At 53.6% G+C, this 84,507-nt stretch carries 67 protein-coding genes and 1 other annotated feature (1 of these 68 only partly in view); of the genes, 40 read left to right on the forward strand and 27 right to left on the reverse strand.

Annotated elements, in window-relative coordinates:
* The 6 genes in view from baeR to F3I44_RS02170 are tightly spaced (at most 51 nt apart) and all read right to left on the reverse strand, a layout consistent with a single transcriptional unit that may run on beyond the window.
* On the reverse strand, positions 1 to 125 hold the 5' portion of the coding sequence (baeR, locus tag F3I44_RS02145) for a two-component system response regulator BaeR (protein WP_013358483.1). The gene continues 583 nt to the left of window position 1, outside the view; 125 of the gene's 708 nt are visible here — the first part of the coding sequence; its start codon is at positions 123 to 125; its stop codon lies off the left edge, out of view.
* Between the two features lie 6 nt (positions 126 to 131).
* Positions 132 to 1,520 carry a two-component system sensor histidine kinase BaeS gene (gene baeS / locus F3I44_RS02150; protein WP_150010389.1) on the reverse strand — a complete coding sequence of 463 codons (1,389 nt, stop codon included), beginning with the start codon at positions 1,518 to 1,520 and terminating at the stop codon, positions 132 to 134.
* Positions 1,517 to 2,923 (reverse strand): MFS transporter, encoded by a 1,407-nt coding sequence (locus F3I44_RS02155; protein WP_150019252.1) that lies wholly within the window; start codon positions 2,921 to 2,923, stop codon positions 1,517 to 1,519. Before F3I44_RS02155 ends, baeS begins: the two co-directional genes overlap by 4 nt.
* Positions 2,924 to 2,974: 51 nt before the next feature.
* Entirely contained in the window at positions 2,975 to 6,049 is a 3,075-nt protein-coding gene (mdtC, locus tag F3I44_RS02160) for a multidrug efflux RND transporter permease subunit MdtC (protein WP_150019253.1), read from the reverse strand.
* Positions 6,046 to 9,168 (reverse strand): MdtB/MuxB family multidrug efflux RND transporter permease subunit, encoded by a 3,123-nt coding sequence (locus F3I44_RS02165; protein ID WP_150010383.1) that lies wholly within the window; start codon positions 9,166 to 9,168, stop codon positions 6,046 to 6,048. The genes mdtC and F3I44_RS02165 overlap by 4 nt, the downstream gene beginning before the upstream one ends.
* Entirely contained in the window at positions 9,168 to 10,406 is a 1,239-nt protein-coding gene (locus F3I44_RS02170) for an MdtA/MuxA family multidrug efflux RND transporter periplasmic adaptor subunit (RefSeq protein WP_150019254.1), read from the reverse strand. Before F3I44_RS02170 ends, F3I44_RS02165 begins: the two co-directional genes overlap by 1 nt.
* 239 nt (positions 10,407 to 10,645) lie before the next feature.
* Here F3I44_RS02170 and F3I44_RS02175 point away from each other — a divergent pair, with 239 nt between their 5' ends.
* Both F3I44_RS02175 and F3I44_RS02180 read left to right on the forward strand, forming a co-directional pair.
* Entirely contained in the window at positions 10,646 to 11,605 is a 960-nt protein-coding gene (locus F3I44_RS02175) for an aldo/keto reductase (protein WP_150019255.1), read from the forward strand.
* A 208-nt stretch (positions 11,606 to 11,813) separates the two neighbouring features.
* Entirely contained in the window at positions 11,814 to 13,157 is a 1,344-nt protein-coding gene (locus F3I44_RS02180; RefSeq protein WP_190286021.1) for a carbohydrate porin, read from the forward strand.
* 370 nt (positions 13,158 to 13,527) lie between these two features.
* Here the strand turns inward: F3I44_RS02180 and yegD are convergent, their stop codons facing one another.
* The 3 genes from yegD to F3I44_RS02195 all read right to left on the reverse strand — a co-directional run bounded on the left by yegD (position 13,528) and on the right by F3I44_RS02195 (position 19,069).
* Complete coding sequence (yegD, locus tag F3I44_RS02185; protein ID WP_150019256.1) at positions 13,528 to 14,880, reverse strand: molecular chaperone; 1,353 nt, start codon at positions 14,878 to 14,880, stop codon at positions 13,528 to 13,530.
* A 75-nt stretch (positions 14,881 to 14,955) separates the two neighbouring features.
* Positions 14,956 to 18,291, reverse strand: coding sequence for a diguanylate cyclase (locus tag F3I44_RS02190; RefSeq protein ID WP_150019257.1), 3,336 nt, complete (start codon positions 18,289 to 18,291; stop codon positions 14,956 to 14,958).
* A gap of 163 nt (positions 18,292 to 18,454) precedes the next feature.
* Positions 18,455 to 19,069 (reverse strand): phosphatase PAP2 family protein, encoded by a 615-nt coding sequence (locus F3I44_RS02195; RefSeq protein ID WP_150010373.1) that lies wholly within the window; start codon positions 19,067 to 19,069, stop codon positions 18,455 to 18,457.
* A 284-nt stretch (positions 19,070 to 19,353) separates the two neighbouring features.
* Between F3I44_RS02195 and udk the strand changes: the two genes are divergently transcribed.
* From udk to asmA, 3 genes are all read left to right on the forward strand, one after another.
* On the forward strand, positions 19,354 to 19,995 hold the full coding sequence (gene udk / locus F3I44_RS02200) for a uridine kinase (protein WP_004571279.1): 642 nt from the start codon (positions 19,354 to 19,356) through the stop codon (positions 19,993 to 19,995).
* Positions 19,996 to 20,076: 81 nt separating this feature from the next.
* Entirely contained in the window at positions 20,077 to 20,658 is a 582-nt protein-coding gene (gene dcd, locus F3I44_RS02205; RefSeq protein WP_150010371.1) for a dCTP deaminase, read from the forward strand.
* 12 nt (positions 20,659 to 20,670) lie between these two features.
* Positions 20,671 to 22,494, forward strand: a complete 1,824-nt coding sequence (gene asmA, locus F3I44_RS02210; protein ID WP_150010369.1) for an outer membrane assembly protein AsmA — start codon at positions 20,671 to 20,673, stop codon at positions 22,492 to 22,494.
* 30 nt (positions 22,495 to 22,524) lie between these two features.
* On the opposite strand, the gene F3I44_RS02215 is transcribed toward asmA, so the two are convergent.
* Positions 22,525 to 24,096, reverse strand: coding sequence for a TerC family protein (locus tag F3I44_RS02215; protein WP_150019258.1), 1,572 nt, complete (start codon positions 24,094 to 24,096; stop codon positions 22,525 to 22,527).
* Between the two features lie 790 nt (positions 24,097 to 24,886).
* Between F3I44_RS02215 and wbaP the strand changes: the two genes are divergently transcribed.
* The 26 genes from wbaP (at position 24,887) to F3I44_RS02345 (ending at position 58,837) form a co-directional block, all read left to right on the forward strand.
* Positions 24,887 to 26,320 (forward strand): undecaprenyl-phosphate galactose phosphotransferase WbaP, encoded by a 1,434-nt coding sequence (gene wbaP / locus F3I44_RS02220; RefSeq protein ID WP_150010365.1) that lies wholly within the window; start codon positions 24,887 to 24,889, stop codon positions 26,318 to 26,320.
* Positions 26,321 to 26,614: 294 nt separating this feature from the next.
* On the forward strand, positions 26,615 to 27,754 hold the full coding sequence (locus tag F3I44_RS02225; RefSeq protein WP_150010363.1) for a polysaccharide export protein: 1,140 nt from the start codon (positions 26,615 to 26,617) through the stop codon (positions 27,752 to 27,754).
* 9 nt (positions 27,755 to 27,763) lie between these two features.
* The gene (locus F3I44_RS02230) at positions 27,764 to 28,198 is read left to right on the forward strand and encodes a protein tyrosine phosphatase (RefSeq protein ID WP_150019259.1); all 435 of its coding nucleotides are present in this window, start codon (positions 27,764 to 27,766) and stop codon (positions 28,196 to 28,198) included.
* 12 nt (positions 28,199 to 28,210) lie between these two features.
* Positions 28,211 to 30,388 (forward strand): tyrosine-protein kinase Wzc, encoded by a 2,178-nt coding sequence (wzc, locus tag F3I44_RS02235; RefSeq protein WP_150019260.1) that lies wholly within the window; start codon positions 28,211 to 28,213, stop codon positions 30,386 to 30,388.
* A 275-nt stretch (positions 30,389 to 30,663) separates the two neighbouring features.
* Positions 30,664 to 31,803, forward strand: a complete 1,140-nt coding sequence (locus F3I44_RS02240; RefSeq protein ID WP_150010357.1) for an EpsG family protein — start codon at positions 30,664 to 30,666, stop codon at positions 31,801 to 31,803.
* Between the two features lie 11 nt (positions 31,804 to 31,814).
* The gene (locus F3I44_RS02245) at positions 31,815 to 32,519 is read left to right on the forward strand and encodes an SGNH/GDSL hydrolase family protein (RefSeq protein WP_150010355.1); all 705 of its coding nucleotides are present in this window, start codon (positions 31,815 to 31,817) and stop codon (positions 32,517 to 32,519) included.
* A 34-nt stretch (positions 32,520 to 32,553) separates the two neighbouring features.
* On the forward strand, positions 32,554 to 33,732 hold the full coding sequence (locus F3I44_RS02250; RefSeq protein ID WP_150019261.1) for an acyltransferase: 1,179 nt from the start codon (positions 32,554 to 32,556) through the stop codon (positions 33,730 to 33,732).
* A 74-nt stretch (positions 33,733 to 33,806) separates the two neighbouring features.
* Entirely contained in the window at positions 33,807 to 34,724 is a 918-nt protein-coding gene (locus F3I44_RS02255) for a glycosyltransferase family 2 protein (protein ID WP_150019262.1), read from the forward strand.
* A 69-nt stretch (positions 34,725 to 34,793) separates the two neighbouring features.
* Positions 34,794 to 35,546 (forward strand): glycosyltransferase family 2 protein, encoded by a 753-nt coding sequence (locus F3I44_RS02260; RefSeq protein ID WP_150010351.1) that lies wholly within the window; start codon positions 34,794 to 34,796, stop codon positions 35,544 to 35,546.
* 46 nt (positions 35,547 to 35,592) lie between these two features.
* Entirely contained in the window at positions 35,593 to 36,627 is a 1,035-nt protein-coding gene (locus F3I44_RS02265) for a glycosyltransferase (RefSeq protein ID WP_150010349.1), read from the forward strand.
* A gap of 82 nt (positions 36,628 to 36,709) precedes the next feature.
* Positions 36,710 to 38,926, forward strand: a complete 2,217-nt coding sequence (locus F3I44_RS02270) for a phage tailspike protein (RefSeq protein WP_150019263.1) — start codon at positions 36,710 to 36,712, stop codon at positions 38,924 to 38,926.
* A gap of 158 nt (positions 38,927 to 39,084) precedes the next feature.
* Positions 39,085 to 40,347: a colanic acid biosynthesis pyruvyl transferase WcaK gene (wcaK, locus tag F3I44_RS02275; protein WP_150019264.1), complete on the forward strand. Its 1,263-nt coding sequence runs from the start codon at positions 39,085 to 39,087 to the stop codon at positions 40,345 to 40,347.
* Between the two features lie 4 nt (positions 40,348 to 40,351).
* On the forward strand, positions 40,352 to 41,575 hold the full coding sequence (locus F3I44_RS02280) for a glycosyltransferase (protein WP_150019265.1): 1,224 nt from the start codon (positions 40,352 to 40,354) through the stop codon (positions 41,573 to 41,575).
* Entirely contained in the window at positions 41,572 to 42,912 is a 1,341-nt protein-coding gene (locus F3I44_RS02285; protein ID WP_150010341.1) for a lipopolysaccharide biosynthesis protein, read from the forward strand. Before F3I44_RS02280 ends, F3I44_RS02285 begins: the two co-directional genes overlap by 4 nt.
* Before the next feature lie 277 nt (positions 42,913 to 43,189).
* Positions 43,190 to 44,092 carry a UTP--glucose-1-phosphate uridylyltransferase GalF gene (gene galF, locus F3I44_RS02290; protein ID WP_150019266.1) on the forward strand — a complete coding sequence of 301 codons (903 nt, stop codon included), beginning with the start codon at positions 43,190 to 43,192 and terminating at the stop codon, positions 44,090 to 44,092.
* Between the two features lie 42 nt (positions 44,093 to 44,134).
* Complete coding sequence (galE, locus tag F3I44_RS02295) at positions 44,135 to 45,148, forward strand: UDP-glucose 4-epimerase GalE (protein WP_150013639.1); 1,014 nt, start codon at positions 44,135 to 44,137, stop codon at positions 45,146 to 45,148.
* 434 nt (positions 45,149 to 45,582) lie between these two features.
* Positions 45,583 to 46,662: a dTDP-glucose 4,6-dehydratase gene (gene rfbB / locus F3I44_RS02300; protein ID WP_150019267.1), complete on the forward strand. Its 1,080-nt coding sequence runs from the start codon at positions 45,583 to 45,585 to the stop codon at positions 46,660 to 46,662.
* Positions 46,662 to 47,549, forward strand: a complete 888-nt coding sequence (gene rfbD / locus F3I44_RS02305; RefSeq protein ID WP_150013643.1) for a dTDP-4-dehydrorhamnose reductase — start codon at positions 46,662 to 46,664, stop codon at positions 47,547 to 47,549. Before rfbB ends, rfbD begins: the two co-directional genes overlap by 1 nt.
* Before the next feature lie 44 nt (positions 47,550 to 47,593).
* Positions 47,594 to 48,475, forward strand: coding sequence for a glucose-1-phosphate thymidylyltransferase RfbA (gene rfbA / locus F3I44_RS02310; protein ID WP_150019268.1), 882 nt, complete (start codon positions 47,594 to 47,596; stop codon positions 48,473 to 48,475).
* A complete protein-coding gene (rfbC, locus tag F3I44_RS02315) occupies positions 48,475 to 49,023 on the forward strand; it encodes a dTDP-4-dehydrorhamnose 3,5-epimerase (RefSeq protein WP_150019269.1) in 549 nt (182 codons plus the stop codon). The genes rfbA and rfbC overlap by 1 nt, the downstream gene beginning before the upstream one ends.
* Positions 49,024 to 49,076: 53 nt before the next feature.
* Positions 49,077 to 50,003, forward strand: coding sequence for a glycosyltransferase family 2 protein (locus F3I44_RS02320; protein ID WP_223813001.1), 927 nt, complete (start codon positions 49,077 to 49,079; stop codon positions 50,001 to 50,003).
* A 17-nt stretch (positions 50,004 to 50,020) separates the two neighbouring features.
* Positions 50,021 to 51,316: a rhamnan synthesis F family protein gene (locus F3I44_RS02325; protein WP_150019271.1), complete on the forward strand. Its 1,296-nt coding sequence runs from the start codon at positions 50,021 to 50,023 to the stop codon at positions 51,314 to 51,316.
* Positions 51,316 to 52,116 (forward strand): ABC transporter permease, encoded by an 801-nt coding sequence (locus tag F3I44_RS02330; RefSeq protein WP_150019272.1) that lies wholly within the window; start codon positions 51,316 to 51,318, stop codon positions 52,114 to 52,116. The genes F3I44_RS02325 and F3I44_RS02330 overlap by 1 nt, the downstream gene beginning before the upstream one ends.
* A 4-nt stretch (positions 52,117 to 52,120) precedes the next feature.
* Positions 52,121 to 52,894 carry an ABC transporter ATP-binding protein gene (locus F3I44_RS02335; RefSeq protein ID WP_150019273.1) on the forward strand — a complete coding sequence of 258 codons (774 nt, stop codon included), beginning with the start codon at positions 52,121 to 52,123 and terminating at the stop codon, positions 52,892 to 52,894.
* 130 nt (positions 52,895 to 53,024) lie between these two features.
* Complete coding sequence (gene gndA / locus F3I44_RS02340) at positions 53,025 to 54,434, forward strand: NADP-dependent phosphogluconate dehydrogenase (RefSeq protein ID WP_150019274.1); 1,410 nt, start codon at positions 53,025 to 53,027, stop codon at positions 54,432 to 54,434.
* Between the two features lie 200 nt (positions 54,435 to 54,634).
* Entirely contained in the window at positions 54,635 to 58,837 is a 4,203-nt protein-coding gene (locus F3I44_RS02345) for a rhamnan synthesis F family protein (protein WP_150019275.1), read from the forward strand.
* 56 nt (positions 58,838 to 58,893) lie between these two features.
* Here F3I44_RS02345 and F3I44_RS02350 read toward each other — a convergent pair whose 3' ends face one another.
* The 12 genes from F3I44_RS02350 to hisL form a co-directional block, all read right to left on the reverse strand.
* Positions 58,894 to 60,192, reverse strand: coding sequence for a succinylglutamate desuccinylase/aspartoacylase family protein (locus F3I44_RS02350; RefSeq protein ID WP_150019276.1), 1,299 nt, complete (start codon positions 60,190 to 60,192; stop codon positions 58,894 to 58,896).
* Positions 60,193 to 60,298: 106 nt separating this feature from the next.
* A complete protein-coding gene (locus tag F3I44_RS02355) occupies positions 60,299 to 61,090 on the reverse strand; it encodes an ABC transporter substrate-binding protein (RefSeq protein ID WP_150019277.1) in 792 nt (263 codons plus the stop codon).
* Positions 61,091 to 61,156: 66 nt separating this feature from the next.
* The gene (locus F3I44_RS02360; RefSeq protein WP_150019278.1) at positions 61,157 to 61,633 is read right to left on the reverse strand and encodes a YbaK/prolyl-tRNA synthetase associated domain-containing protein; all 477 of its coding nucleotides are present in this window, start codon (positions 61,631 to 61,633) and stop codon (positions 61,157 to 61,159) included.
* Positions 61,634 to 61,747: 114 nt separating this feature from the next.
* Positions 61,748 to 62,359 (reverse strand): bifunctional phosphoribosyl-AMP cyclohydrolase/phosphoribosyl-ATP diphosphatase HisIE, encoded by a 612-nt coding sequence (gene hisIE, locus F3I44_RS02365; RefSeq protein ID WP_150013671.1) that lies wholly within the window; start codon positions 62,357 to 62,359, stop codon positions 61,748 to 61,750.
* On the reverse strand, positions 62,353 to 63,129 hold the full coding sequence (gene hisF / locus F3I44_RS02370; protein WP_033783632.1) for an imidazole glycerol phosphate synthase subunit HisF: 777 nt from the start codon (positions 63,127 to 63,129) through the stop codon (positions 62,353 to 62,355). Before hisF ends, hisIE begins: the two co-directional genes overlap by 7 nt.
* Positions 63,111 to 63,848, reverse strand: a complete 738-nt coding sequence (gene hisA / locus F3I44_RS02375) for a 1-(5-phosphoribosyl)-5-[(5-phosphoribosylamino)methylideneamino]imidazole-4-carboxamide isomerase (protein ID WP_150013673.1) — start codon at positions 63,846 to 63,848, stop codon at positions 63,111 to 63,113. The genes hisF and hisA overlap by 19 nt, the downstream gene beginning before the upstream one ends.
* On the reverse strand, positions 63,848 to 64,438 hold the full coding sequence (hisH, locus tag F3I44_RS02380; protein WP_150013675.1) for an imidazole glycerol phosphate synthase subunit HisH: 591 nt from the start codon (positions 64,436 to 64,438) through the stop codon (positions 63,848 to 63,850). Before hisH ends, hisA begins: the two co-directional genes overlap by 1 nt.
* A complete protein-coding gene (hisB, locus tag F3I44_RS02385) occupies positions 64,438 to 65,505 on the reverse strand; it encodes a bifunctional histidinol-phosphatase/imidazoleglycerol-phosphate dehydratase HisB (RefSeq protein ID WP_150013677.1) in 1,068 nt (355 codons plus the stop codon). The genes hisH and hisB overlap by 1 nt, the downstream gene beginning before the upstream one ends.
* The gene (gene hisC / locus F3I44_RS02390) at positions 65,502 to 66,578 is read right to left on the reverse strand and encodes a histidinol-phosphate transaminase (RefSeq protein ID WP_150019279.1); all 1,077 of its coding nucleotides are present in this window, start codon (positions 66,576 to 66,578) and stop codon (positions 65,502 to 65,504) included. Before hisC ends, hisB begins: the two co-directional genes overlap by 4 nt.
* On the reverse strand, positions 66,575 to 67,879 hold the full coding sequence (gene hisD, locus F3I44_RS02395) for a histidinol dehydrogenase (protein ID WP_150019280.1): 1,305 nt from the start codon (positions 67,877 to 67,879) through the stop codon (positions 66,575 to 66,577). Before hisD ends, hisC begins: the two co-directional genes overlap by 4 nt.
* A gap of 3 nt (positions 67,880 to 67,882) precedes the next feature.
* Entirely contained in the window at positions 67,883 to 68,782 is a 900-nt protein-coding gene (gene hisG, locus F3I44_RS02400; RefSeq protein WP_098052877.1) for an ATP phosphoribosyltransferase, read from the reverse strand.
* Positions 68,783 to 68,830: 48 nt separating this feature from the next.
* Positions 68,831 to 68,952, reverse strand: a sequence feature (His leader region).
* Positions 68,928 to 68,975 (reverse strand): his operon leader peptide, encoded by a 48-nt coding sequence (gene hisL, locus F3I44_RS02405; protein ID WP_100396937.1) that lies wholly within the window; start codon positions 68,973 to 68,975, stop codon positions 68,928 to 68,930. (Overlaps the previous feature by 25 nt.)
* A 179-nt stretch (positions 68,976 to 69,154) precedes the next feature.
* Here hisL and F3I44_RS02410 point away from each other — a divergent pair, with 179 nt between their 5' ends.
* A complete protein-coding gene (locus tag F3I44_RS02410; RefSeq protein ID WP_150013683.1) occupies positions 69,155 to 69,982 on the forward strand; it encodes an SDR family oxidoreductase in 828 nt (275 codons plus the stop codon).
* Positions 69,983 to 70,147: 165 nt separating this feature from the next.
* Here F3I44_RS02410 and F3I44_RS02415 read toward each other — a convergent pair whose 3' ends face one another.
* From F3I44_RS02415 to puuD, 3 genes are read right to left on the reverse strand one after another with little or no spacing between them, the layout of a single operon-like run.
* Positions 70,148 to 71,425 carry an FAD-binding oxidoreductase gene (locus F3I44_RS02415; protein WP_150013685.1) on the reverse strand — a complete coding sequence of 426 codons (1,278 nt, stop codon included), beginning with the start codon at positions 71,423 to 71,425 and terminating at the stop codon, positions 70,148 to 70,150.
* A gap of 19 nt (positions 71,426 to 71,444) precedes the next feature.
* The gene (gene puuR / locus F3I44_RS02420; protein WP_150013687.1) at positions 71,445 to 72,002 is read right to left on the reverse strand and encodes an HTH-type transcriptional regulator PuuR; all 558 of its coding nucleotides are present in this window, start codon (positions 72,000 to 72,002) and stop codon (positions 71,445 to 71,447) included.
* Entirely contained in the window at positions 71,995 to 72,762 is a 768-nt protein-coding gene (gene puuD, locus F3I44_RS02425) for a gamma-glutamyl-gamma-aminobutyrate hydrolase (protein ID WP_150013689.1), read from the reverse strand. Before puuD ends, puuR begins: the two co-directional genes overlap by 8 nt.
* Positions 72,763 to 72,966: 204 nt before the next feature.
* Between puuD and F3I44_RS02430 the strand changes: the two genes are divergently transcribed.
* Together F3I44_RS02430 and F3I44_RS02435 are read left to right on the forward strand one after the other, a co-directional pair.
* Positions 72,967 to 74,382: a glutamine synthetase family protein gene (locus F3I44_RS02430; RefSeq protein WP_150013691.1), complete on the forward strand. Its 1,416-nt coding sequence runs from the start codon at positions 72,967 to 72,969 to the stop codon at positions 74,380 to 74,382.
* Positions 74,383 to 74,784: 402 nt separating this feature from the next.
* On the forward strand, positions 74,785 to 76,143 hold the full coding sequence (locus F3I44_RS02435; protein ID WP_150013693.1) for an APC family permease: 1,359 nt from the start codon (positions 74,785 to 74,787) through the stop codon (positions 76,141 to 76,143).
* Between the two features lie 49 nt (positions 76,144 to 76,192).
* Here the strand turns inward: F3I44_RS02435 and ygbI are convergent, their stop codons facing one another.
* Complete coding sequence (gene ygbI / locus F3I44_RS02440) at positions 76,193 to 76,954, reverse strand: DNA-binding transcriptional repressor YgbI (RefSeq protein WP_150013695.1); 762 nt, start codon at positions 76,952 to 76,954, stop codon at positions 76,193 to 76,195.
* Between the two features lie 267 nt (positions 76,955 to 77,221).
* Here ygbI and ltnD point away from each other — a divergent pair, with 267 nt between their 5' ends.
* From ltnD to F3I44_RS02465, 5 genes are all read left to right on the forward strand, one after another.
* The gene (gene ltnD / locus F3I44_RS02445) at positions 77,222 to 78,127 is read left to right on the forward strand and encodes an L-threonate dehydrogenase (RefSeq protein WP_150013697.1); all 906 of its coding nucleotides are present in this window, start codon (positions 77,222 to 77,224) and stop codon (positions 78,125 to 78,127) included.
* Complete coding sequence (gene otnK / locus F3I44_RS02450) at positions 78,127 to 79,389, forward strand: 3-oxo-tetronate kinase (RefSeq protein WP_150013699.1); 1,263 nt, start codon at positions 78,127 to 78,129, stop codon at positions 79,387 to 79,389. The genes ltnD and otnK overlap by 1 nt, the downstream gene beginning before the upstream one ends.
* Positions 79,382 to 80,026, forward strand: coding sequence for an aldolase (locus tag F3I44_RS02455; RefSeq protein WP_150013701.1), 645 nt, complete (start codon positions 79,382 to 79,384; stop codon positions 80,024 to 80,026). The genes otnK and F3I44_RS02455 overlap by 8 nt, the downstream gene beginning before the upstream one ends.
* A complete protein-coding gene (locus F3I44_RS02460) occupies positions 80,026 to 80,811 on the forward strand; it encodes an HPr family phosphocarrier protein (protein ID WP_150013703.1) in 786 nt (261 codons plus the stop codon). Before F3I44_RS02455 ends, F3I44_RS02460 begins: the two co-directional genes overlap by 1 nt.
* A gap of 127 nt (positions 80,812 to 80,938) precedes the next feature.
* Complete coding sequence (locus tag F3I44_RS02465) at positions 80,939 to 82,294, forward strand: GntP family transporter (protein WP_150019281.1); 1,356 nt, start codon at positions 80,939 to 80,941, stop codon at positions 82,292 to 82,294.
* 60 nt (positions 82,295 to 82,354) lie between these two features.
* On the opposite strand, the gene sbcB is transcribed toward F3I44_RS02465, so the two are convergent.
* Positions 82,355 to 83,782: an exodeoxyribonuclease I gene (gene sbcB / locus F3I44_RS02470; protein WP_150013707.1), complete on the reverse strand. Its 1,428-nt coding sequence runs from the start codon at positions 83,780 to 83,782 to the stop codon at positions 82,355 to 82,357.
* A gap of 549 nt (positions 83,783 to 84,331) precedes the next feature.
* Here sbcB and F3I44_RS02480 point away from each other — a divergent pair.
* Positions 84,332 to 84,507: transposase (locus tag F3I44_RS02480; protein ID WP_150019282.1), on the forward strand; the 176-nt coding region annotated here is incomplete at its 3' end.

The raw sequence follows: 84,507 nt of genomic DNA on the forward strand, positions 1-84,507 counted from the left end.
GCATTGCCGTCGGCGATGTGATGGGTACGGTAGTTCGAGGCGTGCAGATAATCGATCATCAGCTGCGCCAGTTTCGGCTCATCTTCGACCACCAGAATCAGCGGGTCATGGTTTTCCTGGCTCATAAGCGTCTACACAGGGGGAACATAGCGCAAGTGTAGCGCGATTTTCAGTCCACCTAAATCAGAGTGCGCCGCATGAATGTCGCCGCCGTGCGCGTCAGCGATATTTTTACAGATGGCCAGGCCCAGGCCCGAGCCGCCGCTGGCGCGATTGCGCGAGCCTTCGGTGCGGAAAAAACGCTCAAAAATCTGCACCTGATGTTCTCTGTCCACCCCTGGTGCGCTGTCATCAAACTCGATGTGCCAGTGGGGGGCTTCATACTTCAGCGTCACTTCAACCCGTCCACCGCTGTCGGTGTAGCGCAGGCTGTTCTCAAGCAGGTTGGTGAACAGCTGAATCAGGCGGTCGGGATCGCCGAAGAAAGGGGCGTGGTCGGGCAGATTCAGCTTCAGCGTCAGGCCGTGCGCGCGATAACGTTCGGCAAAGCTGCCTGCGGTCACTTCCAGCAGTTGCACCAGATCGGTCGCCTGCTTGCGGTAGGCGAGGGCACCCACGTCCGACAGCGACAGCTGATGCAGGTCTTCGACCAGCTTGGTCAGCACCACGACTTCACTCTGCAGTGAGGCGATAGCGTCTGGCGTCAGTTTGCGTACGCCATCCTGCATCGCTTCCAGTTCACCGCGCAGGATCGCCAGCGGCGTGCGCAACTCATGGGAGATATCAGCCATAAAGGCGCGGCGCATGCTTTCGTTTTTCTCCAGCGAGCTGGCCAGCAGGTTAAAGTCACCGGCCAGCTGGCCCAGCTCATCCCGGCTGCTGACTTCAACGCGGGTGGCAAAATTACCCGCCGCCAGATGATGCGTGCCGTCGACCAGCCGCTTGACCGGTGCCAGCAGGCCACGCGCCATCAGCCAGGTCGCCAGCGCCGCCAGCAGCGTTGACAGCCCCACGATAATCCAGCTGGTTCGCCGCTGCTGTTGATCAAAGTTAATATCGGTACTGCGCGTCAGCCGCTCCGGCGGGGAGCCGATGACCCAGCCGACCACCTTGCCGGTGCTGGTGGTAATGTTGCGGCGCGTTCCCTCCGGCGGCACCGGCGCACGTGGCCCGACCATCACTTTATATTGTTGATCGAGGATCCAGAACTGGGTGCGCCAGCCGTGTGGCGGCAGCTGGCTGTTGCTGTCGGGATTCTGCTCCAGTGAACGCAGCATGGTGAAGACCAGCCGATCGTTGTGGCGCAGAAAATCCCAGTTACCGTGTTGCTCATACTGATCGGCCAGCGCATCGCTGAGCAGATTTAACCGCTGCTCATTGCCGCGCTTGATATAGTCGACAAAGCCGTGTTCGAAACTGAGACGAACGCCCCAGTGCATGGTGATCAGCACCAGCATGCAGGTGGCGAAAATCGCCATAAACAGTTTGGCCCCGATGCCCAGGCGCAGGTTAACTCTCATTTTTTTCTCCGGCGTCGCAGATCAACGTTGGTACTCACCTGTGGCGGTACGCGCCAGAACACCAGCGCGGGCAGGATGATAATCAGCGACATGCAAAGGTAGGTATAAATAAACATCTGGTGCTCCGCTGCGCTGTTTGCTGCGCTCTCCTGGGCAAACGCGCCCAGCAGCAGCCCGGCCACAGTGACGCCAATACTCATCGACAGCTGCATAATCATCGACAGCAGGCTGTTCCCGCTGGAGGCCAGCTCATCGGGCAACTCCTTCAGCGTCAGGGTATTCATTGACGAGAAGCGGATGGCGTTGACCATGCCCTGCAGAAACAGCACCAGCGGCAGCAGCCAGACCCAGCCCAGGATTGCCACCAGCGGGAACAGCAGGACCACCAGCGCCAGTGCTATGGTCGACATCACCAGCACATTGCGGTAGCCATAGAGATTGACGATGCGCACCACAATGCGCTTCATTCCCATGTTGCCCAGCACCATCGGAATCATCATCAGACCGGCGTGAAACGGGCTGTAACCCATGCCGAGCTGCAGAAAGATTGGCGTCATAAAGGGCAGCATACCGCTGCCGATGCGACCGGTAAAACTGCCGAGCAGGCCAATAGCGTAAACGCGATGATCAAACAGCTTCAGGCTGAACAGCGCGTTATCATTGCCGCGCGCATGCATCAGGTAAAACAGCAGAGAGAACAAGCCAGTGAGTATCATGGCACCCAGCAGCAACGGCGAACCGCCGCTGCTGCGCTGACCATCCAGCGCCAGTGTCAGGAGGGCCATGCCGGTTGCCAGCAGGATAAAGCCGCCGAAATCAAAGCGGCGTGTCTGCATGCTGTAGTTGGGCATCAGCATCAGGGTGGCGATAGCGCCTGCAATGCCGACCGGGATATTAATCAGAAAGATCCAGTGCCAGCTGGCGTACTCCACCAGCACACCGCCCAGCGCCGGGCCGAGCAGCGGACCAATCTGGCCGGGGAGGGTCACAAAGGTCATGGCGGACATATATTGCTCGCGCGGCACGATTTTCATCACCGTCAGGCGACCCACCGGCACCATCATGGCCCCGCCAATCCCCTGAACCACGCGCGACAGCACCAGCTGATCCAGCGTGCCGGACAGAGCGCACAGCAGCGAACCCAGGCTGAACAGCACAATCGCGCAGAAGAAGATGTTGCGCACGCCAAAGCGATCCGCCAGCCAGCCGCTGACCGGCAGCATGACGGCCAACGTCAGCACGTAATAGACGATCACCGAGTGCATGTGCAGTGGGCTGACGCCCAGGTCGTGTGCCATCGACGGGATCGCGGTATTGACGATGGTGGTATCCAGCGTCTGCATAAAGAAACCGATGGCAACAATCCACAGTTGCCAGCGGACGTTAGTGCTTTGCGTAGTCATCAATCCCCCCGATCAAGGCGTCACATCCGCCGTCCGTCGTCGCCAGACCCATTACTGTTGCTGCGCGGTGGCCAGCGGGCGTTTTCTGCGCCGCAGCTTATCCATCATTAAATAGACCACCGGCGTTGTGTAGAGCGTCAGCAGCTGACTCATCACCAGGCCGCCCGCGATGGTAATCCCCAGCGGCTGGCGCAGTTCCGCACCGTCGCCGCTGCTCAGCACCAGCGGCAGCGCGCCAAACAGCGCCGCCAGCGTGGTCATCATAATGGGCCGGAAGCGTAACAGGCAGGCCTGGAATATCGCCTCCCGCGTGCTGAGCTGGCCGTTGCGTTCGGCTTCCAGCGCAAAGTCGACCATCATGATGGCGTTCTTTTTCACGATGCCGATGAGCAGCAGAATCCCGATCAGCGCAATCAGGCTGAAGGGCGTATCGAACAGTTCCAGCGCCAGCAGCGCACCGACACCCGCCGAAGGCAGGGTAGAGAGGATTGTCAGCGGATGGACATAGCTCTCATAGAGGATCCCCAGCACGATATAGACTGCCGCTATCGCCGCCAGCATCAACCAGAGCTGGCTGCTCTGCGACTGCTGAAACACCTGCGCGGTTCCGGCAAAGCTGCCGCGCACGCTGGATGGCACGCCGATCGCCGTCATGGTGCGTTCAATCGCTTCCGACGCCTGTGACAGCGATACACCCTCTGGCAGGTTGAACGAGATGGTCGATGCCGCCGACAGCCCTTCATGGTTAACCGACAGCGGCGCATTTGCTGGCTGCCAGTGGGCGAACCACGACAGCGGTATCGCTTTACCTTCGCTGTTAATGACAAACATCTGCGACAGGGCGCTGATATCCTGGGTGTAGCGTGGATCGACCTCCATCACCACTTTGTACTGGTTTAATGGCTGATAGATGGTAGAAATCTGACGCTGACCAAAGGCGTTATTCAGCAGGGCATTGGCCTGAGAGACGTCGATACCGAGCCGCGCCATGCTTTCGCGGTCATAGGTCAGCGCCATCTCGCTGCCTTTATCCTGCTGATCGGAGTTCACGTCCGCCAGCTGCGGCAGGGCAGAAAACGCCTCGCGGATTTTCGGCTCCCACGTCCGCAGCGCGGCGAGATCGTCCGACAGCAGTGAATACTGATAGCCGGCATTCGACTCCCGGCCACCGACCCGCAGATCCTGCACCGCATTCAGATAGAGGCTGGCACCCGGCTCTTTTGCCAGCTTTGTGCGCAGCCGCGCGATGATCTCCACGGCACTCTCTTTGCGCTCTGACAGCGGCTTCAGGGAGATAAACATTGAGCCGCTATTGGTCCGCATGCCACCGGTAAAGCCCACCACGCTGTCTACAGCGGGATCGGCACCGACGATCTCCATAAAATCCTGCAGCTTACTGCGCATCGCCTGAAACGAAATGCTCTGGTCAGCAGAGATAAAGCCGGAGAGTCGCCCGGTATCCTGTTCCGGCATAAAGGTCTTTGGGATATGAACAAACAGCCAGCCGGTCAGGAAGATGGTGGCGAAAAACAGCAGCATGACCCAGCGTGCATGGTTCAGTACCACGTTAAGCGAACGACCATAACCCTGCTGAATCGCCATCAGCAGCCGGCCTGCGCCGCGCCGAAGGGGCTGGCTGCGCGGCCCGTGGGGCTTCAGCAGATACGCGCACATCATCGGTGTCAGGGTGATGGAGATAAATAGCGAAATGATGATCGACACCGACAGCGTAATGGCAAACTCAGAGAAGAAACGACCAATCAGTCCGCCGATCATCAGCAGCGGCAGGAACACGGCAACCAGCGACAGGCTCATCGACAGCACGGTAAAGCCGACTTCCCGTACCCCTTTCAGCGCGGCGGCCAGCGGTTTCATGCCCGCTTCGACGTGGCGGGCAATGTTCTCCAGCACCACAATCGCATCATCCACCACAAAGCCGGTGGCGATGGTCAGCGCCATCAGCGACAGGTTATTCAGGCTGAAGCCGCACAGGTACATTGCGGCAAAGGTGCCGATCAGCGAAACCGGCACGGCGACGGCGGGGATCAGCGTGGCGCGACCGGAGCGCAGGAAAACAAACACCACCAGAATCACCAGCGCCACGGCGATTAACAGAGACTGCTCCACTTCATGCAGCGAGGCGCGAATGGTGGGCGAGCGATCCTGAGCAATCTGCAGATCGATGGCGGCCGGTATCACCTCATGCAGCAGCGGCATCTCGGCACGGATGCGGTCAACCGTATCGATAACGTTGGCTTCAGGCGTTTTGCGGATCAACAGCAGCACGGCCGGTTTACCGCGTGACATCCCGGCGTTACGCACGTCCTGCACCGAATCTTCAACGGTCGCCACATCAGACAGCTTCACCGCTGCACCGTTGTTGTAGTGCACGACCAGCGGCTGATACTCACGGGCGGTCTGCAGCGCGTCATTGGTGCGCAACTGCCAGCGCTGCTGCACGTCATCCAGTGCGCCCTGCGGGCGGCGCTGGTTGGCGTTCGAGATCGCGGTGCGCACCGCATCCAGCGAGACACCTTGATTAAACAGCGCCTGCGGATTCAGCGCTACCCGCACGGCGGGCAGCGAACTGCCCCCCACGGTAACGTCGCCCACGCCCTCGATCTGCGACAGCTTTTGTGCCAGCTGGGTCGAGGCGTAATCATAGAGCTGACCGGGATTGTAGGTATCCGAGGTCAGCGTCATGATCATAATTGGCGCATCAGAGGGGTTCACTTTGCGGTAAGTGGGACGCGACGGCATCCCGGTCGGCAGCAGGCTTTGCGCCGCATTGATCGCGGCCTGCACATCGCGAGCCGCGCCGTTGATGTCACGATCAAAATCGAACACCAGAATGATGCGGGTGCTGCCCAGCGAACTGGTGGAGGTCATTTCACTGACGCCCGCGATGCGTCCCAGCGAGCGCTCCAGCGGCGTGGCCACCGACGACGCCATAATCTCCGGTGAGGCACCCGGCAGTGATGCCGAGATAACAATCACCGGGAAATCGACCTGTGGCAGCGGGGCAACCGGCAGCAGCCGGAACCCCAGCATGCCCGCAAGGGCGATGGCCAGCGTCAGCAGGGTCGTCGCGACGGGCCGGTGGATAAACAGGGCAAAGAATTTCACTCTGCGGCCTCCGTGCGGCCAAAGCGGCGGCGGGTGGCATACGCCAGCCGATCAAACAGCAGGTAGATCACCGGCGTGGTGAACAGCGTCAGCACCTGGCTCAGAATCAGCCCGCCGACCATGGCAATGCCCAACGGATGACGCAGCTCGGCACCTACGCCGGTGCTGAGCATCAGCGGCAGCGCGCCAAGCAGGGCCGCCAGCGTGGTCATCAGAATCGGGCGGAAGCGCAGCAGGCAGGCCTGATAGATGGCATCTGCCGGCTTCATACCCTGTTCACGTTCGGCTGCAAGCGCAAAGTCGATCATCATGATGGCGTTCTTTTTCACGATGCCGATCAGCAGGATGATGCCGATAATCGCCACGATATCCAGCTCATTGCCGCTGAGCATCAGCGCCAGCAGTGCGCCGACACCTGCGGTGGGCAGCGTCGAGAGAATGGTGATCGGGTGAATAAAGCTCTCATAAAGCACGCCCAGCACGATGTACATCGCGACGATGGCCGCCACAATCAGCCAGACGGTGCTGCTCAGTGCGGCCTCAAACGCCAGCGTGCTGCCCTGGAACTGAGTCATCAGCTCGGCGGGCATGCCAAGCTGCGCTTCCGCCTGCGACACGGCTTTTACCGCGTCTTCCAGTGAATAGCCGTCAGCCACGTTAAACGAGAAGGTCGCCGACGGGAACTGGTCGAGATGGTTAATACTCAGCGGCGTGTGGCGCTGCTCGATGCGGGCAATGGCGCTCAGCGGCACGCTGCCGCCGTCGCTGCTGTTCAGGCGAATCGCATCCAGACTCGCCAGCCCTGGCGTGGCGTTATTATCCTGCTCCAGCACCACACGATACTGATTCGCCTGGGTATAGATAGTGGAGATCAGCCGCTGCCCAAAGGCGTTATAGAGCGCATTATCGACATCCGCCATGCTGATGCCGAGGCGGCTGGCACTGTCGCGGTCCACGTTGACATAGGCTTCCAGCCCCTGATCCTGCCAGTCGCTGCTGACATCGCGCAGTTGTGGCAGGGTGCTGAGCCGGGTCAGCAGGGCCGGAACCCAGGTGCTGAGCGACGACAGTGAACCCGATTGCAGTGTGAACTGGTACGGTGTGCGGCTGGCCTGGGTATCAATGGTGAGATCCTGCACCGCCTGCAGCCACAACTGCACGCCCGGCACTTCACTGACCTGCTGTTGCAGGCGCTGCTGAATAGCAGGAATACGATCGTCGCGCTGATCCAGCGGCTTGAGGTTGATCTGCAGCCGCGCGCTGTTCAGCGAAGCATTGGTGCCATCCACGCCGACAAACGAGGTCATGCTCTCAACCGCCGGATCTTTCATGATGATGGAGGCAACATCGCGGGTGCGCTGCGCCATACTGGCGTAGGAGACCGACTGCGGGGCCTGCAGCGTACCCTGAATAATGCTGTTGTCCTGCTGCGGGAAAAAGCCTTTCGGGATCACCATCCACAACAGCAGCGTCAGGACCAGCGTGCCCAGCGCCACCGACAGCGTCAGCCAGGGATGATTCAGCACCCGGCTCAGGCCACGACCGTAGGTGGCGACGATACGATCAAACATCGCTTCACTGGCCCGCGAAAAGCGGTTCTGTTTGCGCAGCGACTCCGCGCTCAGCATTCTGGCGCACATCATCGGCGTCAGGGTCAGTGACACCACCGCTGAAATCAGAATCGCCACCGCCAGCGTGACGGCAAATTCACGGAACAGGCGGCCAATCACGTCGCCCATAAACAGCAGCGGAATCAGCACCGCAATCAGTGAGAAGGTGAGGGAGATGATGGTGAAGCCAATTTCTCCGGCTCCTTTCAGCGCGGCGGTCAGCGGTTTTTCCCCTTTCTCGATGTAACGCGAGATGTTCTCAATCACCACGATGGCATCATCGACCACAAAGCCGGTGGCGATGGTCAGTGCCATCAACGTGAGGTTATTAATGGAGAACCCGAGGAAGTACATCGCCGCAAAGGTACCGATCAGCGAAAGCGGCACCGCTACCGCCGGGATTAGCGTGGCGGGTACGTTGCGCAGAAACAGATAGATGATCATCACGACCAGCGCCATCGCCAGTATCAGCTCAAACTGCGTATCGTTGACCGAAGCGCGAATATTGGTGGTGCGGTCAGTGAGCAGTTTAACCTCTACCGATTTTGGCAGAGCGGCGGTCAGGGCGGGCAACATGGCACGGATATTATCTGCCGTGGCGATGATATTGGCGCCAGGCTGACGCTGAACGTTGAGCACAATCGCCGCATCGCGGTTGGCCCAGGCACCGAGCCAGCTGTTTTCTGCTCCCTGTTCGATGGTTGCCACATCCCCCAGACGGACCGGCGCACCATTTTTATAGCTGATGATCAGCTGGCGATAATCTTCTGCCGACTTCATCTGGTCATTGGCTGACAGGGTAACGGAGCGTGTCGGGCCATCCAGGCTGCCTTTAGCCGAGTTGACGTTGGCATTGCTGATCGCGGTCCGCACCGTTTCGCTGGTCAGGCCCAGTGCCGCCAGCGCCTGCGCATTCATCTTCACCCGCACTGCCGGACGCTGACCGCCTGACAGCGTCACCAGCCCGACGCCGCTGACCTGAGAGATTTTCTGTGCGACGCGCGTTTCCACCATATCCTGCACCTGCGTCAGCGGCATGCTGCGAGTGGTAACGGCCAGCGTCATGATCGGCGGATCGGCCGGATTCACTTTGCTGTAGACCGGCGGATTAGGCAGGTCGTTGGGCAGCAGATTAGTGGCAGAGTTAATGGCCGCCTGCACCTCCTGCTCGGCCACATCCAGCGGCAGCGTCAGCTGGAACTGCAGCGTCACTACTGAGGCACCGCCGGAGCTTTGCGACGCCATCTGTTTCAGGCCGGACATCTGACCAAACTGGCGCTCAAGCGGGGCAGTAATCGATGAGGTGACCACATCCGGGCTGGCACCCGGATAGAGCGTGACGACCTGGATGGTCGGATAGTCGACTTCGGGCAGCGCCGAGACCGGCAGGAAGCGGTAGCCCAGTATCCCGGCCAGCAAAATCGCAATCATCAACAGCGTGGTGGCGACCGGGCGCAGAATAAACTGGCGTGACGGCCCGCCACTGTGATCGGGAGGCATGACCTGCATTACTCACGCTCTCCTTTTGACGGCAGGGTCGCGCGGGTGGCGCGCGGCGCGTTGCTCTGTGGCGCGACCACTTCAACTTTCGCGCCTTCGGTCAGGCGATCCAGCCCGTCTGTCACCACGCGCTCACCCGCCTCCAGACCGGCGCTGATCACCACTTTCTCACTATCCTGCAGGCCAGCAATTACGCTTTTTTTGCTGACCTTATTGTCACTGTTAACCACCCAGACAAAGTGGCCTTCGTTGCCCATCTGCAATGCGGCAGGCGGAATGACCACCGCATCCTGCAGGGTGTTGACCTTCAGCCGCACATTGACGAACTGGTTAGGGAACAGCGTGTCGTCCTGATTATCAAAGCGCGCTTTAATTTTGATGGTGCCGGTGGTGACATCAATCTGGTTATCCAGGCTCAGCAGTTTGCCGCTGGCGATCAGATTCTGATTACTGCGATCCCAGGCCTCCACCAGCAACGGCTGGCCGCTTTTCTGCGCCTGCAGAATCGAACTGATGCTGTTTTCTGCAAGGGTAAAAACCACATCAATCGGATGCGTCTGGGTGATCACCACGATACCGGTGGTGTCGCCGCTGGTGACATAGTTGCCAACATCCACCTGTTTCAGCCCGACACGGCCAGCAATCGGCGCGGTGATCCGGCTGTAGGTCAGATTAAGCTGTGCACTGGCGACGCCGCCCTCATCCGCTTTCAGGGTGCCGAGCGTTTCACTCACCAGTGAGCGCTGAGTGTCCAGCTCCTGTTGCGACACCAGCGAGGTTTTTGCCAGCTTCTCAAAACGTGCCAGGTCGCGACGGGCATTCGCCAGCGTCGCCTGATCTTTCGCCAGCTGGCCCTGAGCCTGGGTTAACGCCACCTGATAAGGCCGCGGGTCGACTTCTGCCAGCAGATCGCCTGCGTTAACCTGCTGGCCTTCGGTGAAGTGGATCGCCAGCAGGTCGCCATTAACCCGACTGCGCACCGTGGCCGTGTTAGCGGCGGTCACCGTTCCCAGTCCGCTGAGGAACTGCGGCACGCTCTGGCGGGTGGCGGTTGCCGCCTGAACCGGTGCGAGGGGACGACGCGCGCCATCATCCCCGCCTTTGCCGCCACGTGGCGCTGGCGAATCTGTCTGGCTGCTGCTCTGCGGCTGGACATTGTGCTGCCAGGCGTAGTAGCCGCCAGCGGCCACGGCGATCAGGGCCAGTACGATCAGGGTTTTCTTCATAACAGGATGTCGGGTGCTCATGATTGTTGATGCTCTCCAGCAGTGACGTAGTCCCAGGCGCAGGCATGAAAGGGGTAGCCTGCAAACGAAAGATTGTAGTCGCCTCTGACCGGCAGAAGTTGAAGGAAATAAGGATATCTGTCAGGGCGTGGTAATTATGCCTGTTCCTGCATTAATCGCAGCACAATCGTCATAAAGGCGTGAAATGACTTTGCTATGCTAAAAAACAGACCGTTTGTCAGGCAAATCAGGAGCAGATAATGAGTCAGAATCAAACCCGGCAGTTGGGTGACAGTGGTATTACGGTGCCGTTACTGACGTTTGGCGGCAACGTGTTTGGCTGGACAGTGGATCAAACCACCTCCTTTTCGCTGCTGGATGCGCTGGTGGATCGAGGGCTGTGGTTTATCGACACCGCCGATGTCTATTCCCGCTGGGCACCCGGTAACAAGGGCGGTGAGTCGGAAACCATTATTGGTGAGTGGCTGAAAAAAAGCGGCAAACGCGATCGGATCGTGCTGGCAACCAAAGTCGGTATGGAACTGTCGCCGGAAAAAACCGGGCTGAAGCCGCAATATATCCGTCAGGCGGTCGAAGATTCACTGCGCCGGTTGCAGACCGACTACATCGACCTCTATCAGGCGCACCGTGACGACCAGGATACGCCGCTGGCCGACACCCTGAGTGCCTTTGACAGTCTGATCTGCGAGGGGAAAGTGCGCGCCATTGGGGCCTCTAACTACAGTGCGGCGCGGCTTGAGGAGGCGTTGCAGGTCAGTGAAACGGAAGGGCTGGCGCGTTATGAAACTCTGCAACCTGAATATAACCTCTATGATCGTCAGCCCTATGAGTCGGAGCTGGAACCAGTGGTCAGGGCACAGGGTCTGGGCGTCATCAACTACTACTCACTGGCCAGCGGTTTTCTCAGTGGTAAATACCGTGATGCAGCGGATGCCAGTAAAAGTGCGCGGGGGCAGGGCGTGGTAGACAAATACCTTAACCCGCGTGGTTTGCGGATCCTCGACGCGCTGGATGCGATTAGCGACGCGCATCAGGTGACACCGACGCAGGTGGCGCTGGCCTGGCAGATTGCCCGGCCCGGTATCACCGCACCGATTGTCAGTGCTACTTCACTGAAGCAGCTCGACGATTTGACGGGCGCGACGCAACTCACGCTGACCCCGGCACAAATTGATCAACTGGACCAGGCCAGCCGCTAATCACAGGGGCGCTAGCGCCCCTTTTTACTTTGTGCCTGTTAAAAAGTGCGCATCCTGCCCGAAGAATAACCATTCAGAGATCCCGATCACAAATGCGTTAATAAACTGATGTTTCAGGAAATTATGCGCACGTATTTACAATAAATGAAGATTAGCCAGCATTATCCTCTGCCCGTCACTTTCCGTAACTTACATAAGAATAAGCAAGATGAAAAACAGACTCGCAGAACAGCGTTTTCCGCTGCGCCGTGTGGCAACCGGCACCCTGATCATGGCCATGTTTTCCGCACAGGCCATCGCCGCTGATGCTTTCAGCCCGGACTCCGAATGGATGTTTGGTGACTGGGGGGGTTACCGAACGCAGTTGCAGGACGACGGTATCAAGTTTGACGTCAACTACACCATGGAAAGCGCTGCTAACTTAGGCGGCGGAGCCGATACTAACACTACCATGCGCTACAGCGACCAGTGGACGTTTGGCACCAATTTCGACCTGCAAAAGCTGCTGGACTGGCAGGATGCTGAGTTTCAGATGACCGTCACCAGTCGCAACGGGCAAAATCTTTCCGATCAGGTCGCCGATCAGCGCACCGGCATGCTCTCCTCAGTCCAGGAAGTTTACGGTCGCGGTCAGACCTGGCGTCTGACACAGTTCTGGTTGCGCAAAGGGCTGTTCAACGATGTGGTCGATATTAAAGCCGGGCGGGTAACGGTGGGTGAAGATTTCGATAATTTCGATGGCAATCTGTTCCAGAACCTGGCGCTGGGCAGCGGGCAGGCGGGTAACTGGCGTGGCGATCGCTGGTTCAACTGGCCGGTGTCACAGTGGGGTGGCCGGGTTAAACTCAATATCACGCCGGACGTCTTCTTCCAGGTCGGTTTCTATAATCAGAACCGTGCTAACTACGATCGCGGCGATGGGTTCCGTCTGGATACCAGCAACTCCGAGGGGAATCTGGTGCCGGTGGAACTGGGCTGGAAACCGACGTTCGGGCCGGAGAAATTACCGGGTAACTATCGCATCGGTTATTACTATTCGTCGGTGGATGGCGATGTTTATGGCAACTGGCGCAACGGCGGCTATCAGGATCAGGCCCATTCCTACGGCGGCTATCTGTTATTGCAGCAACAGCTGACCGCGCAGGATGGCGATGTGAACCGTGGTCTGGGCGTGCGTGTTCAGGCGGTGATGAACGATCATAAGACCTCGAAGACCGATAACTATCAGTCTATCGCCTTTACCTGGACAGGGCCGTTCGATGCCCGTCCGCAGGATGAGATCGGTGTGGGCGCGTCGCGTATCCACGTGAACAGCGACTATACCCGCTCACTGCGTCAGCAGAATCAGGCCAATGGCGAGAGCCGCTTTGACAGCCCGACTTATCTGCCGATTCAGGAAGGTTCAGAGTACAACTATGAGGTTTACTACAACGCCAAAGTGACGAACTGGATGTCACTGCGACCTAACCTGCAGTATGTGGTGGCACCGGGCGCGGTGAGCGAGGTGAAGGATGCGTTTATCGGCGGTATCAGCGCCAATATCGCCTTCTGATTTTCCGGGCGAGCGAGCCGCAGTGCGGGCCTGAGCACCTCTGCTGCTGCCGGGCCGTCCTCGCGCCGCTCACGCGGTACCTTCGGCTTTGACGTCGTGCCGACGAACCGTTCGGGGCTGGCCGGCCCCGAACTGTCCACGCTTCCCGGCGTGGACTTCTGGCCCACCGTCACGCCTCAGCGCTGCGGATAGCCCTCTCAGCAGCAGAGGCGCTCAGGCCTTCACTCTCGTGCCCTTTTTAACAATACACACTGAAGTTTCAGAGCAGGCCCCTGCCCGGCACCAGATTGCGTTATCACCTGTCGCTTAACTGACTGGCATTACACCTTCAGGTGCCGTTTTTTTGATTACAGAGCAGGGCATAGCACGATTAGCGGAACATCACTTCCGCCCAGCGCGCCAGCCCTGCGGTGACGGAGGCGAAATCATCGCCACCGGCATTCGGCGTGTCCGGCAGCGTCTGCTGCAGCGCTGCGCGCAGCAGTGGCGAACGCGCACTGCCGCCGGTCAGGTAAATGACATCGGGCTTGATCTGGCTGGTGGCCAGCGCGAGCTGCACCTGCTCAAGAATTTTCTCCAGCGGCTGACTGATGGCGTCCTGCAGCTGACTCACCCCAATCTCTGTCTCTAATGCCGCGGCAACAAAGTCCAGTGAAGCGGTATGCACCGGGCTGGCAGACAGCGCAATCTTGCTCTCTTCTGCCGCACGCACCAGCCGGTAACTGAGCTTCTGCTGCCACACTTTCAGCAGGCGAGCCACGACGTCACCCTGTTCAGCATCCCGCACCAGATCCCGCAGCCACTTACCGCAGGCCGGACTGTAAAAGTCACTCTGCGCCGGAACATCATTGATAGCGATGGCGTTCCACCACGGCAGGGCAGGCAGCGCGGTGCCTTTCAGGGTGTTACCGCCCAGGCCCAGCAACGGCATCAGGGTCTTAAACGTCAGCATGATATCCAGGTCGTTTCCGCCCACGCGGCAACCGCTGTGACCCAGCAGGCTTTCACGGCGGTCCGCCTTATCACGCCATTTTGGTCCCATCAGCAACATCGAGCAGTCAGTCGTACCGCCGCCGATATCCACCACCAGAACCGTCGTCTCCTGCTTCAGCGTCGCTTCGAAATCGAGTCCGGCAGCGACCGGCTCAAACTGGAATTCCACGTCGCGGAAACCGGCGCGGTGGGCGGCGCGCAGCAGAATGCCTTCTGCCTGCTGGTTAGACTCTTCGCTGCCCAAGCCCTGGAAGTTGACCGGCCGCCCGATTACCGCCTGATCGATGGCCTGATCAAGCTGGCTTTCACCCCGCTGGCGGATGTGCAGCATCATGGCGCAGACCAGATCTTCAAACAGGGCGATCTGCTGCGGCTTCAGGCCACTGGCACCGAGGAACGATTTGGGGGATTTAACGAACCAGACATCTTCGGGGTCGACCATGTAATGCTGCAGCGCGGTGAGGCCGAACTGCACGCTGTTGGGCTGGACCTCGATATCCTCTTCGCGGTTATAACGCATCGCACGCTGCAGCAGCGCCGTGGTCTCGCTGTCTGGTGTCGCCACCTGATGATGACGATAGAGCCATTCGCTAATCGACTCGCGGGTCGGCGCACAGATCATTGACGGCAGCAGGCGCTGATCATTTTCCAGCGTTAACAGACGTGGCGCGCCATTTTCGCTGACTGCAATGGAGCAGTTAGCCGTGCCGTAATCGAATCCTATGAACATTTTCGCCCCCATGCCGGAAAAAAGGGGGCGACTTTAGCGCAGCTTCAGCAGGGTGGCAAGCAGGCAGCGCGGGAATTAACGGATAGCGAAGATGTGATCTTCAGCCAGTGAACGCAACGGCTGGCGCTCGGCTACGGCACTGCCCCAGACGCCATCCACGTCAAGGGTAGCCAGCGTGCTGAGTACGGCGGGCACTGAAATCGGACCGGCCAGCACCGAGATATTACGCTGTGTTGCCAGGCCCTGAATGATGGTCAGCAGCATCTCGTCCATCAGGTTATTATGAACGTTAGCAACCAGTTCAGGGGCCAGCACCAGATAATCAACCACTTCGTTACTCAGCAGATTGAAGGCATCCAGATTACGGCCAAAATGCTGCAACACGATACGACAGCCACACTGACGCAGTTGCATCAGCGCGGCATAGAGCTGGTCGCCTTTGCTGAGCACGCTGGCGGCAGGGAAAGCTAAACCACAGCGGCTGTCACAGAGACCCTCAGCAACAAAGCGCTGACAGAGTTGCTGCACGAAGGCGGCATCGCTCAGTACCTGTGCATTGAGTGGCAGGATCACCGGAATGCCTTTGTTATTGAGCTTCTGCACATCATGACGGAAAAAAGCATCCACAATAGCGTTATCCAGCCGGCGACGCAGCGAATCGTCAGGCAGGTTATTGCGCAGCAACGTTTCATCCACCAGCAACCCATCAGCCGTTAATAACTGCACCTCAAGCAGCCAGATAAAGGCCGCCTGCGGTGTTTTGGGCGGTGCCACGGCCCAGGCTGGCAGTTCAATCTGCAGCGCATCAACCATTGCTGCATTCATGCCCTGATGATTACCTGGCAGCGGTAACCGATGCTGTTCATAGATGACCAGCCGTCCGCGTCCGCTGCGTTTGGCGTTATAACAGGCGATATCCGCCTGCGAAAGCACGTCGCCGCTCTGGCAGTTATCCGCTGAAATCTGCGTTACGCCCGCGCTGGCCCCCACATGATAAAGGCGGCCCAGCCACTGGAACCGGTAATCATTGACCGCGGCGACGATGCGCTGCACCACGTCACGTGCCTGAGCGACTTCGCAATCGGGCATCAGCAGCGCAAACTCGTCGCCGCCCAGTCGGGCCAGGAAATCGCTGCTGCGCAGATGGTGCTGCATTAAATCGGAGAGCTCACGCAGTAACGCATCGCCTGCGGCGTGTCCGGCGCTGTCGTTGACCGCTTTAAACTTATCCAGGTCGATAAACACCAGCACATGCTGATGCTGATGCTCAGCGGCATCAAACAGCAGGCGCTTAAGCTGAAGCTCGAAACTGGCACGGTTCGGCAGGCGGGTCAGAGTGTCATGCAGCGCGCTGTAGCTCAGCCGCTTCATCAGTTTGCGCGATTCGCTGACATCCTGAATAACCATTACGGCACCCTGTTCCAGGCCCGCTTCGGAGCGCAACGGCGTGATGCTGTAGTGAATATCGATATGACCGCCATCGGGCGTATGCAGCACCAGATCTTCCGCGAGCCCGGGGGTGATTTTTTCCGCTGGTAGCTGGCATAACAGCAGATTCTCGACTTCGGGACCGTTACGCCCCTGAGTGATATGCAGCAGTTCACTCAGGGGCTGACCGGCTGCCTGTTCCTGCGACAGGCCACTCATCTTCTCAGCTACCGGGTTCATAAAGGCGACGCGCATCTCTTTATCGGTGCTGATTACCGCTTCGCCGATGGAATCCAGGGTGATCGCCATGCGCTCTTTCTCCTGGAACAGCGCTTCATTCAGGTTGCGGAGTGGCGTGATATCCTGGCAGATACCCAGCATGCGCTCAATGCGCCCCTCTTTGCTCAGTTGCCGGTTAGCCTGGGTACGTACCCAGCGCTGTCCTTCAGCATTGACTACGCGATACTCCATGTGAAACGCGCTGCGTAGTTCAATTGCCTGCTGTACCGTCATCGCGGCATATTCCCGATCGGCGGTGTGCAGCAGATGGATCCAGAGGTCATAGCTGGGTGACTCATGCGGCGCAAGGCCAAACAGGGCGTACATGCGCTTGTCCCACAACATCTCGCCGGTCAGCAGGTTCCACTCCCACACGCCGATGCCGCCCGCCTCGTTGGCCAGCGTAATACGCTCCATCAGCCGGCGGTTTACCTGCTCACTCTGCTTCAGCTCTGAGATATCGATAATCTGCGCAATAAAGTAGAGCGGGGCATGACTGCTGTCGCGCACCAGCGAGACCGTCAGCCGCGCCCAGACAATTTCGCCATCCTTACGGAAATAGCGCTTTTCGAAAGTATAAGTATCAATCTCGCCTTTCAGCAGCCGACTCACATGCTGCAGATCGAGTGACAGATCGTCGGGATGGGTAATCTGCTGAAAGGTCAGACGCTTCAGCTCTTCTGCCGGATAACCCAGAGTCTGACAGAGAGATCGATTCACCTGCAGCCAGTTGCCCTCCGGTGCGACGAGCGCCATACCGATGGCGGAGTACTCCATAGCATGCCGGAAGCGGGTTTCGCTGTCGGTAATGTGGAGTTTTTCGCGTCGGGACGCATCCATCACCAGCGACATAATGTGGCTGGGGATTAACACCAGCAAAAACGGCAGCCATCTGGAGACCGGGCCGAGGGCGCTATTGTTATTGACCACGTTGACCAAATCAAACGCCAGCAGCATCGAGATAAAACTGGCGTTCAGGAAGAACAGGACAAATGCCTGCAGCTTGGGCAGGCGAACGGCGCACCAGAACAGGATCACCACAATAAAGGTAAAGGGCCACGGCAAAAAACGCAGTGCCAGATAACTGGCTCCGAGGGTAAGCAGCAGCGTCAGCAGAGATTCGGCCAGGCGCAGATCGCTGAACTGTGCGCGCCGCAGCGGCCAGGGCAGCAACAGCAGCATCGGGCCTAACACCAGCATGCCGATGATCTCGGAAATGACCCAGGTATAAAAGAAGGGAAATGAAGCGTGGCCACTGACCTGCAGCGTCCAGAGCGCGAGCAGGCCGCCGAGCAGCGGGGTCACGATGCCGACTGATAACACCATCCTTGCCCAATCATGCAGCGAGTTCAGCGGCGCGCGCCTATCCAGCAGGGCGCGCAGCAGCATGCCACCCACGCCGGCCTGAATAAGATTAAGCAGCGCGAATTTAATATTAGCGAGGGCAGGTCCGATGATGATGGCATTCGCCCCCGCGGTGCCCAGCACACAGGCGGTCAGCAGCAGCGGCAGCTGTCGCGACGGGCAGCGGAAAACCACGACGGTCATTAAGGTGGTCGGGAACCAGAGCGGGGAAATCTTCCCACTGACAACAATCAGTTCAAGACAGAACATCGTCAGGACAAACACCACGCAGCCAAGCACCAGGGCCGAGAGCCAGCGGTTTGGCATATTATTTTGCGGGGAAAGGATCTCTATCGTCATGCGGACTTCCGGCAGGGTGCAGGGCTCCGCAACGGCGAATCAGGCACCAGTCATTCTCTGACTGCATGCTAGCACATTCGGCAAAGAAAAAAGGTGTGAAATCAATATTGCCCGTTATTCGGCGAATTGACGGGCAGGGTAAAAATGATTGCCAGCGTATTGATTACTGGCGGAAAAGGTCGGCGCGGGTGTAGGGTTTCTCCAGGCCCGCGAGGCTGGCGGAGAAGCGCTCCAGAAACTGCTGCGTCGTCGCGACGCGACCGTGACCCATTAATACAAACGGCACTAACAGCGCGGCACCCACCTGTGGCCAGCTGAAGCCTTTTAATGAGGTACGGCGCTGGGAGATCAGAAACGCGGTGCTCAGCGTAAAGCCCAGCAGCAGACCGGTAGCGACCTCACTTTTAGAGTGGGCGTGGATCACCAGGCGGGAGAAACCGACCATCAGGGGGATCAGATAACCGACGCCAATCGCCGCGATGCGCCACACGGCTTTCCAGCGTCCGGAAATCAGCCATAACATGACCGGCCACAGCGTGGCGGACATGGCGCTGTGACCGCTGAAACCGGTGAAATTAAAGCGGGCGCTGCCAATGCCAAATCCCAGAAACAGGATTTTCGAGAGGCTGACTGTCAGCCCAGCCAGGCCAAAGGCCACAATCCAGTAAAAGACCGTAAGACGATTGTCACTCTTCCACGGCAAAATCAGCGCAATAATCACCGCTGTCGGAATCAACAGCATGCTGTCGCCAAAATAGGTCAAAGTCTTCCAGTGCATACCACTCCTGATGCATCATTCGGTCGGAACGTTTGTGGCACGCGTCATCAGAACAGCGTGCCGTGCAGGCCATTTTATTTATTGTAGGGTGTGACGTTAGTTTATCGGTGAAATGAGTGGCGTCCAAAGGAGAAAGTCTGAAAAGTCGCCGACGCCATTTTTGTGGCATCAAAAGGCCGAAATCCCTATACTTAGCGCGAACACACCCTCTCCATTTCGGCCCGTCCACTGCCCGCGTAATGTGTGACCAGTGGCAGGCTCCAGTTATCAGGTCCTAAAATAGTATGACTGACAAGTCTCATCAGTGCGTGATTGTAGGCATTGCCGGCGCTTCCGCATCCGGTAAAAGTTTAATTGCCAGCACGCTCTATCGTGAAATCCGTGATCAGGTAGGTGACGAGCACATTGGGGTTATCCCGGAAGATGCTTATTACAAAGATCAAAGTCACCTCACCATGGAAGAGAGGGTTAAAACCAATTATGACCATCCGAGTGCGATGGATCATGATTTGCTGTTGCAGCATCTGCAGGCGGTGAAAGCCGGTCAGGATATTGAGCTGCCGGTTTACAGCTATGTTGAACACACCCGCACCCAGCAAACGCAACACCTGAAGGCCAAAAAGGTCATTATCCTTGAAGGTATTCTGCTTTTAACCGATGCCCGTCTGCGCCAGGAACTCAATTTCTCTATCTTTGTGGATACGCCACTCGATATCTGTCTGATGCGCCGCATGAAACGTGACGTCAATGAGCGTGGCCGTTCAATGGATTCAGTCATGAGTCAGTATCAGAAGACCGTGCGTCCGATGTTCCTGCAGTTTATCGAGCCATCAAAACAGTACGCCGATATTATTGTGCCGCGCGGCGGAAAAAACCGTATCGCCATCGATATTCTCAAGGCGAAAATCAACCAGTTTTTTGAATAACGCACGTCCGTCCGGACGTGGTGCAGACCGGCGGCAGGCACGCATGCCGGTTTGCTACACTAATGTCATGGAGTTACCGCAATGAGATTATGCGATCGCGATATCGAAGCCTGGCTGGACAGTGGCAAACTGGCCATTGAACCGCGGCCGCCGGTCGAGCGCATTAATGGAGCCACGGTCGATGTGCGTCTGGGCAATCAGTTCCGTACCTTCAGCGGTCATACCGCGGCTTTTATCGACCTGAGCGGCCCAAAACAGGAAGTGAGTGCGGCACTGGACCGGGTGATGAGCGATGAGATCGTACTGCCTGATGGCGAAGCCTTTTTCCTTCATCCGGGTGAACTGGCGCTGGCGGTGACGCTGGAGTCCGTGACCCTGCCCGATGATCTGGTCGGCTGGCTGGATGGCCGCTCTTCGCTGGCGCGTCTCGGGCTGATGGTTCACGTGACGGCTCACCGCATTGATCCAGGCTGGCAGGGCCGTATCGTGCTGGAGTTTTACAATTCAGGTAAACTGCCGCTGGCGCTGCGTCCCGGTATGTTAATCGGCGCGTTGAGTTTTGAACCGCTTTCAGGCCCGGCTGCACGCCCCTATAACCGGCGTGAAGATGCGAAATATCGCGGTCAGCAGGGCGCTGATGCCAGCCGTATCGATAAAGACTGATTTGAGGATGTAATGAAAAGAGTGATAACCACGCTGGCCATCCTGTTAGTGGTGGTCGTAACGGGAATGAGCGCGCTGGTGCTGCTGGTCAATCCCAACGACTTTCGTGCCTATATGGTGCAACAGGTCGAACAACGCAGTGGTTATCGCCTTGACGTCAGCAGCGATCTGCGCTGGCACGTCTGGCCTCAGCTCAGCATCCTGGCAGGGCGGATGAGTCTCACCGCGCCGGGTGCCAGCCAGCCGCTGGTCTCGGCAGAAAATATGCGGCTTGATGTTGATCTCTGGCCTCTCTTATCCCACCAGCTCAGCGTCAGCCAGGTGCTGTTGAAAAATGCGATTGTGCGGGTCACGCCAGAGAGCAGCGCGCAGCGTGCTAAAAATGCGCCTCAGGGGCCGCGCGATGCGGAGCCCGCCTCGGCGTCCAGCGGCTGGTCATTTGATATCGCTAAACTGCGGGTAGCCGACAGTCTGCTTATCTGGCAGCAGCCGGGCGGCGACGAATATAATTTCCGCGACCTCAACATCAATATGGAACAGGACGCGAACAAGCTGGCGACCCTGTCGCTGAGCACCAGCCTGATGCGTAATCAGCGCAACGCGACCCTGAATCTCAAAGGCCAGCTCGATGCCGCGCAATATCCCCATCGTCTCAGCGGCCAGCTGCAGCAGCTTGATTACGCCCTCTCCGGTGCCGATATCCCGGTTCAGGGAATCAAAGGCTCACTGAGCCTGCAGGGCGAATGGAATGGCGACCGCCAGCAGTTCTCCTTCAGCAATCTGCAGCTCACTGCCAACGACAGTATGCTGACCGGCCAGGGCAGCGGACAGGTTGCCCTGCCACAGCAGCTCGTGCTGGATCTGAAAGCCAGCACGCTAAATCTTGATAATTTACTCACCAGCACGCCTGTCCCGGAAACACCTGGCGTGCAGCATGCTACTGTGGCCCGTTCGCCAGTGATTGCGGCCCCCCGGGAGCGCAGCAATGCCGACTCTCCGCTGAATGACCTGAACCTGGCGCTGAAATTACAGGCGGACAGTGTGGTGTGGCGCGGCCTCTCCCTGACCGGCCTTGTGGTAAACGCCAGCAACCAGCAGGGACTGATGACACTAAACACGCTCAGCGGCAAACTGGGCAATGGCAGCTTCTCGGTTCCCGGCAGCATTGATATTCGTCAGCCGGAAACGCAGGTCAGCCTGAAACCCCAACTCCGGTTGATTGCCATTCAGCCACTGCTTAAAGCGTTTGAACTGCCGGAAAGCCTGCAGGGAAATCTGAGTCTTGATGGCGAGCTGTCGGGCAATACGCTGACTGTTGACGCGGCCAAACGAAGCTGGCAGGGCAGGGCGACCGTCAGCGCCAGTAACCTGAAGCTGGCACAGCTTAATCTGCAGCAGATGGTGCAGCGTGCCGTGGCACGGGTCAGTGATAAAGTCAGTAGTCAGGAAGCTGTCGATGAAGGCATTGAGTCGATCAGTGGTCAGGTCGCGCTGAATAAAGGCGTTATCAGCTTCAGCGATATCAATGGCAATGGTCAGAATCTGGGCCTGCAGGGCGCGGGTAAAGTCGACATGGTGCAGCAACAGCTCGACGTCACGCTGGGGCTGAAAATCAGTGGCTGGCATGGGGACGAGGCGCTGGTGAAGACGCTCTCCAGTCAGCCGGTTCCACTGCGTATGTATGGTGACTGGAACAGCCTGCAATATTCTCTGCCGGTGGATGCCGTGCTGCGTGACCGTCTTCAGAGTGAAGCGAAGTCCCGGCTGAATCAGTGGATCGATCGTCAGAAAGAGGGCGAGAACAAAGAGAACCTGAAGAAAATCATGCGCCCGTAGCGGGCGCATGCTGTCAACCTGGTTGACTGCTTACACCTCGTCATCGTTATCGGGCTGCAGCAGAATTTCGACTTTCTGAATCCGATGATTTTCCACCTGCAGGGTTCGCAGCAGATAATCACCCAGCTGCAACATTTCCCCCTCCTGAGGGATATGTTGCAGCTTATCCATCAGTAAACCTGCCAGCGTATGATAGTCACGCTGCTCGTCCAACGGCAATTTCACATAAAGCGCCAGATCTTCCAGCGGCATATGGCCGTTGGCAATCCAGTGTCCCTCACCCTGAATCTGAATATCGTAGCGGGCATCAATCTCTCCCGCCTCATTCGGCAGATTACCGGCGATGGTCTCCATCACATCGCTCAGCGTCACCACGCCCTCCACTGACCCAAACTCATCCACGACAAAAGCAAAGTGAGTGTGAGCCTGACGGAACTGTTCCAGCGCCTGCAACAGGGTCAGCCGCTCAGGAAAGACCAGCGGCTGACGAATCAGGGCGCGCAGATCGAGTGAATTATGGTGCAGCGACTGGTGCAGCAGATCGATAACGTGCACCACGCCCAGCGGTTCGCTGGAGTTGTCTGTTATCAGGATGCGCGTGTGCTGATTGCGGTCGAGGCGTGACATGATCTCGGCCGGATCGTCATTAAGGTCGATATGGTCGACGTCATGGCGCGACGTCATGATGCTGTTAACGTGGCGCTGACCCATGCCCAGCACCCGGGCAATCATCACCCGTTCCTGGCGGTTGAACAGCATGCTGGCGTCGCTGTCAGCAATCAGGGACGACGTTTTCGCATCCAGTTCCGCCGGTTCCGCGGCACCCCGCAGCATCCGTAACACCGCTTCCGCCGTGCGCTGGCGCAGCGGGCGACCCGCCGACAGCACACGGCGACGGTTAAAGTGAGCCAGCTGGTTCAGTGCCTCAATGATTACCGAGAAGCCGATAGCCGCGTAGAGATAGCCTTTAGGTATGACAAAGCCAAAGCCCTCCGCCACCAGGCTGAAGCCAATCATCAGCAGGAAGCTTAAGCAGAGGATGACAATAGTAGGATGGTTATTCACAAAGCGGGTCAGCGGCTTGCTGGCAAGCAGCATTAGCAGAATAGCGATGGTGACCGCAATCATCATGACCGGCAGATCATTTACCATGCCGACGGCGGTAATCACCGCATCCAGCGAGAAGATGGCATCCAGCACCACGATTTGCGCCACCACCGGCCAGAATTTAGCGCCGCCTTTTTGTTGACCGGCATCTTCATCATGACCTTCAAGGCGCGCATTCAACTCTGTTGTGGCTTTAAATAACAGGAAAATCCCGCCTGACAGCAGCAGTAAGTCGCGCGCACTAAAGGGGTGGCCCGCCAGCGTAACCCAGGGTTCTTTGAGCGTAACCAGCCAGGAAAGCGAAGCCAGCAGCAATAAGCGGCACACTAACGCCAGTAGCAGTCCGATAACGCGTGCGCGGTCGCGCAGGGGGCCGGGAAGTTTCTCAACCAGGATGGCAATGAAGATCAGATTGTCGATGCCTAAAACCAGTTCCAGAACGATTAGCGTTACTAATCCCGCCCATAGCGAGGGATCTGCAATTACCTCCAGCATGCGTTGTTCACCTGAATGTCTTAAATTGGGTTTTCTCTGATGATAGTGGAGTGCGAAGCCGCGTACAAATGGCAGGGCAGGGGAGGATAACCCGCACAGCGCAATATATCGTGCAAAATCTGAACATAACAGTGTGACGCTTTGATTAAATTCACAGGGTTCAGGGGAGACTATTCTGAGTCATTTGGTCACGGGAAAGTGATATTCACCTGCCGGGCTTATGAGATTTATCCCACCGCGAGTATGGCATTAATCCGAATTGTACAGAAAGGATTGCACTGCCTGTCAGGCATCAATACTAATTGCTGGTAGTCTTTTTCCTAAAATAGTCCAGGGATGGCGGGACCTGCTTGTAAACAAGCCAGTAATAACTAGTATAGCAACAAGTTAGCAAACTCTGCCCCAGAGTCGTAATTTGCGTACCGATTCTACATTAATCGCAATGTAAGGAATCAGTAATTCATCTATGAACACTTGTATGATGAGTTACGGTTACCTGTTACTGGGAGCAATATGAATGATGACAGCGATATTGGCAGCGACAGCCAAGGGCGGTAGCGTGCCTGAATCGCGTTTTTCGTTGATTAAATGAGCAATGCTGGCGGTGATTAAAGTCAGAGTAATCTGTTGGTATTCATCACAATATTATTGGTGTCATGGTTAAGATCACGGGCGTAAACGCCGCAGGAGCTCCCCTTAGAAACGGCTCAGTCTGGAAAGGTTTCATCGCTTAACGATTAAACAGGCGATAGCCGTTGCGGGTTTAAGGAAATAAAATAAAGAGTTAAATATGCGCGATACAGAATTTACGTTTAAAAGTCTTATTACCAAATTAATGCTGGCATGTTCAGATTTAATTTGTTTCAACGCAGCGTTATTTGTGGCGATGATGCTAATTAATGCTCAGTCAGGTTCGCCGCTGGCAGATATTTCTGAAAAAGAAATGAATTTAAAAATTGCCACACACATTTGTCTGTCGGTAATTTGTATTGGCTGGTTCTGGGTAAGGCTGCGTCACTACACTTACCGCAAACCTTTCTGGTTCGAATTAAAAGAAGTTTTTCGTACCATTCTTATATTTTCTGTTATCGACCTGTCGATTACCGCGCTGTCACAATGGCAGATGTCGCGTTTTGTCTGGTTACTGACCTGGGTACTGGCGCTGATTTTGATTCCGACCTGTCGCGCGCTGGCAAAACGTCTGCTGAATAAAAATGGCTTGTGGAAAAAACAGACCATTATTATCGGCAGCAGCAAAAATGCGCACGAAGCCTGGCAGGCGCTGCAAAGCGAAGAGGTCATGGGATTTGACGTCATCGCCTTCTATGACGTTGATGGAACCTGTCCTCAGGAGATCATGAACGGCGTACCGGTTCTGCGCGACGAACAGGAACTCTGGAGCCTGACGAACAGCGAAACCCAGTTTATCGTGGCAGTAGAATATGAGCAGAGTCAGTATCGTGATGTGTGGCTCAAATCGCTGGCGATGCACAACTGCCGTTCAGTTTCTGTCATCCCGACGCTGCGTGGTGTACCGCTTTACGGTACGGATATGGCCTATATCTTCAGCCACGAAGTGATGATATTGCGCGTTCAGAATAACCTGGCAAAACGCACTTCGCGTTTCCTGAAGCGAGCCTTTGATATCGTCGGTGCGTTGTCGATTATTCTGATGCTGATGCCAGCGCTGCTGGTGCTGGGCTTCCTGGTTGGCCGTGATGGCGGACCCCCGATTTATGGTCACGAACGTGTCGGCATGAATGGCCGTAAATTCAAATGTCTGAAGTTCCGTTCGATGGTGATTAATTCAAAAGAAGTGCTGGAAGAAGTGCTTCGTACCGATCCGATTGCGCGTGCGGAATGGGATAAAGATTTCAAACTCAAAAATGATCCACGTATTACTAAAGTGGGCCACTTCATCCGTAAAACTAGCCTCGATGAGTTGCCTCAGCTCTGGAACGTAGTGCGCGGTGATATGAGTCTGGTCGGGCCTCGTCCGGTCATTGAAGATGAACTCTGTCGTTATGCTGGTGATGTTGATTATTACCTGATGGCTAAACCAGGCATGACGGGATTGTGGCAGGTCAGCGGTCGTAATGATGTTGACTATGAAACCCGCGTCTATTTCGACTCGTGGTACGTGAAAAACTGGTCACTGTGGAATGACATCGCCATTCTGTTTAAAACAGTGGGCGTGGTGTTGAAACGCGACGGTGCCTATTAATCGTGAGTCGGAATGAGCGTGCTCACGCGCGCTCCGAGGTGTTATGCCGTTGTCAGGCGTGTCGTTAATAGCGGCCATCATCAGGGATATCGCAGTGCATCCAGAGTCCGCTATGATGCAAGGCGTTTCGGGTACACCCTGATTGATGGCCACTACTTATAACAAGTGGAGCAAGGATAATGAACGACAGGTTCAGAGCTTAAGGCTTAAGTCAGCCAGGATTTACTTTTTGTTGGACGCTTACACAGCGGCGGTTTCGCCTCTATCAATAAATAACTGATAGCGAAGATCTAAATGATTACAATCAAAATGAAATTGATACCCTTGCTGGTATCCGCCACATTCCTTGTCGGGTGTACAGTCGAACCCGGTTCTCGTCTTTCTACATCAGGAAAAGATGTTATTGAGCAACAGGATAGCAACTTTGACATTGATAAATATGTCAACGTCTTCCCATTAACGCCTTCACTGGTTGAGAAAATGCGTCCTAAGCCTCTGGTGGCTCAGGCGAACCCTTCACTGCAGAACGAAATTCAGAACTATGAATACCGTATCGGTGTAGGCGATGTCCTGACCGTGACGGTCTGGGATCACCCGGAACTGACAACCCCTGCGGGTCAGTACCGTAGCGCCAGCGACACCGGCAACTGGGTACATTCTGACGGCACTATTTTCTATCCCTATATTGGCCGTGTACGTGTAGCAGGCCGTACTGTTAGCGAAGTGCGTAATGAAGTGGCACGCCGCCTGGCACAGTACATTGAAAGCCCACAGGTTGATGTGAGCATCGCCTCGTTCAAGTCACAGAAAACCTATGTCACCGGTTCGGTGACGACCTCAGGTCAGCAGCCAATCACTAACGTGCCATTGACGATTCTGGACGCGATTAACGCCGCTGGCGGCCTGGCCGCTGATGCTGACTGGCGTAACGTTGTACTGACGCACAATGGCCGTGAACAGCGCGTCTCTCTGCAGGCACTGATGCAGAATGGCGACCTGAGCCAGAACCACCTCCTCTATCCAGGCGATATCCTTTACGTTCCGCGTAACGATGATCTGAAAATCTTCGTGATGGGTGAAGTGAAGCAGCAGGCGACCCTGAAAATGGACCGCAGCGGCATGACGCTGGCGGAAGCACTGGGCAACGCGGCCGGGATGGATCAAACCACCTCTGATGCCACCGGCGTCTTCGTTATCCGTCCACTGCGCGGCACCGATCGCAATAAGATTGCCAACATCTATCAGTTGAACACCAAAGATGCGGCATCCATGGTGATGGGAACCGAATTCCAGCTTCAGCCATATGACATCGTATATGTCACCTCAACGCCGCTGACGCGCTGGAACCGTGTGATCTCGCAATTACTGCCAACCATTGCGGGTATCAACGATGTGAGCGAGAGCGCACTGCGTATCCGCAACTGGTCGAACTAAGGTCTGACCATGATTACGTCCGTGTTAGTCGTTTGCGTTGGCAACATCTGCCGCTCTCCGACCGGAGAGCGCCTGTTTAAACGTGCGCTGCCCGATTTAGATGTTCGCTCTGCCGGCCTGGGGGCGCTTGTCGGCCACCCGGCCGACAAAATGGCATCCTCCGTTGCCGAAGCGCAGGGTCTGTCGCTGGAAGGCCATCAGGCACAACAGTTAACGGCCGAAATGTGCCGCAACAGTGACCTGATTCTGGTCATGGAGAAGCGACATATTGAACAGGTGAATCGCATCGATCCCGCCGCACGTGGCAAAACCATGTTGCTTGGGCACTGGCTCAATCAGAAAGAAATTGCGGATCCGTACCGAAAAAGCCGTGAGGCCTTTGAAGAGATTTACGGATTACTGGAAAACGCTACCCAGAAGTGGGTCAACGTATTAAGCCGATAGTTGGGATTATCCATGAATATAAAAAATAAGGTCAGAACCGCGCCGGGCGAGGAGTCGAATGGATGGGATCTGGCGCATCTTGTGGGACAGCTAATTGACCATCGCTGGATCATTGTTGCCGTTACTGCATTTTTCATGCTGGCGGGAACACTCTACACACTGTTTGCGACACCGATTTATAGCGCTGATGCGTTAGTTCAGGTTGAGCAGAAGAATGCCAGCACCGTTCTGAACGAGATTGACAGCATTCTGCCACCGACGCCTGCCTCTGATACGGAAATCGAGATTCTGGAATCCCGTATGGTCATCGGCAAAACCGTTGACGATCTGGGCCTGGATACCGTGGTTGAGCAGAACTACTTCCCGGTCATCGGCAAGGGTCTGTCGCGTCTGATGGGCAACAAACCCGCCAGTATCGCGATTTCGCGCCTGGAAATCCCACGCACTATCGACAAACGTAACGTTGAACTGGAAGTGACCGGTCCGACTAGCTACACCGTCTCTAAAGATGGCGATGAGCTGTTCAAAGGTAAAGTTGGCCAGTTGGAGTCGCACGGCGACATCAGCATGCTGGTCAGCGAGATTCACGCCGATGAAGGCACCAGCTTCACCGTGACCAAGCTGAATGACCTGCAGGCGATCCGTTCTGTGCTCTCTAACCTGACCGTGGCAGACAAAGGTAAAGACACCGGCGTGCTGGGTCTGGAGTATCTGGGTGAAGATCCGGAGCAGATCAGCAAAGTGCTGAACCAGATTGTAAATAACTATCTGTTACAGAACGTTGAACGCAAGTCAGAGCAGGCCGAGAAAAGCCTGGAGTTCTTACGCACTCAGCTGCCTGCCGTTCGCAGCAAGCTGGATGAAGCAGAGAACAAGCTGAACACCTTCCGTCGTCAGAACGAATCTGTTGACCTGTCACTGGAAGCGAAATCTGCCCTGGACTCCTCTGTCAGCGTGCAGAGTCAGTTAAACGAACTGACCTTCCGTGAAGCAGAAGTCTCACAGCTGTTCACTAAAGATCACCCGACTTACCGCGCGCTGCTGGAAAAACGCAAAACGCTGGAAGGTGAGCAGGCTCAGCTGAACAAGAAAATTTCTGGCATGCCACAGACTCAGCAGGAAATCCTGCGTCTGACCCGTGACGTTCAGTCTGGTCAGGAGATCTACATGCAGCTGCTGAACCGTCAGCAGGAGCTGGGCATTAGCAAGGCGAGCACCGTGGGTGATGTCCGCATCATTGACAGCGCGCAGACAGCTAACGCGCCGGTTGCACCGAAGAAGATGCTGATCATTGCCGCAAGCCTGATTCTGGGTCTGTTCGTGTCAGTGGGTCTGGTTCTGCTGAAAGCACTGCTGCATCACGGCATCGAGAACCCGGATCAGCTGGAAGAGCTGGGTATGAATGTCTATGCCAGCGTTCCACTGTCTGACTGGCAGCGTAAAAAGGATACCGAAGCACTGGCGCGTCGCGGCAGCAAGGTGAAAACCGATCCGCACGAAACGCTGCTGGCATTGGGTAATCCGACTGACCTCTCCATTGAAGCGATTCGTAGCCTGCGTACCAGCCTGCATTTCGCCATGATGGAAGCGAAGAACAACATCCTGATGATCACCGGTGCCAGCCCGGGTATCGGTAAAACCTTTATCTGTGCCAACCTGGCGACGCTGGTCGCGAAAGCAGGTCAGCGTGTTCTGTTTATCGATGGCGACATGCGTCGTGGTTATACCCACGAACTGCTGGGCGCGGATAACAAATCTGGCCTGTCAAACGTGCTGTCTGGCAAAACTGAGTTCAGCCCGGCGCTGATTCAGCAGGGCGTGTACGGTTTCGACTTCCTGCCACGTGGTCAGGTTCCGCCAAACCCGTCTGAGCTGCTGATGCATCGTCGCATGGGTGAGTTGCTGGATTGGGCGAGCAAGAATTACGACCTGGTGTTAATCGATACGCCACCAATTCTGGCCGTTACCGATGCCTCCATTATCGGTAAGCTGGCCGGCACCTCACTGATGGTGGCGCGTTTCGAAGCCAACACCACCAAAGAAGTGGACGTCAGCTTCAAACGCTTTGCCCAGAACGGTATTGAGATTAAAGGTGTGATCCTCAACGCCGTGGTGCGTAAAGCGGCTAATTCATATGGCCATGGTTATGACTACTATGCCTATGACTACAGCAAGCCCGAAAAAAGCTGATCATTGAGTAATAAACAGGGGGCGGTCTGACCGCCCCTTTTTATCGTCCCTTTGAATGACGACACGCATCAATTTACACAGGTTATTCTGTCCAAACCCACTAAAGCGATACCTCTATAAATCGCATGGCGAGCGTCACTCAACAGAATTCATCACCAGCATGGCATCGCCTGCACGCAAATTGTGACCGTGCTATCAGACCCGGAAAAGCAAGCCGGGAAGGCGAAGCGTGATTATTGCTGGCATGAGAACTTGTGGAATTAAGGAATCACACCATGGCTCCATATTGGTATGTATCAGGCTTTTTACTGCTGCTTTCGCTGTTTGAAATATTGCTGAAAAAAGACGAACGCACCTCCCATATTCTGACTTATCTGCTCTGCATCGCGACCGTGACGCTGATTGTGTTCGGCGGTATCCGCGGACTTGGCACGGGCATGGATGATTATCAGTACCGCAGCTTCTTTGAAGATTTCGTCCGGCGCATCGAGGTCAATGGCTTCTTCAATACCGTGGCATTTTTCCGCTATGAACCGCTGATCTTTGCCATTGCCTGGCTGACCAGTCTGTTTTCCCATAATGCCAGCGCCTTTCTGTTTGTCTTCGCGATCCTCGCGGTGGGGACGAACGCCATCTTCTTTAAAAAGATGTCACCTTATCCGGTGCTGGCACTGGCGCTCTATTCGGCCCATATCTTCATCAACAAAGATGTTAACCAGATCCGTTTTGGTCTGAGCTCGGCACTTTTTCTGGGGGTGCTCTGGACGCTTTATCTGAAGCGTTACTGGCTGGCGTTTGGCTTCTTTGTTCTCTCATTTATCAGCCACAATACCGCGGTCATGGTGGTCACGCTGATCCCCTTCCTGTTCCTGCGTGAACGTCGCTGGTTCCCGATTGCGATTATTGTATTGAGTATTCCGGCGTCGAAAGTGGGTGGGATGGGCTTCGTTACAGCCATTGCCGGCCATCTGGGGGGATTAGGGGAGAGGGCCGCTGGCTACAACAATGACAACGCAGCGACAGCCAGTACCGGCAGTGTTTTCTCGGTCTCGAACCTGAAAAACGTGGCGCTGGTCTTTATTTTTGTCTACTTCATGCTGTCGAACCGCCTGAAGCGTGACAATTATGATGTCTGGCGACTGAATTACCTGCTGATTATTACCTTTGCAATCGGCGGGGGTATCAGGATCTTTTTGTACAACTACTCATCGGGCGCTCGTCTCTCAAACTACCTCCTGCAGGTAGAGCCAATAGTGCTGACGCTGTTGATCTACCAGTCTAAGAGAGCCTGGAAGCCCGCGATGTTTGCGATGTTTGTCTTCTTCCAGATGTACTACCTCTACTACAACACCATCTCGCTTAAACAGGCGGTTGTTGGGTATGAAGTGGCGCGTGAATTTAAGTTAGTTCACTAAGAGAGCTGAAAATGATTCGACTCCTTCCCCTGTTAGTGCTTGCTGCACCGTTACTGGTGCAGGCAGCAGATGCGCCGGCTGCGGTTGTCATCGCAGCCTATGGCGACTCGACAACCGCCGGTGTGATCTCTTCTGGCGGACGTAATGTCATCAGCAAAGAGAATGAAATGAGTTATCTGCAGCAGATGCTGCAGGAAAAATATGGCCCGGATATCCGTATTGAGAATCATGGTTCGCCAGGCGCGCAGGTTTCAGAACTGATTAACGCGAAAGAGAGCTGGGAACAGCGTATGGCGCAATCCGATGCCAGCATCATTCTGATCAACTATGCCATCAATGATGCGCGCGTCTTTTCCGGTAAGAACCACGCTCATGGCGCGGAAAGCCCGCAGGATTTTAACCGTATCCTGACAGAACTGGTGAAAACGGCTAAAGCGCATGGCAAACAGGTGGTGCTGCAGCAGCCTAATCCGCTGTGTGGCCGTGCAGAGCAATGGAATGTCTGGCCTTATGTCTATCAGATAAATGCGGTAGCCCGCGAACAGCAGGTTCCGGTGGTAAGACAGTATGAACTGATTAAGCAGCAGAAAACGTGGAACAGCCAGATGTCTCCTGACTGTATTCACCCGACGAAAGAGCTTTATCAGATAAAAGCACAGCAGACGTTTGCGCTGCTGAGCCAGAATTTTGATGCCGTTTTTAAATCGACTCACTAATTAAGTTATTTAAAAACAGAAGGAGCAGGGCGGTATGTACGTACTCATGATGGTGCTGTCATTAATTATGGCACTGATGGTATTACGGTTGTTTTCATTCCATCGCGGCGTTTATAACGGCAGCGGTATTAAAAGTATCTCGGGATTGCGTGCGCTGCTGGCCAGCATCGTCGCCTTTTCACACTTTGCACATTACGTCTATTCACTCGACCATGAGTGGGTTTTTGATAAAGACTATTTTGCATGGGTGTCGCAGGGAAACTTTTTTGCCAACTCCGGTAAATTTGGTGTCGCCCTGTTTTTCATGATCTCTGCTTTTCTGTTCTATCGCTGGCTGGACAACGACAAGCTGACTCCCGCTGAACTGACACGCAAATTGCTGAAGTCACGCGTGCGACGCATTGTGCCGATGTTCTGGTTCTCTGCACTGCTGATCGTGGTCATCGGCTGGTTCAGTGGGGATGTGGTTGCGAGCGGCGCAATGCTGGTGGACGGTCTGCGCTGGTTCCTGTTTATCGGCAATTACCATATCGGTTCAATTCCGACGGCTAATATCAACGCCGGTGTCGAGTGGACGCTGCGACTGGAATGGCTGCTCTATCTGTCGATTCCGTTCATCTACCTGCTGAATCGTGCCACCGGTGGCCACTTTAAGATGCTGCTGATCATGGGGTCGATTGGCGGGATTTTAGCCGTCGCTATCGCGCTGCGTCTCTGGGGCACCGCCTATACCGATCCCCGTCCGGTGCTGGGCTTTGCGACCGGCTATCTGGCATGGCATTACCGCGACCGCTTTATGGCTTTCCGCTCCTCGGGTCTGGCGGCGGCACTGGCCATTGCTCTGGCCGTTATCGCGCTGTTCTTTACCAGTAGTACGTTCTACTACCTGATTTTCCTCTGCCTGCTGGCCGTGGTGTTTTTCATTATCAGCAGCGGCAATTCGCTGTTCGGCCTTCTGGAAAGTAAAACCCTGATGTCGGTCGGTGAGGTCAGCTACAGCCTCTATCTGATTCACGGCATCGTGCTCTATTTCATCAAGATGATTCCAGAATCATTGATTCAGCATAACTTTATCTTCTACACCTTGCTTTCCACGCTGTTCTTTGTGGCCTCCTTCTATATCGCCAGACTGACCTATCTCTGCGTTGAGAAGCCATTTATCACCAGCAGTCAGAAGAAAAAAGAGGCGGCCAACGCTTCGGCAACAATTTAGGACATCACCGGTTACCCTGCCACGTCCAAACGTTATATATTTGAATTGTAATTGTTTTTAATGAGGTGCTGGCAATGAAGGACATTCGCTTCTCTATCGTGATCCCCGCTTACAATGCGTCAGAATCGATTGTAACCACGCTGGATTGTGTTAAAGCGCAGACGTATCGCAATTTTGAAGTCATCATCGTGGATGATAAATCTGCGGATGCCGCCGCGCTGGCGGAGGTGGTTCGCAGCGAACGCTACCAGGATCTCGACATTAATCTTGTGCTCTCTGAGGTCAAGCTCAACGGGGCCGGTGCGCGTAACAAAGGTATCGAGCTGGCGACCGGTGATTATGTCAGCTTCCTTGACGCCGATGATGAGTGGGCCGCGGACAAACTGCAGCAGGTGAGCGAAAAAATTGCGCAGCTGGAAGCCCAGGGCAAAAAGAACGTCGTTATTTTCAGCCAGGTGAATATCTATCAGGATGGCAACTTCCTGAAAGTGATGCCGATGCAGCCACCGGGTAAAAATGAAACCGTCGCGGAATATCTGTTCGGCTGCTATGGCTTTATCCAGACCAGCACCATTGTGCTGAAGCGCGAAGACGCGGCGAAGATTCAGTTTGATACCCGCTACATCCGCCATCAGGATTATGATTTCTGCATTCGTGCCGACCGCATGGGCTATGACTTCGTGATGATCGCCGCACCGCTGGCGAACTACCACCTGGTCACGAAATTTGGCTCTAAACACAAAGGCGAATCGGTGAACTACTCGATGTTCTGGCTGGATAGCATGAAGCCGCATCTTACCCCGCGTGATATCCACACCTACAAAGCCTTTAAGCTGCCGCTGCGCTACAAAATGGATGGCAAGTCGCTGATGGCGAGTCTGAGCTTTGCGCGTTACTTCTTCCTCACCAATAAAGACAACCGTGCTTATTTTATGAACCGGGTTAAAGACAAGGTCAAAGCACGTTTCGGCGGTGAGAAAGCACTCTCCTGACGCGCGCCGCGCCTCGTTCTGCTCCTGACGCCGGGAGCACCTCTCTTTTCGTTTAATTCAGGGTTGAAGATGAATACTTCTGTTGGAACCGTTGGCATTGTCATGCCTATGTATAATGCACGTCAGACGGTATTACGCGCTGTGCAATCGGTTATCAATCAGCGCTATACCGACTGGCACCTCTATCTGGTCAATGATAAGTCCACCGATGACTCGCTGGAATTTGTGCGCGAGCATTGTCAGGATCCGCGCATTACTATTCTGGATAACGCGGTCAACATGGGCGCAGCAGAGACCCGCAACGTCGGGCTGCGCGCGGCGACTGAAGAGATTATCGCTTTTCTCGACAGCGACGATGAGTGGCATGCCGATAAACTGACCCAGCAGGTTGCGGCCATCGCGGCCGGTGATGATTTTGTCATTACCGAGTATCACTACAAAACCCGCAAGGCTGAGCACGACATCACCTACAGCAAACCGTACCTGCAGCAGGAAAACTTTGTGAAGAAACAGTATCGCGTCTGTTTTTCTTCCGTCTGTTTCCGCCGTCCACCCCAGGGGCTTTTCTTTCAGCGCAAAGGCCATGAAGATTTCCTGTTTTTGTATGAATTATTCACCCGCTATAAGCAGGCGCGCGTAATTCAGACGATTCTGGTCAACTATTACGAATTAGGCGATTCCCTTTCACGCAATAAAAATAAAGCTGCCCAATGGCACCTCGAATTATTAAGAATTATCTATAAAAACAATCCTTTAAAAATCTATTACTATTACGCCTGGTATATGGTGAATGGTGTGCTGTTTACCCTTAAGCATCGTTAAGCCTGTCGGCAGGATTGTCTTTAAAATTTGAGGTGGATAGCGTTTCATGAAAAAAATTGTCCTGGTGATCAAAGATGCTTATTCGTATGCGGGCACCGAGAACATCTGTAACTTTATGTCAGAGTGTCTTGGCGAAACGCATGACGTCACCATCTACTCGCTGGAAGGCAGCGGTAAAACCTTTTATCCGTTTGAGCATGTCAGAGAAATCGTCAGCTTCGAAGGCCAGAGCAACCCGATTAAAAGCGCGGTAGCGCGAATCAACGAAGAGGGTTTTGATACCGTCTTCCTGATCAGCATGGGTCGCCTGAGCGTGATGTTCGCCTTCTGGAATCTGCTGGCCATGAAGAAGAAGCGGGGCAAAGCCTACGCCTGCGAACATATCGCCATTAACTCCTTCAGCAAACCGATTAAGTTCCTCAAGTTTCTGCTGCTGCGCTATTACGACCGCGTGATTGTTCTGACCGAAAAAGATCATCAGGTGTTTAGTCGCTGGCGCATTCCCAGCAAGCCCATCCCAAACCCGGTGGTCTACAAAGGCTATCAGCGTCAGACCCGCCATCGTCAGGCGCTGGCGGTGGGCCGTCTGGATAACCAGAAGGGCTTTGATCTGCTGCTGGATATCTGGCGCGACTTCGTCCGTACTCATGCTGACTGGACGCTGGTGATTGCCGGTGACGGCGAACTGCGTCAGCAGCTGCATGATCAGGCGGCCGTGCTGGGCATTACCGACAGCGTGAAGTTTGTCGGCAAGGTCAGCAATATCAATGACTACTATCGCGACAGCGATATGGCGCTGATGACGTCGCGCTATGAAGGTTTACCACTGGTGCTGCTGGAAGCGAAATCCTGGTCACTGCCGGTCGTCGCGTATGACTGCCCGACCGGGCCGCAGGAGATCATCAACCACGGTGAAGATGGATTCCTGGTCCCGATGAATGACAAAACCACGTTCCTGGCCCGAATGGAGCAGCTTGCCAGCGATGACGCGCTGTTCTATGCCATGAGCGAAAAAACCAAACAAACCGCGCTGAAATTTGACGGTAACCAGATTAAGCAAAGCTGGCTGTCATTGGTTTAACAGAAGCTGGAAAAGCTCACTTGCGACGTGCCTCAGGGACACCGCCATGGCCAATGGCCTTATTGACTACGGGAATTGATGCATGAAAAGAAGAGAAGTTTTACAGACCGCCGCCTCCGCTCTGGTGGGGGCTCTCTCCGTGAGCACCTTTTCCAGCTACGCTGCAAAAAGTAACGGCATTGCCCTGAAGCCGGTTGATGCGGCTGCTATCCCTAAAGGCGACGTGCCTATCCTGACGCCAGAAAATGTCTACGCCATGCCACCCCAGTTCTGGCAGGGCTTTGAGGGCAAACTCTGGATTGGTAAAGCGGGTGTGGATGCCAGCAAACCGGGTAACCAGATTCCGGTCTTCCTGCGTGATGCCAGCGGGAAAGTGTCTGAGATTGCTCAGCCTATCGCGCTGAACAAGGGCAACTTCGCCCAGTTTATTCAGGACAACGCTGCACTGATTGCCGATCCTTCTCATTCGATGACGGTCGAGGACAATAACGGTCAGACCCTGTTTAATATCGCCGATGTCAGCCGTCCGGGTGCTGCTGATTTCAGTCAGCGTCTGGCGCAGCCGGCGGGTTATCAGCTGATTGGTGAGATCGCGTCTGTCGCGGAGTTACGTAAAACCCGTCCGCTGTTTGAAGGGGCCAAGGTTAAGCTCAAAAGCTGGCATGAAGGACGCGAAGTGGGCGGCGGTGAGTTTGTCGGTAGCTTCCAGTCCACTCAGAATGATGGCGGCGTAAACATTGCCGGTGAAGGCTTCTCATGGCGTCGTGTGGTAGACGATTTCAATCGTCTGACGCTGTTTGATTTCGGTGCGATTGCCGATGGCCAGACCGATACGGCCCCGGCCATTATGGCGATGTTCAATTGGTCGCAACAGGCTAACCAGCAAATCTGCGTCCAGTTCCCGGCCGGTACTTTTATGGTGTCCGCCTGTAACCTGGGCGAGAAGAATCTCAATCTATTCCGCATCTCAGGGGCGATGGTTAACTTCGGCTACTTCCCGGCGACTACAATTGTCTCTGATGGTAAGTCAGATTTCGTTTTTGAGATGAATGCCCGTCGGGTCGAGCTTTCTAATCTTATTTTTAACGGTAATAGCGATAAAAGCCCGAATCAGCAGGGCTTTTTCCATAACACTTGTCCTGGCGGACAATTTTTCCGTGGGGCCTGCCTGCGCTTTACCGCAGTAGGCGGCACGGCCATCAGTCTGCAGGATACGCTCGATTGCAAAATCGATCAGTGGTATGCCTCACGCTGCTCAGGTGATGTTATTAAGTCGGGCTGGTCAGGGCAGAAACAGGGCAACTGGGATCACAGCACCGCCATCGAGCTGTCAAACTTCAATGCGCAGCACTGTCGCGGCGGCAAGGTGCTTAACCTGGCGCGCTGCGCCCAGTCGATAATTCACAATGGCTGGATTGAGCACTGTGATAACCCAGGCGATATCTCCAACGGCCAGTGGATTATCGATGCACTAAGCCTGGAGGATTGTAAGAACCCGCTTATCGCCCATAACAGCCGCCTGAATATGCGTCAGACCAGTCTGCAGTCGGGCAGCTGGATCGACAATTCCATGCAGGGCGATCGTCTGCTCAGCATCTGGGAGATGGGATCGACCCGTGTGGAGTCTTACGGCGTCGCCCTGGATGGCAGCCTGAATTATAACTACATCACCTCGCGCTGGCGTTTAGAGAACAATACGAACCAGGAGACCTGGTTTGATCTCGGTAGCCTCTACTCACCGACGGTGGGGGATTCGTGGGAGATCGAAATCTTCGGTCAGTCGCAGTTCAGTAACGGCAGTGGCGATAAACCGCTGATGAACCTGATTGGCGACAAGACCACCGGCGGCCGCGCAGTGATCCACGTGCAGCGCAAGAAAGACCTGTCGGAAGCGAGCTGGTCGGCAGAAGGCAGCAGCCCGATTGTGGATGTGCGCTATGTGGCTGAGCATGACACCGATGTCCGTATCTTCGTCAAACTGGCGGGCTGGACGCCATCGGCGGCCGTGCTGGTGAAAACCACCGGTAAAGATCGCTTTGTTACCGGTCGCTGTGCGCGGGTCAACGCGAAGATGGAGAAGGGCAATCCGCCATCGGGCGACGCGGCCAAACGCGCGCCGCAGCGTTTCAGCCTGCATAACGGCAAAGCGGGCGTGGGGGCCAACGAGCAGGGCGATCTGCTGATGGCTTCCCGTCCGCTCTCCGCCGATCAGGTCGATACCAGTAAGCCGGAAGGCTTTGTTTCCGTGGTGATCAACGGTAAACAGGTTGCGCTGCCTTACTTCGCGATTAAGTCATAACCCCTTGTATCAGGGCCGCCAGAATGGAGGCGGCCGGTTTAACAGGAGCAGTACCTTTGGGTGCGTTATCCCGTAAAGCATTACTTTAAACAGAGTTCATTTTGCCCATTTCGGATCTGGGCGGCTTACAGAATTAAAAAAATTTATTCGGAGTTGTTATGAAAATTTTATTGGTGGGTAACCATACGTGTGGAAATCGCGGGGATGGCGCGATTCTTCGTGGACTGATCGATTCGATGAAGTCTGCACGCAGTGATTTAGACATTGATGTTATTAGCCGTTATCCAACCAGCTCCGGTTATCTGCTCCAGCAGGATATTCAGCAGGATGCGCTGTATCTGCACAACAGCAAATCGGGTAAAGGCCTGGTCGGTTCGTTTAAGCGTAAAGTGGCGAACCGTCTGATGCCCGATATCATGATGGCGCACCTGGGCAAAGGCGGGATCTTTAAGTCGTTCGCTGTGCCGCCTCACCTGAAGGCCTTTACTGAAAGCCTGGCAAAATATGATGCGATTATTCAGGTGGGCGGATCCTTCTTCGTCGATCTCTATGGCGTGACCCAGTTTGACCATGCGCTCTGTGCGCTGATGGCGAAAAAGCCGATCTATCTGATCGGCCACTCAGTGGGACCTTTCCAGAACCCGCGCGTCAATGCGCTGGCAAATTTCGTTTTTGATCGGGTCGACAGCCTGGTGCTACGTGAATCGGTCAGCCTTGACCTGATGAAGCGCGATGGCGTGACCAGCTCTAAAGTTGCCTCTGGCGTGGATACGGCATTCCTGGTACGTGCGCGTGAAGTGGAGAATCCGAGCCACAATCTGCGCTACTGGCAGGGTATTATCGATGGCCGTAAAACCATCGCGATCACCGTACGTGAACTTGCGCCATTTGATAAACGTCTTGGCGTGACGCAGAAGGAGTATGAAACAGCCTTTGGCCGTGTAATCAATGCGATGATTGCTGAAGGCTATCAGGTCGTCGCCTTCTCCACCTGTACCGGCATCGACAGCTATGCCAAAGATGACCGTATGGTGGCGCTGACGCTGCGTGACCACGTGGCGCAGCCAGAACATTACCATGTCATTATGGACGAGTTTAATGACCTGGAACTGGGCATCCTGCTGAGTCACTGCCATCTGACCATCGGTACACGCCTGCACTCGGCGATTATCTCCATGAACTTTGGCACCCCGGCTGTGGCGATTAACTATGAGCACAAGTCGATGGGTGTGATGAACCAGCTTGGTCTGCCGCAGATGGCAACCGATGTGAAAAGCCTGATGGACGGCTCGCTGATCGACAAGGTGAAAACGGTCCTTGCCGACTACGACAACATCAAGCTCAGGGTCGACACGGCCGTTGCGAATGAAAGGGAAATTGGCAACCGGATCACTGAAGAGATTCTCAAAGTATTAGGGTAATGTGATGAAACTGACTTTTTTCACCATGCGTTTCCCGGTTGCCTCTGAGACATTCGTACTAAATCAGGTGACCCATTTTATTGATGCCGGTTACGAGGTGGAGATTATTTCAGTCTTTCCCGGCGATTTAGTGAACCGGCATGCGGCGTTTGATGAGTATGGTCTGGCGGCGAAGACCCACTATCTGCTGCCGGAAGAGAAAGTCTCGATTGTTGATAAGCTGAACCAGCGTATCAAACTGGTGCTGCCAAAAGTGACGAAGCCGTCGCTGCTGCGTTCGCTGAATGTGCGCCGTTATGGCGCGCAGTCCAGCAAACTGCTGCTGCCGTCGATTGTGGCGAATGCTAAGCAGACCTTTACCGCAGATGTGTTTCTGGTGCATTTCGGCTATGCCGGTGCACTGGCAAACAAGCTGCGTGAACTGGGCGTGCTGAAGGGTAAACAGGCGACCGTGTTTCATGGCGCTGATATCTCCCGCCGTCACATTCTGGAAGAGCACAAACTCGATTACGTCAATCTGTTCCGCCAGAGTGAGCTGATGCTGCCTATCAGCCATCTGTGGGAGAACAAGCTGATTGAGATGGGCTGCCCGCCGGAGAAAATTCACGTGACGCGTATGGGCATTGAGCCGGAGAAGTTTAACTTCCAGCCGCGCCAGGCGTTCCATAAATCGCTGCGTATCGTTTCGGTGGCGCGTCTGACCGAGAAAAAAGGGCTGGATGTCGCGGTGAAAGCCAGCGCCATCCTGAAACAGCGTGGCGGTCAGTTTCAGTACACCATTATCGGCAACGGCGATCAGGATGAGATGATGCGTGATTTCATCGCCCAAGAGGGGATGGAAGATTGTGTCAGCATGCCGGGCTTTAAGCCGCAGGAGGAGATTCGTCGTGCGCTTAGCGAGGCTGACATCTTCCTGCTGCCGTCTAAAACCGCCGCAGATGGCGACATGGAAGGGATTCCGGTCGCACTGATGGAAGCGATGGCGGTTGGCCTGCCCGTGGTCTCTACCTTCCACAGCGGCATTCCGGAGCTGATTGAGAACAATGTTTCTGGCTGGCTGGTAGAAGAGGACGACCCCGATGCGCTGGCGGAAACGCTGCTGAAGTTGTCTCAGGGTGAAGTGGATGTGGCACCCGTGGTTGCCGCGGCACGCCACAAAGTCGAGACTGAATTTAATCAGCATATCGCCTACGGCGAACTGGCACAGATTCTGGAGCGACTGGTGTGAGTGGATTTAAGTCACAGGCAATTTGGCTGTTCGGCAGCACCTGCTTTTCTGCGGTTCTGCAGGTTGCACAGCTGAGCTTTCTTGCCCGCAAACTGGAAACCCACGAGCTGGGGCTGTTAGCCATTATCAACGCCATCCTGGCGGTGGCGGGTGTGCTGCAGGATATGGGAATGAGCAGTTATCTGGTGCATCGCCAGAACATTACCCGTCGTGAGCAGAGCACTATCTACTGGGTCAACGTCTCCCTCAGCCTGTGTACCGGGTTGATCATGTTGCTGATCGCCTTCCCGGTCTCCTGGTTCTATCACCTGCCGGAGCTGACCGGGCTGATCATGCTGACCAGCCTGAACTTCCTGGTGCTGGGGCACCTGTCGCAATATCAGGCGCACTACATCAAAACCAAGCGGATGGTGTCGCTGGCGAAGATTGAGATGGGCACCAAGCTGTTTGCCTTCCTCTGTGTCGTGGCGATGCTGGAGTTCACCTCGCTGACGGTGTCGGCGGCGATTCTGGGTCTGTTCATCAACGCCTTTACCCGCATTCTCTGCATGATTGCACTGGGTGAGAAGTCATGGCGTCCGACCTGGGAGTTCGACAAAGCGACCTTCTTCGGCGCGATTCGTTATGGCAGCTATCAGCTCGGTTCGCAGACCATTAATCAGCTGCGTACCCAGGCGGATGCGCTGGTGGTCGGTAAAGTCATGGGCGCTGAGATGCTGGGCGTTTACTCGCTGGCGAAAGAGCTGGTGCTGCAACCGCTGAAGCTGGTCACGCCGGTCATTAACCGTCTGGCACTGCCGCGCTTTGCTGAGAAACAGCATGATGCCGAGCAGCTGAAAAAGCTGTTCCTGAAAGGCACGCTGGGGATCATGCTGTTCAGCAGCGCCATGTATCTGGCTATTGGTATCTTCTCGCCGGTTATCGTGCGTGTGCTTTATGGCGCGTCACATGAGCAGGTCTATCACCTGATCCCGCTGATGCTGCTGTTTGGTATGCTGCGGCCGATGGGGGGGCTGACCGGCGCGATTTCCCAGGCCAACGGACGTACCAACGTTGAGTTCTACTGGAACATCGTGGCGAGCATTGTGGTCCTGATGGTCCTGGCGACCACCTTTATCTGGCCAAACGTGCTCTACGTCGCGCTGACGCTCTCCATCTCGCAGATCCTGATCTCGGCACTGGCTCATCCGTTCTTTATCAAGCCGGTAATTGGCATTCGGTTTATTCCTTATGCCCGACAGTGGGTGGCCGTGTCGGTGGTCTTTGTTGGCGTGATGCTGCTGGTAAATCACTTTAATCTGTTTGTGATGCCAGAGTGGTTTGAAGGCTGGCTCTGATTATAAAGCGTTATATCGACGGGCGGCCTGAGGGTCGCCCGTTTTCATTTATAGCTGGTCTCAGCCCTGCAACGAAGAGTGCTGTAGATCACAGTAGCAATATTCGATTACTGATTGTCTTTGTTCAGTTTATGGTGTCGCTGGCAATGGGCAAAATGCCGAATTTCCAAGTTATGACAGAGAGTTACTGTCCGCTTTTCAGATAAAGATTATACTTGCTCTTCCGGCCGATCCTGCATAATCGACCCACATCTTCATTTTATTAAACGGAATAAATATGACCAAGCTTAAAGCAGTAATCCCGGTTGCGGGCCTCGGTATGCATATGCTCCCTGCGACTAAAGCCATTCCGAAAGAGATGCTGCCTGTCGTCGACAAACCGATGATTCAGTACATCATTGACGAGTGTGTTGCCGCAGGTATTAAAGAGATTGTGCTGGTCACGCATGCATCGAAAAATGCCGTAGAAAACCACTTCGACACGACCTATGAGCTGGAAGCGCTGCTTGAAGCGCGCGTGAAACGTCAGCTGCTGAGCGAAGTGCAGTCTATCTGCCCGCCAGGCGTAACCATCATGAACGTGCGTCAGGCACAGCCGCTGGGCTTGGGCCACTCCATTCTTTGTGCCCGCCCGATGATCGGTGATAACCCGTTCGTGGTCGTACTGCCAGACGTTCTGCTGGATGACTCTACCGCTGACCACATGCGTTACAACCTTGCTGCGATGGTTGCCCGTTTTGAAGAGACCGGCCACAGCCAGGTCCTGGCGCAGCATATGCCCGCGTCCAATCTCACTGAGTACTCGGTAATCACCACTGCAGAGCCGATCGATCACCCTGGCGACATCAGCACCATTACCGATTTCGTTGAGAAGCCTGAAGATACCACCGGACTGAACTCTGATCTGGCTGCGGTAGGCCGCTATGTGCTTTCTGCTGATATCTGGGCGGAACTGGAGCGCACTGAGCCAGGCGCCTGGGGCCGTATCCAGCTGACCGATGCGATCGCCAGCCTGAGCAAGCATAAAACCGTTGATGTTTCTCTGCTGACCGGTCAAAGTTTCGACTGCGGTCGTAAACTCGGTTACATGCAGGCGTTCGTCTCTTACGGACTGCGTAACAACGCGCAGGGTCGCGATTTCCGCGAAGCTATCCAGACGATTCTCGCAAAACAAAAGTAATTAAATCGCCGCGTCATACGCGGCAGATTGAAAGGAGCTCACATGGCAATTTTAGTCACGGGCGGAGCAGGCTATATCGGCTCCCATACGGTACTGGCGCTGTTGCAGCGCGGTGATGATGTTGTGGTTCTGGATAACCTCTGCAACGCCTCACGCGAAGCCATTAACCGCGTGGAGAAACTGGCGGGTAAAAAAGCGACCTTCGTTGAGGGCGATATCCGTGACCGCGCCTGTCTGCGTGACCTGTTCGCAGCCAACAGCATTTCAGCCGTTATTCACTTCGCAGCGCTTAAAGCGGTGGGGGAATCGACGCGTATGCCGCTGGAGTACTACGAGAACAACGTGGCGGGTACTGTCGTACTGCTGGAAGAGATGCGTGATGCCGGTGTCTGGAACTTCATCTTTAGCTCATCAGCGACCGTCTACGGCGCAGATGCACCGGTTCCTTACGTTGAGACTACGCCAATTGGCGGCACCACCAGTCCGTACGGCACCTCCAAGCTGATGACCGAATTCGTCATGCGCGACTTCGCCAAAGCAGAGCCGAAGTTTAAAGCGATTGCCCTGCGTTACTTCAACCCGGTTGGCGCGCACGAGTCTGGCGAAATCGGTGAAGACCCGACTGGCATCCCGAACAACCTCCTTCCTTATATCGCGCAGGTCGCGATTGGTCGTCTGGAGAAGCTGGGCGTGTTTGGTGGCGATTACGATACGCCAGACGGAACCTGTCTGCGTGACTACATCCACGTGGTTGACCTGGCGGAAGGGCACCTGAAAGCGCTGGACCATCTGAGCAAAGTTGAAGGTTACACTGCCTTCAATCTGGGCGGCGGCAAAGGCTTCTCCGTGCTGGAGATGATCAAGGCGTTTGAGCAGGCTTCCGGCAAGGCGATCCCCTTTGAGATCAAGCCGCGCCGTGACGGCGACCTGCCTGCGTTCTGGGCCGATGCATCACTGGCTAACAGCGAGCTCGACTGGCGCGTGACGCGCGGCATCGATGAGATGATGCGTGACACGTGGAACTGGCAGAGTAAGAACCCGGATGGGTTTCGGTAGTTGAAAAGAAAAGGCGAACTTTGGTTCGCCTTTCTTATATTTGAGTTGAATTATCTTACCAGTCTTTTCCCACTATTCTGATTGCATCATCCTGACGCATCAGCAACTATCCCCAGCCCGATAAAATGCTCATTAGTTGAACTAACACCCCAGGCATAATCGCATTTTATTCGTAATAGCTATACCTGAGTGATAGAATTTATGATTGTTGAATGATAAACCCACTTAAATAATTTCATTAATAAAGTGATATCAATCAACGAAATGCTGGACATCTGGCGGGTTCATGTTGTCAGCACACTCATTCGGTCAAAGATAATCAGCATCGTGGGAGCTGTAACCCAGGGGCGGTAGCGTGCTCTGAAAACGCTTGTGATTGTCTGCTTTTTTTCAGGCACCCATGCCTCAGATAGCTTGTCAGGAATAAACACGTTATGAAGATACTTATCACTGGTGGTGCAGGTTTTATCGGTTCAGCGGTTGTACGTCATGTTATCAACAATACAAATGATGAAGTCATAAACGTTGATAAACTAACCTATGCAGGCAATCTTGAATCGTTAAAAGAGGTAAGCAGCAATCCACGCTACACCTTTAAGCAGATCGATATCTGCGACGGTCAGGCTATTACTGAAGCATTAAATGAATTTCAGCCTGATGCCATCATGCATCTGGCCGCTGAAAGCCATGTAGACCGCTCAATAACTGGTCCGGCTGAGTTTGTTCAGACCAACGTGGTGGGTACCTATGCACTGCTGGAAGCGACCCGCCAGTACTGGAGCGCCTTGCCGGAAGAACGTAAAGCAGCTTTCCGTTTTCATCATATCTCGACTGATGAGGTTTATGGTGACCTGCCGCATCCGGATGAAATGGATGGTGAATTACCGCTATTCACTGAAGAAACGCCTTATGCACCCAGCAGCCCTTATTCCTCAACGAAAGCAGCGAGCGATCATCTGGTTCGTGCATGGGGCCGCACCTATAAATTGCCAGTCATCGTAACTAACTGCTCTAACAACTACGGTCCTTATCATTTTCCGGAAAAACTCATTCCACTGATTATCAGTAATGCGCTGGAAGGCAAACCGTTACCCATCTATGGCAAAGGCGACCAGATCCGTGACTGGCTCTATGTTGAAGACCACGCGCGCGCGCTCTATACCGTGGTTAAAAATGCAGAGACCGGCACGACTTATAACATCGGTGGACATAACGAAAAGAAAAATATCGATGTTGTGTTGAAAGTCTGCGAACTGCTTGATGAGCTGCGTCCAAAAGATACACCTTACAGCGCTCAGATTACCTATGTTCAGGATCGTCCAGGGCACGATCGCCGCTACGCCATTGATGCCGCTAAGATTGAAAAAGATCTGGGCTGGAAACCGGAAGAGACCTTTGAAACGGGTCTGAAGAAAACCGTTGAATGGTACCTTAACAATTCAGAGTGGGTTGAGCATGTGAAGAGCGGTGCGTATCAGAACTGGATCGAACAAAACTACGAGAAGCGTAGCTAATGGATATTCTGCTTTTTGGTAAAAACGGACAGGTGGGCTGGGAATTGCAGCGTGCGCTGGCTCCGTTGGGCAATTTAATTGTGGTCGATCGTCATTCCCGTGACTACTGCGGTGATTTTGAAAATCCTGAAGGTGTTGCTGAAACGGTTCGCAAAATTAAGCCAGCGGTTATCGTTAATGCCACGGCTTACACTGCGGTCGATAAAGCGGAATCTGAACAGGATAAAGCACGGCTGGTTAACGCTACTTCTATTGAAGCTTTGGCTGCAGTCGCCGAAGAGACAGGGGCATGGTTAATCCATTACTCTACCGACTATGTTTTTGACGGCTCTGGTAATCAACCATGGCGCGAAGACGATGCTACTGCGCCGCTTAACACCTACGGTCAGACCAAGCTGGAAGGGGAGCAGGCTATTGTCAGCAATATGACGAAATACCTGATTTTCCGCACCAGCTGGGTCTATGCCGCGAAGGGTAACAACTTTGCCAAAACAATGCTGAAACTGGCAAAAGACCGGGAATCCCTGTCAGTAATAAACGATCAGTTTGGTGCACCTACCGGCGCTGAGCTTATTGCAGATAGCACTGCGCACGCAATCAGAGTAGCGCTGAAGGATGAGGCCGTTGCGGGCATTTATCATCTTGTCGCGTCGGGTGAGACCACATGGCATGCCTATGCCACTAAGGTGATTGAGTTTGCGAAAGCGCAGGGCGTCGAACTCCAGGTAAAAGCTATCAACGCGGTACCAACCAGTGCATTCCCGACACCGGCTAAACGACCGGCGAACTCGAGACTCAATACAGACAAGTTTCAACAGGCCTTTGGTCTGAATCTGCCTGACTGGACGGTCGGCGTTGAACGTATGTTGCTCGAAGCGCTTATTTAATAGAAACAGGCCGTTATGGCGGCCTGACTAATTAAGGTGAAATTGTGAAAAAGAATAAAGGCATTATTCTCGCTGGTGGCTCAGGAACGCGCCTCTATCCGGTAACCATGGCGGTCAGCAAGCAGTTGTTGCCGGTTTACGACAAGCCAATGATTTATTACCCACTCAGTACGCTGATGCTGGCGGGCATTAACGATATTCTTATTATCAGTACGCCGCAGGATACGCCGCGCTTTGAAAGTTTATTGGGTGATGGTTCCCAGTGGGGTATCTCAATTCAGTATAAAATACAGCCGAGTCCGGATGGTCTGGCTCAGGCATTTATCATCGGCGAAGAGTTCATCGGTGACGATTCAGTTGCCCTTATTCTGGGTGATAATATTTTCTACGGGCATGACCTTTACAAGCAGCTTGAAACAGCATCTCTTAAGGATGATGGGGCAACCGTCTTTGCTTATCATGTTAACGATCCTGAGCGTTATGGCGTTGTAGAATTCGATAGCGAAGGTAAAGCTATATCACTGGTAGAAAAACCTGAGCATCCACGAAGCAATTATGCGGTAACCGGGCTCTATTTTTACGACAACAGCGTTGTTGAGATGGCAAAGAATCTTAAGCCGTCGTCACGCGGTGAACTGGAGATAACGGATATCAACCGTATCTACATGGAGCAGGGCAAACTTTCAGTTTCCATCATGGGTCGTGGACATGCCTGGCTGGATACCGGTACGCATCAGAGCCTGATGGAAGCTAACAATTTTATCCAGACTATTGAATCACGTCAGGGTCTTAAAGTCGCTTGCCCGGAAGAAATTGCCTTCAGAATGGGTTTTATCGATAAAGCACAATTACAGGAACTGGCAAAGCCATACCTGAAAAATGAATATGGTAAATACTTGATGGCGCTGGTGGAAGGGCGTTTATAATGAAGATTATCGATACTAAAATTGCTGATGTAAAAATTATTGAGCCTAAAGTGTTCGGTGATGAACGCGGGTTTTTTATGGAAACATGGAATCAGCAGAAATTCGAAGAATTGGTTTCACCGCGTACTTTTGTACAAGATAATCACTCAAAATCTTCTAAAGGTATTTTACGAGGTTTGCATTATCAGACGGTAAATACCCAAGGTAAGCTTGTTCGTGTTGTTTCAGGTGAAGTCTTCGATGTGGCCGTTGATATGAGAAAGTCATCACCAACATTTGGAGAATGGGTAGGAGTATATCTTTCTGCTGAAAATAAGCGCCAGTTGTGGGTTCCAGAAGGTTTTGCTCATGGATTTTATGTAACTTCTGAAAGTGCCGAATTTGTTTACAAATGCACGGATTATTACAATCCTCAGCATGAACATTCGTTACTGTGGAATGATTCATATCTGAATATCAATTGGCCGATCTCTGATGGTGAAACTCCTGCTCTGTCTGCGAAAGATAAAGACGGAATAAAATTTTCACAAGCAGTAACCTTTGATTGATTCCTGAAAATAAGGATGCGTTATTTACGCATCCTTTTATGTAGCTAATGATGATGAGCAATAAAGGTACAGTGAGTATTCTGATGGGTACTTACAATGGTGAAAAATACTTAACAGAGCAACTTCAGTCAATTGCTTCACAAACGTACACGAACTGGAATCTTATTGTTTCTGATGATGGTTCAACAGATAGTACCTGTGAAATTATTGAACAATTTGCGCTAAACCATCCGGATAAAGTCTATCTACATAAAGGCCCGGGGAAAGGGTTTGCAGCAAATTTTTTTAATATGCTGCAACGTAGCGATATAAATTCCGAATTTTATGCATTCTGTGATCAGGATGATATCTGGCTCGATGACAAGCTTGAATCTGCTGTCATGCAGTTAAGCTCAGTGCCGGAAAATAAATACAAATTGTATGGCTCGCGTACCAAATTAATCGACTCATATGGTAAGTTTATCGGTTATTCACCGTGCTTTACGAAAGCATTTAGCTTCAATAATGCGCTTTTACAAAGCTACGCTGGCGGGAATTCTATGGTGTTTAGTCGGGGATTGAAGCAAATCTTTGAAACGTTTCCTGTCGACTTAAAAATTGTCTCCCACGATTGGATTCTTTACATTATCTGTAGTGCTATGAATGGTGCTGTTATTTATGATCGAGAACCTAAAATCCTTTACAGGCAGCATGAAGATAATCTTGTTGGGAGTAACATAGGTTTGCTGTCGAAAGTTAAAAGATTTAACCGACTTTTTTCTGGAGAATTCAAAACCTGGAGCAAAATGAACTGTATGGCTCTGGATTGTATCAAAGAAAGTATGCCAAACGAGAATCAGGTTAATTATGCAAGGTTCAACTCGCTAAAAAAGGGGCTGGTAAAAAGGATTGCTGGTTTTATATTTGGCGGTTTTTACAGGCAAAGCTTCGTTGAGACATGTGCATTTTTTATTATGAACGTCTTTAGAAAGTTGGTTTAACCAATGATGGTGTAAATATGAAACGAATTGTTTTTATGATTATCAGATTTCTTCTGAAGATAGTGATTTATTGTTACTATGGTGTTCTGTCAATACGCGATGATATCAAGACAAAGAAATATACTGATGTGAGAATTAAAAGGGATTTTGTAGGGGGTAAGATAATGCTTATTGCTCTCTATGAAAAATCATCGTTAAGAAAGGATACTCTTGAACTTTTACAAGAAGCTAAACGAAACAATATTTTTGTTGTTGCGGTTAATACTTTAAAGCTTGATGAAGTTAATTACCCAAATGATTTAACTGATGTTTATATAGAACGTGATAATTATGGTAGAGATTTTGGTAGCTACAAAGCTGGGATGCAGTATTTCTTTGAAAACAATTTTCAAGAGAAATGTGAACGCCTTCTTATCATTAATGATAGCGTGTTTTTCTCAAAAATAGGTTTGGCTGATTTTGTCAGGAATTTGTTTGAAAGTCAGGTTGAAGTATTAGGGGCAACAGAGAATAGCCAGCACTCTCATCATTTAGGTTCATTTTGTATTTCTGTCGCAGGAAAAATAACCAGAAATGATAAGTTTAAAAAATTCTGGTATGACTATAAAGCTTCGAATGTAAGACCCTTGGTGATCAAGCGAGGTGAGTTCGGTTTGAGTAAACTGCTTAAATCTCTGGTCAGTTCTGAGCAGGAATTCAAATCGCTCTTCAATGTCTCCTTCATGGAGCGTCAATTAAGAGAAAATCACGATTTTTATAAAAATTATTACTATTACCGACGTGAGGGGGTCAGAAGTTGGGCAAACCGTTCTATAACAGGAATACTTGCCAATGATGAAATATTATCTTCATATTATAATCAATATTTGATTCAGTATGACCTTCTTCCGGAGCCAGTGTTTCACCAGCAAAATAACTTAGTTGCTAAATCTTCGCCAAAGGATGCGACGACGCTAACGGCTAAAAATGTTGATTATCTGGAAGCTGTAAATTTCTTCAAAACTTATAGTGATAACGAAATCCTTCTTGATAAAGAGTTCAAACAACGTGTCATAGCACTCTATCTTGATGAATTTACCATGGGTTCTCAAATTCACGTCAATTGCCTGGCTTTACACCATATTGGCTTGCCAATTATAAAATTGGATTTAATGTTCCGTTGTGTGTGCAGCATGAATGACATTATCAAGCTTAGAGATCAACTAGATGAGTCACAGCAAGAAGAATTTATGACTTTAATCTTAGCTCGCCTGTGTGGTGATAAGTTCCTCGTCGGTTTAAACCGTCTGGCATACCAATTTGGAATTTTGTAATGTCGAATAAGCAAAAATCGGTCGGGTGGGATGATTTCACCTCTGCCTTGAAAAGTTTCCATGTTGTGAAAGTAATGGGCGGTCAGGATATCCGCATGCGTTATAAACGCTCCAAAATGGGGCCATTCTGGATTACTATCAGTATGGCGGTGATGATTACCACTATGGGATTAGTATTCGGTAATCTATTTAAAACAAACGTTAAAGAATTTCTACCTTATTTGACGTTAGGCCTGATAACCTGGACATTTATTCTTAGCTCTATCTCTGAAGGATGTGATGCTTTAATCTCATCTGAGGGTATAATTAAGCAGTTACCAGTACCTTTACATGTACATGTGATGCGCGTGATTTGGAAAAATTTCCTGATATTTCTGCACAATATTGTCATCTTCCCGTTTGTATTACTTGCTGTGAATAAAAGCCTGAGCTGGACGTCGCTGTTAGCGATCCCTGGCTTTATTTTGCTTGTAATAAATTTAATGTGGATACTTATGGTTCTTTCAATGATTTGTGCTCGTTTTCGTGACATGACACAAATTGTAATGAGTATCATGCAAGTCATCTTCTATCTGACGCCTGTAATCTGGATGCCTAAGTTACTATCTCATAATTCTGCTGCTGTGTTGCTAAACTTCAATCCGCTTTATCATCTCATCGATTTAGTGCGTAGCCCTCTGTTAGGTGAGGTGCCCATGACAAGCAGTTATATTATCGCAGCTGTAATGGCAATTGTTGGTTTAGCTTTTTCTATTTCAATGACCAGTAAATTTAAATATCGTGTTCCTTATTGGGTGTAATTCAATGGCAACTATTAAATTTGAAAATGTCGGCATTGATTTCCCTATTTTCGATGCGCGCGCAAGATCTATAAAAAAGAACTTCATAAATTTCGCTACAGGTGGAAAGGTCGGTCAGCACGACGGAAAAGTAGTTGTTTCTGCCTTAAATAATCTTAATTTTGAAATTAAGGATGGAGAAAGAGTCGGCTTAATTGGGCATAACGGTGCTGGTAAAACCACGTTGCTGCGCATGTTTAGTAAGGTGTATCACCCTACAAGCGGAAGGGCTACCATTATTGGAGATATCGGTTCATTAATCTCAATTTCTCTCGGTATAAATCAGGAGTTTACAGGAAGAGAAAATATCTACATTCGTGGTGCACTGCTGGGCCTCCGGAAGAAAGAAATTGATGCGCGCATTGAGGAAATAATTGATTTTACTGATCTTGGCGATTTTATTGATATGCCAGTCAGAACATATTCATCTGGTATGCAAATGCGCCTTGGGTTTAGTGTCAGCACAATTTTCACACCAGAAATCTTGCTAATGGATGAGTGGCTATCTGTTGGTGATGAAGGTTTTAAAGAGAAAGCTGAAACACGCTTAACTAACATTATCAATTCGACCAAGATTTTAATTCTTGCCAGTCACAGTAATGAGTTGTTAAGAAAAACCTGTACCAGAATTCTGTGGCTTGAGCATGGCACTGTTAAAATGGATGGCTCGCCTGAAGAAGTACTACCACTGTATTTTAAATCGAATATTCAAAGAGGTGATTTATTAGCCAATGCCTAAAGCTGCACAGTTTTTGAGTGTTTGATAAGCGCACCATTCACTACCTCAAATGCAGAGAGATGGGTTAACATATTTGCGACTTTAATCACAAATCTAAGTTTGTGATGGTAACTTCAGACAGGAGTAAAAAATGTCCAAGCAACAGATCGGCGTTGTAGGTATGGCAGTGATGGGCCGCAACCTGGCTCTTAACATTGAGAGCCGCGGTTTCACTGTTTCAATCTTCAACCGTTCACGCGAAAAGACTGATGAAGTCATCGCTGAGAACCCGGGCAAGAAACTTGCTCCTTTTTATACCGTTGAAGAGTTTGTCGAATCGCTGGAAAAACCTCGTCGCATCCTGCTGATGGTTCAGGCGGGTGAAGCGACCGATAAGACTATCGCCTCTCTGACACCACACCTGGATAAAGGCGACATCCTGATCGATGGCGGTAACACCTTCTACAAAGACACCATCCGTCGTAACAAAGAACTTTCTGACCAGGGCTTCAACTTCATCGGTACCGGCGTTTCCGGCGGTGAAGAGGGCGCACTGAAAGGTCCATCTATCATGCCTGGCGGCCAGAAAGAAGCGTACGAGCTGGTTGCCCCGATTCTGGACAAAATTGCTGCACGTGCGGAAGATGGCGAAGCCTGTGTGGCTTACATCGGTCCGGACGGTGCGGGTCACTATGTGAAGATGGTGCATAATGGCATCGAGTACGGCGACATGCAGCTGATCGCAGAAGCTTACGCGCTGCTGAAAGGCGCACTGGGCCTGAACAACGAAGAGCTGGCTGAAACCTTCACCGACTGGAACAACGGCGAGCTGAGCAGCTACCTGATCGACATCACCAAAGATATCTTCACCAAGAAAGATGAAGAAGGTAAATACCTGGTTGATTTGATTCTGGATGAAGCAGCGAACAAAGGCACCGGTAAATGGACCAGCCAGAGTTCACTGGATCTCGGCGAACCGCTGTCACTGATTACCGAGTCTGTTTTCGCACGTTACCTCTCCTCGCTAAAAACCCAGCGTGTCGCAGCCTCTAAAGTTCTGAGCGGCCCCCAGGCCCAAGCCTTTACGGGCGACAAAGCGGAGTTTATCGAGAAAGTTCGTCGCGCTCTGTATCTGGGTAAAATCGTCTCTTATGCGCAGGGCTTCTCACAGCTGCGTGCTGCGTCAGAAGAGAACAACTGGGATCTGCACTACGGCGAAATCGCTAAGATTTTCCGCGCTGGCTGCATCATCCGTGCTCAGTTCCTGCAGAAAATCACTGATGCTTATGCAGAAGATGCAGGCATCGCTAACCTGTTGCTGGCACCGTACTTCAAAGATATCGCCGATCAGTATCAGCAGGCGCTGCGTGATGTGGTTTCTTACGCGATTCAGAATGGTATCCCGACGCCGACCTTCTCGGCAGCGATTGCTTACTACGACAGTTACCGTTCAGAAGTACTGCCTGCTAACCTGATTCAGGCGCAGCGTGACTACTTCGGCGCGCATACTTACAAGCGCATCGATAAAGAAGGTGTGTTCCATACTGAATGGCTTGATTAATATACTTACATTTTAAGGCTTCTTTATGAAGCCTTATTTTATGTTACTTTATAGTTTTAAATAGTTTTCGTGAATTACGAATATCATTTTCACTACATTCCTATTCTTAATCTGGTGAATCACAATTTATTTATGCGAAAACTAAACTAGGCTTTTAATCTCTTAATTTTATAGGCTGGCTTTGGGATTTAAGGAAGAAAATGCACTCATCAAATCAAAACATTGAATCATCAATTGATCTATTCAGTGATTTACAGATACTAACTGAAGATACAAATAAGTATCCTAATTATTCACTGAATACTATTTCATTCATGAGCCCGGTCGAACTCACCCTTTCTGCCTGGCTGGAGCATATTCCATTTGCATTCTGGCTCATCAACGCTCATAGACCAAAAGTATTAGTTGAGCTCGGTACACACTATGGCTCATCGTACTTTGCATTTTGTCAGGCGATAGACCAATTAAATTTATCCACGAAAAGTTATGCGGTGGATATGTGGAAAGGTGATGAGCATGCAGGATTTTATGGAGAGAATGTTTATAGTTCAGTCGAGTCGCACAACAAACACTTATATTCCCGTTTTTCGACGCTCATGCGTACATCTTTTGATGAGGCTTCAGAGCATTTTTCTGATGGTGAAATTGATCTGCTCCATATTGATGGATATCATACTTATGAAGCAGTAAAAAATGATTTTGAGGTCTGGCTTCCTAAATTATCTAATCGTGGCGTTGTGGTGCTTCACGATAGTAATTTGCGCAAAGACAATTTTGGTGTTTACAAATTTGTATCTGAATTAAGAAAAAAATATCCTTGTTTTGAATTTTTACACGGCCATGGTTTAACAATTGTAGGGGTAGGGGAAGATCAAACTGCTACGATGATTCAACTTTTTTCGGCTGATAATAATGCTAATAAAGTCAGGCATATTCAAACAATCTTCTCAAGATTGGGCAAAGCTTGTGCTGAAGAATATGAAGTAAAAAAAATCAAGATCGAATTTGACCGTCAAAACTCACAAATTAAAGCTGCATCTGATAAAATTGAAGATGCGCTGGATAAGATAAATCATTTAAATAAAACAAATAGTGATTTAGAATCAAAATTATCAGATATTCGTCAAAATCTGGACATCCGTCTGAATGAAAATGATTGTTTAAGATCAGATTTACTTCAATTAAAAGAAAGTAACGTTAAGATACAAGAAAGAATCATTGAACTGCAGGAAATAAACGCTGTTACGGATAGCAAACTCGCACTCAGAGAAGAAGAAATAGAAGCAATTTTGCGTTCTACATCATGGCGCGTGACTAAACCGCTAAGATTTTCCCGACGTGCCATGAATTATTTTATCAGGAAAGTACGGTTTTATATTTCACAACGTCAGCATAAAATAATTGATAATCCACAAGTGGCCAGCAAGGAATTTGTCGATTTCGACAGAAAATGGTATCTCTCTAATTATTCTGACATCCGCGATTCCGGTGTTGATCCCTACACACATTATTTGGAATATGGTCGAAGTGAAGGACGTTATCCTTCCGAGCAAGCCTTGAGAAACGCGTTAGCGCCTGATTTAGATGAAGAATGGTATCTCAGTACTTATTCTGATGTTAAAAGAGCAGGTCTTTGCGCATTACAGCATTATGTTCAGTACGGTCGCACTGAAGGTCGATTCTCATCTTTGGCTCGGCTTTTTGCGCAAGACTTCGACGAGAAATGGTATGTTGAACAGTATCCTGACGTAGCAACTGCTGGCATTGATCCATTAGAACATTTCCTTTTATATGGTTGTGCTGAGGGCCGCAAACCTAGTGCCAGACCACGCATGCTTGAGGCACCCTATTTTCGCTATGGGCCTTCCGAATATGGAGCAAAAGACGCGCCGCTATTGATGGACGCTGATGTTCGTCTTAATGAAAAATTCACTAAAAAGATAGCAGTACATTTACATCTTTATTATATTGATCTCGCCGAAGAGTTTGTTGAATATCTTAATAATATTCCTGTTGAATTTGATCTCTTTATTTCAGTTCCTGAAGGTAAATACAATGTTGTTGACTGCGAAAGTATTTTCACTTCATCTTTACAACTGCTGAATAAGATAACTGTCAAAGAAACCAAAAATGTTGGCAGAGACATTTATCCATTTATTGTTGTTTTCGGACGCGAACTCCTTAATTACGATCTTATTCTTCACCTGCATTCAAAAAAATCCCCGCAGTCTAAAACAAGAGGATGGCGTAGATTCCTCCTTCACTATACTCTTGGAAATAGAGCTATAGTGACACAAATTCTAAACGCTTTTGATGATGATCAGCGCCTGGGTGCTTTTTTCCCCGCCTATTTCCATGCGGTGACAAGACAACCACAGTGGGGAGGCAATGGCGCGATAGTTGAAAAACAACTACAAAATCTTGGGTATGAATATAATATGACTTATTGCCCGGATTATCCGGCGGGCTCATTCTTTTGGGCCAGATCAGAAGCTTATAGGTCGATATTAGATGGGAAATATGAAATTAGTGACTTTGACGAGGAACAAGGTCAGTTTGATGGCACCCTGGCACATGGTTTTGAGCGACTGTTTGGCGTGTTACCTCTTCTGCAAAATTATACGACAAGAATAAGTTTTGTTGATCGAGACTATCGACTTTTAAACTACTTTGATAAAGAAAGACTTGCGACTTTTGAAAACAATACTTTACCTCATTTCGAACAAGATCGCAGTGATGATATCTCTCTCTATCAAAAAGAAAAAAGTGAAAGAGTACAAGGTAAAGCCAAAATCGCTTTTGTTACTGCAATTATCGGCAACTTTGATTCACTGTTTTTACCAAAATATTTTGAGAATGAAGTCGACTACTACTGTTTCTCTGACACGCTATCAGATGGATATGGTATTTTCCAGATTTATAAGCCCCCTTATATCGACGCTGATCCTCGTCGTACTGCACGCTACATAAAAACCAATTTGCTGAAATACATTGAAGGCTATGATTATGTTGTATGGGTTGATGCAAATATTGAAGTTAATGTAAAGATTACTGAACTTGTTCAGAGAGTATCAAATTCTTCACATACATTAGGAGCCATTCAACATCCAGTCAGGAATAATCTATTTGAAGAAGCTGCGGAGATTATTTCCTGGAAGCTTGACGATGTAGATGTAGTAAAAGAGCAAATAGCTCGATATGAGTACATTCACAATCTTCGCTTTGTACCGCTTATAGAGAGCAATGTTTTAGTCATGGATGCCCGTGACGAGAAAATCCATGATTTCATGCGTATCTGGTGGAATGAGATCAACAATTTCAGTCGACGTGATCAACTCAGTATCGGTTATGCTTTGAAAGAAGCAAAGGTCACATGGCAACCTCTGCTGGATGAACAGCAGTCAACGCGTGATTCGCATGAGTTTGCATTATTTCTTCATGGTATTAATGAATGGGGTCCTAAACCACACATCTATTCATCATGGTATCAATCTTCTCCAAATAAGACGCATGATATAAATGTTATAAATCCAACCCGTGCAAATGGCGAACAACTCAATCTGGATATCGTAGTCTGTATTCATAATGCTATAGAAGATGTTCGTTCTTGTCTTAACTCACTTGCTGAGTTTTTATCAACGACGCACATTATTTTGGTGGACGACGCTTCTGATAACGAAACCCGACTATTTTTGGAAGAGTATGCGGCGCAATATCCTGTTACTTTATTGCGACAGAATGAGCGTCTTGGCTATACTAAAACATCAAATAACGGTATTCGGGCAGGTAATAATCAAAACGTTCTGCTACTTAATAGTGACACTATTGTTCCTCCAGGCTCATTAGATAAACTTTGTTCCGCCCTAAACAATCAGCCTAACCTAGGTGTAGTAGGACCATTATCAAATGCAGCAAGTACTCAATCAGTCCCCTCAATAACCGGGTCTGAAGGGCAGACTGCAATCAATGCTTTACCTGAAGAATTGTCTCCTGCTGACATTGACCTTTACTTTGAAAAAAGCTGGGATCAGGAACTGGTCAGAGTTCCATTAGTACATGGATTCTGTTTTATGGTTAAGCGTACTGTATTCGAGCAGGTAGGTTTATTTGATGAACAGAATTTCCCGCATGGTTATGGGGAAGAAAATGACTTCTGTTTCCGCGTTTCGGATGCTGGCTTCGACTTAGCCGTTTTAACAAGTACATATATTTATCATGCTAAGTCGAAAAGCTATGCCAGCGATGAACGTGTTCGTTTAATGGATGAAGGTATGAAAGCTCTTGTTCGTAAATATTCTGTTCATCGGATTCAGCGATCTGTTTCAACGATGCAAAATCATCCGAAATTAAAAGCTGTCCGGAGGCTTGCACAAAAACTCTATGATCGTTACGGTAATAAATAATTATTGAGGTTCAACTACGAAAAAGCGCCTGAGTTAAAAATTCAGGCGCTTTAAAATTAAACCACCAGCAAATCCCCGCTCCGAATCTCCCGCTCTCCCGCCAGCCGTACAACGAGCATGCCTGCCGTCGCAAACCTTACCCAGTGCCTTGCATAGAGAATACCGCCATACTCTGCGACCAGCGGCGTAATGTGGTCGGTCAGCGGATCAACAATCTCAGCCACCACTTCTCCTGGACGAATCAGAGCGCCCAGCGGTTTGCGATGCAAAATCAACCCTGACACCGGCGAATGAATATATTCACAGCCCGCTAACGGTGTCGGCGGGTTTTTCAGGGCAGGGGAGGTCGCCGCCGATCCCTCGCTGTGACGTTCTTTAATCACACCTGCTTCCCCCGGTGCTTCAGCCACGTCAGGCACGGTTAAGCCAATCGGCCCGTCATTGATCGCCACAACATCATCACCGCCCGCGTTGGCAGGAACCAGTTCATCACCCCCGATAACGGGCGCGGCCACTTCTACTGAAATCGACGGCTCGCTATAGCCGATATAGCCGCCTTCCTGCAGCGCCGAAATAATCGCATCTGCATCTTTCTCCGCCTGTTCTGGCGAAACATCACGTACGCCACGCAACTCAAGCGTCACCGGCAGCAATCCACGCGGCATCGGGTAATTCTTGCCAAATCGCTCTGCCAGCGTCAGCCAGGGTTCGCAACAGGCTTCATCAAACGGCTCTCCACCGGAGATCTGCGCCAGCAGCTGTACTTCACTGCCTAACCAGCGCGCCAGCGGCTCGATGTCTGGCCAGGCATGGGGTGTGGTATAGAGATGTGGCACGGCTTCCCAGTCACAGTGCAGGTCAATCATCAGATCGGCCTGACTGGCCATGCGCATCAGCGTATAGCGCTGCGCATCCAGCTCGGTTTTTGGCACGGTATCGCGATAATGACGATCAATCGCATCGCGGATAAGATTCCTGTTCTGTGATTCACTCTGGGTCAGACTCTCAGCCAGCCCGGCGGCCAGTGTTGTGCCCAGTGATGGGAAGCGGCGATTAAAGTCCTGACCGGAAAGTGTATGGAAGCGGCCCAGATGAGTACCGTGCCAGTGCTGTCCCAGCGCCAGAGGATTGGCTACCGGCACCAGGGTAAATGCAGCTTTAAGCTGTCCGGCGGACTCCAGCGCCTGCAGCCGCTGCTTTAAAAACCAGGCTACCGCCATGCCGGGCAGTTCGTCGCCATGCAGCGCAGCCTGGATATAAACCTGACGTTCATTGTCCTCAGCAAAATGGAAACTGATGATTTCACGCTGGGTGCCTAAAGAGGCGCTTAACAGTGGATGATGTTGTTGATGCATACCGTGTTAATGTCCTTTAATCGGCAAGGGACGACAGCACGCCGTCCCGAAAAAGTTACAGTATAGTGCCGGATCGCGGTGAGGACGAAAAAGGGCGACCGCGAGGTTACTGCTGGATAGAGATATCCGTGGCGAAGTAGCGCTTCTGAATCTGATCGAAGGTGCCATTCTTTTTGATTTCGGCAAAGGCGTTATCCAGTGCCGCTTTCAATTCGGTATCGCCTTTGCGCAGGCCAATTGCTGTGCCGGGACCGATAATTGGATCCTGAATAATCGGGCCAGCCAGTTCAAAGTCTTTGCCCTGCGGCTGCTTCAGGAAGCCAATCGCCGCCTGAGCCGCGTCGGTAAAGACGGCATCCAGCCGGCCGGAAACCAGATCGCTTTCTACCTGAGCCTGATCGCCATAGGGCACCACGGACACCCCATGAGGCTGCCATTTCGCCAGCGCATAACGCTCCTGTACCGTTCCCTGTTCCACGCCGACCGTTTTCCCTTTCAGAGACTCAGCGGTGGGCAGGATGCCCGCGCCTTTACGCGCAATCAGTTGCGTATGGGTGTCATAAAGCGGCACGGTAAAGTCGATCTGCTTCAGGCGCTCTTCAGTAATGCCCATGTCAGACAGAATGGCATCAAACTTACGCGCTTTCAGCGCCGGGATCATGCCGTCAAACTGGCTTTCAACCCAGACGCATTTCGCCTGCATCTGCGTGCAGAGCGCATTGCCCAGATCAATATCAAAGCCAACCAGCTTGCCTTGTGGCGTTTTCGATTCAAACGGCGGATAGGTGGGATCAACCGCGAAACGCACCTGTTCGACTTTTGCCTGTGCTGCAAACGCGCAACCCGCCATAACCGCCATAGCCAGTGTCTGGCGAAGGCGTTGAGTGAAAATATTCATGATTTTGCTCTTATTTTGTCGTGATGAGTGATTATGCAGAGTATCGCCGGGCTGCCGGGATGGCAATTACTGCGTTATCTCCATCACGTTAGCCTTGCACAGCGCCCGGTAATCTTCGGTATTCAGGATCACTGAGCGCTCCAGCAGCCCGGCGTTAAATGCGATCTCCGGATAACGTTCAAACAGCGCGGGATCCACGACCAGCCTGAGGTTGGGATGAAAGCTGAATGGCGGGATCGCCCCGAATACGCAGCCGGTCAGCTGATCGGTCTCTGCCGGGCTGGCGAGTGAGGCGCGTCGTCCACCGACCGCCGCGGCGACTTTGCCCAGATCGGCCTGCCGGTCGGCCGGTAAAACCGCCAGCACATGCTGTTTTATGCCGTTGCCTTTTACATGGCAGACCAGCGCTTTCGCGCCCTGACCGATTTCGGTGCCGCGTATTGCCGCGACCGCCTCGCATTTACCGGTCGCCTCATGTTCCATAAGGCGATAGCGCGCCTGATGCTGGTCGAGCAGGGCGATTAATCTTTCATGGGTGGTCACGGTTCTCTCCCGGAGGTTTGCGTCGCCGTTATTGTGCGGGATCGGGATGAGGATTGAGAAGGATTCTGCTCAGAATCCGCATAAAAACGAAATTCTGAGCAGGTTATTGCACAATTACTTGTGGCGGGCGCGCAGGTTATTAATCACGGCGCTAAAGTCGAGATCCTGATCCTGTAACAACACCATCAGGTGATAGACCAGGTCAGAGGCCTCATTGGTGAGTTCATCCCGATCGTTGACGGTTGCTGCCAGCGCGGTCTCAACGCCTTCTTCGCCCACTTTCTGCGCGATGCGCTTGGTACCGCTGGCGTAAAGCCGTGCGGTGTAAGAGCTTTCAGGATCAGCCGTTTTGCGCGACGCCAGCAGCTCTTCCAGCTGATATAGGAAGGTCCATTCAGGCACAGCCGGCGAGAAGCAGCTGGTGGTGCCCAGATGGCAGGTCGGGCCAATCGGGTTCGCCAGGATCAGCAATGTATCGTTGTCGCAGTCAGGCGTAATGCTCACCACCTGCAGAACGTTGCCGGACGTTTCGCCTTTGGTCCACAAGCGGTTTTTAGTGCGTGAGAAAAAGGTGACATTACCTTCTGCCAGCGTTTTTTCCAGTGCCGCCGGGTTCATGTAGCCATGCATCAGCACTTCACCTGAAACGTTGTGCTGAACAATCACCGGCATCATACCCTGTGTTTTGTCCCAGTCGAGAAGGGCCTGTTGTTGTTGAGTTAGCACGCGCGAATCTCCACTCCGTTGTCGATCAGAAAGCTCTTCAGCTCACCAATATTAATAATCTGCTTATGGAATACTGAGGCGGCTAACGCGCCATCGACATTCGCCTCGGTAAACGCCTCCAGGAAATGCTGCATGGTGCCTGCGCCGCCAGAGGCGATCAGGGGCACGTTGCAGACTTCACGCATTTTCTTCAGCTGCACCAGGTCATAGCCGTTACGCACGCCATCCTGATTCATCATGTTCAGCACGATCTCGCCTGCGCCCAGCTTCTGCACTTCCTGCACCCACTCCAGCGTTTCCCACTGCGTCACGCGGGTACGCGCTTCGTCACCGGTATACTGATTCACCTGATACTTGCCGCTGGCCTCGTCAAACCAGGTATCGATGCCGACCACGATACACTGCACGCCAAACCGGTCCGCGAGGCGGGTGATGAGCGTGGGATCGGCCAGCGCCGGGGAGTTAATCGAGATCTTGTCCGCACCAAACTCCAGAATACGCGCTGCGTCTTCAGGGGTTTTGATGCCGCCCGCGACGCAGAACGGGATATCGATCACTTCCGCAACGCGTGATACCCAGCTTTTGTCGACAACCCGGCCATCGGATGAGGCGGTGATGTCATAGAACACCAGTTCGTCGGCTCCTTCAGCGGCGTAGCGCTGTGCCAGCGGCACGATGTCGCCGATGATCTCGTGATTACGAAACTGTACGCCTTTGACTACCTGACCGTCACGTACGTCCAGGCAGGGAATTATCCGTTTTGCCAGCATGAGATCGCCTCCGAAACTGTGAATTTATCTTCCAGCAGCGCACGTCCGACAATCACGCCCTGAACGCCGCTGCCGCGCAGGGCGGCGATATCATCGAGGTCGCCAATACCCCCCGAGGACTGGAAAGCGATCGTCGGGAAGCGCGCCGTGACTTCCTGATAGAGCGCAACATTGGAACCGCTCAGGGTGCCGTCGCGGGAAATATCGGTGCACAGCACATGCTTCAGTCCCACCTGCTGAAAATCGGTAATCACCTCTTCCAGGGTGACCCCCGCCGCTTCCTGCCAGCCACTGATCGCCACTTCTTTGCGGTTACTGGCGTCAATGCGCACATCTAATGCCAGCACAATCGCCTCTGCGCCAAACTCCGCGAACCACCGTTTCACCTCTTCCGGCTCTTTCACAGCAGTGGAACCGACCACCACACGACTTGCACCCGCTTCAAGCAGCGCGTGCACATCGTCACGGCTGCGAATACCGCCACCCACCTGGACCGTCACATCAACACCGTCCAGCAGGGTTTTCAGCAGCGCAATCTGGCGTTTCGCCGGATCTTTCGCGCCGGTTAAATCCACCAGATGCAGCACGGTCGCGCCCTGGCTGACGTAATCCTGCAGACGTGGCAGCGGATCGCTACCGTAATCACGCTGCTGGCCATAATCGCCCTGATGCAGACGAACCACTTTGCCGTCAATTAAATCTAACGCGGGGATAATCATTACATCTCCAGGAAGTTTTTCAGCAACTGCGCGCCTGCTTTGCCCGAGCGTTCCGGATGGAACTGGACGCCGAAGAAGTTATCTTTCTGCACCGCGGCGGTGAAGGCTTCACCATAGTGACACTGAGCGATGGTGCTGGCGTTGACCGGCATGGCGTAGCTGTGGACGAAGTAGAAATAGCTGCCTTCATCAATGCCGCGGAACAGATGATTGCCCGCCTGCGCGGTAATCTGGTTCCAGCCCATGTGCGGCAGCGGCAGGCCGTGGGTATCCATCAGTGACACTGGCTCATCGATAATGCCCAGCGTCGGCACGCCGCCGTTTTCGTCGCTTCCGCGTCCCAGCAGCTGCATACCCAGACAGATCCCCAGCACCGGCTGGGTACAGGCTTTCACCAGTTCGATCAGGTCACGCTCTTCCAGCTGATTCATTGCTGCCTGCGCGGTACCTACGCCTGGCAGAAACAGTTTGTCGGCACGCAGTACCACATCGGAATCGCGGCTCACCTCCGGGGTATAGCCCAGACGTTCAATGGCCCATTTCACCGACGAGAGGTTGGCGCAACCGGTATCCATGATCACCACGTTCATCACAGCACTCCCTTCGAGCTTGGCAGGGTATTACCCTCAACGCGGATCGCCTGGCGCAGCGTACGGCCAAAGGCTTTAAACAGGCTTTCGACACGGTGATGGTCGTTCTTGCCTTTGGTTTTAAGGTGCAGGGTGCTCATCATGGCGTAAGAGAGCGAACTGAAGAAGTGCTCGACCATCTCGGTGCTGAGGTCGCCCACGCGCTGATAATTGAATTCGGCTTTGAACTCGATGTGCGGACGGCCGGAGATATCCAGTGCGCAGCGCGCCAGGCATTCATCCATTGGCAACACAAAACCAAAACGGCCAATGCCGCGTTTGTCGCCCAGCGCTTTCAGTAATGCTTCGCCCAGTGCCAGACCGGTATCTTCCACCGTGTGGTGATCGTCAATATAGAGATCGCCTTTCACTTCGATGTTCATGCGAAAGCCGCCGTGCACCGCAATCTGGTCCAGCATATGGTCGAAGAAACCCACGCCGGTATTTATCTTGCTGCCGCCTTCGCGGTCCAGCCAGAGTTCGACCCGAACCTGTGTCTCTTTGGTGTTGCGCTGCACCAGTGCATGGCGGTCACGCTGAGTCAGACGCTGCTGGATGGTCTGCCAGTTCTCGCCGTCAGCACCGTAGCGGATAGGCTGAATGCCCATGTTCTCCGCCAGCTGCACGTCGGTCAGACGATCGCCAATCACATAACTGTTGGCGGTATCCAGCGCGCCTTCTGCCAGCCAGGCTTCTACCATTTTCGTTTTCGGCTTGCGGCAGTCGCAGTGATCGTCCGGCATGTGCGGGCAGATCAGCACATCGTCAAACGCGATGCCTTGCGAGGTCAGGACCTGCATCATCAGATTGTGCGGCCCATCAAAATCCGCCTGCGGGAAACTGGTGGTGCCAAGACCATCCTGGTTGGTGATCATCACCAGGCGATAACCGGCGGCCTGCAGCGCCAGCAGCGCCGGGATAACATCTGGCTCAAACGCCAGCTTATCCAGTCTATCCACCTGATAATCCTCAGGCGGCTCAGAGATTAATGTACCGTCGCGGTCGATAAAAAGGGTCTTCTGACTCATGCTTGCTCCAGAGAAAAGGCTTGCAGCGCGGCGATCACTCGTTCGCACTCTTCACGCGTGCCGATGGAGATGCGCAGGCATCCCGACAGGCCCGGATTTTTGTTCTGATCACGCAGGATAATGCCCTGATCCCATAAGGTTTTGAAGACTTTTGGTGAATCGGTAAAGCGCGCCAGCACATAGTTGGTTTCGCTGGGGAACACCTGCTCAACGCAGGCCAGCTGCGCCAGTTCAGCCAGCAGCCAGCTGCGATTGTCGTTCAGCTGGGCCACATGTTCACGCATCAGCGCAATGCCTTGCTCGCTCAGCGCCTGACCCGCCACGTCCGCTACCGGCGTCGCCAGCGGGTAGGGCGCAATCACCTTCATCAGCAGGTCGATCACCGGCTTATTCGCCAGTGCAAAGCCACAACGCAGGCCCGCCAGCGCAAAGGCTTTTGAAAGGGTACGCAGAATGACCAGATGCGGATAATCTTTCAGCCAGCCGGTCAGCGTCGCCTGCGGGCAGAACTCAATATAGGCCTCATCGGCCACCACCAGCGCTTTACCGGCGGTCATCGTCAGCAACTGGCGGATGTCGTCCTGATTAATCAGGTTGCCGGTCGGGTTGTTCGGGCTGCAAAGGTAAACGACTTTGACGCCATCAAGCTGTTCCGCGATAGCGGGCAGGTTCAGCTGCCAGTCGCTAAGCGCCGGGACGGTGCGATATTCAATGCCGATGGTTTCGGCGCTGACGCTGTACATGCCATAGGTCGGCGGACAGAACAGAATGGCATCCTGGCCCGGCTCACAAAAAGCACGCATGATCAGTTCGATGGCTTCATCCGCGCCACGGCTGACCAGTACCTGCTCCGGCGTTAAACCCGCGTAAGCGGCATAGCGCTCAATCACCACTTTAGGCTGACATTCGGGATAGCGGTTCAGCGTCTGCTGCGACAGCTCAAACGGCACCGGTAGCGGGAATTCGTTGGCATTCAGCCAGACATCCCCGTTGCCACCCAGACGACGCGCCGACATATAGGGCGTCAGGGCGCGTACATTGGCGCGCGCCAGCTGCTCAATATCCTGACTCATGCTTGCTCCTTCAGTGCGGCAACGCGCAGGGTGACGGCATTTTTGTGGGCATCCAGCTGCTCTGCGGCGGCCAGGGTTTCAATCGTGGCGGCCAGATTCAGGAAGCCCTGCGGCGTCAGCTCCTGCACCGTCATGCGTTTCTGGAAGTCGGCCAGGCCCAGGCTGGAACAGGTCGAAGTATAACCGTAGGTCGGTAACACATGATTGGTGCCCGAGGCGTAATCGCCCGCAGACTCCGGCGACCAGTCGCCTAAGAAGACTGAACCGGCGCTGGTGATAGACTCCACCAGATCGCGCGGCTGACGGGTCTGCAGAATCAGGTGCTCCGGGCCGTAGAGATTGGAAATCTCAACGCATTGCTCAAGGTCGCGCGCCACGATCAGGCGGCTGCTCTCCAGCGCCTGACGCGCCGTGGCCGCACGCGGCAACTGCGCCAGCTGCTGTTCAACCGCGTCGGCAACCGCCTCTGCCAGCGTCAGTGAAGGCGTCAGCAGAATCACCTGAGAATCAGGACCGTGCTCGGCCTGTGAAAGCAGGTCGGAGGCGACAAACGCGGGCGTGGCACCTTCGTCTGCAATCACCAGCACTTCAGACGGACCGGCAGGCATATCAATCGCCGCGCCATCGAGTCGCTGACTCACCTGACGTTTCGCTTCGGTCACCCAGGCGTTGCCCGGACCAAATATCTTATCCACCCGCGGCACAGTTTCCGTGCCAAAGGCCAGTGCGGCAATGGCCTGCGCGCCGCCCACCTGGAACACTTCCTCTACGCCACACAGCTGCGCAGCATAAAGGATCTCATCGGCAATCGGCGGGGGTGAACAGAGCACCACCCGACCACAGCCGGCGATACGGGCAGGCGTCGCCAGCATCAGCACGGTAGAGAAGAGCGGGGCGGAACCACCAGGAATGTAGAGTCCGACCGACTTCACCGGACGGGTGATCTGCTGGCAGCGCACGCCGGGCTGCGTTTCGACATCCACCGGCGGCAGAATCTGCGCGTTGTGGAAGGTTTCGATATTGCCCACCGCGACGGCCATCGCCTGCTTCAGCTCGTCACTCAGACGTAAGCTGGCGTCTGCGATTTGCTGCGGCGTCACGCGCAGGTTTTCAATCTGCGCCTTGTCGAAGCGGGCGCTGAACTCGCGCAGCGCGTCATCGCCGTTCAGCTTTACCTGCTCCAGCACGTTACGCACCGTCAGCGTGACGTTTTCAGAAGCGGCGATGGCAGGACGCAACAGCAGCGCCTGCTGCTGTTCGGGGGTGCACTGCTGCCACTCAATCGGGGTAGAAAAGGCCATGGCTTACTCCATCATCTTCTCAATAGGCAGCACCAGAATTGAACTGGCACCCAACTCTTTCAGTTTTTCCATGGTTTCCCAGAACAGGGTTTCGCTGCTGACCATGTGCATCGCCACACGGCTGACATCGCCTGCCAGCGGCAGCACGGTCGGACGTTCAGCGCCAGGCAGCAGGCTGATTACCTCTTCCAGGCGCTCACTCGGTGCGTGCAGCATGATGTACTTCGATTCACGCGCTTTAATCACGCCCTGAATACGGGTCATCATCTTGTCGATCAGCTCCTGCTTGGCGGCAGGCATTTCGCCGTCGCGCTGGATCAGGACGGCTTTTGAACGATAGATGACTTCAACTTCACGCAGGCCATTCGCTTCCAGCGTGGCACCGGTGGAGACCAGATCGCAGATGGCATCCGCCAGACCGGCACGGGTCGCCACTTCAACAGAACCGTTCAGCATACAGGTTTTAAAGCTGACGCCTTTTTTGTCGAGGTACTGTTTGAGCAGGTGCGGATAGGAGGTGGCGATGCGGGATTTATCGAGGCATTCCGGGCCGGTGTACTCGGCGTCTGTCGCCATCGCCAGTGAGAGACGGCAACCGCCGAAATCCAGGCGACGCAGCGTAAAGTAGCGCGGGTCTTCGCCCTGAGCGCGGCGTGAGAGTAACTCCTCTTCCAGCACGTTCTCACCGATAATGCCGAGATCGACCACACCGTCCATCACCAGGCCAGGGATATCGTCATCGCGCACGCGCAGGATGTCGATCGGCATGTTCTCCGCAAACGCAATCAGGCGCTGTTGCTGAAGGTTGATTTTTACGCCGCAGCGCGCCAGCAGTTCGCGTGAATCATCACTTAAACGGCCAGATTTCTGCATAGCTATGCGTAAACGGGTGTTATCTAACATGGTTCCTGTCCTCTTAATCCTGTCCTGAATGTGTGGTTACGTCAGCCCATAAAAAAACCCCCGGAAGACGATCTTCCGGGGGTTCTCTTTGCGTTCACACCACTGGAAGATCTTGAAAGTCTTCCAGCACCAATCGCCTGAAAGACTAGTCAGGATGATGGTGGTGATGATGGTTGAACTGAACGCGTGTCATAATAATCTCGTCGATGAATGCGTATTCATTTGTGGGGTTTAACCTAGCGAAGATGGCAGCACTTGGCAACACTTTTTTAAACAGGCGATTCGGAAAGCGCTGAAACAGGTTGTTGTGGTTTGCAATCCGGGGGCAAACTACGGTGAAGTCAGGGTTGATGTTTCACGTCAGGAGTCAAAATGAAGAAGGTCGCGATTGTGGGACTGGGCTGGCTGGGTATGCCGCTGGCCACGGCGTTAACGGCGCGAGGCTGGCAGGTCACCGGCAGCAAAACCACGCCAGACGGAGTTGAAGCCGCACGCCGCTGCGGCATTGAGGCGTTCCAGCTGGAACTGACGCCGGAACTGCTGTGCGATGCTGACGATATCGAGCCGCTCTTTAACGTCGATGCATTGATTGTCACGTTACCTGCCAGCCGTACTGCGGAAGGCGGTGAAGCTTATCTGCAGGCGGTGCAGAATGTGGTGGATACCGCACTGGTGTATAAAGTGCCGCGCATCATCTTTACCAGCTCAACGTCAGTCTATGGTGGCAGCTCTGGCATTAAACGGGAAAACAGCCCGCTGACCGCCGAAACGGTAGCCGGTAAAACGCTGGTCAAGCTGGAGAGCTGGCTGCACGATCTGCCAGGGACCAGCGTGGATATTGTGCGTCTGTCCGGTCTGGTCGGGCCAAAGCGCCATCCGGGTCGCTTCCTGGCCGGTAAGCAGGATGTGGCGAATGGCTCGCAGGGCGTGAATCTGGTGCATCTGGATGACGTGGTCGAGGCAATTACACTGCTGCTGCAGTCGCCAAAAGGGGGAAGGGTTTACAACCTGAGTGCGCCAAAACATCCGACGCGCGACACCTTCTATCCCGCAGTGACGCGCCAGCTTGGTCTGCAGCCGCCGCAGTTCGCGCCAGAGACCGTAAAAGACAGCGGCAAGCTGATTGATGGGTCGCGTATCTGTAACGAACTCGGGTTTGAGTATCGCTATGACGATCCGGTGAAGATGCCGCTGGAGTAAGAGGCGGCTGACGTTGATGTGGGGGCAGGGTGTCCCCACTGACACACCTCTTCTTTGCTCTCTTCATAGTTACAACATACTAAAATGGCTTGCTCTGCAGGACAGAATGAGCCCCGCAGAAAGACCGCTATCCGACTGGCCAGACACAATGCCTGGCTCTTAGTCTTACACCCCCAGCCGATCCCTCAACGCATACCATACCGCGCCCATCGCCGTCAGCGGCACCTTAAACCGCCGCCCGCCGGGAAACGGCAGGTGAGGCAGGCGAGCAAAAGCGTCAAACCGCTCGGCATCGCCGCGTAATACTTCGCTAATCAGCTTGCCGGAAAGATGGGTACTGGTGACGCCGTGACCGCTGTCGCCTTGCATAAAATAGACATTCTTCTCCATCCGGCCAAACTGCGGCATACGCGACAGCGTCAGCAGGAAATTGCCGCTCCAGCTAAAATCCAGCTTCACGTTCTGCAATTGCGGGAAAGTACGGCGCAGCTTGGGCCGGATCAGCGCTTCAATATCGGCCGGTTCCCGCGCGCCGTAGACCACGCCGCCGCCATAGAGTAGCCGGTTGTCGGCGGTCAGACGGAAGTAATCCAGCAGATAGTTACAATCCTCCACACAGTAATTGTTCGGCATCAGCGACAGTGCCTGGTCGGGTGTCAGCGGTTCGGTTGCCACAATCTGCGAGCCGCATGGCATGCTTTTCCTGCTCAGGCGTGGCTCCAGCTGGGGTGACAGATAGGCATTACCGGCGAAGATCACAAATGTCGCACTGACTTCGCCCTGAGCAGTCTTCACCCGGTTAGGTGTGCCATAAACGACATCTGTCGCCGCGGACTGTTCATAGATGCGTCCACCATGTCGACGAATTGCCTCCGCTTCTCCCAGCGCCAGGTTCAGCGGATGCAGATGGCCGCCCCGTCGATCCAGCAGCCCGCCAACATAACGTTCGGTGGCCACTTCACGGCGAATGCCCCGTTCGTCCAGCAGTTCCAGATCGTGATTGCCATACTGCTGCCATCGCGTTTTCTGTTTTTGCAGATGTGCCATCTGACGTGCATTCAGCGCTGCAAAAATGCCGCCGGGCCGGTAGTCACAGTCAATTGCATACCGCTTAATACGATCGCGGATAATCTCAGCGCCTTCAAACATCATACTGCCCAGCATGCGGGCGCTCTCTTTGCCGTAGCGTTGTTCAATCACATCCACATCGCGGCTGTAGGAGTTCACCACCTGACCGCCGTTTCGCCCGCTGGCACCGAAGCCAACCCGCGCCGCTTCCAGCACGACCACGTCGTAGCCCACCTCGGTCAGATGCAGCGCCGCTGAAAGACCGGTGAAACCGCCGCCAATAATGCAGACGTCACACTGAATGCTCTCCTGTAAGGTTGGCCAGGGCGCATGCGGATTGGCGGTCGCTGCGTAATAACTCTCCACATAATTCATAACAACCTCCGGGAAGCGCCTAAAAGTTGGCTGGCGTGTGGGCACTGACAATGCGGCAGGGGAATTCAGCCCTGTTGGTGAAGCTGTGCGGTAAGCCGGTATCAATTACATAGCTCTCTCCGGCAGAGAGATGAAACTGCTGACCGTTAATGACCAGCGTAATTTCGCCTTCCAGTAGCGTGCCGGTCTCTTCGCCCGGATGACGCAGTTTTTCGCCGGTGCTGGCACCGGGTTGATAGGTCTCCAGCAGCATGCCCAGCGTGCGCTGCGCACGACCATTGTCGATGAGCTTAAGCGACACACCCTGGCTGCCAATCTCCAGCAGATCGCTGGGGCGGACAATCACCTTCGGCTCTGCATGGGGTTTGGGTTCCGAAAAAAATTCCGACAGTGACAGCCCATAGACTTTCAGCAGCTTCTGCAGGGTGCTGACCGCCGGGCTGACCTTATCCTGCTCAATGGTGCTGATGGCGCTGTGGGTCAGTCCGGCCAGTTCAGCTACGCGACGTTGCGACAATCCCATCGTCTGTCGAATCTGCGCCAGCCGTCGTCCCGGTGCCAGCGTGACATCACTCATCTGCTTTTCCCCTGTGATAGCGAATGGCGGCCTGAATAAAGCCGCTGAACAGTGCCTGCGATCCCGCCGTGCTTTCCGGCTGCCACTCGGGGTGCCACTGCACCGCGAGGGCGAAGGGATGATGACGCAGACTCACCGCCTCAATCAGGCCATCCGGCGCGCGTGCCTCAACGCGCAGTTGCGGCCCCGGTTCGCGTATGCCCTGATGATGCAGAGAATTGACTGCAAGCGATTTGCTGCTGTCCAGCAGCGTTGCCAGCAGGCCATCCGGTTCGATAGTGATCGGATGCGCTGTCGCATACTGCTGCTCCAGTGGCAGCGTCTCATCTTCATGATGACGCTGAAATTCTGACTGCTCACTGAGATCCCGCCACAGCGCGCCACCATTGGCCACCACCAGCTCCTGCAGTCCACGGCAGATGCCCAACATCGGCATTTTGTGGCTGGTGGCCCAGGTGATCAGCTGAAAGGCGAGACGGTCGCGGCCCGGATCGGCGTGCGACTCTTCACCGGCTTCGCCATAATGCCAGGGTTCGATATTGCTGGGACTGCCGGTGAGCAGCAGGCCATCCAGCACAGCCATAGCGTTTTCTGATAGATGAGGCGCATTAATAAGACTATGGGGCAGGGCGAGGGGCACGCCACCCGCCAGGACAACCGCATCAATATATTTGTTATGCACCGTCTGAGTCGCATGGCCGCCCAAATTTTTCTGGCACATCACTACGCCAATCAACGGTTTGTCAAAAATAAAGCCCATCTTACGTCCTCGCATTACTGGTCGAAATATCTACCGAAAAGGCACGTCTGGCGGTTAAGTGTGCAATATTTTTTCAATCTAGCAATCTGCTGTTTGTTCTTCAAACAGATTTGTTACATTTGCACACTTTTTATGTTGGCGCTATGTTAGTGGTGTGGCTGTTATTTTGAGCATTACGCAAACCTAATAGGGGCGGGTGAGATCATGACTAACCTGGTAGAAGTGGAAGACTTCACGCTTCACAGTGAAGAGAAACGAACCAGCGCGTTCCAGCTTGAGGTGAAAACCTGGCTGGAGCGCCATCCTGAAACGCAGTATGTTGACATCCTGTTAAATGATTTAAATGGTGTGTTCCGCGGCAAGCGCATTCCGGTCTCTGCGCTGCCTAAGCTGGAAAAAGGATGTTATTTCCCCGCCTCAGTGTTTGCTATGGATATCCTCGGCAACACGGTGGAAGAAGCGGGACTCGGCCAGTCTCTTGGTGAACCCGACAATCTCTGTCTGCCCGTTAGCGGCACGTTAGTTCCCTCCGCCTCTGACCCTGAACACATTGCGCAGCTGCTGTTAACCATGTGCAACCAAGATGGCACTCCCTTTGACGTTGAACCCCGAAATGTCCTCAACCGACTGTGGCAACAGTTGCGCAACCGAGGTCTGTTTCCGGTGGTAGCGGTAGAGCTGGAGTTCTATCTGGTAGATAAAAAGCGCGATGCTGAAGGCTTTATCCAGCCGCCCTGTTCGCCTGGCAGCGATGAACGCAATATGCAGAGCCAGGTCTACTCGGTCGATAATCTCGATCACTTTGCTGATGTCCTGCGCGATATTGACGATCTGGCCCGTCAGCAGGGCATACCGGCTGATGGTGCGCTGGCGGAAGCCTCCCCCGGACAGTTTGAGATCAACCTGCATCATACCCGCGACGTGCTGCGCGCCTGCGACCATGCGGTGCAGCTGAAGCGCCTGATTCGTCAGGTCGCGGAGAATCACGGCATGACCGCCACCTTTATGGCGAAGCCTTACGAGGAGTATGCGGGCAGCGGGATGCACGTGCACATCAGCATGCTGGATGCCGCCGATCACAACGCCTTCGCCTGCGATGACGGCAGCGATTCACCGCTGATGAAACGTGCGCTGGCGGGCATGATCGACCTGATGCCTGCGTCAATGGCGCTGCTGGCACCCAATGTAAATGCCTATCGCCGCTTTGTCCCTGAAGCCTATGTGCCGTTACAGGCTTCGTGGGGTCATAACAACCGGACCGTTGCGCTGCGCGTGCCTTGCGGAGATATCGATAACCATCGCATTGAGTATCGGGTGGCGGGCGCTGATGCTAATCCCTATCTGGTCGTCTCGGCTATCCTTGCCGGGATGCTGCATGGGCTGGATACGCAGCTACCATTACCGCATCCGGTCACCGGCAACGGACACCATGCCGAGGGGCTTGCCCTGCCAATCCGGCAGAGCGATGCGCTGTATGAGTTTGACAGCAGCTATCCGCTGCAGAAGTTACTGGGCGAACGCTTTGCCAGTGTCTGGCACAGCTGCAAGCATCACGAACTGATGCAGTTTGAACGACTGATTACGTCTACGGAAATAGACTGGATGCTGAAAAACGCCTGATGGTTTTTTCAGCGTTACTCTGTCGCGATTTTTTTTGCATAAGATGCCCCAACGGCTTGTATTACTGCCACGGGTTAGGGCAGAATACGCGGCCTGCAAAATCAGTGATAACCGACGCTTAACGCGCCGGTTATTTTTTTGCATCCAGTTTTAACAAAGCGTTTTTACTGACTTAACCGAGGCCGGGCACGCACCCGGATAGATAAACACTGAAAACACGCGTAAGCGTGAGATTGAGGATGACAAAGATGGGGATGTTTTTCACTCTGCCAGCCAACGCTGGTACGCGTTTTCGTGATGACTACGGTGCCGCGTCAACCGCTAACCTTACTCCCTGTCGCTTAATGCGCAGTTGCCCTGTGACCCAGCCCAGCCAGGTTGTCGCACATGGGGGACTGAAGCATGTCGCTTAATACCTCCGCCGCACCGCAGCGTGCACAACTCAAAAAGACGCTAACGTTACTTCCGGTCGTCATGATGGGCTTAGCCTACATGCAGCCTATGACCCTGTTCGATACCTTTGGCATCGTTTCCGGGCTGACCGATGGTCACGTCGCCACCGCTTATGCTTTCGCGCTGATTGCGATTCTGTTCACTGCCGTGAGTTACGGTAAGCTGGTACGCCGCTTCCCCTCTGCGGGCTCCGCTTATACTTATGCTCAGAAGGCGATCAGTCCGCACGTCGGCTTTATGGTCGGCTGGTCATCACTGCTGGACTACCTGTTCATGCCGATGATCAACATCCTGCTGGCTAAAAACTATTTCGAATCACTGGTGCCGGGCATCCCGTCGTGGATCTTCGTGGTGTTGCTGGTCGGCTTTATGACGCTCTCTAACCTCAAGGGCATCAAAACCGTCGCCAACTTCAACAGTCTCATTGTGGTGCTGCAGGTCATTGTCATGGTCGGGATCACCGGCATGGTGATCTACGGTGTGGCAAGCGGCGTTGGTTCCGGTACGCTGGTGAGCAGCCGTCCGTTCTGGTCTGAGAATGCGCACGTGGTGCCGATGATTACCGGTGCGACCATACTCTGCTTCTCGTTCCTCGGCTTTGATGGCATCAGTTCGCTGTCGGAAGAGACCAAAGATGCTGAACGCACCATTCCACGCGCTATTTTCCTGACGGCGCTGATTGGCGGCGTGATCTTTATCGCGGCATCTTACTTCCTGCAGCTCTACTTCCCGGACATCACCCGTTTCCAGGATCCGGACTCCTCACAGCCTGAGATTATGCTGTTCGTAGCCGGTAAAGCGCTGCAGGTCGGTATCCTGATCTTCTCGGTGGTCACGGTACTGGCATCCGGTATGGCGGCGCACGCAGGCGTATCGCGTCTGATGTATGTGATGGGCCGTGATGGTGTATTCCCGGAGCGTTTCTTCGGTTACATCCATCCAAAATGGCGTACTCCGTCGCTCAACGTGCTGCTGGTGGGTGCGATTGCGCTGATGGCGATTAACTTTGACCTGGTCACCGCGACCGCGCTGATTAACTTCGGTGCGCTGGTGGCGTTTACCTTCGTAAACCTGTCGGTGATCGCCCAGTTCTGGATCCGTGAGAAGCGTAACCGCACGCTGAAAGATCACGTTCAGTATCTGCTGCTGCCGCTGCTCGGCGCGATAACGGTCGGTGCATTGTGGGTGAATCTGGAAGAGAGTTCTATGGTTCTGGGCCTGATCTGGGCCGCCATCGGGATTATCTACCTGGCATTCGTGACCCGCAGCTTCCGTAATCCGGTGCCGCAGTTCAGCGAAGAAGTTTAATCGTGCTCACGTTGCCGCCTTCCGGGCTTTATCGGGAAGGCGGCAACCGTTAACCGGCCAGCACCAGTTCCAGGTTGCCCGCGCTTAACAGTGCCCGCCCCGCATCACTCAGTTTGTTGTCCGTCACCACCTGATCAAACCTCTCCAGCGGTAACGCCAGAAACGTCGCTATTCTGTTGTACTTCGAACTGTCGCTCAGTAAAACCCGTTTGCTGCTTACTTCGCTTACTGCCTGCTTCACCATCACTTTATCTTCATCCGGTGTAAACAAGCCGCGTGGCCCCCAGCAGGAGGCAGAGATAAAGGCGATATCAATGGCCAGATTGCGCAGGCTGCGTGCTGCGGATTCTCCGACGCAGGAGCGGTTCTCCCGGCATACGGTGCCGCCCGTGTGGATCACCCGGCACTGACTCGCTTCCATCAGCAGATTCGCCACCATGAAATCATTGGTCACCACCAGTAAATCATCACGATCCACGACTTCCTGTGCCAGCGCTAAGGTCGTGGTCCCGGCATCCAGATAGATGCAGCTGTTACGGGGAATGTGACGGGCAGCGGTGCGGCCAATAGCGCGCTTTTCATCGTTGTACAGGGTGCTTTTCGTCAGATGAGACGGTTCAGCCGCCAGTCGATCGGCAGAACGCACCCCGCCGGAAACCGACAGCACAGCACCTTGTTCCTCCAGTTTCTGCACATCCCGGCGTATGGTCATGTGTGACACGCCAAGCCGCTCAGTTAACTCAGCAATGCTCACCACGCCACGATCGGCCACCAGTGCCAGAATCTGTTGATGACGTTCAACCGGAATCATATCTGCTCCCTGATAATTACCATTTTTTCACATTATAAAGTATCTGCCATTCAACCAGAACAAAAAATAACAGCTGATACAGGACGGAGAACGGGTTTTATCGGTCTGATTTAAGGTGCATACAGTAAAATATGCGATGTTAAAAATTGTTCGCGTTCACATTATCGATGTTTTTTTGTGAAGGGCGGCACATTTTTGTCAACCGGAAGCTGGCAGGATTAACAGTAACAAACAAATAATCACTTAATTTAACAGTGGAGGCGTAACGTGCCAGCTGAAAACATCTGCGTTATCGGGTTGGGTTCCATGGGGATGGGTGCGGCGAAGTCCTGTCTGCGCGCCGGACTCAACACCTGGGGGGTCGATTTGAATCCTGCAGCCCTGGAGAGCTTACGCCAGGCCGGCGCACGTGATGCGCAGACTTCCGCCTCTGCCTTTGCAGACCAGCTCGATGCCATTTTGCTGCTGGTGGTCAATGCAAAGCAGGTTAACGCCATCCTGTTCGGTGAAGATGGCCTGGCCGCAAAACTGCGTCCGGGGACGGTGGTGATGGTCTCATCCACACTTTCCGCGCAGGATGCGCAGCAAATTGAACAACGGCTGGCTGAACATCAGTTGCAGATGCTGGATGCCCCGGTCTCGGGCGGCGCGGCCAAAGCGGCCAGCGGTGAAATGACGGTGATGGCATCCGGCAGTGATGCGGTCTTTACGCAACTGCAACCGGTGCTAAATGCCGTCGCCGCCAAAGTTTATCGCGTGGGCAGTGAGATTGGCCTTGGGTCAACGGTCAAAATTATTCATCAGCTACTGGCGGGCGTTCATATTGCGGTGGGCGCAGAGGCGATGGCACTGGCGGCGCGAGCCGGTATTCCGCTGGAAACCATGTATGAAGTGGTCACCAATGCCTCAGGCAACTCGTGGATGTTCGAGAACCGTATGAAGCATGTGGTAGACGGCGACTACAGCCCGAAATCAGCCGTCGATATCTTTGTGAAAGATCTCAACCTGGTGGCCGATACCGCGAAGTCACTGCACTTCCCGCTGCCGCTGGCCTCGACCGCCCTGAATATGTTTACCGAAGCCAGCAACGCCGGTTATGGCCGGGAAGATGACAGTGCGGTGATTAAGATCTTCAGCGGTATCACGCTGCCGCAGGCAGGGGAGAACAGTTGATGCGTCTTGGTGTTATAGCGGACGATTTTACCGGCGCAACGGATATCGCCAGTTTTCTGGTGCAGAACGGCCTGACGACCATTCAGTTCAACGGCATTCCCGCCAGCGAAGAGATGACAAAGGCACAGGCGATTGTGATCAGCCTGAAGAGCCGTTCCTGCCCGGCTGATCAGGCGGTTGCGCAGTCGCTTGCCGCGCTGGCGTGGCTGCAAAAGCAGGGCTGCGAGCGCTTCTACTTCAAATATTGCTCCACCTTCGACAGCACCGCGCAGGGCAATATCGGTCCGGTGACCGATGCGTTGCTGAATGCGCTGGGTGAGGCGCAGACGGTCATCTGCCCGGCGCTGCCGGTGAACGGGCGCACCGTCTATCAGGGTTATCTGTTTGTCGGCGATCAGCTGCTGTCCGATTCCGGCATGCGGCACCATCCGGTTACGCCGATGCAGGACAGCAACCTGATGCGTCTGATGACCTCGCAGGCAACCGGCAAAGCCGGGCTGATCGCCGCAGCACAGATCGATCAGGGCGCGGAGTCAGTACGTCAGGCGCTGGACCAGCTGGCGGAGCAGGGCATCAACTACGTTGTCACTGACACCCTGCATCAGGGGCATCTGTTGACGCTGGGTGAAGCACTCAGTGACAGGCGGCTGGTGACCGGCGGCTCCGGGCTGGCTATCGGTCTGGCGCGGCAGTGGGCGACGGCTGAGACGGATGCAGAGGCGGAAAAGGCAGGCCGTCCGCACGGCGATCGCGCCGTGGTGCTCTCCGGTTCCTGCTCGCAGATGACTAATCGTCAGGTTGCCGCGTACCGCCAGCTGGCACCGGCCTGCGAAATAGAGATTGAACATTGTCTGGAAGATGCAGAGGGGTATGCCCGGCAGCTGTGCGACTGGGTGGAAGCCAACAGCCATCAGACGCTGGCCCCGCTGCTTTATGCCACCGCTGATGCGCAACAGTTGCAGGTGATTCAGCAGCGCTATGGTGCGCAGCGCAGCAGCGAAGCCGTTGAGCAGCTGTTTGCCGCCGTCACCCGTGAGCTGAAAGGGCGCGGCTGGCAGCGCTTTATTGTGGCGGGAGGGGAAACCTCCGGCGTGGTGGCGCAGAGCCTGGGCGTAACCGCCTTTCACATCGGTCCGACCATCTCGCCCGGCGTGCCCTGGGTGCGCGACATTCATCAGCCGCTCTCGCTGGCACTGAAATCGGGCAATTTTGGCGACGAAGATTTCTTCCGCCGCGCGCAAACGGAGTTTACCTATGTCTGAATCTTTCCTTTTAGCGGAGCAGCAGGCGCGTGATGAAATGGTCCGTCTCGGGGCCTCGTTCTTTCAGCGTGGCTATGCCACCGGTTCAGCGGGCAACCTCTCAATGTTGCTGGCGGATGGCAATCTGCTGGCGACCCCTACCGGCTCCTGCCTCGGGGAATTACAGGGTGACCGGCTGTCGAAAGTGACGCCTGAGGGGGAATGGCTCTCTGGCGATAAACCCTCCAAAGAAATTGCGTTTCACCGCGCGCTCTACCTCAATAATCCCGACTGCCGCGCAGTGGTGCATTTGCATAGCCACTACCTGACGGCGCTCTCCTGTTTACAGGGGCTGGATACGGACAGCTGCATCCGTCCGTTTACCCCTTATGTGGTAATGCGCGTCGGTGATGTGCCTGTTGTGCCTTATTACAAGCCGGGCGATGAACGTCTGGCCGACGATCTGGCGGTGCTGGCGCCGCGCTACCGCGCCTTCCTGCTGGCGAATCACGGCCCGGTGGTAGTGGGGAAATCCTTACAGGAAGCGGCGGACAATACAGAAGAGCTGGAAGAGACCGCCCGTCTGATCTTTACCCTGGGTGACCGCCCGATCCGCTATCTCAATGATGCCGAAGTGGCAGAACTCAGGAGCCGATAATGCCGAAGTTTGCTGCTAACCTTTCGACGCAGTTTAATGAGTATCCGTTCGCTGAGCGTTTCGCCGCGGCTGCGGAAGCCGGTTTTACGGCGGTCGAATTTCTGTTTCCTTATGACTATCCCGCCGCGCAGATAAAACAGTGGCTCGATGAGAACCTGCTGCAACTGGTGCTGTTCAATACCGCGCCGGGCAATGTCGCAGCGGGTGAGTGGGGCGTCTCCGCCATCCCCGGACGGGAAGCGGAAGCAAAGGCGGATATCGACCGCGCGCTGAGCTATGCGCTGGCGCTGAACTGCCCGCAGGTTCACATTATGGCGGCGACGGTGCCGCCCGGTGCCGATCGTCAGCGCTATGTTGAGACCTTTATCAGCAACATGCGCTATGCGGCTGAGCGCTTTGCGCCGCACGGCATCAGCCTGCTGATCGAAGCACTTAACCCTGTAACCAAACCCAATTATCTCTACGCCAGCCAGTATCAGACGCTGGAGATGGTTGAACAGATCGACCGGCCGAACGTGTTCACTCAGCTCGACCTGTTTCATGCACAGCGGGTAGACGGCAACCTCAGCCATCTGATTCGACACTATGCGGGACGTTATCGCCACGTACAGATTGCGTCAGCACCGGATCGCCATGAGCCGGATGAGGGGGAAGTTAACTATCCCTGGCTCTTCTCACTACTGGATGAGGTTGGCTATTCCGGCTGGGTCGGCTGCGAGTATATCCCGCGTGGCGACACCAACGCTGGCCTGAGCTGGTTTGCTCCCTGGAAATTAAAAGCCTGATTTAACGCACTGTAAAAAAACCGGTGTTTCAGCACCGGTTGGGACAGGCTCGCCCTTTATCTGGCCCTGCACCTGCTTACCCTGTACGTCGATAACCCAAAAAATATAACAATTTCTGAGGTTTACTATGTCCACCGCACTGCTGTTAGCCATAGCGACCGCCAGCATCGTGATCCTGCTGCTGCTGGTCATCAAAGCCAAAGTTCATCCGTTTGTCGCCCTGCTGATTGTCAACCTGCTGGTGGCTATCGCGACCGGCATTCCGGCTGAGAAAATCATGGAGACGATTATCACCGGGATGGGCGGGTTGCTCGGTCATATCACCATCATCATCGTGCTGGGAGCCATGCTCGGGGCGATTATTAAAGCCTCAGGGGGTGCTGAATCGCTGGCGCAACGCTTTAGTAAAACGCTGGGGCTGAAGCGCACCGTCGCCGCTTTAACCATGGCGGCTTTTATTCTGGGTATTCCGGTATTTTTCGAAGTGGGCTTTATCATCGTTATCCCGCTGATTTATGGCTTCACTAAGGTGGCGCGGGTCTCACCGCTGAAGTTTGGCCTGCCGATGGCGGGCGTTATGCTGACGGTGCACGTGGCGCTGCCGACCCATCCGGGCGCAGCGGCGGCCGCCGGGATCCTGCACACCGACATGGGCTGGCTGATGATGCTGGGTATCGCGATTTCCGTGCCGGTCGGAATAATTGGCTACTACGTAGCGAAAGTGATGAACCGTCGCCATTATCATCTGTCGGTCGACGTGCTGGAACAATTGCAGATGGCGAAGCCAGAGGGGCAGGAAAAGAAGCATGAACCGGCCCCGCCTGGCGCGCTGACTATCAGTGGCCTGATTGTGGTCCCGATTGTATTGATCGTGCTGGGAACGCTGTCCCACACGCTGCTGGCGGAAGGCAGTCTGCTGCGTAACGTTATGACCGTGATTGGCACGCCGCCGATTGCTCTGCTGCTTGCCTTAGGACTGGCGGCCTGGCTGCTTGGCGTGCGGCGTGGCTGGAGCAAAGACAAGCTGGAAGATCTGACCGGACGGGCCATTCCCACCTCTGCCAGCGTGATTCTGGTGGCCGGTGCGGGTGGGGCCTTCGGTAAAGTGCTGGTGGAGTCAGGGGTCGGAAAAGCGCTGGCGGTCACGCTGGAAACGCTGCATCTGCCGCTGGTGCCGGCTGCGTTTATCCTGTCGCTGGCGCTGCGTGCGTCACAGGGCTCAGCCACCGTCGCTATCCTGACCACCAGCGGTCTGCTGACGCAGGCGGTGACAGGCGTCATGGATATGCAGCGGGTTCTGGTCACACTGGCGGCCTGTTTCGGCGGCCTGGGTCTGTCTCACGTCAATGATGCGGGATTCTGGGTGGTCACCCGTTATCTGGGGCTTTCGGTGGCAGACGGTTTACGCACCTGGACGGTGCTGACGACGATAATGGGATTAAGCGGGTTTGTGCTGACCTGGCTGGTGTGGACGATGCTCTGATTGAGCAGGACAGGAAAGCCTGACCCGGCAGGGGATGCCGGGTCAGGCTTTCTCATGGGTTCAGGAAACCAGCTCCTGCGCATAAAGATAGAGCGCTTTGAGCTGCCCAACCTTTTCTGCATCAGCTTCATGCAGATTAGCCAGTCCTTCCAGTTCCTGCATAAACGCCTGCACCCGATCACCGTTCAGCACGTCACGGCGATGCTGCAACCAGCGCTGTTGCTCGGCATCATCCAGCGTGCCGGGGAAGTTACGCGCCCGGTAGCGAAACAGCAATTTCGCCACCCGCGCACTCTCAAAGCTCAGGTCAAGCGCAGGCAGATTGGCGGGCGCGGTCTGGCGGATAATATTCATTCCGGCACGGTCGGCATCACTGAAGAACCCATCATAGAGCTGCGTGTCCACATCGTCTGACGGTGTGAACGGCTCGGCTTCGGCAAACAGCGTGACCAGTTTTTCCCGCACGTCAGGCTGCTGACGCAACAGGGCCAGATTCGCCAGGCAGTGCTGACGATCGATGCCCAGACGGGCCGCATCTTCCGGACGCAGCGTACTGGCAGGAGCCAGCACCGGACACTTGTTAATATGTACCAGTTTAACCGGCACCGCAGGCAGATCGCCGAGGTCGTTTTTCGCCGTGTAAAGACGTTCACGCAGCGTGTCAGCATCCAGTTGCAGCAGCGGTGACATATCGCCCGCCAGATCCACCACAATCAACGCATTGCGGTTATCGGGATGCCAGGCCAGCGGCACGATCCAGCTGGTGTTGCCACGCGCCGCGCCGAACATGCCAGAGACATGGACCAGCGGCTTCATCTGCGGGATGTCGATCAGGTTCATCAGCTTGTTTTTATTGCGATGGGTAAACAAAAACTCAAACAGTTTCGGCTGCTTCTCTTTTACCAGCTTTGCCATCGCCAGCGTGGCGTAAACATCGGACATCGCATCGTGCGCATTTTCATGGGCCACGCCGTTGGCTTTGGTCAGATGCTCCAGCCGGAAGCTGGGATAGCCTTCTTCATTTTCCGGCCAGTTGATCCCGTCAGGCCGCAGCGCATAGCAGGCACGCATCACGTCGAGCAGGTCCCAGCGTGAGTTGCCGTTTTGCCAGGCCCAGCCGTAAGGATCAAAAAAGTTGCGATAGAAGATATTACGCGTCACTTCATCATCGAAACGCACGTTGTTGTAGCCCACCACGCAGGTTTGTTCGGTGGTGAACAGCTTATGAATGCGTTCGGCAAACTCTGCTTCGATGACGCCGCGGCTCATCGCTATCTGCGGGGTGATGCCGGTAATCATGACCGCTTCGGGCTGTGGCAGATAGTCATCAGGTGGACGGCAGTAGAACACTTCTGGCTCGCCGACCGGATTGAACTCACTGTCGGTGCGCAGGCCGGCAAACTGGGCGGGCCGGTCACGAGAGGGGCTGGTGCCGAAGGTTTCATAATCGTGGAAGAGGAAGGTAGGTTGTACGCTGTCGTTTTTCAATGTGCATTACCGTTCGTCATTGTTCATTAACAGGCTGATTTAAAACATTTTTAATCATTTTATCGCCTTTATTTGGTCACTCTTGCCTATTTTTGTTTGTTGCTGTTCGCAGATGTACATTCAATATTGTGTACCATTCCAGTACCGAAACCACATTTTGCTGCGTACCAAAAATTATTATGGCGCTGAGTGACACTAAATTACGCTCTATACATGGTAAACCATATTCCGGTCCGGCTGAAATTTCAGATGCGGATGGGCTGGGGACACAGCTCACCAAACAGGATAGATTCTGATTCAGTATCGCTACAGGCTGAACGGTAAAAGCCCAGCGGCTGAGTTTAGCTGATATCCTGCACTGGCTCTTCAGGATGCCTGAAATCGGGTTAAAGCCATTGCCATACTGCGTGTAATCTGGTCGCAGATGCAGGGAGTCTGGCAGTGAAAAGGGGGATGGCGTGGGAATGGGTAGTAGTTGTGACCTGCCCCCCGTTGATTAATACACCACGATGTTAGTAATGTCTTCATAAGCCACATGAGGACATCCCCATGAAGAAGCGTTTTTCCGACGAACAGATCATCAGTATTCTTCGCGAGGCTGAAGCCGGGGTTTCTGCCCGTGAACTCTGCCGTAAGCACGCCATTTCTGACGCCACCTTTTACACCTGGCGCAAGAAGTATGGCGGTATGGGGGTGCCCGAGGTTAAGCGCCTGAAGTCGCTTGA

The organism is Pantoea sp. F_5 (assembly GCF_008631595.1).
Taxonomy (GTDB): Bacteria; Pseudomonadota; Gammaproteobacteria; order Enterobacterales; family Enterobacteriaceae; genus Pantoea; species Pantoea gossypiicola.

What these genes read in the sequence shown, in the direction of transcription:
- baeS (WP_150010389.1), bottom strand. Translation starts at nt 1,520, where the DNA reads ATGAGAGTTAACCTGCGCCTGGGCATCGGGGCCAAACTGTTTATGGCG.
- F3I44_RS02155 (WP_150019252.1), bottom strand. Translation starts at nt 2,923, where the DNA reads ATGACTACGCAAAGCACTAACGTCCGCTGGCAACTGTGGATTGTTGCC.
- F3I44_RS02165 (WP_150010383.1), bottom strand. Translation starts at nt 9,168, where the DNA reads ATGCAGGTCATGCCTCCCGATCACAGTGGCGGGCCGTCACGCCAGTTT.
- F3I44_RS02170 (WP_150019254.1), bottom strand. Translation starts at nt 10,406, where the DNA reads ATGAGCACCCGACATCCTGTTATGAAGAAAACCCTGATCGTACTGGCC.
- F3I44_RS02175 (WP_150019255.1), top strand. Translation starts at nt 10,646, where the DNA reads ATGAGTCAGAATCAAACCCGGCAGTTGGGTGACAGTGGTATTACGGTG.
- F3I44_RS02180 (WP_190286021.1), top strand. Translation starts at nt 11,814, where the DNA reads ATGAAAAACAGACTCGCAGAACAGCGTTTTCCGCTGCGCCGTGTGGCA.
- yegD (WP_150019256.1), bottom strand. Translation starts at nt 14,880, where the DNA reads ATGTTCATAGGATTCGATTACGGCACGGCTAACTGCTCCATTGCAGTC.
- F3I44_RS02190 (WP_150019257.1), bottom strand. Translation starts at nt 18,291, where the DNA reads ATGACGATAGAGATCCTTTCCCCGCAAAATAATATGCCAAACCGCTGG.
- F3I44_RS02195 (WP_150010373.1), bottom strand. Translation starts at nt 19,069, where the DNA reads ATGCACTGGAAGACTTTGACCTATTTTGGCGACAGCATGCTGTTGATT.
- udk (WP_004571279.1), top strand. Translation starts at nt 19,354, where the DNA reads ATGACTGACAAGTCTCATCAGTGCGTGATTGTAGGCATTGCCGGCGCT.
- dcd (WP_150010371.1), top strand. Translation starts at nt 20,077, where the DNA reads ATGAGATTATGCGATCGCGATATCGAAGCCTGGCTGGACAGTGGCAAA.
- asmA (WP_150010369.1), top strand. Translation starts at nt 20,671, where the DNA reads ATGAAAAGAGTGATAACCACGCTGGCCATCCTGTTAGTGGTGGTCGTA.
- F3I44_RS02215 (WP_150019258.1), bottom strand. Translation starts at nt 24,096, where the DNA reads ATGCTGGAGGTAATTGCAGATCCCTCGCTATGGGCGGGATTAGTAACG.
- wbaP (WP_150010365.1), top strand. Translation starts at nt 24,887, where the DNA reads ATGCGCGATACAGAATTTACGTTTAAAAGTCTTATTACCAAATTAATG.
- F3I44_RS02225 (WP_150010363.1), top strand. Translation starts at nt 26,615, where the DNA reads ATGATTACAATCAAAATGAAATTGATACCCTTGCTGGTATCCGCCACA.
- F3I44_RS02230 (WP_150019259.1), top strand. Translation starts at nt 27,764, where the DNA reads ATGATTACGTCCGTGTTAGTCGTTTGCGTTGGCAACATCTGCCGCTCT.
- wzc (WP_150019260.1), top strand. Translation starts at nt 28,211, where the DNA reads ATGAATATAAAAAATAAGGTCAGAACCGCGCCGGGCGAGGAGTCGAAT.
- F3I44_RS02240 (WP_150010357.1), top strand. Translation starts at nt 30,664, where the DNA reads ATGGCTCCATATTGGTATGTATCAGGCTTTTTACTGCTGCTTTCGCTG.
- F3I44_RS02245 (WP_150010355.1), top strand. Translation starts at nt 31,815, where the DNA reads ATGATTCGACTCCTTCCCCTGTTAGTGCTTGCTGCACCGTTACTGGTG.
- F3I44_RS02250 (WP_150019261.1), top strand. Translation starts at nt 32,554, where the DNA reads ATGTACGTACTCATGATGGTGCTGTCATTAATTATGGCACTGATGGTA.
- F3I44_RS02255 (WP_150019262.1), top strand. Translation starts at nt 33,807, where the DNA reads ATGAAGGACATTCGCTTCTCTATCGTGATCCCCGCTTACAATGCGTCA.
- F3I44_RS02260 (WP_150010351.1), top strand. Translation starts at nt 34,794, where the DNA reads ATGAATACTTCTGTTGGAACCGTTGGCATTGTCATGCCTATGTATAAT.
- F3I44_RS02265 (WP_150010349.1), top strand. Translation starts at nt 35,593, where the DNA reads ATGAAAAAAATTGTCCTGGTGATCAAAGATGCTTATTCGTATGCGGGC.
- F3I44_RS02270 (WP_150019263.1), top strand. Translation starts at nt 36,710, where the DNA reads ATGAAAAGAAGAGAAGTTTTACAGACCGCCGCCTCCGCTCTGGTGGGG.
- wcaK (WP_150019264.1), top strand. Translation starts at nt 39,085, where the DNA reads ATGAAAATTTTATTGGTGGGTAACCATACGTGTGGAAATCGCGGGGAT.
- F3I44_RS02280 (WP_150019265.1), top strand. Translation starts at nt 40,352, where the DNA reads ATGAAACTGACTTTTTTCACCATGCGTTTCCCGGTTGCCTCTGAGACA.
- galF (WP_150019266.1), top strand. Translation starts at nt 43,190, where the DNA reads ATGACCAAGCTTAAAGCAGTAATCCCGGTTGCGGGCCTCGGTATGCAT.
- galE (WP_150013639.1), top strand. Translation starts at nt 44,135, where the DNA reads ATGGCAATTTTAGTCACGGGCGGAGCAGGCTATATCGGCTCCCATACG.
- rfbB (WP_150019267.1), top strand. Translation starts at nt 45,583, where the DNA reads ATGAAGATACTTATCACTGGTGGTGCAGGTTTTATCGGTTCAGCGGTT.
- rfbD (WP_150013643.1), top strand. Translation starts at nt 46,662, where the DNA reads ATGGATATTCTGCTTTTTGGTAAAAACGGACAGGTGGGCTGGGAATTG.
- rfbC (WP_150019269.1), top strand. Translation starts at nt 48,475, where the DNA reads ATGAAGATTATCGATACTAAAATTGCTGATGTAAAAATTATTGAGCCT.
- F3I44_RS02320 (WP_223813001.1), top strand. Translation starts at nt 49,077, where the DNA reads ATGAGCAATAAAGGTACAGTGAGTATTCTGATGGGTACTTACAATGGT.
- F3I44_RS02325 (WP_150019271.1), top strand. Translation starts at nt 50,021, where the DNA reads ATGAAACGAATTGTTTTTATGATTATCAGATTTCTTCTGAAGATAGTG.
- F3I44_RS02330 (WP_150019272.1), top strand. Translation starts at nt 51,316, where the DNA reads ATGTCGAATAAGCAAAAATCGGTCGGGTGGGATGATTTCACCTCTGCC.
- F3I44_RS02335 (WP_150019273.1), top strand. Translation starts at nt 52,121, where the DNA reads ATGGCAACTATTAAATTTGAAAATGTCGGCATTGATTTCCCTATTTTC.
- gndA (WP_150019274.1), top strand. Translation starts at nt 53,025, where the DNA reads ATGTCCAAGCAACAGATCGGCGTTGTAGGTATGGCAGTGATGGGCCGC.
- F3I44_RS02345 (WP_150019275.1), top strand. Translation starts at nt 54,635, where the DNA reads ATGCACTCATCAAATCAAAACATTGAATCATCAATTGATCTATTCAGT.
- F3I44_RS02350 (WP_150019276.1), bottom strand. Translation starts at nt 60,192, where the DNA reads ATGCATCAACAACATCATCCACTGTTAAGCGCCTCTTTAGGCACCCAG.
- F3I44_RS02355 (WP_150019277.1), bottom strand. Translation starts at nt 61,090, where the DNA reads ATGAATATTTTCACTCAACGCCTTCGCCAGACACTGGCTATGGCGGTT.
- hisF (WP_033783632.1), bottom strand. Translation starts at nt 63,129, where the DNA reads ATGCTGGCAAAACGGATAATTCCCTGCCTGGACGTACGTGACGGTCAG.
- hisA (WP_150013673.1), bottom strand. Translation starts at nt 63,848, where the DNA reads ATGATTATCCCCGCGTTAGATTTAATTGACGGCAAAGTGGTTCGTCTG.
- hisH (WP_150013675.1), bottom strand. Translation starts at nt 64,438, where the DNA reads ATGAACGTGGTGATCATGGATACCGGTTGCGCCAACCTCTCGTCGGTG.
- hisB (WP_150013677.1), bottom strand. Translation starts at nt 65,505, where the DNA reads ATGAGTCAGAAGACCCTTTTTATCGACCGCGACGGTACATTAATCTCT.
- hisC (WP_150019279.1), bottom strand. Translation starts at nt 66,578, where the DNA reads ATGAGTCAGGATATTGAGCAGCTGGCGCGCGCCAATGTACGCGCCCTG.
- hisD (WP_150019280.1), bottom strand. Translation starts at nt 67,879, where the DNA reads ATGGCCTTTTCTACCCCGATTGAGTGGCAGCAGTGCACCCCCGAACAG.
- hisG (WP_098052877.1), bottom strand. Translation starts at nt 68,782, where the DNA reads ATGTTAGATAACACCCGTTTACGCATAGCTATGCAGAAATCTGGCCGT.
- F3I44_RS02410 (WP_150013683.1), top strand. Translation starts at nt 69,155, where the DNA reads ATGAAGAAGGTCGCGATTGTGGGACTGGGCTGGCTGGGTATGCCGCTG.
- F3I44_RS02415 (WP_150013685.1), bottom strand. Translation starts at nt 71,425, where the DNA reads ATGAATTATGTGGAGAGTTATTACGCAGCGACCGCCAATCCGCATGCG.
- puuR (WP_150013687.1), bottom strand. Translation starts at nt 72,002, where the DNA reads ATGAGTGATGTCACGCTGGCACCGGGACGACGGCTGGCGCAGATTCGA.
- puuD (WP_150013689.1), bottom strand. Translation starts at nt 72,762, where the DNA reads ATGGGCTTTATTTTTGACAAACCGTTGATTGGCGTAGTGATGTGCCAG.
- F3I44_RS02430 (WP_150013691.1), top strand. Translation starts at nt 72,967, where the DNA reads ATGACTAACCTGGTAGAAGTGGAAGACTTCACGCTTCACAGTGAAGAG.
- F3I44_RS02435 (WP_150013693.1), top strand. Translation starts at nt 74,785, where the DNA reads ATGTCGCTTAATACCTCCGCCGCACCGCAGCGTGCACAACTCAAAAAG.
- ygbI (WP_150013695.1), bottom strand. Translation starts at nt 76,954, where the DNA reads ATGATTCCGGTTGAACGTCATCAACAGATTCTGGCACTGGTGGCCGAT.
- otnK (WP_150013699.1), top strand. Translation starts at nt 78,127, where the DNA reads ATGCGTCTTGGTGTTATAGCGGACGATTTTACCGGCGCAACGGATATC.
- F3I44_RS02455 (WP_150013701.1), top strand. Translation starts at nt 79,382, where the DNA reads ATGTCTGAATCTTTCCTTTTAGCGGAGCAGCAGGCGCGTGATGAAATG.
- F3I44_RS02460 (WP_150013703.1), top strand. Translation starts at nt 80,026, where the DNA reads ATGCCGAAGTTTGCTGCTAACCTTTCGACGCAGTTTAATGAGTATCCG.
- F3I44_RS02465 (WP_150019281.1), top strand. Translation starts at nt 80,939, where the DNA reads ATGTCCACCGCACTGCTGTTAGCCATAGCGACCGCCAGCATCGTGATC.